The sequence below is a fragment of the Streptomyces griseorubiginosus genome, assembly GCF_001514195.1.
GTDB lineage: Bacteria > Actinomycetota > Actinomycetes > Streptomycetales > Streptomycetaceae > Streptomyces > Streptomyces griseorubiginosus.
In genome coordinates this window covers 1-115,343 of sequence record NZ_KQ948740.1, presented here as the reverse complement: position 1 = coordinate 115,343, position 115,343 = coordinate 1, and the positions used below count along the sequence as shown (strand labels likewise).

86 protein-coding genes and 2 pseudogenes (1 of these 88 running past the window's edge) are annotated in these 115,343 nt (G+C 71.2%); 50 read left to right on the top strand and 38 right to left on the bottom strand.

Going from position 1 to position 115,343, the window contains the following annotated elements; translation table 11 throughout:
• The 4 genes in view from AQJ54_RS28530 to AQJ54_RS28515 are tightly spaced (at most 25 nt apart) and all read right to left on the bottom strand, a layout consistent with a single transcriptional unit that may run on beyond the window.
• Positions 1-424, bottom strand: partial view of an alpha/beta hydrolase gene (locus tag AQJ54_RS28530; RefSeq protein ID WP_062030673.1) — the 5' portion only. 500 nt of this gene lie to the left of the window's left edge; 424 of the gene's 924 nt are visible here — the first part of the coding sequence; its start codon is at positions 422-424; its stop codon lies off the left edge, out of view.
• A 16-nt stretch (positions 425-440) separates the two neighbouring features.
• Entirely contained in the window at positions 441-4,643 is a 4,203-nt protein-coding gene (locus tag AQJ54_RS28525; RefSeq protein ID WP_062242017.1) for a type I polyketide synthase, read from the bottom strand.
• Positions 4,640-6,340 carry a fatty acyl-AMP ligase gene (locus AQJ54_RS28520; protein ID WP_062242015.1) on the bottom strand — a complete coding sequence of 567 codons (1,701 nt, stop codon included), beginning with the start codon at positions 6,338-6,340 and terminating at the stop codon, positions 4,640-4,642. Before AQJ54_RS28520 ends, AQJ54_RS28525 begins: the two co-directional genes overlap by 4 nt.
• 25 nt (positions 6,341-6,365) lie before the next feature.
• A complete protein-coding gene (locus tag AQJ54_RS28515; protein ID WP_169808252.1) occupies positions 6,366-7,919 on the bottom strand; it encodes an acyl-CoA carboxylase subunit beta in 1,554 nt (517 codons plus the stop codon).
• A 580-nt stretch (positions 7,920-8,499) separates the two neighbouring features.
• Between AQJ54_RS28515 and AQJ54_RS28510 the strand changes: the two genes are divergently transcribed.
• From AQJ54_RS28510 to AQJ54_RS28500, 3 genes are all read left to right on the top strand, one after another.
• Positions 8,500-8,916, top strand: a complete 417-nt coding sequence (locus AQJ54_RS28510) for a DUF485 domain-containing protein (protein ID WP_062242010.1) — start codon at positions 8,500-8,502, stop codon at positions 8,914-8,916.
• Positions 8,910-10,502 carry a solute symporter family protein gene (locus AQJ54_RS28505; protein WP_062030683.1) on the top strand — a complete coding sequence of 531 codons (1,593 nt, stop codon included), beginning with the start codon at positions 8,910-8,912 and terminating at the stop codon, positions 10,500-10,502. Before AQJ54_RS28510 ends, AQJ54_RS28505 begins: the two co-directional genes overlap by 7 nt.
• Positions 10,503-10,606: 104 nt before the next feature.
• On the top strand, positions 10,607-11,266 hold the full coding sequence (locus AQJ54_RS28500; protein ID WP_062030685.1) for a YceI family protein: 660 nt from the start codon (positions 10,607-10,609) through the stop codon (positions 11,264-11,266).
• A 53-nt stretch (positions 11,267-11,319) separates the two neighbouring features.
• Here the strand turns inward: AQJ54_RS28500 and AQJ54_RS28495 are convergent, their stop codons facing one another.
• Positions 11,320-12,717 (bottom strand): cytochrome P450 family protein, encoded by a 1,398-nt coding sequence (locus AQJ54_RS28495; protein ID WP_062030687.1) that lies wholly within the window; start codon positions 12,715-12,717, stop codon positions 11,320-11,322.
• A 158-nt stretch (positions 12,718-12,875) separates the two neighbouring features.
• Positions 12,876-14,000, bottom strand: coding sequence for a glycoside hydrolase family 53 protein (locus AQJ54_RS28490; RefSeq protein WP_107121161.1), 1,125 nt, complete (start codon positions 13,998-14,000; stop codon positions 12,876-12,878).
• A 192-nt stretch (positions 14,001-14,192) separates the two neighbouring features.
• Here AQJ54_RS28490 and AQJ54_RS28485 point away from each other — a divergent pair, with 192 nt between their 5' ends.
• Positions 14,193-16,187, top strand: a complete 1,995-nt coding sequence (locus AQJ54_RS28485) for a S9 family peptidase (RefSeq protein ID WP_107121166.1) — start codon at positions 14,193-14,195, stop codon at positions 16,185-16,187.
• Positions 16,188-16,201: 14 nt separating this feature from the next.
• Here AQJ54_RS28485 and AQJ54_RS28480 read toward each other — a convergent pair whose 3' ends face one another.
• Positions 16,202-16,996 (bottom strand): S1 family peptidase, encoded by a 795-nt coding sequence (locus AQJ54_RS28480; protein WP_062242007.1) that lies wholly within the window; start codon positions 16,994-16,996, stop codon positions 16,202-16,204.
• Positions 16,997-17,144: 148 nt separating this feature from the next.
• On the opposite strand from AQJ54_RS28480, the gene AQJ54_RS28475 reads away from it, so the two are divergent.
• Positions 17,145-17,384 carry a hypothetical protein gene (locus AQJ54_RS28475; RefSeq protein WP_062242005.1) on the top strand — a complete coding sequence of 80 codons (240 nt, stop codon included), beginning with the start codon at positions 17,145-17,147 and terminating at the stop codon, positions 17,382-17,384.
• Positions 17,385-17,392: 8 nt separating this feature from the next.
• Here AQJ54_RS28475 and AQJ54_RS28470 read toward each other — a convergent pair whose 3' ends face one another.
• The 4 genes from AQJ54_RS28470 to AQJ54_RS28455 are packed head-to-tail and all read right to left on the bottom strand — an operon-like array spanning position 17,393 to position 23,670.
• Positions 17,393-20,446 (bottom strand): alpha-mannosidase, encoded by a 3,054-nt coding sequence (locus tag AQJ54_RS28470; protein WP_062242003.1) that lies wholly within the window; start codon positions 20,444-20,446, stop codon positions 17,393-17,395.
• Between the two features lie 25 nt (positions 20,447-20,471).
• Positions 20,472-21,365 (bottom strand): carbohydrate ABC transporter permease, encoded by an 894-nt coding sequence (locus tag AQJ54_RS28465; protein WP_107121160.1) that lies wholly within the window; start codon positions 21,363-21,365, stop codon positions 20,472-20,474.
• Complete coding sequence (locus AQJ54_RS28460; RefSeq protein WP_062242001.1) at positions 21,365-22,294, bottom strand: carbohydrate ABC transporter permease; 930 nt, start codon at positions 22,292-22,294, stop codon at positions 21,365-21,367. The genes AQJ54_RS28465 and AQJ54_RS28460 overlap by 1 nt, the downstream gene beginning before the upstream one ends.
• Complete coding sequence (locus tag AQJ54_RS28455) at positions 22,291-23,670, bottom strand: extracellular solute-binding protein (protein ID WP_062241999.1); 1,380 nt, start codon at positions 23,668-23,670, stop codon at positions 22,291-22,293. The genes AQJ54_RS28460 and AQJ54_RS28455 overlap by 4 nt, the downstream gene beginning before the upstream one ends.
• Positions 23,671-23,894: 224 nt before the next feature.
• Between AQJ54_RS28455 and AQJ54_RS28450 the strand changes: the two genes are divergently transcribed.
• The 6 genes from AQJ54_RS28450 to AQJ54_RS28425 all read left to right on the top strand — a co-directional run bounded on the left by AQJ54_RS28450 (position 23,895) and on the right by AQJ54_RS28425 (position 32,387).
• Positions 23,895-25,139, top strand: a complete 1,245-nt coding sequence (locus AQJ54_RS28450; protein WP_062241997.1) for an ROK family transcriptional regulator — start codon at positions 23,895-23,897, stop codon at positions 25,137-25,139.
• 294 nt (positions 25,140-25,433) lie between these two features.
• Positions 25,434-27,668 (top strand): MMPL family transporter, encoded by a 2,235-nt coding sequence (locus AQJ54_RS28445; RefSeq protein ID WP_062241995.1) that lies wholly within the window; start codon positions 25,434-25,436, stop codon positions 27,666-27,668.
• 7 nt (positions 27,669-27,675) lie between these two features.
• Positions 27,676-28,971: a sensor histidine kinase gene (locus tag AQJ54_RS28440; protein ID WP_062241993.1), complete on the top strand. Its 1,296-nt coding sequence runs from the start codon at positions 27,676-27,678 to the stop codon at positions 28,969-28,971.
• A complete protein-coding gene (locus AQJ54_RS28435) occupies positions 28,968-29,648 on the top strand; it encodes a response regulator transcription factor (protein WP_062241991.1) in 681 nt (226 codons plus the stop codon). Before AQJ54_RS28440 ends, AQJ54_RS28435 begins: the two co-directional genes overlap by 4 nt.
• Before the next feature lie 154 nt (positions 29,649-29,802).
• Positions 29,803-31,200, top strand: coding sequence for an MFS transporter (locus AQJ54_RS28430; protein ID WP_062241989.1), 1,398 nt, complete (start codon positions 29,803-29,805; stop codon positions 31,198-31,200).
• On the top strand, positions 31,197-32,387 hold the full coding sequence (locus tag AQJ54_RS28425; protein ID WP_062241987.1) for an FAD-dependent monooxygenase: 1,191 nt from the start codon (positions 31,197-31,199) through the stop codon (positions 32,385-32,387). The genes AQJ54_RS28430 and AQJ54_RS28425 overlap by 4 nt, the downstream gene beginning before the upstream one ends.
• A 29-nt stretch (positions 32,388-32,416) precedes the next feature.
• Here AQJ54_RS28425 and AQJ54_RS28420 read toward each other — a convergent pair whose 3' ends face one another.
• The 4 genes from AQJ54_RS28420 to AQJ54_RS28405 form a co-directional block, all read right to left on the bottom strand.
• Entirely contained in the window at positions 32,417-33,157 is a 741-nt protein-coding gene (locus AQJ54_RS28420) for an SDR family NAD(P)-dependent oxidoreductase (RefSeq protein WP_062241985.1), read from the bottom strand.
• A 36-nt stretch (positions 33,158-33,193) separates the two neighbouring features.
• A complete protein-coding gene (locus tag AQJ54_RS28415; RefSeq protein ID WP_062241983.1) occupies positions 33,194-34,012 on the bottom strand; it encodes an SAM-dependent methyltransferase in 819 nt (272 codons plus the stop codon).
• Between the two features lie 84 nt (positions 34,013-34,096).
• Positions 34,097-34,348 carry a DUF397 domain-containing protein gene (locus AQJ54_RS28410; protein ID WP_062030707.1) on the bottom strand — a complete coding sequence of 84 codons (252 nt, stop codon included), beginning with the start codon at positions 34,346-34,348 and terminating at the stop codon, positions 34,097-34,099.
• Positions 34,345-35,220 carry a helix-turn-helix domain-containing protein gene (locus AQJ54_RS28405; protein ID WP_062241981.1) on the bottom strand — a complete coding sequence of 292 codons (876 nt, stop codon included), beginning with the start codon at positions 35,218-35,220 and terminating at the stop codon, positions 34,345-34,347. The genes AQJ54_RS28410 and AQJ54_RS28405 overlap by 4 nt, the downstream gene beginning before the upstream one ends.
• Before the next feature lie 307 nt (positions 35,221-35,527).
• Between AQJ54_RS28405 and AQJ54_RS28400 the strand changes: the two genes are divergently transcribed.
• Positions 35,528-35,926, top strand: a complete 399-nt coding sequence (locus tag AQJ54_RS28400) for an ATP-binding protein (protein WP_062030710.1) — start codon at positions 35,528-35,530, stop codon at positions 35,924-35,926.
• A gap of 119 nt (positions 35,927-36,045) precedes the next feature.
• Here the strand turns inward: AQJ54_RS28400 and AQJ54_RS28395 are convergent, their stop codons facing one another.
• A complete protein-coding gene (locus AQJ54_RS28395) occupies positions 36,046-37,353 on the bottom strand; it encodes a PP2C family protein-serine/threonine phosphatase (RefSeq protein WP_062241979.1) in 1,308 nt (435 codons plus the stop codon).
• A gap of 164 nt (positions 37,354-37,517) precedes the next feature.
• Between AQJ54_RS28395 and AQJ54_RS28390 the strand changes: the two genes are divergently transcribed.
• Positions 37,518-38,330: an SAM-dependent methyltransferase gene (locus AQJ54_RS28390; protein WP_079070061.1), complete on the top strand. Its 813-nt coding sequence runs from the start codon at positions 37,518-37,520 to the stop codon at positions 38,328-38,330.
• Positions 38,331-38,436: 106 nt separating this feature from the next.
• On the top strand, positions 38,437-39,645 hold the full coding sequence (locus AQJ54_RS28385; protein WP_062241978.1) for a glycoside hydrolase family 88 protein: 1,209 nt from the start codon (positions 38,437-38,439) through the stop codon (positions 39,643-39,645).
• 70 nt (positions 39,646-39,715) lie between these two features.
• Here the strand turns inward: AQJ54_RS28385 and AQJ54_RS28380 are convergent, their stop codons facing one another.
• From AQJ54_RS28380 to AQJ54_RS28370, 3 genes are all read right to left on the bottom strand, one after another.
• Entirely contained in the window at positions 39,716-40,975 is a 1,260-nt protein-coding gene (locus AQJ54_RS28380) for an alginate lyase family protein (RefSeq protein ID WP_062241976.1), read from the bottom strand.
• Positions 40,972-42,633 (bottom strand): glycosyl hydrolase family 28-related protein, encoded by a 1,662-nt coding sequence (locus tag AQJ54_RS28375; RefSeq protein WP_062241974.1) that lies wholly within the window; start codon positions 42,631-42,633, stop codon positions 40,972-40,974. The genes AQJ54_RS28380 and AQJ54_RS28375 overlap by 4 nt, the downstream gene beginning before the upstream one ends.
• 191 nt (positions 42,634-42,824) lie before the next feature.
• Positions 42,825-48,020, bottom strand: a complete 5,196-nt coding sequence (locus tag AQJ54_RS28370; protein ID WP_062241972.1) for a family 43 glycosylhydrolase — start codon at positions 48,018-48,020, stop codon at positions 42,825-42,827.
• Positions 48,021-48,289: 269 nt separating this feature from the next.
• Between AQJ54_RS28370 and AQJ54_RS46185 the strand changes: the two genes are divergently transcribed.
• On the top strand, positions 48,290-48,463 hold the full coding sequence (locus tag AQJ54_RS46185) for a hypothetical protein (protein ID WP_020120174.1): 174 nt from the start codon (positions 48,290-48,292) through the stop codon (positions 48,461-48,463).
• Positions 48,464-48,539: 76 nt separating this feature from the next.
• On the opposite strand, the gene AQJ54_RS28365 is transcribed toward AQJ54_RS46185, so the two are convergent.
• From AQJ54_RS28365 to AQJ54_RS28355, 3 genes are all read right to left on the bottom strand, one after another.
• Positions 48,540-49,439 carry a PfkB family carbohydrate kinase gene (locus tag AQJ54_RS28365; RefSeq protein WP_062241970.1) on the bottom strand — a complete coding sequence of 300 codons (900 nt, stop codon included), beginning with the start codon at positions 49,437-49,439 and terminating at the stop codon, positions 48,540-48,542.
• A 36-nt stretch (positions 49,440-49,475) separates the two neighbouring features.
• Positions 49,476-49,934 (bottom strand): iron chaperone, encoded by a 459-nt coding sequence (locus tag AQJ54_RS28360; RefSeq protein WP_062030718.1) that lies wholly within the window; start codon positions 49,932-49,934, stop codon positions 49,476-49,478.
• A 110-nt stretch (positions 49,935-50,044) separates the two neighbouring features.
• Positions 50,045-50,500 carry a carboxymuconolactone decarboxylase family protein gene (locus tag AQJ54_RS28355; protein WP_030325060.1) on the bottom strand — a complete coding sequence of 152 codons (456 nt, stop codon included), beginning with the start codon at positions 50,498-50,500 and terminating at the stop codon, positions 50,045-50,047.
• A gap of 179 nt (positions 50,501-50,679) precedes the next feature.
• On the opposite strand from AQJ54_RS28355, the gene AQJ54_RS28350 reads away from it, so the two are divergent.
• The gene (locus AQJ54_RS28350) at positions 50,680-53,154 is read left to right on the top strand and encodes an ATP-binding protein (RefSeq protein ID WP_062241968.1); all 2,475 of its coding nucleotides are present in this window, start codon (positions 50,680-50,682) and stop codon (positions 53,152-53,154) included.
• A gap of 41 nt (positions 53,155-53,195) precedes the next feature.
• Here AQJ54_RS28350 and AQJ54_RS28345 read toward each other — a convergent pair whose 3' ends face one another.
• Complete coding sequence (locus AQJ54_RS28345; RefSeq protein WP_062241966.1) at positions 53,196-53,768, bottom strand: TetR/AcrR family transcriptional regulator; 573 nt, start codon at positions 53,766-53,768, stop codon at positions 53,196-53,198.
• A 156-nt stretch (positions 53,769-53,924) separates the two neighbouring features.
• Between AQJ54_RS28345 and AQJ54_RS28340 the strand changes: the two genes are divergently transcribed.
• Both AQJ54_RS28340 and AQJ54_RS28335 read left to right on the top strand, forming a co-directional pair.
• Entirely contained in the window at positions 53,925-54,959 is a 1,035-nt protein-coding gene (locus AQJ54_RS28340; protein WP_062030724.1) for an aldo/keto reductase, read from the top strand.
• Positions 54,960-55,492: 533 nt separating this feature from the next.
• Positions 55,493-56,368, top strand: coding sequence for an LLM class flavin-dependent oxidoreductase (locus AQJ54_RS28335; RefSeq protein WP_062241964.1), 876 nt, complete (start codon positions 55,493-55,495; stop codon positions 56,366-56,368).
• An 8-nt stretch (positions 56,369-56,376) separates the two neighbouring features.
• Here AQJ54_RS28335 and AQJ54_RS28330 read toward each other — a convergent pair whose 3' ends face one another.
• Together AQJ54_RS28330 and AQJ54_RS28325 are read right to left on the bottom strand one after the other, a co-directional pair.
• On the bottom strand, positions 56,377-57,288 hold the full coding sequence (locus tag AQJ54_RS28330) for a glycoside hydrolase family 16 protein (RefSeq protein ID WP_062241962.1): 912 nt from the start codon (positions 57,286-57,288) through the stop codon (positions 56,377-56,379).
• A gap of 279 nt (positions 57,289-57,567) precedes the next feature.
• Positions 57,568-57,885 (bottom strand): hypothetical protein, encoded by a 318-nt coding sequence (locus AQJ54_RS28325; RefSeq protein ID WP_062241960.1) that lies wholly within the window; start codon positions 57,883-57,885, stop codon positions 57,568-57,570.
• Between the two features lie 443 nt (positions 57,886-58,328).
• Here AQJ54_RS28325 and AQJ54_RS28320 point away from each other — a divergent pair, with 443 nt between their 5' ends.
• From AQJ54_RS28320 to AQJ54_RS28300, 5 genes are all read left to right on the top strand, one after another.
• Positions 58,329-59,522 carry a PP2C family protein-serine/threonine phosphatase gene (locus AQJ54_RS28320; RefSeq protein WP_062242412.1) on the top strand — a complete coding sequence of 398 codons (1,194 nt, stop codon included), beginning with the start codon at positions 58,329-58,331 and terminating at the stop codon, positions 59,520-59,522.
• Positions 59,523-59,578: 56 nt separating this feature from the next.
• Positions 59,579-61,174, top strand: coding sequence for a sensor histidine kinase (locus tag AQJ54_RS28315; RefSeq protein WP_062241958.1), 1,596 nt, complete (start codon positions 59,579-59,581; stop codon positions 61,172-61,174).
• Complete coding sequence (locus tag AQJ54_RS28310) at positions 61,171-61,617, top strand: response regulator (protein WP_020138284.1); 447 nt, start codon at positions 61,171-61,173, stop codon at positions 61,615-61,617. The genes AQJ54_RS28315 and AQJ54_RS28310 overlap by 4 nt, the downstream gene beginning before the upstream one ends.
• A 399-nt stretch (positions 61,618-62,016) precedes the next feature.
• Positions 62,017-62,790, top strand: a complete 774-nt coding sequence (locus tag AQJ54_RS28305) for a chitosanase (RefSeq protein ID WP_248845456.1) — start codon at positions 62,017-62,019, stop codon at positions 62,788-62,790.
• Between the two features lie 112 nt (positions 62,791-62,902).
• Positions 62,903-63,349, top strand: a complete 447-nt coding sequence (locus tag AQJ54_RS28300) for a hypothetical protein (RefSeq protein WP_062241954.1) — start codon at positions 62,903-62,905, stop codon at positions 63,347-63,349.
• A gap of 50 nt (positions 63,350-63,399) precedes the next feature.
• Here the strand turns inward: AQJ54_RS28300 and AQJ54_RS28295 are convergent, their stop codons facing one another.
• Positions 63,400-64,074 (bottom strand): hypothetical protein, encoded by a 675-nt coding sequence (locus tag AQJ54_RS28295; RefSeq protein WP_062241952.1) that lies wholly within the window; start codon positions 64,072-64,074, stop codon positions 63,400-63,402.
• Between the two features lie 462 nt (positions 64,075-64,536).
• On the opposite strand from AQJ54_RS28295, the gene AQJ54_RS28290 reads away from it, so the two are divergent.
• The 10 genes from AQJ54_RS28290 (at position 64,537) to AQJ54_RS28245 (ending at position 74,484) form a co-directional block, all read left to right on the top strand.
• Positions 64,537-66,255: a SpoIIE family protein phosphatase gene (locus AQJ54_RS28290; protein ID WP_062241950.1), complete on the top strand. Its 1,719-nt coding sequence runs from the start codon at positions 64,537-64,539 to the stop codon at positions 66,253-66,255.
• Between the two features lie 112 nt (positions 66,256-66,367).
• Positions 66,368-67,489 (top strand): DUF475 domain-containing protein, encoded by a 1,122-nt coding sequence (locus AQJ54_RS28285; RefSeq protein WP_062030736.1) that lies wholly within the window; start codon positions 66,368-66,370, stop codon positions 67,487-67,489.
• Positions 67,490-67,537: 48 nt separating this feature from the next.
• On the top strand, positions 67,538-68,293 hold the full coding sequence (locus tag AQJ54_RS28280; protein WP_062241948.1) for a DUF4097 family beta strand repeat-containing protein: 756 nt from the start codon (positions 67,538-67,540) through the stop codon (positions 68,291-68,293).
• Between the two features lie 231 nt (positions 68,294-68,524).
• Positions 68,525-68,791 carry a DUF5133 domain-containing protein gene (locus AQJ54_RS28275; RefSeq protein WP_062030739.1) on the top strand — a complete coding sequence of 89 codons (267 nt, stop codon included), beginning with the start codon at positions 68,525-68,527 and terminating at the stop codon, positions 68,789-68,791.
• Positions 68,792-68,964: 173 nt separating this feature from the next.
• Positions 68,965-70,623 (top strand): catalase, encoded by a 1,659-nt coding sequence (locus AQJ54_RS28270; RefSeq protein ID WP_062241946.1) that lies wholly within the window; start codon positions 68,965-68,967, stop codon positions 70,621-70,623.
• Between the two features lie 179 nt (positions 70,624-70,802).
• Positions 70,803-72,161: a diacylglycerol/lipid kinase family protein gene (locus AQJ54_RS28265; protein WP_062242410.1), complete on the top strand. Its 1,359-nt coding sequence runs from the start codon at positions 70,803-70,805 to the stop codon at positions 72,159-72,161.
• Positions 72,154-72,744, top strand: coding sequence for a phosphatase PAP2 family protein (locus tag AQJ54_RS28260; RefSeq protein WP_062241944.1), 591 nt, complete (start codon positions 72,154-72,156; stop codon positions 72,742-72,744). The genes AQJ54_RS28265 and AQJ54_RS28260 overlap by 8 nt, the downstream gene beginning before the upstream one ends.
• A gap of 123 nt (positions 72,745-72,867) precedes the next feature.
• Positions 72,868-73,104: a hypervirulence associated TUDOR domain-containing protein gene (locus AQJ54_RS28255; RefSeq protein ID WP_062241942.1), complete on the top strand. Its 237-nt coding sequence runs from the start codon at positions 72,868-72,870 to the stop codon at positions 73,102-73,104.
• A gap of 10 nt (positions 73,105-73,114) precedes the next feature.
• Positions 73,115-73,603, top strand: a complete 489-nt coding sequence (locus tag AQJ54_RS28250) for an MSMEG_6728 family protein (protein WP_062241940.1) — start codon at positions 73,115-73,117, stop codon at positions 73,601-73,603.
• Between the two features lie 17 nt (positions 73,604-73,620).
• Complete coding sequence (locus AQJ54_RS28245) at positions 73,621-74,484, top strand: oxygenase MpaB family protein (protein WP_062241938.1); 864 nt, start codon at positions 73,621-73,623, stop codon at positions 74,482-74,484.
• A 46-nt stretch (positions 74,485-74,530) separates the two neighbouring features.
• On the opposite strand, the gene AQJ54_RS28240 is transcribed toward AQJ54_RS28245, so the two are convergent.
• The 3 genes from AQJ54_RS28240 to AQJ54_RS28230 all read right to left on the bottom strand — a co-directional run bounded on the left by AQJ54_RS28240 (position 74,531) and on the right by AQJ54_RS28230 (position 79,051).
• The gene (locus AQJ54_RS28240; protein WP_062241936.1) at positions 74,531-76,381 is read right to left on the bottom strand and encodes a phospholipase C; all 1,851 of its coding nucleotides are present in this window, start codon (positions 76,379-76,381) and stop codon (positions 74,531-74,533) included.
• Positions 76,382-76,544: 163 nt separating this feature from the next.
• Positions 76,545-77,792 (bottom strand): iron uptake transporter deferrochelatase/peroxidase subunit, encoded by a 1,248-nt coding sequence (efeB, locus tag AQJ54_RS28235; protein ID WP_062030751.1) that lies wholly within the window; start codon positions 77,790-77,792, stop codon positions 76,545-76,547.
• A complete protein-coding gene (locus AQJ54_RS28230; protein ID WP_391147708.1) occupies positions 77,789-79,051 on the bottom strand; it encodes an EfeM/EfeO family lipoprotein in 1,263 nt (420 codons plus the stop codon). The genes efeB and AQJ54_RS28230 overlap by 4 nt, the downstream gene beginning before the upstream one ends.
• A 227-nt stretch (positions 79,052-79,278) precedes the next feature.
• Here AQJ54_RS28230 and AQJ54_RS28225 point away from each other — a divergent pair, with 227 nt between their 5' ends.
• The 9 genes from AQJ54_RS28225 (at position 79,279) to AQJ54_RS28185 (ending at position 89,627) form a co-directional block, all read left to right on the top strand.
• Positions 79,279-79,956: a hypothetical protein gene (locus tag AQJ54_RS28225; protein WP_062241933.1), complete on the top strand. Its 678-nt coding sequence runs from the start codon at positions 79,279-79,281 to the stop codon at positions 79,954-79,956.
• Positions 79,957-80,107: 151 nt separating this feature from the next.
• Entirely contained in the window at positions 80,108-80,662 is a 555-nt protein-coding gene (locus tag AQJ54_RS28220; protein WP_062030755.1) for a dihydrofolate reductase family protein, read from the top strand.
• A gap of 56 nt (positions 80,663-80,718) precedes the next feature.
• On the top strand, positions 80,719-81,012 hold the full coding sequence (locus AQJ54_RS28215) for a hypothetical protein (protein WP_062030757.1): 294 nt from the start codon (positions 80,719-80,721) through the stop codon (positions 81,010-81,012).
• Between the two features lie 83 nt (positions 81,013-81,095).
• Entirely contained in the window at positions 81,096-82,040 is a 945-nt protein-coding gene (locus AQJ54_RS28210) for a Rieske (2Fe-2S) protein (RefSeq protein ID WP_062241931.1), read from the top strand.
• Entirely contained in the window at positions 82,024-82,566 is a 543-nt protein-coding gene (locus AQJ54_RS28205) for a DUF1360 domain-containing protein (RefSeq protein ID WP_062241929.1), read from the top strand. Before AQJ54_RS28210 ends, AQJ54_RS28205 begins: the two co-directional genes overlap by 17 nt.
• Positions 82,567-82,701: 135 nt before the next feature.
• On the top strand, positions 82,702-83,898 hold the full coding sequence (locus AQJ54_RS28200; RefSeq protein ID WP_062242408.1) for a carboxylate-amine ligase: 1,197 nt from the start codon (positions 82,702-82,704) through the stop codon (positions 83,896-83,898).
• A gap of 152 nt (positions 83,899-84,050) precedes the next feature.
• Positions 84,051-85,835, top strand: a complete 1,785-nt coding sequence (locus tag AQJ54_RS28195; RefSeq protein ID WP_062241927.1) for an N-acetylglutaminylglutamine amidotransferase — start codon at positions 84,051-84,053, stop codon at positions 85,833-85,835.
• Positions 85,832-88,042 (top strand): S9 family peptidase, encoded by a 2,211-nt coding sequence (locus tag AQJ54_RS28190; RefSeq protein ID WP_428843806.1) that lies wholly within the window; start codon positions 85,832-85,834, stop codon positions 88,040-88,042. Before AQJ54_RS28195 ends, AQJ54_RS28190 begins: the two co-directional genes overlap by 4 nt.
• Positions 88,043-88,163: 121 nt before the next feature.
• A complete protein-coding gene (locus AQJ54_RS28185) occupies positions 88,164-89,627 on the top strand; it encodes an aminotransferase class I/II-fold pyridoxal phosphate-dependent enzyme (protein WP_062241925.1) in 1,464 nt (487 codons plus the stop codon).
• Positions 89,628-89,644: 17 nt separating this feature from the next.
• Here AQJ54_RS28185 and AQJ54_RS28180 read toward each other — a convergent pair whose 3' ends face one another.
• The 4 genes from AQJ54_RS28180 to AQJ54_RS28165 all read right to left on the bottom strand — a co-directional run bounded on the left by AQJ54_RS28180 (position 89,645) and on the right by AQJ54_RS28165 (position 98,910).
• Positions 89,645-91,333, bottom strand: coding sequence for a RecQ family ATP-dependent DNA helicase (locus AQJ54_RS28180; protein ID WP_062241923.1), 1,689 nt, complete (start codon positions 91,331-91,333; stop codon positions 89,645-89,647).
• A 150-nt stretch (positions 91,334-91,483) separates the two neighbouring features.
• A complete protein-coding gene (locus AQJ54_RS28175; protein WP_062241922.1) occupies positions 91,484-93,943 on the bottom strand; it encodes a SpoIIE family protein phosphatase in 2,460 nt (819 codons plus the stop codon).
• 59 nt (positions 93,944-94,002) lie between these two features.
• The gene (locus tag AQJ54_RS28170; protein WP_062241920.1) at positions 94,003-98,283 is read right to left on the bottom strand and encodes a HAMP domain-containing protein; all 4,281 of its coding nucleotides are present in this window, start codon (positions 98,281-98,283) and stop codon (positions 94,003-94,005) included.
• 246 nt (positions 98,284-98,529) lie between these two features.
• Complete coding sequence (locus tag AQJ54_RS28165) at positions 98,530-98,910, bottom strand: STAS domain-containing protein (RefSeq protein WP_062241918.1); 381 nt, start codon at positions 98,908-98,910, stop codon at positions 98,530-98,532.
• 163 nt (positions 98,911-99,073) lie between these two features.
• Between AQJ54_RS28165 and AQJ54_RS28160 the strand changes: the two genes are divergently transcribed.
• Positions 99,074-99,565, top strand: a complete 492-nt coding sequence (locus tag AQJ54_RS28160; RefSeq protein WP_079070040.1) for an ATP-binding protein — start codon at positions 99,074-99,076, stop codon at positions 99,563-99,565.
• 27 nt (positions 99,566-99,592) lie between these two features.
• Here the strand turns inward: AQJ54_RS28160 and AQJ54_RS28155 are convergent.
• A pseudogene (locus tag AQJ54_RS28155) lies at positions 99,593-100,720 on the bottom strand (helix-hairpin-helix domain-containing protein); the annotation flags it as partial.
• A gap of 41 nt (positions 100,721-100,761) precedes the next feature.
• On the opposite strand from AQJ54_RS28155, the gene AQJ54_RS45170 reads away from it, so the two are divergent.
• The 5 genes from AQJ54_RS45170 to AQJ54_RS28130 all read left to right on the top strand — a co-directional run bounded on the left by AQJ54_RS45170 (position 100,762) and on the right by AQJ54_RS28130 (position 108,263).
• Entirely contained in the window at positions 100,762-102,225 is a 1,464-nt protein-coding gene (locus AQJ54_RS45170) for a site-specific integrase (protein ID WP_159055561.1), read from the top strand.
• An 80-nt stretch (positions 102,226-102,305) separates the two neighbouring features.
• Positions 102,306-104,129, top strand: a complete 1,824-nt coding sequence (locus tag AQJ54_RS28145; protein ID WP_062241916.1) for a hypothetical protein — start codon at positions 102,306-102,308, stop codon at positions 104,127-104,129.
• Complete coding sequence (locus AQJ54_RS46850; protein ID WP_062241914.1) at positions 104,126-106,282, top strand: hypothetical protein; 2,157 nt, start codon at positions 104,126-104,128, stop codon at positions 106,280-106,282. The genes AQJ54_RS28145 and AQJ54_RS46850 overlap by 4 nt, the downstream gene beginning before the upstream one ends.
• Complete coding sequence (locus AQJ54_RS46430; RefSeq protein WP_062241912.1) at positions 106,282-106,713, top strand: hypothetical protein; 432 nt, start codon at positions 106,282-106,284, stop codon at positions 106,711-106,713. The genes AQJ54_RS46850 and AQJ54_RS46430 overlap by 1 nt, the downstream gene beginning before the upstream one ends.
• A 494-nt stretch (positions 106,714-107,207) precedes the next feature.
• On the top strand, positions 107,208-108,263 hold the full coding sequence (locus AQJ54_RS28130; RefSeq protein WP_248845452.1) for an ISAs1 family transposase: 1,056 nt from the start codon (positions 107,208-107,210) through the stop codon (positions 108,261-108,263).
• A gap of 127 nt (positions 108,264-108,390) precedes the next feature.
• Here the strand turns inward: AQJ54_RS28130 and AQJ54_RS28125 are convergent, their stop codons facing one another.
• Positions 108,391-109,932: a UvrD-helicase domain-containing protein gene (locus AQJ54_RS28125; protein ID WP_079070039.1), complete on the bottom strand. Its 1,542-nt coding sequence runs from the start codon at positions 109,930-109,932 to the stop codon at positions 108,391-108,393.
• Between the two features lie 102 nt (positions 109,933-110,034).
• Between AQJ54_RS28125 and AQJ54_RS45765 the strand changes: the two genes are divergently transcribed.
• Positions 110,035-110,286, top strand: coding sequence for a hypothetical protein (locus AQJ54_RS45765; protein WP_062241910.1), 252 nt, complete (start codon positions 110,035-110,037; stop codon positions 110,284-110,286).
• Positions 110,287-110,441: 155 nt separating this feature from the next.
• On the opposite strand, the gene AQJ54_RS46845 is transcribed toward AQJ54_RS45765, so the two are convergent.
• Positions 110,442-111,323 carry a DUF6083 domain-containing protein gene (locus tag AQJ54_RS46845; RefSeq protein ID WP_079070057.1) on the bottom strand — a complete coding sequence of 294 codons (882 nt, stop codon included), beginning with the start codon at positions 111,321-111,323 and terminating at the stop codon, positions 110,442-110,444.
• Between the two features lie 159 nt (positions 111,324-111,482).
• Positions 111,483-111,746, bottom strand: a complete 264-nt coding sequence (locus AQJ54_RS28115) for a helix-turn-helix transcriptional regulator (protein WP_062241908.1) — start codon at positions 111,744-111,746, stop codon at positions 111,483-111,485.
• Positions 111,747-113,140: 1,394 nt separating this feature from the next.
• Between AQJ54_RS28115 and AQJ54_RS46840 the strand changes: the two genes are divergently transcribed.
• The gene (locus AQJ54_RS46840) at positions 113,141-113,467 is read left to right on the top strand and encodes a DinB/UmuC family translesion DNA polymerase (protein WP_248845451.1); all 327 of its coding nucleotides are present in this window, start codon (positions 113,141-113,143) and stop codon (positions 113,465-113,467) included.
• A gap of 547 nt (positions 113,468-114,014) precedes the next feature.
• Here AQJ54_RS46840 and AQJ54_RS28105 read toward each other — a convergent pair.
• A pseudogene (locus AQJ54_RS28105) lies at positions 114,015-115,264 on the bottom strand (IS701 family transposase).
• Positions 115,265-115,343 lie beyond the last annotated feature (79 nt).

Below are 115,343 nucleotides of genomic sequence, written 5' to 3'. Positions count from 1 at the left end.
AGGCCCGGTAGTTGCGGGCGAGCAGTGCGGGCACCTCGGTCAGCTGGAAGGTCTCGTAGTCGGGTCCGTCGCGCCAGTCGGTGGGGATGCCGGTGGGGCCCGCGTCGGGCATCGCGACGATCAGGTCGCGGCCCGCGGTGAAGGCCTCGATGTCCGTCTCCCGGGTCCAGGACGTGTAGTCGTCGTGGGCCCCGTGCAGCAGGTACAGCACCGGGTAGGTCCGGGTGGGCTGCGCGTCGAAGCCGGTGGGCAGGATCAGCCGCACCGGCGCGCTGCGGCCGAGTGCGGCGGAGGACACGGACACGTCGATCGTGCGGGACGAGAGCGCGGAGGCGGGCCGGGCGCCGATCAGGGCGGCCAGTCCGGCACCGGCCGCGGCCTTGGCGAGGGTGCGTCGGGACACTGCGGTGGTGCGACGGTGCATGGCGGCTCTCCTCGGATCACGTGCAGTGGGTTCTCGCGGCGAGTTCTCGCCCCAGGTGGGCGGCGATCTCGTCGACGTGCGGCGGGTCGAGCAGCGAAAGGTGGTGGCCTTCGACGGGGACGACGGTCAGGCGCGGGCACACCTCGTCCCAGCCGAGCGCCTGGTCGTCGCGTTCGTAGGCGGGATCGCGCACGGTGTGCGGGGCGGGTTCCGTGGCCCGGTACAGGACCACCGGCCCGTCGTAGCGGCCCGGCCGGTGGGCCTCCCCGATCCTCAGGTCCAGGTAGGAGGAGCGCTGGTGCTCCAGCACGGCGGCGGGCACATCGGCGCGGGCACGCAGGATCCCCAGCACGGTGTCGATCCGCTCGCCGTCGTCGTCCGTCGCGAGGAGTTCGTCGTACGGCAGCTCCAGCCGCACCCCGTAGACGTCCGCGACGTGCCGGGCGAACCCCTCGAAGTGGGCGCGGACCCGGTCGGCCGGTGCGCGGTCGGGGCGGGGGAGGGGCCGCACGGAGTCGATCAGCGCCACGAGCTCCACCTCCCGTCCGGCGGCGGCGAGTTGACGCGCAATCTCCTGGGCGACGAAACCGCCGAAGGACCAACCGCCCAGCAGGACCGGCCCGTCGGGGTGGACCGCGGTGACGGCCTCGGCGTAGCGGCGTGCCTTCTCGGTGACCGTGCGGGCGTCCTGGAGGCGGTCGAGACCGTACACGGGCCGGTCGTCGCCCAGCCGTTCGGCCAGGGCCCGGTAGACCTCGCTCGTGCCGCCGGCGGCGTGCACGAGGAAGACGGGGGGACGGTCGCCGGTGACGTGCAGCGGACGCACGGCGCCCGGCCGGATCCGGTCGGCCAGCGCCTGGACCGTGGTGGCTCCGAGCAGGTCGCGCAGCGGCAGCTGGACGGCGAACTCGCGCTCCAGGGCGGTGCGGATCCGCACCGCCATCAGCGAGTCCAGGCCGAGGTCGGCCAGCGCGGTGGCGGGGGATATCCGGCCGGCGGGGTGTCCGGTGACGGCGCCGATGTGGTGGCACAGGCGGCCGGCGACGGAGGTGTCCTCCGCCGTCTCGACCTCACCGACCAGCTCTTGTGCAGGCGTTGCCGCAGCCCCATGGGCGGGCACCCGCGCTTCCGCATCCGAGGTCACCCGGGCTTCCGCATCCGCGGACACCCGCGTGCGCGCCCCCGCAGCCGTACCCGCCGCCGGCTTCGCGGGTGCCGCGCCCCGCCCGTCCGTCCACCAGTGCCGCACGTGCTTCCAGCGCGGCGCGGGCAGGTCGACGACCCGTCCCGCGGGCAGCGGCAGCCGTCCGCCCGCGCAGTAGAGCGCCCCCAACTGCGCGAGGAAGTCCGCGCAGCCGTCGGCGTCCCGTCGGAGCGTGCCGAGCGCGAGGGCGCCGGGCGCGGTGTCGGTGACGGCCCGCGCGAGGACCGGGTGCGGCGAGATCTCGACGAACACGTGGTGGCCGTCGGCCGCGGCCGCGGTGACGGCCCGGTCGAGCCGTACGGGCCGACGCAGGTTCGCGGCCCAGTGAGCGGCGTCGAAGACACTGCCGCCGCGCGGATCGTCCAGAACGGTGGAGTAGACGGGGACGTGCGGCGCACGGCCGCCGATGTCGGCCAGGGACGCCGTCAACTCCGGCAGGAGCGGATCGACTTGGGGCGAGTGACCGGCCCCGACGACCCGCATGGAACGGGCCGCCCTGCCCTGCCCCTCCAGCCACCGCACGAACCGCGCCACCGCCGGCTCCTCCCCGGTGACGACCTTCTGTCCCGGCGAGGAGTGGACCGCGACGTGCACGCCGGGGAAGTCCCTTTCCAGGAGGCCGAGTTCACCGTCCTCCAGGTCGACGACCGCCATGGCCCCGCCCTGCAACCCGCTCAGCAGCCGGGCCCTGACGGTGACGATCCGGGCGCCCTCCGACACGTCGAGGGCGCCCGCGCACACCGCGGCGGCGACCTCGCCCAGGGAGTGGCCGATGACGGCGGCGGGCTCGACGCCGTAGGAACGCCACAACTCGGCGAGTGCCACCTGGAGTCCGAAGAGAACGGGCTGGGCCACCTCCAGCCGGTCGAGTGCGCATCCGGACGCGAGCCGCTCGTACAGGGACAGCCCGCACTCCGCGTCGAGCTTCTCCACCGCGGCGGCGAAGGCGGGTTCCTCGGCCAGCAGCCGCCGCCCCATCCCGGCCCACTGGCTGCCGTACCCGGAGAACACCCACACCGGACCCCGGCCGACGAGATCACGGCCGCCGGTGACGACCGAGCCTCGCCCGACGAGTTCACGGGTGCCGGTGGCGACTGAACTTCGCCCGACGAGTTCACGGACGCCGGTGACGACCGGACCGTGTGCCGACGTCCCGGGGGTGTCTCCCCGTGCCAACGCGTCCAGTCCGTCGGCCAGTTCCGCGCGGTCCCGGGCTACCACGGCCGCCCGCACGCTCCCGCGACCCGCCCGTCCGGCCAGTGTGCGGGCCACGTCGGCCGGGTGCGCGGAGGCCGTACGCAGCCAGTCGGCGAGCCGGGCCGCGGTGTCCCGCAGCCGCTCCTCGTCGACGTCGGACAGGACGTGCAGCCGGGCGCCGGGCTCCTCGGCAGGGCGCGAGGGCAGCACGCCGGGACGCCATTCCTCCAGCACCGCATGGGCGTTGGTGCCGCCGAACCCGAACCCGGAGACCCCGGCGGTGGCCGTACCGCCGTACCGCGGCCAGGGCTCGCCCTCGGACACCACCCGCAGCCGTACGTCGTCCAGGGCGCTGCCCCCCGAGCAGTGCAGGGACGGCGGGATGACGTCGTGGTGCAGGGCGAGGACCGTCTTGACGAGCCCGGCGATGCCCGCGGCCGACTCCAGGTGCCCCAGGTTCGACTTCACGGAGCCCAGCAGCAGCGGCTGGTCGGGGTCGCGGTCCGTACCGAGGACGGCACCCAGGGCGCCCGCCTCGATGGGGTCGCCGAGCGGGGTGCCGGTGCCGTGCGCCTCGACGTAGTCGATGTGTGCCGGGGACAGTCCCGCCCGTGTGTAGGCGGAGGTCAACAGGGCTTGCTGGGCAGCCGGGTTGGGGGCGAGGAGGCCGTTGGAGCGGCCGTCGGAGTTGACGGCGGTGGCGCGGATGACGGCGAGGACGCGGTCGCCGTCGCGTTCGGCGTCCGACAGCCGCTTCAGCAGGACGGCCGCGCAGCCCTCTCCGCGTCCGATGCCGTCCGCGTCCGCCGAGAACGGCTTGCAGCGGCCGTCCGGCGCGAGGGCACCGGCCCGCCGGAACGCCACGGTGACGGCGGGGGAGAGCAGCAGGTTGACGCCCGCGGCGATCGCCGTGTCGCTCTCGCCGGTGCGCAGGCTCACGCAGGCGTGGTGCACGGCGACCAGCGAGGAGGAGCACGCGGTGTCGACGGCCATGCTGGGCCCCCGGGCGTCCAGCACGTACGACAGCCGGCCCGCGGTCACGCCCAGCGCGCCGCCCGCCGGTGCCCACGGATCCACGGCCGCGGGGTCGGCGCCGGTGAGGGTGCCGTACTCGGGCGCCGAGACCCCGACGAAGACGCCGGTGGCGGTGCCCGCGAGGGAGGCGGCCGGGACGGCGGCATGCGTCAGCGTCTCGTGGACGACCTCCAGGAGGATGCGCTGCTGCGGGTCCATCACGGCGGCCTCGCGCGGGCTGATCCGGAAGAAGTCCGCGTCGAACCCGGCGATGTCGTCGAGGTAGCCGCCGTAGGGGAGCGCGTCCTCGGGCGGGAAGGCGCCGAAGTCGCGCCAGCGGTCCTCGGGCACCCGCCGGATCGCGTCGACCCCGTCGGTCAGCAGCCGCCAGTAGTCGCCCGGTCCGTGGACCCCGCCGGGGAGCCGGCAGCCGAGGCCTATGACGGCCACGGGCTCGCCGGGCGCGGCCGCTGCGGCTGCCGCGAGCGACGCCGGTCCGGGGCGGGGCGTCGAGACGGAGGCCGGCGCGGGTGCCGAGACCGAGGCCGGGCCGGGGCCGGGTGCGGGGCCGCACAGGTGCGCCACCAGCGCCTCCCCGGTCGGCGCCTCCCACAGCAGGGTCGCCGGCAACTCGCGTCCGGTCAGCCGGGCCAGTTCGCCGGCCAGCACGACCGCGTCCCGCGAGGCCATCCCGAGATCTGCCAGCGGCCGGTCCATCGGCACCTCGGCCGCCGGCGTCCCGGTCCACTCCGCGACCCGCTCCACCACCAGCCGGCGCACCGCGCCCGCGTCCACGGCTCTCACCCGGCACCGCCCATCGCGTAGGCCCCCGCCAGGTACCGCTCCCGGGTCAGCGCCCGCGACACCTTGCCGCTGGAGGTGCGGGGCACGGTGCCCGGCGCCACCAGGACGACGTCGGCGAGCCGCAGCCCGTGCCGCGCCGACACGGCCGCCCGTACCGCCCGCACCAGGGCCGGTACGTCGAGTTCGTCGAGGCTGGTGGTCCGGGTGTGCTCGGCCACCACGACCACCCGCTCGCCCGATCCGCCCGCCACCCCGAACGCGGCGAGCCGGTCCCGGCGCAGTGCCGGATGCGTGTCCTGGACGGTGGCCTCCACGTCCTGCGGGTAGTGGTTGCGGCCGTCGACCACGATCAGGTCCTTGAGCCGGCCGGTGACGAGCAACTGGCCCTCCAGGACCGTCCCGAGGTCACCGGTGCGCAGCCAGCCGTCCGCGCCGAAGACCCGCCGGGACTGCTCCTCGTGGTTCCAGTAGCCGCGGCCCACGTTGGGCCCCCGCACCTGGATCTCCCCGACCTCGCCCTCGGACAGGTCGGCCTGGGAGACGGGGTCGGCGATCCGGATCCGCTGTCCCGCCGGGGCACCGCAGCCCGCCAGCAGGACCGCCCTCGGATCGTCGGGGCGCGCGGGCAGCGCCTTGCCCTCGGCGAGCGCGTCCCGGTCGAGCGCGAACCGGCGCAGCGGCTCCCCGGGCCGGGCCGCGCTGACGAAGACGGTCGCCTCCGCGAGGCCGTACGAGGGACAGTGCGTCCCCGCGGCGAGTCCCTGCCCGGCGAAGGCCGCCTGGAAGCGGTCGGCCGTCGTGGGGCGCACCGGTTCACTGCCGTTGATGAGCCCGAAGACGTCGTCCAGCCGCAGCTCCGCCTTCTGTGCGTCGGTCACCGCCGAGGCGCAGTAGTCGTAGGCGAAGTTGGGGGCCGCGCTGAGCGCCCGCGGGTGTGCGGACAACAGCCGTAGCCAGCGCGCGGGTTCGTGCAGGAAGGCCACCGGGTCCATGAGCACCGACAGCAGCCCCCGCACGACCGGGGCGGCCACGCTCAGCACGAGCCCCATGTCGTGGTAGAGCGGCAGCCAGCCCACACAGGTCGCCGGACGGACGTCGGCGCCGTAGGCCGTCAGCGCCTGGCAGGCGTTGGCGACGACGTTGGTGTGCCCGATCTCGACGCCCGCCGGGGTGCGGGTGGACCCCGAGGTGTACTGGAGGTAGGCGACCTCGCCGCCGGCCGGCTCCAGGTCGCTCGCGGCGGCGTCCGGCACCTGGTCCACCGCGACGACCCGCTCGCCCAACTCCCTTACCTGCTCCAGGTGTCGGCTCGTCGTGAGGATCACGGCCGGGCGCGCGTCGGACAGGACCGCCGTGAGACGGTCGTCCTGGCCGGGCAGACCAGGCGGATACAGCGGTACGGCGACCAGGCCCGCACTGAGCGCCGCCAGGAACCCGGTGACGTACTCCAGCCCCTGGGGGCACAGCAGCGCCACGCGGGCTCCGGGCTCGGCCTCTGCCGCGAGGCGTGCGGCCACGGCACGGACCCGTACGTCCAGCCGGCGCCAGGTCAGGGTGCGGTGGACGCCCCGCGAGTCCGGGGCGGGGTGGTCGACGAAGGTGAACGCCCGTCGGTCGGGGGTGGTCCCGGCCCAGTGCCGCAGGTACTCCGGGAGCGTGCGGAACGCGGGGGCGAGCGGGGGACGGCGGCTGTCCATCAGGCAGGTCTCCTCGCGAGACGGGTCAGAGCGGGATGTTGCCGTGCCGGCGCTCCGGCATCGGGGCACGCTTGCCGCGCAGGGCACGCAGCGCGCGGCAGATGTGGGCGCGGGTGTCGCGCGGGGCGATGACGGCGTCGACGTAGCCGCGCTCGGCGGCGGGGTAGGGCGTGCCGTGGGTGTCCTCGTAGGCGGCGACTAGTTCCGCCCGCAGCGCCTCGGGCTCCTCGGCGGCGGCGATGTCGCGCCGGTGCAGGACGCCCACCGCGCCCTCGGCGCCCATCACCGCGATCCGCGCGGTCGGCCAGGCGAGGTTGATGTCGGCGCCCAGGTGCTTGGAGCCCATCACCGCGTACCCGCCGCCGTAGGCCTTGCGGATCACCACCGTCACCTTGGGGACGGTCGCCTCGGCGTAGGCGTACAGCAGCTTGGCGCCGCGCCGGATGATCCCGGCCTGCTCCTGCCGGACCCCGGACAGATAGCCCGGCACGTCGGCGAAGGTCAGCAGCGGAATGCCGAACGCGTCGCAGAACCGTACGAACCGCGCCGCCTTCTCGGAGGCGTCGATGTCCAGCACCCCGGCCGCGTGCGCGGGCTGGTTGGCGACCACCCCGACGGACATGCCCTCGACGAGCGCCAATGCGCAGATGACGTTGGGTGCGAACAGCTCCTGGATCTCCAGCAGTTCACCGTCGTCCACGACGGCCCGCAGGATGTCCCGCATGTCGTAGGCCTGCCCGAGCCGGTCCGGCACGATCTCGTCGAGCGGGATGCCGGAGGGCGGCGGCAGGGGGGCGTACTGCGGCGGCCGCTCCAGGTTGTTGACGGGCAGGTACGACAGCAGCTCCCGTACGGTGTCCAGGGCCTCGGTCTCGTCCGCGGCGAGGAAGTGGGCGTTGCCGCTCAGGGAGTTGCTGGTGCGGGCGCCGCCCAGTTCCTCGGCGCTGGTGCGTTCCCCGGTGACCGCCTCGATCACCTCGGGCCCGGTGACGAACATGTGCGAGGCGCCGTCCACCATCACCGTGAAGTCGGTGATGGCGGGGGAGTAGGCGGCCCCGCCGGCACACGGGCCGAGGACGACCGAGATCTGCGGGATCACCCCGGAGGCCTGGACGTTGCGGCGCACCAGCTCGGCGTAGAGGGCGAGGGAGACGACCCCCTCCTGGATGCGGGCGCCGCCGCCGTCGTTGAGCCCGATCACCGGGCACCCGGTCCGAAGCGCCAGGTCCATGAGGGCCACCGTCTTCTCGCCGAAGGCCTCACCCATGCTGCCGCCGAACACCGTGGAGTCCTGCGAGAAGACACAGACGGGGCGGCCGTCGATCGTGCCGCACCCGGTGACCACGCCGTCCCCGTAGGGGCGGTCCGCGCCGTCCCCGGTCGGCCTGGCCCGCACGAACAGGCCGGTCTCGGTGAAGGAACCGGGGTCCAGCAGCAGGTCGATCCGCTCCCGCGCACTGAACTTGCCCCGTTTTCTGGGCCTGTCCCCGGCGACGGCCCGTGCCTGGCGGGCCTCCAGTGCGAGGACGCGGTCGGCGGTGCGGTCGGGCAGGCGTGTCGTCGTCACCTCTACTGTCACTGCCACCTCCGAAGTGGCCTTCGAATATGGCAGCGCCCCCAGGTGGTGCCGAGCCCTACGGCGTTCTGTTTGCGCGAGGTGAGTCCCGGGAGGCCGGCCTTGCTCCGTGAGTGACAAGCCCCCGTGGACGGCGCAGCGTTCCATGGGCGCCGCATTTGAGCCAACCTGGCCGGAGAGAAGGTGCAGACCTGTTCCGGGGGCTCGCCTTTTCGCAGGCCCCGGGAAGGCGCGTCCATCGCTCGGAGCGCGTGAATGAGTCAGTTTCCTGATCGGGTTCGACCGGCCGGTTGATAGTTCAATGGGGGCGCTGCAACAATCCCGGTCCCGGCCACGTCGTCACCCCGACCCCTCGGCCGTCCGCCCCACAAGGCTCCTCCCCAGGCATGCAATTCCATCCCGTGAATTCCGGATTCGCGTCCCCCACAAGTCCGCTCGGAGCACGACTTCGGCGTGCCTTTGCCGGACGACCGGCGCGGCAGTAAAGAAGGTGCATGTGTCACGGCATTCCACGGGGTTCGGCGGGCCGCCGTTCCCTTATGAGACAGGTCCCGAAGCCGGTTCCGACGGAGAGGGGCAGTCGGTGTCCGGCCTGCCCGCGTACCAGGAGTTGCGCCGCACCCACCGCCGGTTCGGGGTCCGGGCCACCGCCGTCGCCGTCGGCGGATTCCTCCTGTACGTCCTGCTGTCCAGTTTCCTGCCCGGCCTCATGAACACCTCCGTCAGCGGCCACCTCACGGTCGGACTGGCCCTGGGGCTCGGGCAGTTCGTGCTGATGGGCCTGATCGTGTGGCGTTACCTCGTCCATGTGCGCACCGACGTCACGCCGGTGGTGCGCGGCCTGCGCGGCCTGGCTCGCCACCAGGAGAACGCGCGCCGCCGGCACGGCGCCCTCCAGGAACGCACCACCCGACGCGGTGCTTTCGAGGAGCGCACCTCTCAGCGCGGTGCTTTCGAGGAGCGCACCTCCCGGCGCGGTGCGGAGTTCCGGCCGTGGTGAGGCTCGGCGCCTCCGTCGTGGATCGCCTCAGCCTCCAGCTGACCCTGGTCCTGTTCCTGTCCGTGGTCGTCGTGACCCTGTTCACCGCCCTGCTCACCGCGCCCCAGCGCGACGAGATCGGCGAGTTCTACCTCGGCAACCGCACCATGTCCCCGCTGCGCAACGGCCTGGCCATGTGCGGCGACTACCTCTCGGCCGCGACCCTCCTCGGCAGCACCGGCCTGGTCGCCCTGACCGGCTACGACGGACTGCTCTACCTGTGCGGCACCGCCGTCGCCTGGATGATGGTCCTGCTGCTGATCGCCGAACCCCTGCGCAACACCGGCAGGTTCACCCTCGGCGACACCCTGGCCACCCGCCTCTCCCGGATGCAACGACCGGTGCGGCTCGCCCTGGCGCTGTGCACGCTGACCATCACCGTCCTCTACCTCGTCGCCCAACTCGTCGGCAGCGTGGCCCTGTTGACGCAGTTCACCGGGGAACCCAGTGCCGCCACCCGCGCCCTGTGCGTCGTCGTCATCGGCACCGTCGTCATCGTCTACGCGGCCATCGGAGGCATGCCCGGAGCCACCTTCATCCAGATCGTCAAGGCGGTCATGCTCATCTCCGGCGTCACCGTGACCGCCGTGATGGTGCTCCACCGCTTCGACTGGAACATCGAGAACCTGCTGGCCGCCGCCGCGGACAACAGCGGGCAGGGCACGCGGTTCCTGGAACCCGGCCTGCGCTACGGCGCCGGCGTCACCAGCAAACTCGACTTCCTCAGCCTCCAGCTGGCGATCGTGCTCGGCCTCGCCGCCCTCCCGCACGTCATGATGCGGTTGCTCGCGCCGAAGTCGGTCGACGTCCTGCGTACCTCGGTGGTCTGGGCGATGGGCCTGGTCAGCCTCGTCTGCCTGGCGGCCGGCATCCTCGGTCTCGGCGCCACCGCCGTCCTGGGCAGCGAGACCATCGCCCGCAACGACCGCACGGGCAACGCCGCCGTCCTGCTCCTGGCGCACGACCTCGGCGGCGCCGTCCTGACCGCCCTGCTGTCCTGCCTCGCCTTCGTCACCCTCCTCGCGGTCGCCGCCGGCCTGACCCTGGCCGCCGCCTCCTCCCTGGCCCACGACCTCTACGGCGAGGTGATCCGCCGGGGCAGGGCCACCGAGACGGAGGAACTGGCCGTGGCCCGGCTCGCGGCCGCCGTCATCGGTGTCCTCGGCATGCTGCTCGCCCTGGTCTCCTGGGGCGCCAACTCCGCGACGCTCGCCTTCCTCGCCTTCGCCATCGCGGCCTCCGCCATCCTGCCCACCCTCGTCTTCAGCCTCTTCTGGCGGCGCTTCACCGCGCAGGGCGCCCTCCTCAGTCTCTGCGGGGGTCTGCTCTGCTCGGTCGTCCTCGTCGTGTTCTCCCCGGTCGTCTCCGCCGCGCCCGCCGCGCTCTACCCGGACGCCGATTTCGCCTGGTTCCCCTTGCAGAATCCCGGAATCGTCTCCATCCCGGCCGGCTTCCTTCTCGGCTGGCTCGGTTCGATACTCAGTCGTCCCGAACCGAAGGAGACATATGAGGACTTCGAAGTGCGCAGTCTCGTAGGGGCCGACTAGCCGTTTTCCACTTTTCGGCGAAGGGTGTGGTGAACCCGTGGATATTTCGTCTCCGGAGGATCAAGCCTTGCGGAGACAACTCCCGTGCAGTAATTACGTGGTGCATGAACTTGTTCAACCGTGGCACCATGTTCCGCCGCTCGGAACCCGCCGACGCCTCCGCACCCCCCACCGGGTCGTCGGCCACTGCCACAGCCGTCCTTCCGAACCCCGGACTGGCGGCCCTGACAGGGGAGTGGGCCATCGACCCCGCGCACAGCAGGATCGGCTTCTCCGTACGCCACGCCATGGTCACCACCGTGCGGGGCGCCTTCCTGGAGTACCAGAGCCGCCTCTACTTCGACGGCCGCGACCCGTCCAACTCCCAGGCGGAGATCATCGTGTCCACCGGCAGTGTCGACACCGGGGTGGAGCAGCGCGACGCCCACCTGGTGGGACGCGACTTCCTGGACTCCGCGCGGTATCCGCGCATGCGGTTCGCCAGCACCTCCGTCGAGGTCGCCGGACCCGACGTCTACCGGATGACCGGTGATCTCACCATCAAGGCGGCCACCCGCCCCGTGGTCCTGGAACTGACCTACATAGGCCATGTCACCGACCCGTTCGGCTACCAGCGCGCCGGCTTCGACGGCACCACCACCATCAACCGCTCCGACTGGGGCCTGACCTATGACAGCAAGCTCGCCGAGGGCGGCGCGATGGTCAGCGAGAAGGTACGCCTCCAGTTCGACATCGCCGCGATCCGCACCCCTCCGGTCGGCTGACCGCGAAGCGGGCCGCGCACTCGATCCGAGTCCGCGGCCCGCTCAGCCTCCGGTCACCGTCCGCGCACCAGCCCCGCCAGATAGCGCCACAGCGACGAACGCGGGCGTACGGCGGCCCCGTCGGCCGGGTCGGAGCCGGCCGGGGCAGCAGGGTGCGGAGCCTGGGGCACCGGCAGGGCCGGCGCGTCCGAGAGGGTGTACCGCACCGGCAGTGAACGCAGCCCGCGCATGAACGGCGAGGACCGCCAGGGCAGTTGGTCGACCGGCAGCGACAACTCCAGCCCGGACAGCCGCTCGAAGAGCCTGCTGACCCCGATCGACGCCGCCCCACCGGCCAGTTCCCGGGCCGGACACTGCCGGGGCCCGGCACCCCAGGACAAGTGCGCGCGGGTGCTGATGGTCGACTCGGGGCAGACCTTCGCCGCGAACGCCGGATCCGCGTGCGCGGCCCCCACGGACACCCACACCGGGTCCCCCGCGGCGATCGTGTAGTCGCCCAGCTTCATGTCGGCGAGCGGGAACCGCGGCACGAAGTTGATCAGCGGCGGCTTCTGCATCACCACCCGGTTCATGGTCTCCCGGATCAGCCCGGCCGACAGGCTGGCGCTCGCGGGCAGGTTCCCGGTGATGACCTCGACGACCGTGTTGGAGATCAGGATGCCGACGTGGTCCGACGTCATCCCGAGCAGCATCATCAGCTCGCGGGACAACTCCTCGACGCTCAGGCCGGGATGGGAGGCCAGCAGATAGGACGGGAAGTCGTCGCCGGGCTCCTTCATCTTCGACTCGCCGAGCTCCGACAGCGTGGCCAGCAGCCGCTCCAGGGCCGGTCCCGCGTCGGGCCCGGCGTCCAGCACCCGCCACATGTCCATCAGCGCGTCGTCGTGCTGAGAGCCGGGGAAGCCGAGCAGATGACTGGCGACCATGAGCGGCAGCGGCCGGGAGAACTGCGCGGACAGGTCCGCCCAGCCGGTGGGACCGCCCTGGGTGAACAGCGTGATCAGTTCGTCGGCGTCCCGGGTGATCTTCGCCTTGAGCTGCTTGGCCACCGGGTGCCGGGGGTCCTGGAAGGGCCGGAGCGCGGTGTCCCAGGCCACCTTCAGCCCGCGGTAGCCCTCGCCGCCCTGGATCAGCACGTGGTTGACTTCCAGCGAGGGCGCCAGCGGCCAGTCCGCCGGGAGCCGGCCCTCCCGTCGCGCCCGCCAGTTCTCCAGCCCCTTCGGCCACGCGTGGTCGTCCCGGAGCACCTCCAGCGCCTCCTCGTAGCCCAGGACGAGCCAGACGGGCACTCCCAGCAGGTCGACCGGCGCCACCGGACCGTGGGTGCGGCGCAGCCGCTCGTACACGATCGCCGGATCGCGTTCGTAGTCGCGGGTCATGAGCGGTTCGAGGCTCATGGACTCCAGCGACCCGTGGCCGGCTGCCGAGCCGCTGTTCAGTTGGACCCCCATGGCTTCCTTCCCTCGGTCGGGCGGTACGCCAGAGTAATGTGACCCCCCGCACTGGTCTCATGGCGGGGGGTGATTACCGGGCCCCTCGCTCGTGGCGGCCGGGGCGACCACGAACGGCACCGCCCGAGGACGGTGCCGCCGCTGTCCGAAGTCGCCGCCTACGGGGTCCACTTGATGTTCGGGTTGACCTGGCCGGTCCAGTTGAACACGGCCATGTTGTCCCAGCCGTCGCCGCTGCCCGAGATGTTCGTCGGGTCCCAGCCGTTGCCGGTCACCGCGTACCAGGTGGGCTCCCAGTAGAAGACCCCGATCGCGCCGTTGCTGCGGGCCGCGTTCTGCACGGCGGTGAAGTTGTCCGCCTGGCCCTGCCAGCTGAGCGGGTACCCGGAGCAGCCGCTGGTGATGGAGTTGGCGGTGCCGTCCGCGTTGGCCGAGGTGAACGGGTAGGCCGTCTCGGCGATGACGACGTCCTTGCCGTAACGGGACTTCATGTCGGCCACGACACTGCCCATGTTGGCGATCGTGCCGTGCCACGGGCAGTAGTACGACAGCCCGGTGATGTCCCAGTTGACGCCCTTGGCCTTGATGCCGTCGTAGAACCAGCGGGCGTTGGCGTCACTGTCGGCGTCGGCGGTGTGGATGATCACCCGGGTGCCGCTGTTGCACGCCTTGGTCGCGTTGTAGCCCGACTTGAGCAGCAGGGAGAGGTTGGTGAAGTCGTTGTTGACGACCTTGCCCTCGTTCCACAGCATGCCGACGTTGATCTCGTTGCCGATCTGCACGCTGTCCGGGGTGGTGCCCTGGGACTTGAGGCTGTTGCAGACGTCGTACGTGTAGTTGTAGACGTCGGTCTGCAACTGGCCGATGGTGTGGCCGGCCCAGGCCGCGGGCTTGTTCTGGTTGCCAGGGTCCGCCCAGGTGTCCGAGTAGTGGAAGTCGACCAGCAGCTTCAGCCCCTTGGCCTTCACCTGCTTCGCGTACGACAGCACCTTGGCCTTGTTGTTGTAGCCGCTCGCGGGGTTGTTCCAGACGCGCAGGCGGACGTAGTTGACGCCGAGACCCTTGAGGATGTCCAAGGGGTCCCTGGCGGTGCCGCTCGCGTCGTAGTACTTGGCCCCGAGGTCGAGAGCGCGCTGGGCGGTCGAGACATCGGCACCGAGCATGGTGAGGGAGCCCGCGGCGGAGGCGCTGGTAGGCGTGGTGAGCAGGGATGCGGGCAGGGCGAGGGCCGCCGCCAGGAGCAGGGCGGCTCTCACGAGGCGGCGCGGACCTTCGACGGTCATCCCGACCTCCTTGTCTGACATGACCACGTGGTCAGGTTCTGGGAACGTTCACGGTAGGAGGTGCGGATGGCACTGTAAATACATGCGTCAAAGGCACTCTTGCCAGGCTGAAGGGGTCCATGAAGGTGTCTCAGGCTGTGCACGTGCACAAATCAAGTGCGGTGATCAGCACGTCCGGACAGAATGCCCACCATGATCAACGGCTCGCGCACCCTCCACGACCGCCTCGGCGCACAGCCGCGTCCGACCGGCCTGGCACTGGCGCCGGACGGCACCCGTCTGATCCTCTCCGTGCAGGTCCTCGACGACGGGGGATCCCGGTACACGTCAGAGTTGTGGGAGGTGGATCCTGCGGGCGAGAAGGACCCTCGCAGGGTGCCCGGCTCCCAACAGCACGACTTCGCCCCCGCGTTCGCCGCGGACGGCACCCTGCTGGTCCTCTCCGGCCGCGACTCCGGCGAATCCGGGGAGGAGCCGGGACCGTCCCTCTGGTCGCTCTCCGCGCACGGTGCGGCCGAGCGGATCGCCCATCACCCGGGCGGGATGACGGCGTTCACCGTCGCCGCCCGCGCTGCCGCCCTCGCCTGGACGGCCGCCCTGCTGCCCGGCGCCGAGGACGCCCGCACTCACGCGGACCTCCTGCGGCGGCGGCGCCACGCCGGTGTCGGCGCCGTCCTGTACGAGGTGCCCCCGGGCGGCGACGGGGTGGAGCTCGGCCCCGCCGAACCCCACACCTTCGTCCGCGCCGGGCAAGCCGAACCGGTCGACGTGGGCGGTCAGGGCCAAGGCATCGACGGCGCCGGGGACTTGGCCCTCTCGCCCGACGGAACCCTGGTCGTCTTCACCCGGGCCCCCACGCCGGCCGCCCCCGACACGAACACCGTGGTCATAGCCGACGCCCGTACCGGCGAGCGGCACCACGCCCTGTCCCGCCCCGGACACCAGTACTACAGCCCGGTGTTCACCGCCGACGGCACCCGCCTGGTCTGCGAACGGCAGCAGGAGGAGACGTACGACTCCGAGTGGCAGGTCACCCTCGTCTCCTTCGACCCCGTGTCCGGCGAGGAGACCGACCTGCTGCCGGACTTCGACAACTGGCCGTGGCCCGGAAGGCCGGTCTGCTCACCGGTCCCGGGCGACACCACGCTGTGGTTCACCGGCGACGAACAGGGCCGGCGGCCGGTCTTCCGCCGTGCCCCGGACGGCACGGTCACCCGATTGACCGCCTCCGGCGCCTACAGCTCCCTGTGCGTGACGCCCGACGGCTCCACCCTCTACGCCCTGCGCAGCACTCTCGACAGCGCCCCGCACGTGGTCCGGCTGGACGCGGCCGAGGCGGACCAGGAGCCCGAACTCGTCGCAGCGCCGGGTGACCTCGGCCCCCTGCCCGGCACGCTGACCGAGGTGCACGCGACCGGGGACGACGGCTTCGCCCTGCGCGGCTGGCTCGTCCTGCCCGAGGGGGCCACGGCCGAGCACCCGGCGCCGCTGCTCGTGATGGCCCACGGCGGGCCCCAGGGCTCCTGGAGCGACTGGCCCTGGCTCTGGAACCCCTGGCCGTTCGTTGCCCGGGGCCACGGCGTGCTGCTGCCCGACCCGGCCCTGTCCTCCGGGTACGGGCAGCGCATGCAGGAACGCGGACGCGGTGACTTCGGCGGCCGCCCGTACCGCGACGTCATCGCGCTCACCGACGCCGCACTGGCCCGCGCGGACCTCGATCCGCACCGGACGGCCCTCGCGGGCTGGTCCTACGGCGGTTACCTCGCCAACCGGGCGGCCACCCGCACCGACCGATTCAAGGCACTCGTCTCCCACTCCGGACTGTGGAACCTGGAGTCCCTCCAGGCCGCCACCGACCTGCACGCGTACTTCCGGAAGATCTTCGGAGACCCCCGCGTCCGCCGCGAGCGCTACGAGGCCGACTCGCCCCACCTGGACGCGGCGGCGCTGACGACACCGATGCTGGTCGTGCACGGCGGAGCGGACGCCCGGGTGCCCGAGGGCCAGTCCCGGGAGCTCTACCACGAGCTGCAACGCCAGGGCGTGCCCACCGCGTTCCTGTACTTCCCCGACGAGTCCCACGGCGTCGAGGCCCCGGGACAGTTGCGGCTCCTCTACGAGACGGTCCTCAACTTCCTTGACCACCACGTCCTGGGCGAGAAGTGGCGACGCCCGGAGCTTTTGTGACGCCGGGTCAGATCTCAGGTGGGGATGCCCAGGTCGGCGACGACCGAGTCGGCGCGGACGAAGACCGACACCGGGTACTGCTCGTCGCAGTACTTGTTGCCGGACGACACGATGCCCACGACCTTGCCCCCGCTGATCAGCGGACCGCCCGAGTCGCCGGGGCAGATGCTGTCCGTCGTGCCCGGCCGCGGCATGCCGCACAGCATCTTCGCGGGGTCGGTGTCGGGGTCGGTGTACGGCTGACAGTCGGTGACGGGCGACAGAACCAGCTTGGCCCGCTTGAGCCGGGTACCGCTCTCCCCGGGCCCGGTGCGTCCCCACCCGACCACGGTGGCCGTCCGGCCGTCGGCCACCAGCTTGCCGTCCTTGGGACCGGCCACTGGGATCGTCCGGTACGGCATCGGCCGGTCCAGGGTGAGGACGGCGGCGTCGTAGACGTGACCGGGGGAGCCGTACCGGGAGTCCAGCCGGTAGGACGCGATCTTCCGTTCGGTTCCGCCGGTGCCGTCCACATGCGTACGGCCTCCGATGATCCGCAGCGCGGACACGTCACCGGCGTTCACCACGCAGTGGGCGGCGGTGAGGACCTTGGTGGGTGCGATCAGCGAGCCGCCGCAGAACTGGTTGCCGTCGAGCTCGATCAGCATGGCGTACGGCCGCGCCCCGGTGGTGGTCGGGCCGCCGCCCTTGATCGCGGATGCGGGAGCGGCGGTGGACCAGAGCGCGGCCGCGGTGAGCACGGCGGTGGTGGCGACGGCGACGGCGGCGCGGGTTCCGGCGCGAGCGGAACCGCGGAGGCGTACGGTCATGATGTTCCCCCTGAACTACGGCGCGCGAGACCCGACTTGGCCCCGCACGGTGTGGTCGGTGGGGAGGACGAGCCGAGAAGACGCAGTGGTTTCACACGACACACGATTTCTGTCCCGCACGATCACCGACGCCCGCAGGAGGCTGGTCATGCCGAAGGACCGCCCATGGAACCGCGCCGCGTACACCCGGGCGGCCGCCCTCGACGACCTCGACCTGGACAACGCCCGTGACGAGGAGGTCCGTCGCTACTGCCTCCAGCGGGCGCGCGCCTTCCTCGCCAGGGCCGAGGACGAAGAGTCGGCGATCAACAGCCGCCAGCAGCTGGAGATCGCCTCGCAGTACGCGACGATCGCGCAGGCCTTCCGACGGGAACCCGACCTCCCCTGACTCCCGGATCAGGCAGGACGCAGCCGCAACGTGAGGATCTGGAACGGGCGGAGCGTCAGCCGAACGCCCCCCTCGGCCTCCTCGTGACTCGCCTGATCATCCACCGTACGCTCCAGCAGATCCGTCACCACGGCCGAGGCCAGGGGGAACCCGGTGCGCAGAGTCGCCGCCGCCCGAGTGCCGCGCGACTCGTAGAGCCGTACGATCACATCCCCGCTGCGGTCGTCGGCGAGCTTGACCGCCTCGACGATCACGCCCTCGTGGTCGACCGAGACCAGCGGGGCGACCGTCGCACTGCCCGGCAGCACTCGCTCGGGCAGATTGAAGCGGTACCCCTCGCGCCTCGCGTCGGTGACGTCGGCGCCGATCAGCAGGGCGTAGGCGAGCCGGTGGGTGCCCTGGTCCTGGTCGGGGTCGGGGAAGCGGGCGGCGCGCAGCAGGGAGAGGCGGACCGTGGTGGTCGTACCGCCGTCGGGGCGGACGTCACGGGTGACGTCGTGGCCGTAGGAGGAGTCGTTGACCAGGGCGGCTCCCCAGTCGGGCTCGCCGACGTGCAGGAAGCGGTGCGCGCAGGTCTCGAACTTGGCCGCGTCCCAACTGGTGTTGGTGTGGGTGGGGCGCTCGACATGGCCGAAGGGGATCTCGGCGGTCGAGTGGGCGGCCCGCACGTCCAGGGGGAAGGCCACCTTGAGGAACTTCTCCCGTTCGTGCCAGTCGACGACGGTGTCGACGACCAGCGTGCGGGAACCGGCCGGCAGCGACAGGGTCTGCTCGATCCGCGAAGCGCCGAAGACCCGCACCACACGCACCGCGGTTCCGGTCGCCGTCACCGACTCGGCGGCGGTGAGGTCGCGGACCGTGTTGCGGTAGAAGACGTCGACGTCCCAGGCGTCCCACTGGTTCGGGAAGTCCTGATGCAGTTGGAGCAGGTTGCCGACCGCGCCGGGGGCCAGCGCCTCCCGGTCGGCCGTGAGGTCGTAGGTGGAGGTGATCAGGCCGTCGGCGTCCACGACGATGCGGACCAGACCGTTGTCGAGGACGAGCCCGTCGCCGTCGGGCCGCGGGGGCGTGGCCGGAGGGACCGTCTCGGGGCGCAGGCATGCCCCGAGGGCCGCGACGCCGCACCGGGCGTGGGGCGCGGAGTTGAAGACGATGGTGCCCTCGGGCTCTCCGGCCAACGCCTCCTGAGCCGACCTGATCAGCTCCTCCAGCTCCCGTGTCACCGCCGCGTACGTCTCCTCCGCCTCCCGGTGCACCCAGGCGATCGAGGTGCCGGGCAGGATGTCATGGAACTGGTGCAGCAGCACGGTCTTCCACAGCCGGTCCAGCGCGTCGTACGGATAGGCCTCTCCGTGCCGTACGGCCGCTGTCGCCGCCCACAACTCCGCCTCGCGCAAAAGGTGTTCGCTGCGCCGGTTGCCCTGCTTGGTGGCGAGCTGGCTGGTCAAGGTGCCGCGGTGCAGCTCCAGGTACAGCTCTCCCGACCACACCGGTGCGCCGCCGTTCGCCTGGTACTCGGCGTGCGCGCGCCGGAAGAAGTCCGCCGGCCCCTCCAACTCGACACGGGGCGCGCCCTCCAGGTCCCGGAGCCGGTCGGCGCGCGCGAGCATCTCGCGGGTGGGGCCGCCACCCCCGTCGCCGTAACCGAAGGGGATCAGCGAGTGGCCGGAGCCGGACTTGTCCCGGAAGTTGCGTACGCTGTGGGCGACTTCGGCGCCGGACAGCTCGCCGTTGTAGCTGTCGACGGGCGGGAAGTGGCTGAAGATCCGGGTTCCGTCGATGCCCTCCCACCAGAACGTGTGGTGCGGGAACCGGTTGGTGGAGTTCCAGGAGATCTTCTGGGTCAGGAACCACTTCACCCCGGCCAGCTTCATCAGCTGCGGCAGGGCCGCGTTGTAGCCGAAGGTGTCCGGCAGCCACATCTCCTCGGTCTCGACGCCGAACTCCTCCAGGAAGAACCGCTTCCCGTGCACGAACTGGCGCACCAGGGCCTCGCCGCCGCTGATGTTGGTGTCCGGCTCCACCCACAGACTGCCCGTCGGCAGGAACTGCCCGGTCTTCGCCTTCTCCTGCGCCCGCGCGTACACCTCCGGCCGGTGCTCCTTCAGCCAGGCGAGCTGCTGCGCCTGGGACATCACGAACCTGAACTCCGGGTGGTCGTCCATGAGCTGGGTGACGTTGGAGACCGTGCGGGCCACCTTGCGGACTGTCTCGCGCAGCGGCCACAGCCAGGCGGTGTCGATGTGCGCGTGCCCGACCGCGGAGATCCGGTGGGCGCTCGCGTGCGCGGGGGAGGCCAGCACGGGGGCGAGGGCGGCCCGGGCGGCCCGCGCGCTGCCGCTGACGTCCTGGAGGTCGACGGCGTCCAGGGCGCGTTCGACCGCCCGCAGGATCTGCCAGCGGCGCGGGGAGTCCGGGGACAGCTCCGGCATCAGCTGCTGCAACACCTCCAGGTCCTGGACGAGTTCATGCACCTCCCGGTCGAACACGGCCAGATCCAGCCGCCGCAGCCGGTAGAGCGGTTCGCCGGGGTCCGCGTCCGGGTCGCCCAGCCAGGGCGCCCGGCCGCCCACCGACGTGGGCCCGAAGGTCAGCTCGCCCGGAGCGGTGTGCATGACGACCGGGTTGGCGGCGGCCTCGATGTGGACCGTGAACTCCTCGCCGCCCACCGCCCGTTCGGCCACCGGCAGCCAGGTGTTGCGCGGATTGAGCGCCTTCACGGCACTGCCGTCGGGGCGGTAGACCAGCCCCTCGGCGGAGAAGCCCGCCGAGTGGGTCGCGAACCCCAGGTCCAGTACGGCCTCGACCGTCTCGCCCGCCCACTCGGCCGGGATCGTGCCACTGACCCTGAACCAGCTCGTCGACCAGGCGGGCCCCCACCGGTCGCCGACCCGGGCCGGACGGTAGGGAGCGGCCAGTCCCTCGGCGACCGGCACCGGCTCACCGGCGACGCTCCACACCGCCACGTCGAGGGGGACGGACCGGGCGTGCACGGCGGGCCGTATGCGCTCGTCGAGCACGCGGGCGAGCCGCTGTTCGGTCAGGTCACGGTCGTTGTGCATCACGTCTCCGTACAGGTGGGGGGAGTCAGCCCTTGAGCGCGCCGCCGAGCGCGAAGCCGCCGCCGAGCTTGCGGGCCAGCAGCAGATAGAGCAGGACGACGGGCATCGAGTAGAGGAGGGAGAACGCCGACAACTGCCCGTACTGCGTCTGGTCGTGGGCGCTGAGGAAGGTGAACACGCTGACCGAGGCGGGGAGTTTCTCCGGCGACAGCAGCAGGATGAAGGGGACGAAGAAGTTCCCCCACATGCCGATGAACGTGAAGATGGTGACCACCATGACGCCGGGCCGCATCAGCGGCAGGACCACCCGCCACAGCACCTGCATGGTGTTCGCGCCGTCGATACGGGCGGCCTCCTCCAGGACGATCGGGACACCGTCCATGAAGTTCTTCATCAGCCAGATCCCGAACGGCAGCGCGGACGCGGCCAGGAACAGGGTCGTCCCCGGCATCGAGTCGATCAGGTTCAGCTGCACGAACATGCTGTAGACGGGGATCATCACGGCCGTGATCGGCAGCCCCGTGGAGAACAGGATCGTGTAGAGGAACGGCCGCCGCACCCGCGACCGGTAGCGGGAAAGTGGATAGGCGCACAGGACGGACGCCACCACGGTCACCGCTGTGCCGAAACCGCACAGCAGCAGGCTGTTGAGCATCGGCCGGTAGGTGGTGTCGACGTTGAGCACCGCGTCGAAGTTGTCGAGCGTGAGCGCCGAAGGCCACTTCAGCCGGAAGGAGTTGGTGTCGCTCACCGAGGCCAGCAGCATCCACAGCAGCGGCAGGACGTACAGCACGGACACGGCGAGCAGGACCAGGTTGACGGAGAGGCGCCCGGGGCGCACCCGGCGCCCGCGTGGGCGACTCGGCGCCACCGGGGCCTTGTCCACCGTCCTCGCGGGGGGAGTGGCTACGGCGGCCATCAGTCCTCCTCCAGTTTCAGCAGCCGGATGTACACGACGGAGAACAGCGCGCCGACCACCAGCAGGACGAGCGCGATGGCGGTGCCGTAGCCGATCAGGCTGTTCTGGAAGGCCTGTTGGTACATGAAGATCGGCAGCGTCTCGCTCTTGTTGCCCGGGCCGCCGCGGGTCATCGTGTAGATCAGCCCGAAGACGGACAGCGTCTGGAGCGTGATCAGCATCAGGTTCGTCAGGATCGACGGCCTGATCACGGGCAGGACGACCCGCCACAGCCGCTGCCAGGGACCCGCCCCGTCCATCTCGGCGGCCTCCACCAGCTCCTGGGGCACGTCGCTGATGGCCGCGGTGAAGACCATCAGGGAGAACGCGGTGCCGCGCCACACGTTGGCCAGGCACACCGCGAGGATCGGCATCGTGTACAGCCAGTTCTGGTCCGGCAGATGGAGCGCGTCCAGCAGCGAGTTGAGCGAGCCCTCGTTGTAGAAGAAGGCGTACATCAGATAGCCGGCGACCACCTCGGGCAGCACCCACGCGGCGATGACCACCCCGTTCACCACCGCCCTGACCGGCTTGGTCGCCTTCTGCATCAGGACCGCGAGCGCGAGCCCGAGGGTGTTCTGGCCGACCACCGCGGAGCCGACCACGAACACCAGCGTGAGCCACATCGCGTTGAGGAAGTCGGTGTCCTTCAGCGCCCGGGTGAAGTTGTCGAGGCCTGCGAAGTGGGTGCCGGAGGCCCCGGTGAGCTGCATGTCGGTGAACGCGTAGTACACGCAGTACGCGATCGGGCCGGCCAGGAACACCGCCAGCAGGACCACGGCCGGGACCGTCGGCAGACCCCGCAGCAGGGAGCGGACGACGGGGGTGGGCGCCCCGCGGGACCGGCGGCCTGCGCCGGTCCCGTGAGGCGCCGGGGCGAGGGCGGTCACGAAGTGCCCTCCACGGTCTTGTCGTCGCCCACGGCTGCCTTGACATCGTTATCGAACGTCGAGGCGGCCTTGTCCACGGAGGCCTGACCGGTGGTCACCGACTCCATGGCCTTCTGGATCGCGGTCGACACCTGGTTGTACTCGGGCAGCCCGGGCCGGTAGTGGGTGTCGGCGACCAGCTCGGTGAAGAACTTGTTGGTCGGCACCGAGTTCAGGTACGCCGGGTCGGAGGCCACGTCCGTGCGCACCGCGATGTTCGCGTTGGTCACGTTCCACTTCGCCGCGTTGGTCTTCGTCTGGAGCGTGGTCGACAGGAACTTCCAGGCCAGGTCGGGGTTCTTGGCCTTCGCCGGGATCGACCAGGCCCAGCCGCCCGACATGCTGGTGCGGCCCGGCGCCTGACCGTTCTGCGTGGGCATCGCCGCGGTGCCCATCACCGACTGCCACTGCTTCCACGGCTTGGCCGCCGCGTCACTCCAGTTGTTGGGCATCCAGGAGCCGTCTATGTCGATCGCCAGCTTGCCCTCGGGGATGAGTTCGGTGCCCACGGCGGTGCCGAAGTTGGCGCCCAGCGCCTGCTCCTTCGACGGGCCGAGACCCTCGCTGTACACGGTGTGCACGAAGTCCAGCGAGTCCTTGAAGCCCTGGCCGCCCACCACCCACTTCTTCTGCGAGGCGTCGTAGAGCGACTTGTCGGCGGCCGGGGTGCCGTACAGCAGCATCTCGAAGCCCTGCATGGAGGACGCCTCGCCGCCCGCCTGACCGGTGTAGAGGTTCAGCGGGGTGACGCCGGGCAGCTTCGCCTTGATCTTCTTGGCGGCGGCGATGACGTCGGCCCAGGTCTTGGGCTGCCAGGGGACCGGGATCCCGGCCTTCTGGAGGAGCTGCTTGTTGTACCAGATCCCGCGGGTGTCGGTGTCGTCCGGCACGGCGTAGACCTTGCCGTCGGAGGCGCCGGTCACCGCGCCCTTGGCCGCCTTGGCGTACTGCGACCAGTCGGCCCACTTCGCGGTGTAGGCGTCCAGCGGCTTGAGGTAGCCGCCCGCGATGTCGGAGTTGATCAGCGCGGTGTCCTCGTAGACCAGGTCGGGCGCGGTCGCGGGGGAGCGCATCATCAGCTGGAGCTTGGTGTAGTAGTCGTTCTCGGAGGCGACCACCGGGACGAGGGTCACCTTGGTGCCCGGGTTGGCCTGGGTGAACTCCTTCACCATCGAGGCGAGGAAGGTGGCCTGGAGCTTGTTGGTGCTGTCCAGGTTCTGCCAGTAGACGACCTTGATGGACTTGGCCGAGCTGCCTGACGAGCCCGAACCGCAGCCGGCGACGGCCAGGGCGGTGGCGGCGGTGAAGACCGCGGTGGTGACGATTCTCGAGCGCACAGTGGTTCCTCCGGGACGCGAAACCTGAGGGAAAGCCGCGAGTTTTCTGGGGCCGTAAGGCCAGGCCGACGGCGCCCCACGCTCGGCGCCACCTTGCGCTGACTGGCCTGGAAGGCCGGATTTTGTGGGCGTCAGCTAAATCCATTTGATGGATGAAGTCAATGCTTCGAGTATGTAAACTTTCGCCCTGGGGCGCCGCCGGGCGGCGGAGGTGAGGGGATCAGATGACGATGCTCAGCGGGACCAATCTGCCGCGGGTCGGCGGCTACAACCAGGCCGTGGTCCTGGACGCCATCCGCACCACCGGCCAGGTGAGCCGGGTCGAGCTGGCCGCGCTCACCGGCCTGACCAACCAGACCGTCTCCAACGTCGTCCGCAAGCTCCTCGACGCCGGCCTGGTCGCCGAGTCGGGGCAGGCCCCCTCCAGCGGCGGCAAGCGGCGCACCCTGCTGACCCTGCGCGCCGAGGGCGCCTGCGCGGTCGGCGTCCACCTCGATCCCGACGCCGCCGTCATCGTGGTGGTCGACCTGGCCGGCCAGGTCATCGGCAGCCGCCGCCTGAGACTCACCGACCCCGGCGACCCGGCCGACGTCGTGGACCGCGTCGCCCGCACCACCGGACGCCTCCTCGACCGCAGCGCCGTGGACCGCGCCCGCCTCCTCGGCCTCGGCATCGCCGCGCCCGGCCCCCTCGACGGCACCACCGGCGCGGTGGTCTCACCGCCGAACTTCCCCGGCTGGGGCCGCGTGCCCCTCGCCGACATGTTCGCCGAGGCCACCGGTCTGCCCGTCGCCCTCGACAACGACGCCACCGCCGCCGCCATCGGCGAACGCTGGATCGGCGGCGCCGACCGGGCGGGCAGCTTCCTCTTCCTCTACCTCGGCACGGGGGTCGGCGCCGGGATCGTCCTCAACAACACCGTCCTGCACGGCGATTCGGGCAACGCGGGCGAGTTCGGGCACATGGCGGTGGAACCCGGCGACCGGGTCTGCCACTGCGGCGCCCTGGACTGTCTCGGCCCGTACGCCAGCCCGGCCGCGATCATCGACGACCTGCTCCGCCTGCACGGCCGCGCGGCCGCCGACCGGATCGGCCTCACCGGCACGCCCGACGCCGTGCACGACGACTGGAAGGCCCTGCGCCGAGCGGCCCGCGCGGCCGACGCCGACGCCTGCGATGTCGTACGACGGGCCGCGCGCCGCATCGGAGAAGCCGCGCGCGGCGCCGCCAGCCTCCTCGACGTCAGCCGGGTCGTCCTCGGCGGCGAGGCACTGCGCGGCATCGAACCGATCATCCGCGAGGAGGTCGAGTCCGCCGTCAACCGCACCTCCGTCGCCCGTACGATCCGGCCGGTCACCGTCGAACAGAGCGTGATCGGCGAGACGGTGGGCGCGGTCGGGGCGGCGTCACTGGTACTGCACGGAAACTACGCGCCGGGGTGGCGGATGCTGACGGATGTGACGGGCTGAAGTGTGAGGCCGGTGCTCATCGAGTCGGAAGGGGACTGCAAGCCGGTCAGGACTCCGGGCCCCTGGGGTTCGTAGGGCCAGACAGCGACGCACACCGACGCCACCCCGCCCCGCCCCACGGCTGCAACGCGTGGCTGTAGTGCGTCGGCACCAGGGCCCCTTGCCGAACGGTCCCGGTGCACCAGGGGAAGACGGCGGCGCAGGACGATGTCCGGGCGGATGCCGGGAGGAAGGGTTGGGGGCGTGCGAATCCCGCATGTTCCCGTTCCTACCGGTGTCTGGAGTGATCAACAGGTGGCTGCTTTTCTTTACCGGATCGGACGGTGGGCCTTCCGGCGGCGCCGGCTCGTGGGCGGACTGTGGCTGGGAGCCCTGCTGCTGGCGATCGCGGCCGCAGCCCTGGCACCGGCCGCGGAGGACGAGGACCTCTCCATGCCCGGCACCGAGTCGCAGAAGGCGTTCGACCTGCTCGACCAGCGCTTCCCGCAGAGCAACTCCCAGGGCGCGGAAGCCCGTCTGGTGTTCCAGGCCCCGGACGGGCAGCGGGTGACGGCCCGGCAGAACAAGGCGGCCGTCGAGGACGCGCTCGGCTCGCTGGACGGGGGCCCGCAGGTCGCGTCGACCACCGACCCCTATGAGAGCGGTGCCGTCAGCGAGGACGGCACCATCGCCTACTCCACGGTCACCTACACCGCGGACGCCGTCGACCTGACCGCGCAGACGAGGACCGCGCTCGAGAGCGCCGCGGGCCAGGCCCGGGACGCCGGACTGACCGTGGAGATCGGCGGCTCGGCCCTGGACGCGGAAGAGGCGATGGGCGGCACGACGGAGATCATCGGCGTGGTGGTGGCGGCCGTGGTGCTGGTCCTCGCCCTCGGATCGCTGGTCGCGGCCGGACTGTCGCTGCTCACCGCCTTCGTCGGCGTGGCCATCGCCTTCGGCCTGGTCTCCGCGCTGGCCGCGCCGCTGGGCCTGACGTCCACCGTCGCCATCCTGACGCTGATGCTGGGCCTCGCGGTCGGCATCGACTACGCACTCTTCATCACCTCCCGGTTCCGTGACGAGCGCGCCCGGGGCGTCGACCCGGAGGAGGCCGCGGGCCGTGCGGTGGGCACGGCCGGATCCGCGGTGGTCTTCGCCGGCGCGACCGTCTTCATCGCGCTGGTCGGACTGGGAGTCGTCGGAATCCCCGAGCTCACCAAGATGGGTCTCGGAGGAGCGGGAGCCGTGGCCCTCGCCGTCCTCGTCGCACTGACCCTGGTGCCCGCCCTGTTCGGATTCTTCGGCCGGCGGGTGCTGTCCCGCGCCGTCCGCAAGGCCACCCGCCCGGGAGGCACCCACCCGGCAGCCGCCGGGGGCTGGCCCGGTCTCGGCACCCGCTGGGCGCGGTTCGTGCTGCGCCGCCCGGTGGCCGTGCTCATGATCACCGGACTCGGTCTCGGTGCCGTCGCCCTCCCCGCGCTGAGCCTCGAACTCGGGCTGCCCGGCGACGAGTCCAAGTCGGTGGAGACCACCCAGCGCCGCGCCTACGACCTGCTGTCCGAAGGGTTCGGCCCCGGCTTCAACGGCCCCCTGACCGTGGTCGTCGACATGTCGGGGTCCGCGGACACCCGGGCCACCGCGGACCTGGTCGTCAGCATGGTACGGGCGGTCCACGGGATCGCGTCGGTCGGTGAGCCGGTGCTCAGCCGTACCGAGGACACCGCCGTGCTCACCGCCGTCCCACGGACCGCCCCGAACAGCGGCGAGACCAAGGACCTGGTGCACACGCTCCGCGACGCCGCCTCCGGTGTGGAGGTCGACACCGGCGCCGACGTGCTGGTGACCGGCACCACCGCGATGAACATCGACATCTCCGAAGCCATGTCCGACGCCCTCGTTCCCTATCTCACCGTGGTCATCGGCCTGGCGGTGCTCCTGCTGACGGTGGTCTTCCGCTCGATCCTGGTCCCGGTCAAGGCCGCGCTCGGCTTCCTGCTGTCCGTGGGGGCCGCCTTCGGTGTCCTCGTCGCCGTCTTCCAATGGGGCTGGGCAGCCGGTCTGATCGGCGTCGAACAGACCGGACCGGTCATGTCGCTCATGCCGATCCTCATCATCGGGATCGTCTTCGGCCTCGCCATGGACTACGAGGTCTTCCTGCTCAGCAGGATGCGCGAGGCCCACGTCCACGGCGCGTCCCCCGGCGAGGCGATCGTCAGCGGCTTCCGGCACAGCGGACGCGTGGTGGCCGCCGCGGCGATCATCATGACCAGCGTGTTCGCCGGATTCATCGGGATGAGCAACCCGACCATCCAGACGATGGGCGTCGGCCTCGCCGCCGCCGTCGCCTTCGACGCCTTCGTGGTCCGGATGGCGATCGCCCCCGCGGTCCTCGCCCTGCTCGGCCGCCGGGCCTGGTGGCTGCCCCGTATCCTCGACCGTGTGCTGCCGAACGTGGACATCGAGGGTGAGGCACTGAGCGGTCATGTCCCGGGCCCCGCGCGCGAGTCGGACACGTCGGTACGACAGCTGCCGGTCGGCCGGGACTGAGCCGGCCATGACGACGAGTGGCGGCGGCCCGCGACCACGGGGCACGTGGTGGCGGGAGGGAGCGATCACGGCGACGGCGTTCGCGCTGTGCCTGCTCGGCGGTATGGTGCAGGACGACGGCAGCAGGCTCTCGGCGCCCACTGCCGCCGCCTGGCTCCTCGCCCTGGTGACGTGTGCCGTGCTGCCGTTGCGGCACCGGGCGCCGCCGGCCGTCATGGCGGCCACGACCGTGGGGGCGGTCCTGGGGCCGTCCCTGGGCCTCCTGCTGAGTCCGCTCCTCGTGGTGCCCACGGTGATCGCCGCCTACTCCTACGCGCTCACCGCACGCACCGAACGGCGTGCGGCGAGCGCGGTGCTGCTCATCTCCGCGGCACTGCTGGTCGCCTCCGCCCCCTTGCTCGGGGCCCTGTCGTGGCAGGACGCGAGCAGGGTGGCACTGGTGGCGGCGTTCCCGGTGGTGGCCGGTGTGCTGGGGCACTCGGCGCAGAACCGGCGGGCCTACCTGGCGGCCGTGGAGGAGCGGGCCCGGCGGGCCGAGGAGAGCCGGGACAGCGAGGCGCGCCGCAGAGTGGGCGAGGAACGCGTGCGCATCGCGCGGGAACTGCACGACCTGGTGGCGCATCAGATCACCCTGGCCAACGCGCAGGCCACGGTCGCCGCCCACCTCTTCGACAGCCGCCCGGAGCAGACCCGCAAGAGCCTCAAGGAGCTCGTGGAGACCACCGCCGTCGCGCTCGACGACCTGCGGGCCACGGTCGGTCTGCTACGGCAGTCCGGGGACGCGGCCGCGCCCGCCGAACCGGCACCCGGGCTGTCCCGGCTCCCCACGCTCCTCGATTCCTTCCGCCGCGCGGGTCTGGAGGTGTCGTTGCACCAGGAGGGCACGGCCAGGCCGCTGCCACCGGGAGTGGACCTGACCGCCTATCGCATCGTCCAGGAAGCCCTGACCAACGTGACCAAGCACGCCGGCACCGGCAGCGCCCGGGTGGGCCTCGTCTGGAACCGCGACCGCGTGACGGTCACCGTCGCGGACGACGGAGGAGGTGCCCGGCCGGCCGCCACCTCGGCCAGGACGTCTCCGGCGTCCACCGGGTCTACGGCGTCCACCACGACCACGGTGTCCACCGCTTCTACGGCGTCGCGCGGGTCCGCTGTCGGGGACCGACCGCCCGGTTACGGCCTGATCGGCATGCGAGAACGTGCCCTCGCCGTCGGCGGCCGGCTCTCCGCGGGCAGCCGCCCCGAGGGCGGCTTCCTCGTCTCCACCGAGCTGCCCCTCCCACCCGCCAAGGACCCGTTGTGACCCTCCGCGTGTTGCTCGCCGACGACCAGGCCCTGCTCCGAGGCGCCTTCCGGCTGCTGCTGGAGTCCGCCGACGACATCACCGTGGTCGGTGAGGCCGCCGACGGCAGGGAGGCCGTGCGACTCACCCGTCAACTGCGCCCCGACGTGGTGGTCATGGACATCCGGATGCCCGAGGTGGACGGCCTCACCGCCACGTCGGAGATCTGCGCGGACCCGGAACTGCGTGCCAGCCGCATCCTGATCCTCACCACCTACGAGACCGACGAGTACGTCGCCCAGGCGCTGCGCGCGGGAGCCGGCGGCTTCATCGGCAAGGGCATCGGCGCCGAGGACCTGCTGCACGCCGTGCGGACGATCGCCGACGGCGACACACTTCTGTCACCCGCCGCGACCCGCTCCCTGGTCGCCCGTTTCCTGGCCACACCGGATGACGCCCCGTCGCACGACCCGGAGCAGCTCGCCGTGCTCACCCCACGCGAGCGCGAGATGGTGGCCCTGGTCGCGACCGGTCTGTCCAACCAGGAGATCGCCGAGCGGATGTTCCTCAGCCCCTTCACCGTTCGGGCCCATGTGCAGCGCGCCATGACGAAGCTGGGCGCCCGCGACCGCGCGCAACTCGTCGTGATCGCCTATCGGACGGGGCTGGCCCACACCGGCCCCGACCGCACGCCGTAGCACTCCACACACCTCCACGGCAGCCAGAACAGCACGTGCTCCTGCGCGCATGACGGCGCGGCGCCCGTATCAGCCATGCCCCCGTGCTGACTCCCCTCAACGACTTCCCACCACCCACTCACCACCACCCCTGAAAGGGATACGCATGTCCAAAATGGCGACAGCTGTGGTCTCGCCGGCCCGTACCGGCCGTCTGCCGCTGGGTGCGCTCGGCATCCTGGCCCTCGCCCTCGGCGCCCTGCAGTCGGTGGTGGAGCCTGCGCTCCCGCTGCTGCAAAGGGAGTTGGGGGTCAGTCCTGGCGAAGGAGCCTTGATCGGCAACTCGTTACTCGTGACGGGCGCCGTGGTCGCGCCCGTCGCGGGTAAACTCGGCGACCGCTACGGCGGTAAACGGGTCCTGGTCCTGCTGATGGCCGTGGTTTCGGCCGGCGGTCTGTCGGCCGCTCTCGCGCCGAACCTGCCGGTGCTGCTGCTCGGCCAGGTGCTTCAGGGCGTCATGGTGGGCGCGCTGCCGCTCTCCTTCATCCTGATGCGCAAACACCTCCCGGCAGGCACCTCGCAGACGGCGATCGGGCTGGTCGTCGCGCTGTTCACGGGCGGCGGCATGGTGGGCATCCTGTTCGCCGGGCCGATCGCGCAAGGACTGTCCTGGCACTGGATGTTCGCCCTGCCGACGATCGCGGTCGTGGCCGCGACATCGGTCGTGGCGCTGCTGCTGCCGCACGATCCGCCGGTCCCGTCGGACGACGGGATCGACTGGCCCGGAGTGCTCCTGCTGAGCGGCACCCTGCTCGTGTTCATGATCGGGCTCGTGACGGTGACCGGAACCGGCGGCCTGCCGCCCCTCGCGACCGGTGCCCTCGCCGTGGTCGTGGCCGCCCTCGCCTGCGGATGGGTCGTCGTCGAGCGCAGGGCAGCCTCCCCGATGGTCGATCTGCGCATGCTGGCGAAGCCCGGTATGTGGCACTCGGTCGTGTTCACCTTCGTCATCACCACCGCCTCCGGGATGGTGCTCTTTCTCCTTCCGCAGCTGTTCGCGGTATCGGCCGACGGATACGGCTTCGGAGCCGGCACCACCGACATAGGACTGTTTCTCCTGCCCGGCGCCGTCGCCGGGGCGCTGAGCGACGCGGTCGGGGGGATCGCGGCCCGGCGTTTCGGACCGCGTGCCGTCGTCATGGCGGGCACCGTCGTCACGGCGGCCACGATGATCGCCCTGGCGTCGTTGCACTCCGCGGAATGGCAGCTCGTCCTCGCGAAGGTGCTGACCGCGTTCGCCGCGGGCGTCGGCACCACCGCCCTGCTCGCCGGCACCGCCAACGCCATCGGGACCAAGGACATCGGCATCGCCACCAGCCTGCTCGTGGTGACCCGCGTGATCGGCGTAGCCCTGGGCGCCCAGATCGCCGCCGCAATCCTCGACGCCGGGGCCGCATCGGTGACGGGCCTGCCGAGCGAATCGGCCTTCGTCACCGGGTTCACCGTCACCGGCCTGGTCGCCGCGCTCTCACTGCTCTTCGTCCATATCACCAAGAAGGGAACCCAGGCATGACACCGAAGCGCAAGGTGCTGGTCTCCGGGGCCGGCATCTCCGGACCCGCGCTGGCGTACTGGCTGCACCGCACCGGGTTCGAGGTCACCGTGGTGGAGAAGGCGGGCGCGTCACGGGCCCCTGGCTACCCCATCGACATCCGCGGTACCGCGACGGAAGTGGTCCGGCGGATGGGAATCCTGCCGCAGCTGCGGAGCGCGCACGTCGACTCCCCGCGGTGCACCTTCCTCGACGCCGAGGGCGGCACGGTGGCCTCGCTCGCCTCCCACGCCGTCGTCGGCAGTGTCCAGGGACAGGACCTGGAAGTGCGCCGAGGAGACCTGGCCGCGCTTCTCCAGGCGAGGGTCCGCGACGACGTGGAGTTCCTGTTCGACGACTCCATCGCCACCCTCGATCAGTCCGGACGGGGTGTCGACATCACGTTCCACAGCGGGCTGCGGCGCACGTACGACCTCGTGTTCGGCGCCGACGGGCTGCACTCGCCCACCCGGGAGTCGGTGTTCGGCCCCGAAGAACAGTTCCACCGCTACCTCGGCTACTGCTTCGGCCTGTTCACCATGCCGAACACCTTTGGGCTCTCCCACGAGCTCATGCTGTGGAACACCCCGGGGAGGGCGGCGGCCCTCTACGCCGTCGGTGACACCGACCGACTGCACGCCTTCCTGACCTTTCACCGACCGGAACCGCCGTCGGCCGCCCTTCGCAACCCCGAAGCCCGACGGGCCCTGCTCACCACGGCCTTCGCGGGAGCGGGATGGAAGGTACCGGCCATCATCGGCGCCATGCGCGACGCGGACGACCTGTACTGCGACACGGCAGGGCAGATCCGCATGCCCCACTGGTCCAGCGGCCGGGTCGCGCTCGTCGGCGACGCCGCCTACGCCCCCTCGTTCCTCACCGGACAGGGGTCGAGTCTCGCGCTGGTCGGTGCCTACATGCTCGCCCACGCCCTGGCCGCGCACCGCGACCACACCGCGGCCTTCGCCGCCTACGAACGTGATCTGCGCGCGTTCGTCAGCGTGAATCAGGCACTGGTCGACAACGGCGGAGCCAGGCTCTTCCCCACCACCGCGCGAGCCCTGGAGCAGCGCGACGCCATGCTGCGCGACCTGGTCACGATGCCCTCCCCGCCGCCCCGACCGGCCCACTCAGCGCTGACGCTGCCCGTGTTCGCCCCGATGCCATGACTCAACAGGGCTCCGGGGCGCAGGAGTTCTCAGGTCAGGTTCAGGCCGCCGTCCAGCATGATGACCTCTCCGGTGAGGTAGCCGCTGGCGATCACCGACGCCACCAGGTCGGCCACGTCGGACGGCCGGGCCGGGCGGTGCATCGGGGCGCGGTCGCGCCACAGTTCGTGCGCCTCCGCCCAGTCCTTCGTCATCGGTGTGTCCACGAGGCCGGGGGCCACCGCGTTCACCCGGACGTCGGGGCCGAGCGCCGCCGCGAGCAGCCGGGTCACATGGTTCAGCGCGGCCTTGCTCGCCGCGTACGGCACCGAGGACCCCTTGGGCCGTACGCCGGCGTGGCTGGTGATGTTGACGATGCTGCCGCCGCCCGGGGACCGCCGCAGGGCGGGAAGGGCCGTCGTGCACAGCACCCAGGGGGCGATGAGGTTGACCTCCAGCAGGTGCCGCCAGTCCGCCGGGGTCGCCGCCGCGAGGTCCGCGTGCGGGATCGGCCAGCTGATGCCCGCGTTGTTCACCAGCACGTCCAGCCGCCCGAACCGGCCGAGGGCCGCCTCGACCAGCCCGCGGGCCTCCTCCTCCACCCCCAGGTCCGCCTGGAGATAGGCGCCGCCGAGCTCCGCGGCCAGCGCCTGCCCGGCCGCCGCGCTGCGCCGCGAGTGCACGACGACCCGCGTGCCGTCCGCCGCGAGGCGCCGTGCGACGGCCTCCCCGATCCCGGACGTGGACCCGGTGACCAGGGCGACGGGCCGCTCCCGCTCTTCGTTGCTCATGCGGTGGATCCTGTCACGGCACGAAATTGCACCGCGTCACGGCTTGATGCCCACCCCGGCCCATGCGCTGACCTCGGCGTCCGTCGGTTCCGGGGCCGTGCCCCGCGGGTCGTCCTGGCGCCAGCGGTGGGTGAGGGAGATGCCCGGGTCGAGCAGATCGAGGCCCTTGAAGAAGCGGGCCACCTCCTCCTTGCTGCGCACCTGGGCCCGGGTGCCCGCGGCGGCGTAGATGCCGACGAGCTTCTCCCACAGCTCCGGAGCGAAGTCGCCCGTGCAGTGGCTCACCGCCAGCGCGCTGCCCGAGGGCAGGGCGTCCAGGAGACGGGAGACGGTGCCGTACGGGTCCCAGTCGTCCGGCACGAAGTGCAGGATGGCGTTGAGCGACAGGGCGACCGGCCGGTTCAGGTCCAGGGTCCTGGCCACCTCGGGGGAGCCCAGGATCGCCTCGGGGTCGGTGAAGTCCCCCTGGACATAGGCGGTGCGGCCCTCGGGCGTGTTGCGCATCAGGCGCTCGGCGTACTTGAGGACCAGCGGGTCGTTGTCGGCGTAGACGACGCGTGCCTCGGGTGCCACGGACTGTGCGACCTGGTGCAGATTCGGCTCGGTCGGGATGCCGGTGCCGATGTCCAGCCACTGGCGCACCCCGTACTCCTGGGCGAGGACCCGGGTGGCCCGGTGCATGAAGGCGCGGATCTCGCGGGCGCAGGTGAAGATGCCGGGGTAGGTGGCCGCGACGGTCTCGGCCGCCTGCGTGTCGACGTCGAAGTGGTCCTTGCCGCCGAGGTAGTAGTCGTACATCCGGGCGGAGTGGGGCCGGCTGGTGTCGATCTCCCGCGCGGCGTGGGGGTGGGTCATCCTGTCCCTTTCAGGTGGGGTGCGTGGGGGTGTCGGGCAGGTCGCTGCCGGGGCAGGTCCGGCTCGGGTCGTGGGGCAGCCGGCTCAGCCGGCCGTCAGATGGTCGGCGAGACCCCGCTTGACGCCCGCGACGAACGCGGCGATCTCCTGCGGGGTGCAGATCAGCGCGGGCCCGGCCGGATCGGTCGACTGCCGCAGCGCCACCCGGCCGTCGGCCAGGAGCTTGGTCTGCACGCACTGGCCGCCGTTGGGGCCGCTCCACGGGGACTCCCAGCCCTGCTCGCCGAGTTCGGCGGCCGGCATCCCGTTGTAGACGTGACAGTCGGTGCTGGTCATGAGTACTCCTTGCGCATGCGGTTCAGGAGTGCCCTGCTGTCCGCGTCCGAGGTCAGCAGGGACATGCGGCTGTGCGCCTCCAGATGGGCCACCACGTCCGCGCGCTGGTCCAGGTACATCGCGCCGGAGAGGACCTCGGTGTAGACGATGTCCGGCAGCTCGGGTTCCTCGAAGCGGAAGTACGTGAACGGGGCGCACGCGCCCACATGGGCGCCGGCGGTGAACGGCACCACGTCGACACTGACGTGCTCCAGCTCCGCGACCTCCAGGAGCCGTTCGATCTGCTCCCGCATGACCTCGGGGCCGCCGACCACCCGGTGCAGTACGGCTTCTTCCATCACCACCCACAGCGTGGGCGCGTCGGGTCTCTCCAGCAGGCTCTGGCGGCGCAGCCGCAGGTCCACCCGTCTGCCCAGGTCCTCGTCGGGCTCGTGGGGGAAGCCGCTGCGCAGCACGCCGTGCGCGTACGCACGGGTCTGGAGGAGTCCCGTCACGTAGTGCGGCTCGTAGGTGCGCAGGGTCCTGGCCCCGGCCTCCAGACTGACGTAGGCGCTGAACCAGTTCGGCAGCACGTCCCGGTAGGTGTGCCACCAGCCGGGCTCGTTGGCCCGCTCGGCGAGGACGACGAACTCGTCGATCTCCTGCCGCTCGGCCCCGTAGGTCTCGAGCAGCTTCTCCACGTACAGCGGCTTGAGCGCGACCTCCGCCTTCTCCAGGCGGCGGATGGTGAGCGAGGTCACTCTGAGCGCCTTGGCCGCGTCGTCCAGCGACCTGCCCGCGTCCTGCCGCCGCTCCTGGAGACGCCGGCCGAGGATCATGCGCAGCACGGTGGGAGCACTGGTGCCACCCGTGCCCGTACGGCCTTCGCTCACGTCCTGACCTCCTGGGGGGCTGTCACCGGCACGGGCCCCGCGGCGACTTGATGACGCGATCGGGCCGATACCGGCTCTCTGAAATTATCAGGAAGCTGGTTGCAGGTTGAACTTCGTTGCGAGCATGATTGCCTGTGTGAACCGTGCCGCCGAACGCGCGCACAGTGACGTCAACCGCCCCTACCCTCCTGCCGGTTGGCAACGATCCCGACCTCTCCGATGCGTCTCGCCAGGCCGCGCCGCCTCCCCACGGAAGGCCAACACCGTGTCCCCCCACACGACTTCGTCCCCCCAGCTGTTAGACGCCGTGGACCAGGAACGAACTCACTGGATCGAGCTCCCCGCGCACCGCTCCAGCGTCGGGGTCGCCCGCCGCTCGGTCGGCACCCGGCTCAAGTCCTGGAGCCTGCCCGGCGAGCTGCGCTCGGACGCGGTCCTGCTGCTGTCGGAACTGGCCACCAACGCCGTGTGCCACACCCTCAGCGCCCGCATCCTGTGCGGCATCGGACTGGTCACCGAGGGGATCCTCCGGCTGGAGGTGCACGACCACGACCGCTCCCGCCGCAGGCTGCGCCGCTGCCGGGCGGCCCTCGACGACGAGGGCGGCAGGGGCCTGTTCCTGGTGGAGGAACTCGCGGCCACCTGGGGGGTGGACCGCTCCCGACTCACCGGCGGAAACGCCGTCTGGGCGAACCTGACGGCCTGAACCACCGAACCGGACGTCCTGGACCACCGAGCCGGACGTCCTGGACCAGCGAACCAGACCGCCTGAATCACCGAGCCGGACCGCCTCAACCACCGAACCGGACCGCCTGAACCGCTGAACTATCGGACCGCCGGAGTGAGTTCGGCGAGCAGCAGTGTGCGGTCGTCCGAGCGGGCCGGGTCGGACGGGGTGTGCAGCAGCCGTCGGCACAGGGCGGGCAGCGGATCGTGGTCGGCGGCCGCCGTGTCGAGCGCCTCGGCGAGGCGGGCGATCTCCTGGTCGATGTCCGCGTCCCGGGACTCGACCAGACCGTCGCTGTAGAGCACGAGCAGGGCCGGGTCCTCGACGCTCAACACGGTCGGCTCGTAGCTGCCCGCGCCGAGACCGAGCGGCAGGCCCGCGCCGACCAGGGTGACCGGGGCGGTTCGGCCGTCCGGGCCGCGCAGCAGCGGGGGCGGATGCCCGGCGCCCACCAGGGTGCAGGTGCGGTGCCGCGCGTCCCACTCGGCGTAGATGCAGGTCGCGAAGGAGGCGCCGGGGGTCTCGCTGGCGAGCGCGTCGAGCCGTCGTACGAGGTCGGCGGCGGGGATGTCGAGCCCCGCCAGGGTCCGCACCGCGGTCCGCAGCTGGATCATCGCCACGGCCGATTCCGGGCCGTGCCCCATCGCGTCCCCGACGATCAGGCTGACCCGGTCGCCGGGCCGTCTCAGCACGTCGAACCAGTCACCGCCGATGATCGATCCCTGGCCCGCGGGCAGGGACCCGTGGGCGATCCGGCAGCCCTCCACCTCCTGGATGCTCCCCGGCAGCAGGCTGTTGCGGATGGCCAGCGCGGTACGGCGCTCGTGCTCGTAGCGGCGCGCGTTGTCCAGGGCGACCGCGGCCCGGGCGGCCAGCGACTCCACGGCCGCGATCTCCGCGGTCAGGAACGGTCCCCGCTCCGGCCCGCGCGAGCAGGCGACGAAGCCGATCGCCCCGCCCCGCAGCCGCAGCGGCACCACGAGGAACGAGCGCGTCTTGAGGAGTTCGCCGATCCGCGCGTCCTGGCCGGCGGACAGGGTGAGCCGCTCGGCGGTGTGCTCGTCCACCGAGTCGAGCAGCTGGGCGTGTCCGTCGACCAGGGCGCGGGCGTACGGCGTCGCGCGGGGGAAGACGAGCACCTCGCCGACCGGCAGGGTGCGCTCCCAGGACTCGGGCGCGTCCGTGCCCACCCGCAGGGCCAGCCGGCGTGCCTCGATCTGGGCGGGGTCCGCGCCCGCGTACGTGGTCTCCTCGCGGCGCCACCGCTCCAGCAGGTACAGGGACGCCGCGTCGCAGAAACCGGGGGTCAGCGCGTGCACGACATGGCTGCCGGTCAGCCCCAGGTCGAGTTCCGAGCCGATGACGTCGGCCGCCGGCGAGAAGGGCGAGCGGCGGGGCGCGGGCACGGTGGCGGGGGTGTCGTCGGAGGGTCTGTGCGGTTCGTTCCGCAGGGTCGTGGGGCCTTTCCGGGTGGGGGTCCGGGCGCCCGGTGGGGGAGCGCTGATCGCCGGGCCTACGACGGCAACTATATGATGAGGCGTCAAGTACCTTGGTGGGGAAGGACGTTCTGGTGATCGACTCGGATGCACTGCCGCCAGGGGCCGATCCGGACAAGGCGAGCGTAGCCCGGATGTACGACGCGATGCTGGGTGGGGAGCACAACTTCGCCATCGACCGCGAGGCCGTGGCGGCCGTCACCGCCATCGACCCCCAGGTACGGATGCTCGCCCGCGCCAACCGCGCCTTCCTCGGCCGTGCCGTGCGCCACCTGGCCGCAACGGGGGTGCGGCAGTTCATCGACCTGGGCTCCGGCATCCCGACGCAGGGCAATGTCCACGAGGTGGCCCAGGCGGCGAGCCCGGGGGCCCGGGTGGTCTACGTCGACAAGGACCCTGTGGCCGTCGCCCACAGCACCACCCTGCTCGCCGACAACCCGCACGCCGACATCGTCGACGCCGACATCCGGCGCCCCGCCGACGTCCTGTCCTCGCCGCAGGTGCGCAAGCTGATCGACTTCGATCAGCCGGTCGCCGTCCTCATGGTGGCGATCCTGCACTTCGTCACGCCGGAGGAGGACCCGGCCGGTATCGTCGCCGCCTTCCGCGACGCCCTGCCGGAGGGCAGCTGGCTGGCCCTGTCCCACGCGACCGACCAGGACCGCCCGGACACGGCGGCCGCGGTCACCCAGCTGTACCGCTCCCGCGCCACCTCGCCGGTCACGGTCCGCTCCCGTGAGGAGATCCAGGCCCTCTTCACCGGCTTCGACCTGACGGAACCGGGCCTGGTCCACGTCCCCCTGTGGCGCCCGGACGCCGCGGAGGACGTACCGGAGAACCCGTCGGAGTTCTGGGTGTACGCGGGGGTGGGTCGCAAGCACGGCTGAGTCTATTCGCATACTTGAACATCGCTCACGTGGGTGTACAGCCCAGGCCCTGCTGTGCCACGCTCGATCAACTCCCAGGACCCCCCATGGAGTTGGAGGCGTGAGCATGTCTGTTCCCCGCCGCACCGTTCTGGCCACCGCGACCGGCGTCGCGGTGGCCGGAGCGTCCCCGACGCCGGCCGTGGCCGCCGCACCGAGCCTGCGCGCTCTGCGCGAGGCCGCCGACTACGCCGTCGACAAGCTCCGCGCGGTCGCGCCGACCGTGACCGCCTTCCCCGTCGGCACCAAGTTCGAGAAGTGGACCTACTCGCAGAACGGCGACTGGGTCGGCGGCTTCTGGCCCGGCACCCTGTGGATGGCGTGGCTGCACAGCAAGGACGACGACTTCCGCACCTGGGCCCTGGCCTCCGCGGCGAAGCTGGCTCCTCGTCGGTACGACACCGGCACCCATGACCTGGGCTTCCTCTTCTACCCGTCCTGGGTCACCGCCTGGCGGCTGACCGGCGACGAGACCTGGCGGGCCGGGGCCGTGCAGGCGGCCGACTCCCTCACCCGGCGCTACAACCCGCGGGGCCGATTCATCCGGGCCTGGGGCGCGCTCACCGACCCCAACAACGCGGGCCGGGTCATCATCGACACGATGATGAACCTCGACCTCCTGGCCTTCGCGAGCCGGGAGACCGGCGACAGCAGATACCTGGAGATCGCCATGGAGCACGCCAGGACCGCGCAGCGGGTCTTCCCGCGCCCGGACGGCTCGATCCCGCACGTCTACGACTTCGACCCGGACACCGGGGCACCGCTCGGCCCGAACACCGTCCAGGGCTACAGCCCCACCTCCTGCTGGTCGCGAGGCCAGGCCTGGGGTGTCTACGGCTTCACCACCATGTACCGGCGCACCGGGAACCGCGAGTTCCTGACCACCGCCCGCAGGCTCGCCGACTTCGCGATCGGGGCGCTCGGCGCGGACCACGTCCCGGTGTGGGACTACCGGGCGCCGCAGCAGCCGTACGACATCAAGGACGCCTCGGCCGGCGCGATCCTGGCCTGCGGTCTGCTCGACCTCTCCGCGGCCACCGGGCGTGGCTCCTACCGGGACGTGGCGCTGCGGCTGCTCACCGCGCTGGCGGAGACGTGTCTGACGAGGAACTCGGCCCGCGCGGAGGCGGTCGTCGCCCGCTGCACCCGCAACCGGCCCGCCGAGGACGGGATCGAGATCTCGCTGCCGTACGCCGACTACTACCTGCTCGAAGGCATCCTGCGGGTGCTGCGGCCGCAGGACGTCGACCGGGCCATCGACCTGTCGACGTCCTGACGGCACTCGGCACTCGGCACCGGCATCGCTCGCCCGGTGCTCCTGACCCGCCCTTCTCACCCGGCGCTGCTCACCCCGCGATGGAGTCCAGTTGTTCCGCCGCGGGGCGCAGCGCCCACAGGTCGCCGCCGGGCGGCGCCTCCAGCCGCGGAACGGTCTTTCGTGCCCGTGCGTCACCCGCGTCGGCGGCCGCGTGCACCACGTCGGTGGCCGCGTACCGGAGGAACTCCAGCTCCGGATGCGGCCAGGGGGCGGCTCCGGTCGCCGCGGGCAGCAGATAGTCCACCGCCCTGGACAGGCTCTGCCCCTCCGGGCCCCGATAGGCCCACAGGTCGACGCCGACATGTCGGCCGATGGCCGCGAGCCGGGTGTAGGCGACCAGGTCGAAGGTCGAGTAGTGCCAGCTCCGGGTGCGGGTCAGCTCCTGGGGCTGGCTGCCGTCCGCCGCGATCTGCGGTGCGATGCGTCTGCTCCGCGCGTCCAGGACCGTCCGGCGGGCCAGTGCGCGGTCGCCGGTCGCGTGGGCGAGGCCGGCGAGCAGCAGGTCGTAGAAGGTGCCGTGGTTGTTGGCGGCGGCGCCCTCCTGCTTGCCGAAGTCGCTGTCCTTGAGCCAGCGGAGGAAGTCGGTGTTCCACCGCGCCATGCCGCTGCGGTCCTTCCCGCTCCACCCCGGCGCCCCGGTGTTCAGGAGGGCGATCGCGTCGAGCACGCTGGTGTACGACTGGGAGAAGTCGATGATGCCGATGGCGCGGCCGTCGTACTTGCAGGGGATGAACTGGGAGTGCTCCAGATGGGGGTTCATCCGCGTGGCCGGATCGAGGAACCAGGTGCGCACCACCTGCCCGGCCTTCTCGGCGTACTGCTTCCTGCCGGTGTAGTACCAGGCCAGGGACAGGTCGTAGGCGGAGTCGAAGGTCTTCTCCAGGTCCTGGCGGTCGGTCCCCGTGTCCACCTCGGGATTGCGCTGGCCGTCGCGCTGCACGTAGGGGCAGCCCCACGGGTTGTCGGAGGTCGGGGACTGCGACGGCCACCAGTACGGGGCCTGGCTGAGGTAGTCGTGGACATCGCCGCCGGGGGCGGGCCGGGGCTTGTCGACGACCGTCCAGGGGCCCTGGTCCAGCCACTTGTCGGCGCGGGACGTCAACGCCCTGACCGCCCCACGCAGTTGGGGATCACCCAGGTGCTTCTTGGTGTGCTGGAGACGGGCGCCGTCGAGGACCGTGGTGTCCGGGACCGCGGCCGCGGTCCGCGCCGCGACAGGGGCCGTGAGGCCCGAGGTGAACGCGGCGAGGGCCGTCAGGAGCACGAACCACCGGGAGCGCGCGTTCACCGGACCACCCCCTTGAGCCCGCGCTGGGCCTCGTACAGGTTCCGTGGCCGCACCGCCCCCGGACTCCCGTACAGCTCCAGTCGCGTGTGCAGATCGCCCGCGAAGTCGGGCACGTCGATCTGGTCGAACTCCCTGACCTCGTCGATGCCGACGGTCGCGGAGTACGGCGCCAGGCCGTCGATCCTCACCAGCCCCGCCCGGCCGTTGGTGACCCGGATGTTCCAGTGGGTGAACCGGGCACCGAACAGGGGCCCCGCGCTGGCGTCCCCGCCGTGACGGCCGTTGTTGTTCACCGTGATGTCGGTGCGCACATTGGCGAAGGGCAGACCGCGATGGCTGTCGAAGGTACCCATCCGCATGTCCCCGCGCGACCAGACGTTGAACGACGACAGCCCCTCGACGTTGATGCCGTGCAGCTGGGTGCCCGGGGGCGCCGGGCTGGTGCGCTCCTCGATCGTGAAGTCCTCGACGAGGTTGTCGTGCGAACCCTCGCGGCAGAAGTAGGGGTGATGGGAGCCGCGGCCCGCCACCCGCGTGCGGCGCAGCGTGCACGCGGAGGCGGCCACCAAGCCGAAGCCGTTGTCGGCATGACGGACCGTCACGTCGTCGACCCAGCAGTCGTACGCGCACTGGAGGACGACACCGTTGTGTCCCTTGTCCAGCAGGTGCGGCTGCTGCGGGGTCTCGACCGCCTCCAGGGTCAGGCCCTCGACCCCCGCCCCCGTCAACTCGGGGACGTGCGTGGTCAGTTGCGGCTGCCATTCCGCACGCACGTCGAGCGGCAGAGGGCGTTCGAGGGTGACCTCGCAGCCGCGCACGCGGGCGATGCGGACCGGCCACTCGTAGGGGACGTACGACGTCAGCTTCGTCTTGTCGTCCCAGAAGTAGCCCTCGGGTCCCGGCCCGCCGCCGCACATGTGCTCCAGGAGGGTGTGGTCACCGTCGTCCGCGAGCCGCAGAAGGACCAGGGCGCCCGGACGCAGTGCGGAGGCGTCGGCGACCCGCACCCTCCAGGCGCCCCGGCGGGCCGGAGCGACGGTCGTGAGCGTTCGCCACTCGTCGCGCCGGTTGCCCGTCCAGCCCTCGAAGGGCCATGCCCTGGCCCGGATCGCCGCGACGAGGGACTCCCAACGGGCCCTGGGGGCCAGCCAGATCAGGCCTCCGGCCCAGGACCAGGACGACTTGTCCCCGCCGTAGCGCGAGCCGTAGGTGCCGATGAGCTCGGTGAGGTTCTTCGTCGCGTACAACGTCGTACGGCTGCTGCCGGCGCCCTTCAGGGTCACGTTCGAGCGGTCCACGCGGATGACGTCGTCGATACGGAAGGTGCCCGGCGGGATGGTGACCGTGCCGCCGCCCGCCCTCCCGGCGGCGGCGATGGCACGGTTGATCGCGGGAGCGGAGTCGGTGGAACCGTCCGCGACGGCGCCGAAGTCGAGGATGTCGGCGACGACTCTCCGTCGGGGGAAGCGTTCCGCCCCGGTGTGGCAGCCGGCACGTCCGACGTAGGGGACCTGTGGGTGGGTGAAGGGGGTGCGGCGGTACTCGCGCCACAGTGGCGTCGCTTGGGCCGCGGACGCGGTTCCGGCGGTCAGGGCCACGGCGGCGGCGCTGCCCAGCAGTGATCGTCTGGTCATGCCCATGACATTGAACTCGTCCATGCGGGTCGTCCTTCCCGTGCGTATTCATGCATGTGAACGATGTTCATGAGTGCGTTGAGCGGTGAGCATGCCACGACGCTGTGCTGGGCGAAAGAGGGTGCGCAGAGGTTGATGGGTCAGGTCACTGAACCCATGAAAAAGAGGAGCTCCGTCGACAGCGCACGCTGTCGACGGAGCTCCGTGGAGGGGGACTACCGCCGGCCGCCGCCGACGGCGACGAGGCCGGTGATCTTCGCGGCGGTCAGGTTGTCGTAGACGACCTCACCGCCGGCCTTCTTCCAGATCCGCAGGCGGAAGGTGTCCGGCGCGTCGGTGGCGGTGACCCGGAAGGCGTACCCGTCCGTGCCGTTGACCCGGCCGGACCCCTGGTAGACGGCCTGGGAGCCGGATACCACCAGCCAGTCGGACCCTGTCGAGCGGAACTTCAGCTTGGCCGGGCCGAAGTCGAAGGAGACCTCGCCCACCGGCGCCGTGAGTCCCGGCAGGTAGGCCGCCGCGAAGGAGAAGGCGGCGTGGCCCGTCAGCGTCGGCCTGGCCGGGTAGGCGCCGGCCGGGGAGGTGAGGACACCGGCACCGAGCACCGGACCGGCGGCACGCTCGTAGACGACCAGCTCCGCAAGCGTCCGGCTGTCCGAGGCGCCGTCGTCGTCGGTCACGGTGACCACCGGCCGGCGGATCCCGGCCTTGGCGTACGTGTACTCGGCCCGGCAGCCGGAAGCGGTGACCGTGCCGGACCGCGGCGCGCTCCCGTCCTTCCAGTCGACCACGCAGCTGTGCGTGTCACCGGCACCTGCGTCGGTGAACGCGGCCGTGACGACCGCGGGCCTGCCGAGCTGCACGGGGGACTGCGGACCCGCGGCGGAGGTGACCACCGGTGCCGCGTTGGCCACCTTCACCGTCGCCGTGTCGCTGCTGCGGCCGCCGGTGAGCGTGACCCGGAAGGTGCCGTTGTCGGAACACGTCACCGTCGTGGCGGCCGCGTTCGGGTCGGCGAAGGTGCAGGGAGCCCCCTTCTCGGCCGTCCACTTCGGGCTGCCCGCGCCGGAGATCGTGCCGTGCAGCGCGATCGCGCCGCCCTCGGTGCCGCTGCCGTCCGCGCCGGCGTGCACGACGCTCACCGGGTCGATGCTCGTCAGCGTGGGCACGACCTTCCTGATCAGGCCGTCGGCGTCGAACTCCAGCTTGTCGACGGTCGTCTCGCGATGCGTGCCGTCACCGCCGGGGATCGCGAACCGGTGGTAGGCGATGTACCAGTCGTCGGTGTTCGGGACATGGACGACCGAGTGGTGGCCGGGTCCCTTGATGCCGAGCGAGAGGTCCTTCTCCAGGATGACGCCCCGCTTGGTCCAGGGGCCGGTGGGGGAGGGGCCGGTGGCGTAGGCGACGCGGTAGTTCTCGTCGCCGGTGTCGTTCTCCGACCACATGAAGTAGTAGGTGCCGCCCCGCTTGATGACGAACGAGCCCTCGCGGTAGTCGCTGGGCGTGATGTCCTTCATCTTCGTGAGGTCGAGGGAGGTCATGTCGGCGTTCAGCGGCGCCACGTAGGCCCGCCCGTTGCCCCAGTAGAGGTACGACTGCCCGTCGTCGTCCGTGAACACGGCCGGGTCGATCATCTGGCCGCTGTACAGGCCGGCCTTCAGGAGGGGTTTGCCCAGCGCGTCCTTGAACGGACCGGTCGGCGAGTCGGACACCGCGACACCGATGTTGGCGTCGGCACAGAAGTAGAAGTAGTACTTGCCGTCCTTCTCGGCGATCGTCGGCGCCCAGGCCCTGCTGTCCGCCCAGGACACGTCGGGGCCGAGGTCGAGGATGACTCCGTGGTCCTTCCAGTGGACCAGGTCGGTGGACGAGTACGCCTTGAACTGCGTGCCGCTCCAGCCCGGGAAGCCGTCGGTGGTCGGGTAGAGGTAGAAGGTGTCGCCGAACCGCACGATGTTCGGGTCGGCGTTGAGACCGGGCAGCACCGGGCTCTTCATGACGAGCGCCGACACCGTCCAGGTGCGCTTCTTGCCGTCGGACCCGGTCACCTCGTAGGTCACCGGCTTGCTGAAGTCCTGCACGCTGCCGGAGGCGGGGCTGATCGCCGCTCCGTGCGCGAGGGTGAACTCCGGTGCCAGCGCGGTCAGATCGGTGCCCTCCTTCATGGGCAGCGTGACCTTGCCGTCGGCGTCGTCCACGATCGCGTCGACCTTCAGCGCCGGGTGCGTCGCCCTCGCGATGCCCGCGGTGTTGCCGCTGAGCTCCATGACCTCGGCGGCGGTCAGCGCACGGTCGTAGATGCGGAAGTCGTCGACCTCGCCGCCGAAGGACGGGTCGGCCGCGTACAGGGACTTGCCGATGTAGCCGCTGTAGTCCTTGTTCGCGTCGTAGAGCTCGGACGGCTTGATGGTGGTCGTCGTACGGGCCGCCTCGACGCCGTCGACGTAGAGGACCATCCGGCCGGTCGCTCCGTCGAGGGTCACGGTGACGTGCCGCCACTGGCCCGGGGTGAGCTGCGAGCCCGCCGTCAGCTTCGACTCCGCCGACCAACTCGCCTTGGTGATCGCCGAGTAGAGGCTGTTGCCGCCGTTGGAGGGCGTGGCGAACAGGTACCTGTCGCTGTCGGGGCCGAGCCCGAACAGCCACTGGAAGCTGCTGCCGCCCTTCCACTTGGCGTACGTCGACACGGTCACGCTGCCGGCGTTCTTCAGCACACCGTTCGGGATCCTCACGTACGGCGAGCCGGAGTCACCGGACATCTTGAACGAGCCGTCCTCGACGCCGGTGCCGAAGCCGGGCGTGCCGACGTAGGTGCCGTGGTAGCCGTGACCGCTGGAGTCGACCGCGATGTTGCCGGACGTCTCGTCGAAGCCGTAGTGCAGCAGCAGGTCGGCCGGGATGTCGGGACCCTCGGCGGAGACGGTGACCTCGGCCAGGACCGGGATCGCGGCGCCGTCCGGGAGGCTGCCGGTGACCGTGAAGGTGCCGGGCTGGGCGTACTTCGACGCCGGCACGTCCTCCCAGGTGACCGCGACGGGGCGCTTGACTCCGTCGGCGTACGTGGCGATCACGGTGGCGGGCAGGACCGGCGCCTCACCCGTGCGTGTCTTCACGTTGATGTCCTGGACGCTCTCCACGAGCCGGTCGGGCTGGTAGGCGCGCAGCAGCCGGTCGTACTCGGCCTGGGTGACCGGCAGGACGGTGCCGTGCCGGGGTCTGGCCGGCAGGTCGTAGCCGGTCGACGGGGTCCAGACGCCCGAGTCGAGGTCGGTGGTCTCGAAGGGGAGGTAGCCGCGGCCGCCGAACTCGTCGAGGAAGGCGTACCACTTGTTCTCGGTGTTCGACTTGAAGACCAGCGGTCCCTCGGCGGCGCTCATCGTCCCCTTGCCGATGCCCTCGGCCACCGGGGTCCACGAACCGAGGATCGAGTCGCTCTTCTCCTCGAAGATGAACTTGCTGTTGGGCGTGGAGGAGGAGTTGTTCCGCTCGTCCTTCGACAGCCGGTAGTAGGTGCCGTCGTGCTGGATCATCGTGGAGTCGATGACCGAGTAGCCGCGGTCGACCCAGACCCTGGGCTCGCTGAAGGTGTAGAAGTCACGGGTGGTCGCGTACATCATGCGGTTGTAGGTGTCGCCCGAGTGCCCTGCGTTGTCGTACAGCTTCGACGCCCAGAAGACCACGTACTCGCCGCGCTGCGCGTCGTAGAACGCCTCCGGCGCCCAGGTGTTGCCCGCGCTGTCGGGGGAGATCCTGACCAGCCGCTGGTTCGTCCAGTGCACCAGGTCGGTGGACTCCCAGACCATGATGGACTTGCTGCCGGTGCGCTGGGCCGCGTCCCAGTCGCCGTTGCCGTAGATCCTGAGGTCGGTGGCGATCTGGTAGAACTTGTCGCCCTCGGGAGAGCGGATGATGAACGGGTCGCGCAAACCCTTCTCGCCGAGCGTGGAGGTCAGGACGGGCTTGCCGTCGTTCAACTCCCGCCACTTGAGCGGGTCGTCGCCCTTGCTGAGCGCGGCGTAGAGCTGCTCGCCGTCCGAGGTGCCCTCGCCGGTGAAGTAGCTGAACATGTAGCCCTTGAGGGCCTGCTTCGCCGGGAGTTCGGTGACCTTCGCGGTGAAGGTGCGGGTCGCCGTGGCCGCGCCCTTGGTGACGGTGGCGGTCAGTTCGACGGCCGTGGCGCCGGCGCCGTGCGCGGGGCGGTGGACCACGCCGTCGTCCGCGACCACCTCCTTGTCGGCGGAGGACCAGGAGACGGCCGTGCCGTAGTCACCGCTCGTCGGCAGGGTGAGGTTGCCGCGCACGTCGTCGATGGTGTGCACGACGAGGCTCGCGGCCGCCTTCTCGGTGGCCGTCCGGTCGTCGAAGGCCGGCAGGACCGTGACCTCGAAGCTCTTGGTGCCGGTGGCGGAACCCTTCTTCAGGGTCGCCGTGAGGGTGGCGTGGCCGTCCGGCTCGCCGGCGGCGGGGCGGGTCACCTTGCCGGTGGCGGACACCACGTCGGGGTGGTCGCTGGCCCAGGTGATGGTCGACCCGCCGGCCGTGCCGGACTTGGGGAGGACCAGGTCGGCCGTGACCGCGCTGGTGTCGCCGAGGCTCAGCGCGGCCTTGTCGGCGGCGACACCCTCCGCCGCGATCGGCAGGGTCAGCTCGTCGACCTCGGCGGGGCTGAGGGCGCGGTCGTAGACGCGGAAGTCCCGGATGCGGCCCTTGAAGAGCTTGTCGCCCGAATAGACCGACTTGCCCACGTAGTTGGCGGTGGTGGAGCCGGCGCCGATGGAGCCGGGCGTGATGGTGACCGCCGTGTTGCGGCCGACCTCGACGCCGTCCTCGTAGAGGATGCCGGTGCTTCCGGTCTGGGTGTAGGTGAGCTGCTTCCACACCCCGCGGGCCAGGTTGTGCGCGTCGTCGGGCCTGGTGTTCTGCTCGGTCGACCAGTTGCCGCTCGCGATCGCGGTGCGCAGGGAGTTGCCGGTGGCGAACAGGTACCCGTTGCCGGTGCCGCCGCTGGAGTTGCCGAAGCCGTAGAGGAAGTACGGCGTGCTCTGTGCCGGGTCGATCTGCACGTCCATGGAGACGCTGATCGAGGTCATGCCCTTCATGACGTCGTCGGGCACCTTGATGTAGGTGTCGGAGCCGTTGAAGGCGAGCCCCTGCCCCGGGTTCGACCAGTCGGCGGTGCCGTTCAGGGTGCCGTCGCGGCCGTGGCCGGAGGCGTCCGGGACGGTGCTGCCGGAGGCGGCGTCGAGCTTGTACCAGAGGGCGGGCCCGTCGGCGACGCCCGCGGTGTCCGCCGCGTGGGCGGGGAGCACGGGTGCGGTGAGGCCCAGGAGCAGTGCCGCGGCGGTCAGACCGCCCAGGCGGCCCGCCCGGCGTCTCGCGCGCAGGCGCGGACGTGCGAAGTGCGTCATGTGGGGTTCCCTGCTGAGACATGGCGGGGCCCCACCGGGAGGCATGGCGGGGCCTCGGCCGTGAGCACCCTGCCGTTTCGGCGGTGTGACGTCGTGTTGCGAGAGTGTCAATCGCGTCCCACGGGAGCGTCAAGAGTTTTCGAACGATGTCCGACTGGCCGAACAACTCATTTCCCGGCATGTGAAGGAGAGTTGGGGGCAACCGGGCTGTACGGAAGGTCATGACCAAGTCAAATGCCATGACCCAGTCACCTGAAGGGACGGGCCCCATGCTCGCCATCATCTCCGCGGTCCTGTTCTTCATCTCCTTTCTGATCAACGCCGCGGACATCTCGACGAACGACACCTTCACGTCGACGAACATCATGCTGCTCGGCCTCATGGTGCTCGCCCTTCACCTGGCCGGCATCGGCAGCGGCTGGAACGTGCGCGGTCGCCGGTAGTGAGCGGTCGCGGGTGGTGAGTGGCTGCCCCAGACGTGGGGCAGCCCGGCGACATCGGTACGGAATCCTCTGTACGTCAACTCTCCCGCATCCAGGCACGGGTGCCGAAGGAAGCGCACGCCCGCGAAGCCACCACCGCCGCTTCGCGCAAGGCCTCGGTGAACCCGTCCACGGTCAACTCGCCCTGAACCGCGAGGTGATGGGTCAGCGCCCCATGGAGGACGTCCCCCGCGCCCAACGTGTCCGCGACCCGCACGGCCGGCACCTCCACGGTGCCGCCGCCGTCGCCGCCCGCCCACAGGATCGGCCGCTCTCCTCGACTGACCGCCGACCAGGCGACCCCGCGCTCCCGAAGGAACCGCAGGACGTCCTCGGGGCCCTCCGTGCCGGGCGGCCGGAAGTCCGCCGAGCACACGGCCACGTCGATCGACGCCAGCAGCTCCTCCGTCCCGGGTTTCCAACTGCCCCCGTCGAGCACCGTGCGACGACCGGCGGTCCGCGCCGCACGGGCCGCGGCCACCGCCAACTCCCCGTGGTGGCCGTCGAACTCGACGATGTCGCAGCCGGCCACCAGCGCGTCGAGACCGGCGGGCGGTGAGAGGCTCCGCCCGACCGCGTTGGTCGAGGCGACGGCGCGGTCCCCGCTCGATGCGGTGACCAGAATGGACGACACGGCCGGCGGCTCGACCGAACCGGCCGCCAGGTCCACCACGTCCACGCCGAGGCGACCCAGATCCGCCGCCACCGCGACCCCCAGCGGATGTGCGCCGATCCCGGTGAGCAGCCTTGCCGTACCGCCCAGATGGCCGAAGGTCACCGCCGCGTTCGCCGCCGGTCCGCCCGCGGCCACCACCTGCTCACGGGCCGTCAGTTTCTCGTTGGCACCCGGCACATGGTCCACGAGCTGGACGACGTCCAAGGTGCACAGGCCGACGAACAGCCCCACGGGACGTCGGCTGTTCGTCGGCCTGTGCACCCTCTCGACCCTCCTGTCGTCCCGCTTCCCGGTCCCTCAGCCCGCCGCCCGCTTCACCAGCTCACCGATCCGCGCCTCGTCCGCCGCCGTGAGCCTCGTGAGCGCGAAGGCCGTCGGCCACATGGTGCCCTCGTCGAGCTCCGCCTTGTCGTTGAACCCGAAGGTCGCGTACCGGGCGTTGAACTTCTGCGCGCTCTGGAAGAAGCAGACGACCTTGCCGTCCTTGGCGTACGCGGGCATCCCGTACCAGAGCTTGGGAGCCAGGTCCGGCGCGCTCGCCTTCACCACGGCGTGGATCCGCTCGGCCATGACCCGGTCCGAGTCCTGCATCTCGGCGATCTTCGCGACCACGGCGGCCTCGTCCTCCGCCGCCTTGTCGGCCCGCGAGCCACGGCGCGCCGACGCCTTGACCTCCTGGGCGCGCTCCTTCATCGCGGCGCGCTCCTCGGCGGTGAACGTCTCGGTCCTCTTCGTCGTCTTGCGGGTGCCGGTCATGATGTCTCCTCCTGGTGCACGGACGTCACGGAAATCAGTGGGGCAGGGTGTGGCACGAGGGCGGCGGAACGCTCAGGGACATCTTCACGTCCCGAGGGCCGCCGCGCAGGTCATCCCCACGCGCCGGCGATCTGCCGGGTCGTGGCGTTGAGCCGGTTGAACAGGTTGGTCACGCCGACCATCAGGACGATCGCGGCCAGCTGCTTCTCGTCGAAATAGGTGGCGGCGGCGTCCCAGATCTCGTCACTCACCGCGTCGGGACGGTCGGCAAGACGGGTCGCCGCCTCGGCGAGCGCGAGCGCCGCCCGCTCCTCCTCGCTGAAGTACGGGGCCTCGCGCCACGCGGCGACCGTGGCCAGCCGCTCGTCGCTCACCCCCGCCTTGCGGGCGGTCCTGGCGCCGCCGTCGACACAGGCGCTGCACCCGTTGATCTGACTGACCCGCAGATGCACCAGCTCCAGCGTCTGCCCGTCCACCCCGCCGGTGTGGACGGTCTTCATGAGCTGCTGGATGGGCTGCATCGCGTCGGACAGGACGACGGCGGGGTTCTGCATACGGGACTGCATCTGATGCTCTCCTCTGCGGATCGGGTGCCCCGTCCCTGCGGGGCGTGGTTCCATCTCAGCCCAGAGGGGTTGTCAGGACGACGGCCGTGGGACACCGTGGGACAGGCGAAACGGCTTTGAGCAGGCACGATCCGGTCTGGACACGGCGGGCCGCGGCGGGACACAGGGGGCGGGGGACAGTGGTGGAGCACGGCGGAACAGCCGGCGGCGATCCGCAGGAGGAGCTGGCGGCAAGACTGCGCCTGCTCCAGGAGCTGTCGAAACGGGGCGTACGGGCCCTCGCGCGGGACGCCGGGCTCAGCTCCTCGTCCCTGTCCCGCTACCTCAGCGGCCGGACGGTCCCGCCCTGGCCCGCGGTGATCGCCCTCTGCCGCCTGGTCCAGCGCGACCCGCGCCCGCTGCGCCCCCTGTGGGAGCGGGCCTCCAGCCCCCTGCCGGCACCGCCGAGGACCAGCCGCCAGGTCCCGCCCCCGTCGCCGCCCGCCGGGGTGCCGCGGCCGCCCCGCAACGACCTGCCGCGCGACGTGCCCGACTTCACCGGACGTGCGGCCCAGCTGCGAGCGGTGCTCGACGGGGTCGCCGACAGCCGGGTCATCGCCCTCGACGGCATGGCGGGCGTCGGCAAGACCTGCCTGGCGGTGCACGCCGCGCACCGGCTCGCCGCCGACTACCCGGACGCCCAGCTCTACCTCGACCTGCACGGCTTCACCGCGGGCCGTGAGCCGCTCGACCCCGACCGCGCGTTGCGGACCCTGCTCGCCGCACTGGACGTGCCCTCCGAGAAGGTCCCGCAGGAAGGCGGCGTCGAGGAACTCGCCGCCTGCTGGCGCGCCGAGCTCGCGCACCGGCGGGCGGTCGTGGTCCTCGACAACGCGGCCGACGCCGACCAGGTCCGTCCGCTGCTGCCCGGCGCCGGTTCCTCGGTCGCCCTGATCACCAGCCGCAACCGGCTGCTGGGCCTCGACGAGGTCCCGCCGGTCTCCCTGGACGTCCTCACCGAGCAGGAGAGCGCCGAACTGCTGGCCCGCGCCAGCGGCGAGGCCGACGACCCCGAGGGCCGCCTCGCCCGTGACCCCGAGAACACCGCCGAGGTGCTGCGGCTGTGCGGCCGGCTGCCGCTGGCCCTGCGGCTGACCGCGGCCCGGCTGCGGCACCGGCCCGGCTGGACGGTGGGCATCCTCGTCGAGCGGATGGCGGAGGGAGCCGGCGAGTTCGACACCGCCTTCGCCATGTCCGTAAGGCAGTTGGACCGCGCGAAGGCCCGGCTGTTCCGGCTGCTGGGCCTGCTGCCGGGGTCGTCGTTCGACGAGTACGTGGCGGCGGCCCTGGCCGACGTGCCGCTGCGCGACGCCCGCGCGATGCTGGAGGACCTCCTGGACGCGCACCTCGTGCAGCAGCCGGCGGCGGGCCGCTACCGCCTCCACGACCTGGTGCACCAGCACGCCCTGCGCACCACCGTCGAGCAGGACTCCGAGACGGACCGGGACCGGGCGCTCACCCGGGTCCTCGACCACTATGTGCACGCGGCCGCCGCCGCGGACGCCGCGATGCCGTTCCCGGGCCTGCGCCGGCGGCCCTCCGTGGACGGCCCGCCGGCCGAGCTGCCGCGGTTCGACCACAAGATCGCCGCGCTCATCTGGTTCGGCACGGAGTACCTGAACCTCCTGGCCGCGTTCGAGGCGGCGCAGAGGGCCGGCGCCGACCGGCACCTGTGCGAGCTGCCGCGCTTCATGCGGTCGTACTTCGCCCGCCGCTGCGGCACCACCATGCTCAACGGCCTCTTCGAGCACTCCCTGGCCGCCGCGCAACGCCTGGGAGACCCGCTCCAACTCGCGGAAGCACACAGCGACTTGGGCTTCGCCCGCTACAACGCGGGCCGGACGGCGGAAGCGGCGGCCGCGTACGAGTCGGCGGCATCACTGCTGGCCAGGTCGGGCGACCTGCGCGTCGAGGCCGAACTGGCCATGCGGCGCGGCTACTTGCGATGGGACGAGGGGTACGTCGAGGAACCGCTCGACCTGTTCCGGCTGGCGGGCAAGCTGTACGCGGACGCCGACTGCCCCATGGGCACGGCCCACGCGACCGCGTACGAGGCCTGGGCGCTGCTCCAGCTCGGACACCGCGAGGAGGCCGCGCAGCTCGCCCGCACGGCGCTGGAGGTCCCGCACGCCGACAGCGCGTGGCCGCCCACGCTGACGGCCCTGATCACCCTCGGTGTGGCTGTCGCCCACGAGGACCCCGACGCGGCCGGCGAGCACCTCCACCGGGCGCTCGCGCTGGCCCGGGAGGACGGGCACCGGCACAACGAGGCCTGGTGCCTGAACTGTCTCGGCGTGGCCCTGCGCCGGATGGGCCGACAGGAGGAGGCCCTGGCCGCTCACGAACAGGCGTTCTCGCTGCTGGACGAACTCTTCGAGGACCACTGGAAGATCCACTTCCTGCACCCCTACGCCGAGACCTGCCGGCTGGCGGGCCTCCCCGACCGGGCCCTGCGCCTGCACCACGAAGCCCTCGCCCTCGCCCCGAAACTCGGCAACCGTCACGCCGAGGCTCTCGCCCACGAAGGCCTGGCGACGGTTCTCGACACCACGGACCCGACGGCGGCGGCAGAACACCGCGAGGCGGCACGGGCGTTGCTGCCGGAGGTGCGGTAAGGAGTGTCGTCCAGCACGTCAGGGCTTCCCGGTGCGCCTCGTCACGCCCTGAGCCCGGCGACCAGGATTCCGATCAGGCGGCGTGGGTCGTAGCGCGGGTCGGTGTCCGCGCCGATGCAGAGGTTGCCGACGCCGCGCATCAACTCGTACGCCTCGACGCCGGAGCGGATCTCCCCGGCTTCGGCCGCGGCGTCGAGCAGCTCGGTGCACACGGGCACCAGGCGGTCGAGGAAGTACGCGTGCAGCGTGTCGAACCCGGAGTTGTCGGACTGAAGCACGCCCGCCAGCCCGTGCTTGGTGACCAGGAAGTCGACGAACTGGTTGATCCACTGCTCCAGTGCGGTGTGCGCGGTGGGACTGCTCGCGAGCAGGGCGGGGCCGGCCTCGGCGCACGCGTCGACCTGGTGCCGGTAGACGGCGATGATCAGGTCCGCCCGGGTGGGGAAGTGCCGGTAGATCGTGCCGAGCCCCACGCCGGCCTCGGCGGCGATGTCACGCACCGGCGCCTCGACGCCCTTGGCGACGAACACCGCGGCGGCCGCGTCGAGGAGGGTCTCCTTGTTGCGCCGGGCGTCCTTCCGGCGCGGGGCCTCGCGCCCTGAGCTGTCGTTCACCGTGCTGTTTCCTCCCTCGCTTGCAAAAACGGAACGGTGTTCCGTATCGTTCCGGAACGAGGTTCCGTTTGCTCATGATGGCAGAGCGGGACTCTCGCGACCAAGCCATGCCGTGTCGTGCCGTGTGGCTTCACGCCCTTCTGGAGGATCACGCTCATGCAGTACCGCACTTTGGGCCGCACCGGTGTGCAGGTCAGCTCCCTCGCGCTCGGCGCGATGAACTTCGGCCGGATCGGCCGCACCACACAGGAGGAGGCCACCGCGATCGTCGACGCTGCCCTCGATGCCGGGGTCAACGTCATCGACACCGCCGACATGTACGGCGACGGCGAGTCGGAGGAGATGGTCGGCAAGGCCATCGCGGGCCGCCGCGACGACCTCGTTCTGGCCACCAAGGCCGGCATGCCGATGGGCGAGGAGCGCAATCACCAGGGCAGTTCGCGCCGCTGGCTGGTCACGGAGCTGGAGGCGAGCCTGCGCCGTCTGGGCGTCGACCACGTCGACCTGTACCAGATCCACCGCTGGGACCCGAGGACCAGCGACGAGGAGACGCTGTCGGCCCTCACCGACCTCCAACGCGCCGGAAAGATCCGCTACTTCGGCTCCTCGACCTTCCCCGCCCATCGCATCGTGCAGGCCCAGTGGGCGGCCCGCGAGCACCACCTGAGCCGCTACGTCACCGAACAGCCCAGCTACTCCATCCTCCAGCGGGGCATCGAGACCCATGTCCTGCCCGTCACCCAGGAGTACGGCCTCGGCGTGCTGGCGTGGAGTCCGCTGGCCTCGGGCTGGCTGTCCGGCGCGATCCGTGAGGGCCGGGACATCACCACCCATCGCTCGGGGTTCCTGCCGGCGCGCTTCGACACCACCCTGCCGGCCAACCGGACCAGGCTCGCCGCCGTGGAGCGGCTGACGGCACTCGCCGAGGAGGCCGGACTCTCACTGATCCAACTCGCCCTCGGCTTCGTGACCGCGCACCCCGGCGTCACCAGCGCCCTCCTCGGCCCGCGCACGGTCGACCACCTGCACTCCCAACTCGCCGCCGCGGACACGGTCCTGACCGCCGACGTGCTCGACGCGATCGACGAAATCGTCACCCCCGGCACCGACCTGGCCCCGGAGGAGAAGTTCGACACCCCACCGTCCCTCCTCGACACGACCCTGCGCCGCCGACCGCTGCCGCGGGTGTAGGGGACGAAGGGGGCGAGGTGGATTAAGGCGGGGCGAGGGGGTGCAGGAGCTGCCGGGCTGCGCGACACGGGCGCGGGACGTGCACCAAGACGGCTCGTGGCCCCGGGACGTGCACCAAGGCGGCTCGTGGGCCCGACGCCGCCGCTGATCGCTGCCGCGGGCGTGCGTCAAGGCGGCAGGTGGCCCCGACGCAACCCCGCGTCCCCGCTGACCGCTGGCGCGTGCGAAGGGGACCAACGAAGCGAAGGGCGACGAGGGAGCCGTCGGGCCGTGCGGCGCGGGTGCGGGCGTGTACCGAGGCGGCTCACAGCCCCTGCCGTGTGTGCCCGCGCCGCGCATCCCGGCCCGCCCCACCCCGCCTGCCCCCGCCCGGAACCGTGGCCCACGAGCCAGGCCCCGAGCAGCCACGGCCCCATGCCCCGCAACCCGCCGACCCCCCTAACGCCGAGCCGAGTCGAACCGAAGACCCCGCCCCACCCACCGGCCGCCCATCGCCGTACACCTACCCACCGCCGTACAGGAAAGGTCCGCCCATGCCCCACCAACCCCCGCCCAGCTTCGGCATCATGACCGCCCCCATGCAGACCGGCTACCACGACATCCTCCGCGTCTGGCGCGAGGCGGACGCCATCCCCGCGATCCGGCACGCCTGGCTCTTCGATCACCTCATGCCGATCGGCGGCGACCCCGACGGACCGGCGTACGAAGGCTGGACGCTCCTGTCGGCGTTGGCCGCTCAGACCCGGCGGCTGCGGCTCGGCGTCATGGTGACCAGCAACCGGTTCCGGCCGCCCGCCCTGCTGGCCAAGATCGCCACGACCGTCGACATCGTCTCCGACGGCCGGCTGGACTTCGGCATCGGCGTCGGCTCCCGACCAGGCCACCCCCTCGCGAGGCGCGAGTACGAAGCCCACGGGCTTCCCTTCCACCACTCCGCGCACGCGGTGGGCGGCCTCGACGAAGCCTGCACGCTGATCAGGCGCCTGTGGACCGAGGAGAAGCCCTTCGACGCGCACGGCACCTACCACCACCTCACGGGAGCCTTCGGCAACCCCAAGCCGGTCCAGCGCCCCCACCCCCCGATACTCATCGGCGGCCGCGCCTCCTCGACCCTGCGCACCGCCGCCCGACACGCCGACCTGTGGAACATCCCCGGCGGCGACATCGAGGACGCCGCCCGCCGCAGCGCCCTGCTGGACCGCTACTGCGAGGAGATCGGACGCGACCCCGCCGAGATCACCCGCTCGATCCACATCGCCATCTCCTACGACGCCCCCGCCCCCGCCCGCAGGGCCATCGGCAAAGCGATCACCGAGGGCTTCACCCACATCGTCCTCGGCCTGCCGACCCCCTATCCCGCCCAGGTCGCCCAGTGGGTCGCCGACGAGCTCATCACCCCGTCCCTCTGACCCGGCCGTCACTTCCAGCCGTACGCGTACGCCGCCACCCACGTGATCTCCAGCCGCGCACTGCTCCCCGGCGCCGCGACCGGACCCTCCAGCGCGCTCTCGTTCTGGAGGACCCAGGACAGGGGCCGGTCCGGTACCCCGCGGGTGTCATGACCCGTCAGGCGGCCGTCGACGAAGAACCGGACATGCCCCGGCGTCCACTCGGTGGACACGGTGTGCCAGTGCGTCCAGTCGTCGCTGCCCGGGAAGTAACCCTGCTCACCGCCACCGCACGGATGGTGGAAGGAGCTGAGCTCACCGTCCCACTCGCCTTCGGGGTGGTCCATCTCGCAGCCCCCGCCGTAGTGCAGCCAGGCGGACTTGTACCCCGGCGCCGGCTCGGTGACCTTGATGCGCGCGCTGTACTTGCCGTACTTCATCTGCATCACCGCCCGCGGCACCAGGGCCGCCGCATGGACGGGACCCCCGTCGGCGGGCCGCCACATCCGGACCGACATCCTTCCGTCGCCGTCCGCCGCGGGACCGACGCTCACGGTGTCCTCCGGGTGGTAGACCCCCACCACCTGCCGCCCCCGGCTGCGGGCGGTGTCGGGCCAACCCGTCGGATACGCCCACCAGTTGTCCCGGTACTTCCCCTTCAGTCCACCGCAGTAGGCCGCGGACGTGTCCACGTCGTGCTCGCAGTCGCTGAAGGAACCCAGCGGCACCCGGTCGCCGTTGAAGTCCTCGGCGAGGACCTGCCAGAACGGCCCGCAGTCCCCGCGGGGCAGCCGTGTGCTCGCGGTGTGGCAGGCGTCGCCCTCGGCGGGAGCGCCGTCGGCACGGGGGAGGCCCAGGAGCCCGCCGACCACGAGCATCAGGCCCGAGGCCAGCACCAACAGGCGCCTGTTGCGGTGGTGCGGCGCTGCGTGTGAACCCATCCCGGGGCTCCTTCAGGACCGGCGGCCGACGTCGTCCGTGCCGGCCGCGGAGCAGCGGAAGAGCCGTGGACCGCGGGCGCGGACTGCACTGCGCGAAGAGAACATCCTCGCCCGCGGAGGCCCACGGCGCCATCCCCCGACCGTCCGCGCACCATCGTGCGTAACGACTGCGGACCATCCCGCGTACCGACTGCGCACCATCGCCGGTGCCGGCCGCGCACCAGACGGCCAGTTCTGCGCGCGCCTCAGAACTCGCCGTCGATACCCGTTGCGCCCGCCTCAGAACTCGCTGTCGATACCGGTCACGACCGCCTGTCCGAGCGCCGCGTCCCCTTCGGACAGGCCGCTGTCCCGCAGGGCCCGGGAGACCAGCCGTACCGCCTCCGCCTCGGCCTCGGACCGGTCGGCGGCCTCGACCTCGACCCGGGCGGCGAACACGCCGTCGTCCTCCACGCTCAGCAGACTCAGCTCCTCGCTCTCCCCGAGATCGGTGTTCCTCGGGTCCTGGGGCCGCAGCCGTCGCCCGACGTCGGAGCAGACGCTGTCGGGGACCTCGTTGAGGAACGTGCCGGGGACGGTGATCACGTAGGTGGTCACGGGGACTCCTTTCTGACGTCCTTCCCGGTTCCCCACGACATGGATCGGAACCAGGAGATCGCGCCGGAAGGCGGAGACGGCGGGGTCCGGATGATCGCCGGGCATGGTCGAGCGGATCGGGGGTAAACGCGGCCAGGACAACCGCAGTCTCGGGATGGGCGGACGATGACGACGTCGCTGAGGGCCGGCACAGGCCCCATGGCGCTCCCCGCCCCTGCCCTCACGCTGGTGAGGACGTGCCCATGAGGTGAGATCGGCCACGGGATCGGGACCGTGGGGAGGGGTACCCCGCGGGGGCCACGCGGCCGGACCCGCGTGAGCGGTGAATCGGATGGTTGTTCCGACCGTGCTACGGCGTCGCCCCGGCGACGTGCGAAGACGGACGACATGTATGGGCTGGGGAGGTCGGGAGCGCAGTGATCCCGGAGACTGAGGCTGCCGAGTTGGTTCCGACGACGGCAGCCGCTGCCGAGACGGCGTGGGAGCTCTGGGAGCCTTCGGTGCTGCTCGTGGAGGACGATCCCGGCGACGCGGTGCTCGTCGAGGAACTCGTGGTCGACGGCACCATGAAGATGGACCTGCGCTGGGTGCGGTCGATGACCGAGGCCGCCGAGGTGCTCGCCACCGAGACACCCGACTGCGTCCTGCTCGACCTGCACCTCCCGGACGCGCAGGGCCTCGAAGCCGTCTCCCTGGTGCAGGGGCTGGCCGAGCAGGTGGCGATCGTGGTCCTCACCGGGCTCGCCGAGGAGCAGACCGGCCTCGCCGCGGTCGCGGCCGGCGCGCAGGACTACCTGGTCAAGGGCCGGGTCGAGCCCGAGCTGTTCGGACGTGCCGTGCGCTACGCGATCCAGCGCAAGCACACCGAGCAGGCGGCCGTCGCCCTCCAGGCCGGCGCGCTCCAGGCGCAGGAGAACGCCCGCCTCGAACGCGGACTCCTGCCCCGCCCCCTGCTGCGTGCCGAGGGCGTCCGTGTGGTCGCCCGCTACCGGCCCGGCCGTGCGCAGGCCCTCCTCGGCGGCGACTTCTACGACATCGTCCAGGCCGCCGACGGCACCCTCCACGCGCTCATCGGGGACGTCTCCGGGCACGGCCCGGACGAGGCGGCCCTGGGAGTCGCCCTGCGGATCGCCTGGCGCACCCTCGTCCTGAGCGGCATCACCGGGGCGGAGCAGATGGCCCGCCTCGAGGAACTGCTGATGGCCGAGCGTGCCCGGGACGAGGTCTTCGCCACCCTGGTGAGCCTGGCCGCGGTACCGGGGGAGCAGCGGGCGCGGGTCGTACGGGCCGGTCACCACGGTCTGCTGAGACGCACGGGGGCCGATGTCGAGTGGGTGGAGGTGCCGGGCGGACCGGCCCTCGGCATGCTCCCCGGCGGCGCGTGCTGGCCGACCGCTGAGCTGCCGGTCCCGGCGGGTGCGTCGGTGATGCTCTTCACCGACGGACTGTTCGAGGGGCATGTCAGCCGTGGCCCCGAACGCCTCGGCGAGGAAGGCCTGTTGGCCCTCGCCCGGGAGGGAGCGGGCCTGGACCCGGAGGAGTTCGTCGACGGGCTGATCGAGAAGGCCGAGAGCCTGGCCGAGGCGCGCGGCGGACTGGCGGACGACGTGGCCGTCGTCCATCTGAACTGGAACTGAGTGAGCGGGACGTGGTGGCGGAGCACAGAGTGGGACGAGTGACGGGCGTGGCACGGATGGGACGCCGACTGACGGTGCAGGGCTGGTTCTACCTGCTGCTGGCCCTCATGACGCTGCTGGTGGTGGTCGGCAGCTTCGTCGGCGCCCATCTGCTGAGCCGGACGGCGGAGGTGAGCGACCAACTGCTGCGGCGCATCCAGCCGGCCCAGACCGAGGCGTACCGGCTCCAGGCGGCGCAGGTGAACCAGGAGACGGGCATTCGCGGATACGCGATCACCGCCGACCGGCAGTTCCTGGACCCGTACACGCAGGGCAAGCGGGACGAGGCCGACTCGGCCGCGCGACTGCGGGGGTTCATCGGCGACCGCCCGGAACTGCTGGCCGACCTCAGGGCGATCGAGGACCAGGCGGCCGAGTGGCGCCGTGTCTACGCCGAACCCGTCGCGGCCTCGCTCACCCCGGGCAGCCCCCGGCCGCCGGACCGGGCGAAGGCCGACCGGGGCGGCAAGGAGTTCGACCGTCTGCGTGCCCTGTGGGACCGCCAGGACGCCGACCTGACGAAGGCGGTCGAGGACGGGCGCGCCCGTCTGGTCCATGAACGCAAGGTCCGCGACTGGGTCCTCGGCGGCATGGTGGCGGCCTTCCTGCTGGCCGGCCTGGCCTGCGCCGTCCTGGTCCGGCTCCTGGTGACCCGCCCCCTGGAGGCGCTGAGCAGCGCGTCGAGGCGGGTGTCGGGCGGCGACTTCGGCCACGTCATCTCCGTCGGCGGCCCGGCCGACCTGATCGCGGTGGCCAACGCCGTCGAGGGCATGCGCTGGCACATCGTGGCCGAGCTGGAGGCATCCCGCGAACACCAGGAGGCGCTGACCCAGCAGACCGCCGACCTGGACGCACAGGCCGTGGAACTGCGCCGCTCCAACGCCGAGCTGGAGCAGTTCGCCTACGTCGCCTCCCACGACCTCCAGGAACCGCTGCGCAAGATCGCCTCCTTCTGCCAGCTGCTGGAGAAGCGCTACGGCGACGCGCTGGACGACCGGGGCCGGCAGTACATCGACTTCGCCGTCGACGGGGCCCGGCGCATGCAGGTGCTCATCAACGACCTGCTGACCTTCTCCCGGGTCGGACGCGTCAACGACGCCCGGGTGCCCGTCGGGCTCGACCAGGCGCTGGACAAGGCGCTGGCCAACCTGGGGGCCGCCGTGGAGGAGTCCGGCGCCCGCGTGGACCGGCCCGAGCGGCTGCCCGAGATCGTCGGGGACCCGACCCTGCTGGCCATGCTGTGGCAGAACCTGATCGGCAACGCCCTCAAGTTCCGCCGGCCGGAGCTCGCCCCGCACGTGTCCATCACCTGCGACACGGACCCGGACGAGCCGGACAGCCTGCTCATGACCGTCACGGACAACGGCATCGGCATCCCCGAGCAGTTCACGGAGAAGGTCTTCATCATCTTCCAACGGCTGCACGGCCGGGACGCCTACGGCGGTACCGGCATCGGGCTGGCCCTGTGCAAGAAGATCGTGGAACAGCACGGTGGCAGGATCTGGATCGACACCGCTCACACGGACGGCACGCGCTTCTGCTTCACCCTCCCGTCCTTCGTCGAGACCCCGGAGGCGTCCGGGATCGGCACCGAGGAAAAGGCTCTGACATGACCACCCCTGCCGCCAGGCCGATAGACGTGCTCCTCGTCGAGGACGATCCCGGCGACGAGCTGATGACCCGTGAGGCGTTCGAGGACAACAAGATCGGCAACACGCTCCATGTGGTGCGGGACGGCGAGGAGGCGCTCGACTTCCTCTACCGGCGCGGCGAGCACACCGAGGCGCCGCAGCCCGACCTGATCCTGCTCGACCTGAACCTGCCCAAGTACGACGGCCGTCAGGTCCTGGAGAAGATCAAGTCCGACCCGGAGCTGTCCCACATCCCGGTCGTCGTCCTGACCACCTCGGCGGCCGAGGAGGACATCCTGCGCAGCTACCGCCTCCACGCCAACGCCTACGTCACCAAGCCGGTCGACCTGGACCAGTTCATCGCCGCGGTCCGCCAGATCGACGACTTCTTCGTCCAGGTCGTCCGCCTGCCCCGCCACTTCTGACCCGCGAAACGGAAACCCGGCCGGCCGGCCGTCAGTCGTCGCCGGCCGGCGCGGCGCGTGCCGGTGCGCTGAGGAGCGCCCGGCTCAGCGGCGAGTACGCCTTCGTGGCCACTCTCTGGGGACGCCTGGTCGGTGACGCCGTCGACTTCGTTCAAGAGCGTCCCGCGGAACTAATGCTGTCGAACTGAGGTTCCCCCGCCCGTAGTTCGTTCGATTCTCCAAACTTTCGGTGCAGTGGGTTACTGGTCGCGTCGCGCACTGGTAGGAAACATTACTAACAATCAGGTCCGGACCAAGTTCGGGCCAACTCGCCACCCCCCACCTCCACTTGGAGCCCCCGTGGAACCTGACGCAGTGCAGCCGACCGCCCACACCTCCCGCCGTGCCGTCCTCGCCCTCATGGGCGCGGTGACCTGCGCCGGCATCCTCAGCCCCGCGATCGCCACGGCGGCGCCCGCGGCCGTGCCGGGTCTCGACGACCCCGCGAAGAAGGAGATCGCCATGAAGCTGGTGTCGAGCGCGGAGAACTCCTCGCTCGACTGGAAGGCCCAGTACAAGTACATCGAGGACATACGCGACGGCCGCGGCTACACCGCCGGCATCATCGGCTTCTGCTCCGGCACCGGGGACATGCTCGACCTCGTCCAGCTCTACACCGACCGCAAGCCCGGCAACGTCCTCGCCAGGTACCTGCCGGCCCTGCGGCGCGTCAACGGCACCGACTCCCACTCCGGCCTGGACCCGAACTTCCCCGCCGACTGGCGCAAGGCCGCCCAGGACTCCGCGTTCCAGCAGGCCCAGAACGACGAACGCGACCGCGTCTACTTCAACCCCGCCGTCCGCCAGGGCAAGGCGGACGGGCTGCGCGCGCTCGGCCAGTTCGCCTACTACGACGCCATCGTCATGCACGGCGACGGCGGCGACGCGACCAGCTTCAGCAGCATCCGCCGACGCGCCCTGCGCACGGCCAAGCCGCCGGCGCAGGGCGGCAACGAGACCACGTACCTCAACGCCTTCCTCGACGCGCGCGTGTGGGCGATGAAGCAGGAGGAGGCCCACAGCGACACCAGCCGGGTGGACACCGCACAACGCGTCTTCCTGCGCCAGGGCAACCTCGACCTGAACCCGCCGCTCGACTGGAAGGTCTACGGCGACAGTTACCACATCGGCTGACGTGAGAGCGGCCCGGCGAGGGGATCGCCCAGCGTCGGGCCGTACACGCGAACGCTTGTCGTGAAATCGCTCAGGGCGGAGTGTGTTTGGCGTCGGAACGAGCGGTAACGCGATGTCCATGAGTGAATCGAACGAGCAGACGAACCAAGATTCCGCGCCGGCTCGGACGGCCGCTTCCAAGGCCCGGCGCACCACGGCGAAGGCGACGGCTCCCGCGTCCAAGGCCGCGTCCAAGGCCGCCGCCAAGACGGATGACACCGCGTCAGCCGCCAAGAACGCGACCAAGGACGTGACCGAGCGTTCCGCCAAGGCGGTCAGCGGGGCCGCCCAGACCGCGGCCAAGGGTGTCGAGGTCGGCCGGCAGACCGTCGTCGCCGCCTCGGGGCAGGCCGCCGCCGTCGCCAAGACCGCCTGGACGGTGGTCGCCCAGCGCAAGCTCATCGCCGCGGGCGTCGGCGCGGGCCTCACGGTGCTCAGCGTGACGTCGTACGCGGCGGGCCGCCGCGCCGGGCGTCACACCCTCGGGCCGATCACCCGGATGACCGGCGGCCGGATCTGAGCGCCTCCTCCAGGACCTGAGCGATTCTCCCGGACGGGCCTGGTGCTCTGTCAGTTCCCTTGTGACAGAAGGTCGTTGAGGCGGGTACCGGCCGCCCAGCTCCGGAGAGCGGGACCGTCGAGCAGCCGGATCGTCTCCTCCCGCTGGGCCCACCGGACGTCGCGGGCACTGAAGACACCGCGATGCACGACCAGACGCAGCGCCGAGTCCCGCTCCCCGCGGTGCGGGTGGGGATGCGGCAGGTCCTCGTCCGGGAGCGGTTCGGCCACCGGCCGGAAGGCCACGTCGATCCGCCGACCGGCCGCGTCCCTGGCACACAGGCGCGGCCGGTCCGGCGCGGGCAGCAGCCGCACCCGCCACCCGTCCCGGCGCAACATCCGCGCCACCGCCAGTGCGAGCCCCTCGGTGTCGAGGGCGAACAGTTCGTCCGCGGTGTAGTAGCCGAGGCGGCGGCGGGCACCGGGCCGCCCGCGCCGGACCCCGGCCACGACGGCCAGGGCCAGGAACGCCACCCCCGCGACGGGCACGGCGGGCCCGACGGCGTGATAGCCGACGGTGAGCGCGGCGACCACCGCGCACACGACCGCCACCACACCGGCGAAGGCGGGCAGCACATCACGGAACCTGGGCCCGTAGCGGCCCTCGGCGCGCAGTCGGCGCACCAGATGCCGTTTCCGCAGCCGACGGGACGGGACCGGGCCGGACGTCCACGACAGACGTGCCACAGCCCCGGCCCCCCTCTGACGTCGGTTCGCGCCCCTCTCTCCACCGATACCCAGCGCACGGCCAAGTCCCCTGCACGCAGAGGGAATTCGGCCATCCACCCCCAGCGCATCGAAGCGCCGGGGGGCGCGTCGAGAGGCGCCCGCCACGCCCCGCGTACCACCGCCACCACGCGTAGCGCCGGGTTGGCAGCGCCATCCCACCGCCACCACCAGGAGCGCCGGTTCGCGGCGCCATCCCACCGGCCCCCCGACGACGGACAGCAGCCCTCGGTCTGCCACGGCTGGCTTTCGCCGGGCGACCCGGGGGAACCCGGTTGCACCCACACCGCACGGGGTGAGGCTGGATTCACCGACGCGGGGATTCACCGAGGCTGGATCCAGCGAGGCGGGGGACCCGGGAGGGACGGAACCGTCGAGGGTCGTACGCCGTCGCACGGGGCCGACCAGCGAGGAGAGGACGACATGCCAGGGCCGGAGGACACGGAGCCCCGCGGAGAGCCGGCGGCCCCCGCCGCCGCGCTGACCGGTGCGCTGGAAGCCATCGGGACCGCGGCGTACGTGGTGGACGAGGAGGGCCACGTCATCGCCGTGAACGCCCGTGCCCAGCAGCTGCTGGTCCGGCCCGCCGAGCGTCTCCTCGGCCGTGACGCGCACGACCTGCTGCACCGGGACGCCCACGGGCACCCCCTGCCGAGGAGCCAGTGCCGCATGCGCCAGGCCTTCCACGACCGGCGCACCGCACAGGCCGACGAGGACTGGTTCGAGTGCGGCGACGGCACACTGCTGCCGGTCTCCTGGGTGATCACCCCGTACGACGCCGGGGACGGGGAAGCCGGCACGCTGGTGCTCCTGCACGCCCGGCAGGCGCCGGAGCCCGCCCGGAGCCAGGGCCCGGGCACGGCGGCCGGACCGATGCCGGAGCTGCAAAGGCTCGCCCTGCTGGCCGAGACCACCGCCCGGCTGACCTCCACGCTCGACGTCGAGGAGACACTGCGGCGGCTCACGGAGCTGGTGGTGCCCCGGCTGGCGGACTGGGTCGTCGTCGACCTCATCACCGAGCGGGACGAGGTGTGGCGTACCGCCGTCGTCCACGCGGAGGGCGAGGGCCTGGTGCGTCACGAGGACCTCCAGGGGCCGATGCCGCCCGTCCCCGCCCAATCCCCGATGCCGCTGTCCCGGGCGCTGCGCGGGGTGGCCTCCGCGCTCGCCGGACCGCGCACCTACCAGCGGGCACCGGACTCCGGCATCGCCGTCGAGCAGCGCCGCCTGTTCGAGGCGACCGGTATCCGCTCGGCCGTCATCGCCCCCATCCGCAGCACCCGTGCGGTCCTCGGAGCACTGACCCTGGGCCGCGCCAAGGACCCGGTCGACTTCAGCACCGCCGATCTGCCCCTGATCGAGGACATCGCCCGCCGGGCCGGACTGGCCCTGGACAACGCGCGCCTCTACCAGCGCCAGCGCAAGGTCGCCGAGACCATGCAGAACCACCTGCTTCCCCAGCTGCCGCAGGTGCCCGGCCTCCAGATGACGGCTCGCTATCTGCCCGCCCCCGACGCCTCCCAGGTCGGCGGCGACTGGTACGACGCGTTCTCCCTGTCCGACGGGGCCACCGCGCTCGCCGTCGGGGACGTCGTCGGCCACGACCTGGAGGCGGCGGCCGGCATGGCCCAGCTGCGCAACATGCTGCGCGCCTACGCCTGGGCCCACAAGGAACCGCCGAGCCGGATCGTGGACCGGCTCGACGAGGCGATCATGCACATCACCGACGTCAGCATGGCCACCATGATCTTCGCCCGGATCGAGGAGCGGGACGACGGCCACTGGGAGCTGAGCTGGACCAACGCCGGTCACCCCCCGCCCCTGCTGATCAGCCACGACGGCCTGGCCCGCTTTCTCACCGACGGCCACGGCATCCTCCTGGGCACCGGGGTCCGCACCCCCCGCACCGACGCGAGCGCCGTACTGCCGCCCGGATCCACCCTGCTGCTCTACACCGACGGACTGATCGAGGCACCGGGGCACACCCTCGACGAGGGCCTGCACCGCCTGAGCAGACACGCGGCCTCGCTCGCCCACCGTCCCCTGGCCTCCCTCACCGACCAGGTGCTGCGCCGCGTCCGGCACGACCGCAACGACGACGACGTCGCCCTTCTCGCGGTGCGGGCGCCCGCCGACACGTGAACCCGACCCCCACGACCCCGCGGCGACGGACCACCGTGATAGACAACGCCCGTGACGCCACGGGTCCCCGCGCCCGACTCCGGCGACCGCCCGACAACAGGACTTGGTGCCAGTGATTCTGAAGACCTTCCGCTGGGCGTTCGCGGTGACCGCGCTCGGCCTCGCCGTGGGAGTGCTGTACGACGGATGGGCCGCGTTCGGCATCGTGGCCATCCTCGCCGTACTGGAGATCTCGCTGTCGTTCGACAACGCGGTCGTCAACGCCGGGATCCTGAAGAAGATGAACGCCTTCTGGCAGAAGATCTTCCTCACGGTCGGCGTCCTGATCGCCGTGTTCGGCATGCGGCTGGTCTTCCCCGTCGTCATCGTCGCGATCACCGCGAAACTCAACCCGTACGACGCGGTCCAGCTGGCCCTGACCGACAAGGACCGCTACCAGCAGCTGGTCACCGACGCGCACCCGTCGATCGCCGCCTTCGGCGGCATGTTCCTGCTGATGATCTTCCTGGACTTCATCTTCGAGGACCGGGACATCAAATGGCTGGCCTGGCTGGAGCGCCCGCTGGCCAAGCTCGGCAAGGTCGACATGCTGTCGGTCTGCATCGCCCTGATCGTCCTCCTGATCACCGCCTTCACCTTCGCCGGCCACGCCCACCAGCACGGCGGCGCGCACGCCGACAAGGCACAGACAGTCCTGATCTCCGGCATCGCGGGCCTGATCACCTACCTCGTCGTCGGCGGGCTCTCCGGCTACTTCGAGAACCGGCTGGAAGAGGAGGAGGAACGCGAGGAAGCGGCCGAACGCTCCGGCAGGCCGGGCTCGGCGGTCCAACTCGTGGGCCAGGCCGCGTTCTTCATGTTCCTCTACCTGGAGGTCCTGGACGCCTCCTTCTCCTTCGACGGCGTGATCGGCGCGTTCGCCATCACCAACGACATCGTCCTGATGGCGCTGGGCCTCGGCATCGGCGCGATGTACGTCCGGTCGCTCACCGTCTACCTGGTCCGCCAGGGCACCCTGGACGACTACGTCTACCTGGAGCACGGCGCCCACTACGCGATCGGCGCCCTCGCGGTGATCCTCATGGTCACGATCCAGTACCAGATCAACGAGATCATCACCGGCCTCGTCGGCGTGGTCCTGATCGGCTGGTCCTTCTGGTCCTCCGTGCGCCGCAACAAGGCGCTGGCGGCCGCCGAGGACAGGCAGAAGACGGACTCGGTTCCGGTGCCGTAGACCCGACCCGCCGTCATGGCCGGGCGGGAGCGGGGCAACCGACGAGGTATGAAGCCCTTGCCCGTACGGCGTTCGACATCCCTCGTCGCCCTGCTCGCCCTGCTTCCCCTGGCCGCGGCCTGCGGCGGTCATGACGGCGGCACGGGAGCACACGCCCCGCGGAGCCTCCGCGGGGCGGCCGGCCAACAGGTGGTGATCGCCACCGACAACGGCCTGCGCCTGCGCCCGGCCGACGGCGACCAGGTCACCGTGGACGACCGTGTCGACGAGCACTGGTCCCACCACGACGACGTCTGGACGCTCGACCTGACCTGCGACGGCCGGGCCGCCGACGACCGGGACTGCCCCCGGATGCCGTACGTGGAGATCCCCGACGGCGTTCGGGTCACGGCCACCGCCCGCAACGCCGGCGTCGACGTGGCCGGCGTCACCGCGACCCTGGACATCACCACCGTCAACGGCGATGTGACGCTGACCCGTTCGGGCCGCGAGGGCGCCGACGTACGCCTGTCCACCCGCAACGGCTCGGTCCGCGCGACGGGAGTGGCCGCACACCGGCTGTACGCCGCGACCACCAACGGGGACGTGGTGCTCGGCTGTGCCGCGGTACCCACGGGCGTCACCGCCACGACCGTCAACGGCTCGGTCGCCGTCACCGTCCCGCACGACAGCCCCGCCTACCGGGTCGCCGCGTCCACCGACAACGGCCGCGCCACGGTGGCCGTCCCGGTCCGGCGCCCCGACCGGAACCACGCCATGACCCTGACCACCGTCAACGGCGACGTCACCGCCCACCGCGACTGACCGCGGAGGCTGCGTACACGTGGTGCCGCCCCCGCTTGGTTTGGTCCTGCGAACCGGGGGCAGACGGCGGTCAGGTGCTTGGGATCACAGGCCCACCGCGGAAGCGGCCGTAAGCGGCTCCTTCTTGGTACGGCCTCCCAAGGCTCTTCCGTGGCTGACCGAACGACCTGGCGGGAGGAGTGGGTCTCCGACCCTCTCGCCACCCTCACTTCGCAGCTGGAGGAGCACACCATGCTCATGGCCCACCCCGTCCTTCTCACCGATCTCCTCGAGCGCTACGAGGCGTTGCGGGTGCTCCACGCGGAGGACGGCAGCGTCGAGGCACGTCAGCGCCTCGAGGACGTGTCCTACACCCTGTGCATCGCCACGGGCACCCGTGACATCGACTCGGCGCTGACCGCGGCCCGCCGTCAGCTGGCGGGCGCGTCCGATGCCCGACCGGCGTCCGGCGTCTCTGGCGCCCGCCCCGACGACGACGCCCTGATGGCGGGCGCGTGACCCCCAGGGCCCGTACCCTCCCGGCGTGCGGGCCCACTCCGTCGTGCACGCCGGCACCCCGCGCGTGAGTGGGGTGCGCCGACCGGGTACTCGGGTGCTCCGCCACCCCCGGCCGGCGGCCGCCCGATGTGCTGGGCCCAATCGCCGGCCACGAACCGAAGGAGCCCTCGCTCATGACGGATGTGTCCGGTAACGGTCCCGCTCCCGGCGACGACCGCGAGGTACTCACCAACCGCCAGGGCCACCCGGTCCACGACAACCAGAACCAGCGCACGGTCGGCGCCCGCGGTCCCGCCACGCTGGAGAACTACCAGTTCCTGGAGAAGATCAGCCACTTCGACCGGGAGCGCATCCCCGAGCGCGTCGTGCACGCCCGCGGCGTCACCGCGTACGGCTTCTTCGAGGCCTACGGCAGCTGGGGCGACGAGCCGATCAGCCGCTACACCCGCGCCAAGCTGTTCCAGGAGCGCGGCAAGCGCACCGACCTGGCCGTCCGCTTCTCCACCGTCATCGGCGGCCGGGACTCCTCCGAGGCCGCCCGCGACCCCCGCGGCTTCGCCGTGAAGTTCTACACCGAGGACGGCAACTGGGACCTGGTCGGCAACAACCTGGGGGTCTTCTTCATCCGGGACGCGATCAAGTTCCCGGACGTCATCCACGCCCTCAAGCCCGACCCGGTCACCTTCGAGCAGCAGCCGCGCCGCATCTTCGACTTCATGTCCCAGACACCCGAGTCGATGCACATGCTGGTCAACCTGTTCAGCCCGCGCGGCATCCCCGCGGACTACCGCCACATGCAGGGCTTCGGCGTCAACACCTACAAGTGGGTCAACGCCGAGGGCGAGACCAAGCTGGTCAAGTACCACTGGATGCCCAAGCAGGGCGTGCGCAGCATGACCGAGGAGGACGCCGCCAACGTCCAGGCCGACTCCCTGGGCCACGCCACCAAGGACCTGTACGAGGCCGTCGCCCGCGGTGACCACCCGGAGTGGGAACTCCTCGTCCAGATGATGGACGACCACGACCACCCCGAGCTGGACTTCGACCCGCTCGACGACACCAAGACCTGGCCCGAGCAGGACTTCCCGCCCAGGCCGGTGGGCCGGATGGTCCTGGACCGGATGCCGGAGAACTTCTTCGCGGAGAACGAGCAGATCTCCTTCGGCACCGGAGTCCTCGTCGACGGCCTGGACTTCTCCGACGACAAGATGCTCGTCGGCCGGACCTTCTCCTACAGCGACACCCAGCGCTACCGGGTCGGCCCGAACTACCTCCAGCTCCCCGTCAACCAGGCCAAGAACGCCGAGGTGCGCACCAACCAGCGCGACGGCCAGATGACGTACCACGTGGACGGCGGGGGAGAGAACCCGATCGTCAACTACGAGCCGTCCATCACCGGCGGGCTGCGGGAGGCGCAGTACCCGACGCACGACGAGCAGGGACCCGAGATCCACGGGCGGCTCACCCGCAGGCGCATCCCCCGCACCAACGACTACCTCCAGGCCGGGCAGCGCTACCTGCTCCTTGAGGACTGGGAGCGCGACGACCTGGTGAAGAACCTCACCGACCTGCTCGCCCAGTGCGACCGGCCCGTGCAGGAGCGCATGGTGTGGCACTTCCTGCTGGTCGAGAACGACCTGGGCCTCAGGGTGGGCGAGGGGCTCGGCATCGGCCCGGAGGACGTCGCCGGTCTGGAGCCGCTCGCGAGCCAGGACCTCACCGACGAGGACCGCAAGCGGCTGGCCGACCTCGGCAAGAACCCGCCGCGCGACGTCGAGGGCCTGACCATGACCCACTGCGTTCCGGACGAGCGGCATGTCGTGACCCGCTGAGGGCATCCGGGGTCCTGTGCCGGGAGCGCCCCGCCGCCGCCCGACCATGAGATCGTGGGGCCACCGTGCCGCACGGATCATGAAAGGGAGGGGCGGGGCAGGATCCGGAGCGCGCGGACGAGACAGTCACGCGCGCGGGACACACCCCGTACCGGACCGCCCGAGGGATCATGGACGCGATGAGAGCGAACGACGAGGCCGTGCCCGACGGCTCCCGCTTCGAGGCGCAGAACCTCGCCCGGCTCGCGCTGCTCTGTCTGGCGGGAGTGGTCGCGGCGGTCGTGGCGGCGGGCCACTGGCTCCTGCTGCTCCTCGGCCTCGTCGGCATCGCGGTGGCCGGTGCGGGTCTGTGGTGGGCGGTGGCGCACCGGGGCATCGCGCGGGCGTGCGGCGCCCTGCTGGCGCTGGCGGCGCCGATCGCCGTCCTGGTGCTGTACGCGGTCTCCGGCCTGTGGCCGTACGCCGCGGTGGCGCTCGGACTCTGGGCGGCGGCGCTGGCCAGTGCCCGCAGCGCGCTGCGCCGGCTCCGCGCCCCGAGAGGCAGGCGGTCCCGGTCGGTCCGGCCCCCGCGCCGACCCGTACTGATCATGAATCCCCGGTCGGGCGGAGGCAAGGTCGGCGAGCACGGGCTGGTGGAACGCGCCGAGGCCCTGGGCGCCAAGGTGATCCTGCTCGACCTCGACAACGACCCCGATCCGGCGGCACTGGCCCGCCAGGCCGTCGCGGAGGGCGCGGACCTCCTCGGTGTGGCGGGCGGCGACGGCACCCAGGCCCTGGTGGCGGCGGTGGCCGTCGAGCACGGGCTGCCGTTCATGGTGCTGTCCGCCGGCACCCGCAACCACTTCGCGATGGACCTGGGCCTGGACCGCGACGACCCGGCCGCCGGCCTGGACGCCCTCACGCACGGCGTGGAGATCCGGGTCGACCTGGGCGACGTGGCCGGGCGGCCCTTCGTCAACACGGTCTCCTTCGGGACCTACGCGGAGATCGTGCAGAGCCCCGAGTACCGGGACGCCAAGGCGGCCACCGCCCTCGAACGCCTGCCCGACCTGCTGGGCGGCGCGGCAGGGGCGCGGCTGACGGCCCGGGTGGAGGACCAGCAGCTGGAGGAGCCGCAGGCCCTGCTGGTGAGCAACAACCCCTACGCCCTGGCCGACCCCCTGGGCGCCGGGCGCAGACCCCGTCTCGACGGCGGCGAACTCGGTGTGGTCGCGATCCGGATAGCGAGCGCCGCACAGGCCGCCGAACTGGCGCTACGGGGTGAGAAGGCCAGCGGCATCACCACCCTGACCTCCCGGCGCGTGACCGTGGAGGCCGACGCCGAGTCGATCCCGGTGGCCGTGGACGGGGAGGCGCTGATGCTGCCCCCGCCCGTCGTGTGCACCGTACGGCCGGGAGTCCTGCGGATGCGGGTGCCCCGGCACCGCCCCGGAGCGCCGTACACCGCCCCCTCGGTGGACTGGCGCCGCGTCGTCCGGCTGGCCCTCGGCCGGACCTCTCTTCCGACCGACGAGAACCAGGAGCAGAGCCATGCCTGACCGACCCCAGTGGGACCAGCGAGTCGCCCGGGACCTGTTGCGCGATCTGGCCGCGCTCGACCAGGCGCTGTACGAGGCGGTGACCGTCACGCAGACACCGGCCCTGGACCACGCCCTGCGCCGCCTGTCCGCGGCGGCGGACCACTCCAAGATCTCGTTCACGATCGCCGGACTGCTCGCAATGTTCCCCGGCAGGCCCCGGCGGGCCGCCGCGCTCGGGGTCGCGGCCATCGGGGTCGCCTCCGCGAGCGCGAACCTGCTCGGCAAGCGCCTGGTGCGCCGGCCGCGTCCGCACCGCGCCGTGGACTCGCCGTTCCCCGGGCGGCACGTGCCCATGCCGCAGTCCGCGTCCTTCCCGTCGGGGCACACCGCGTCCGCGGTCGCGTTCGCCGCGGCCGTGGGCCCCGCCCTGCCGGTCGTCACGGTGCCGCTCGGACTGCTGGCCTGCGCGGTGGGGTACTCGCGGATCCACACCGGGGTGCACTATCCGGGCGATGTGGTCGCCGGCGCCGTCCTGGGCACCGGCGCGGCCGCGGTGGTCCTCGCCGCCGTGGGCCGGCAGGGGCTCGGACGCCGCGGCTGACCGCCGCACGAACCGCACCTGACCGCATCCGAACCCCGCGTCCGGGCGGAAGGAGGGGGAGGAGAGCCGAGGAGAAGCAGGCACATCACCCCGACCCGCACGGCCAGGGACGGAGGAACCACCATGACGAAGAAGAAGGACGACACGTCCCAGGGCAAGAAGCTCACCCGGGGCGACGAGGTCACCTGGAGCAGCCACGGCGGCACCGCAGAGGGCAAGGTCGAACGGAAGATCACCCGACGCACCGAAGCCGCCGGCCGCACCGTGGACGCCTCGCCCGACGACCCGCAGTACGAGGTGCGCAGCGCCAAGTCGGGCAGGACGGCGGTCCACAAGCCGTCCTCGCTGCGCAAGAAGTGAGCCGGGCCGGATGCAGACGTTCCTGCCCGACCCGGACTTCCGGCGTTCGGCCCTGCTGCTGGACCCGCGCCGGCTGGGCAAGCAGCGGGTCGAGGCCCTCCAGGTCCTGCGCGGACTGACCGTCCCCGGATACGGCTGGCGCAACCACCCGGCCGTCCGGATGTGGACCGGGTACGAGCAGGCCCTCGTGCGGTACGGCCTGGAGGTGTGCCGGGTCTGGCGCGAGCAGGGACACCCGGACAGCTGCGCCGCCTCGCTGCTCGCCGGACTTCCCGCGCTCCGGCCCGGCACCGAGGTGCCTGACCAGATCCAGCTGACCGTCGACGGCGAAGTGCCGCCCTGGCTCGGCGACCGGGCCTTCCACGAGAGCCACCGCTCGGCGCTCATCCGCAAGGACCCGGGGACGTACGCCGAACTGTTCCCCGGAACACCCGACGACCTGCCCTACGTGTGGCCCGCCTCGGACCGGGACCCCCGGCGCGCGCCGGCCGAGCGGTAGGGCGGGGGAGGTTGATCATGCTGACCGCAGTCCGGGACCAGCTGGGACACGCCCTGTTCAGCCGTGTCGCGGGGCCCGAAGGACCGGCGAACCGCGCCCGCATCCACGACACCCCCGGGCCGCGCTGGTTCGCACCGGACCGCCCCATCCGCACGGTCCACGGCGACGCCTCGATGTTCATCGGCGGGCTCGGGGCGCTTCTCCTCCAGTCCCTGCACCCGCTCGCCATGGCCGCGGTGGCCGGTCACTCCGGCTTCCGGGGCGACCCCTGGGGCCGCCTCCAGCGCACCAGCACCTTCCTGGCGGTGACGACCTACGGCACCGCCGAGGACGCGCAGCGGGCCGTCGACCAGGTCCGCGCCATCCACGAGCGGATCCGCGGGACGACCGCCGGGGGAGTGCCGTACCACGCGGCCGACCCGCACCTGCTCGGCTGGGTGCACGCTGCCGAGACGGACAGCTTCCTGCGCGCCCACGAACGCTACGGAGCCCGTCCGCTGGACACCGCCGGCTACGACGCCTACGTGGCCGACACCGCGCGCGTCGCCGAGGCACTGGGCGTCGTGGACCCGCCCCGCGACCGCCGGGAACTGTCCGAACGGCTCACCGCCTACCTCCCCGAACTGCGCGCCACGCCCGAGGCCCGCTCCGCCGCCCGGTACCTGCTCCTGCGGCCCCCGCTGTCGCTCGCGGTCCGCCCGTTCTACGGCGGCCTCGCCGCCAACGCCGTGTCCCTGCTCCCCGCGTGGGCCCGCCCCATGCTGTGGCTGCCGCGCCTGCCCCTCGTCGAGACCATGGCGGTGCACCCCACCGGCCAGGCCCTGACCCGGACCATCCGCTGGGCCATGACACGACCGCAGCGCCCCTCACCCGGCTCCTAGAACCAGGCGAGGGGCGCGCTGTACCCGGGGGAGTCCTGAGGGCAGCTCAGCGCGCCGCGGTGCGCGTCCTGCGGCGGCGCACGGTCAGCACCGTGGTCGTGGCCACCGCGGTCACCAGACCGGCCGCCAGGGAGATCGGCAGAGCCGGCGAGGTGCTGCCGGTGTCGGCGAGATCCTGCGCCTTGAGGTCGGCGACGTAGGGCGCGTACGGCTTCCCGCCGGACGGGGCCGAGGCTGCCCGGGCGTAGTGCGGAATCCGCCGCACCGATTTGACCGAGCCGTCGGCGTTGAGCAGCACCTGCTTGTCGTTGGGGTGCCGGAAGTCGAACATGCCGGCCAGGCTGCCCGCCCGCTGGTCGAACGAGCCGTCACCGATCCTGCCGGTGTGCCAGTTGTCCTCGATGAACCGGGTGATGGACGCCTGCTCGGTGGCGGTGTGGTCGATCGCGTTCACCCTGCTGTAGGGCGAGACGACCAGCAGCGGCTGCCGGGTGCCCGGGCCGCAGCGGTCCGCGTAGCCCTTCGCGGCCGCGGGGCCCGACTGGCAGGCGGGGCTGTCGAGGGCCTTGCCGTTGGAGCCGACGGTGGTGTCCTTGGAGCCGTTGAGGACCTTCGAGGTGACGTGGTCGTACCAGCCGTCGGAGTCGTCGTAGGCGATCACGACCGCCGTGGACTTCCACTGCGGGGACCGCTGGAGCGCGTTGATCTCCTTGACCAGGAAGTGCTGCTCGTCGATCGGGTCCGAGTAGCCGGCGTGGCCGTCCTGGTACTCACCGGCCTTGAGGAAGCTGACGGCGGGCAGGTTCCCGGCCTTGAGCGCGGCGTCGAAGTCGCTCAGGTCGTAGTTGTGGTTGGCGCGCCCCTTGTGGCCGATCTCGGCGACGCTCTTCGGGGCGAGGTGGTGCGGGTTCGCCGTCGAGGCGTAGTAGGCGAACGGGTTGTGGTGCGGGCTGTAGTCGACGGCAGCCGCGCCGCCCACGTTGGGGTGCGAGGTGTCGCACTTGGCGTAGTCGCCCTGCTTGCCGTCCCAGGCGGTGCTGGGCCGGAAGCCGCCCTGGAACCAACCCCAGCTCACCCCCTTGGAGTTGAGCAGGTCACCGATGTTCCTGCCCTGCATGGAGGCGAGCGCGCTGGTGCTGGTGTGGTCCTTGTCGGCGCAGTCGTCGTAGGCCGGGTCGGGGTCGTTGACGAGCGTGCCGACGCCCTTGGCGTTCGGCGAGAGCACGGCGTACGGGTCGGGGGTGGCCGTCTGCTTCGGGTGCTCGGTGCCGGTCGACGGGTCCACGGAGATCACGCCGTGCGTCTGACCGGAGACCAGATTGAGGGCGCCGGGTGTGGAAGGGCCGTAGACCGAGCTGAAGGAGCGGTCGTCGAGGGAGTAGTGCTGGGCGTAGTTCCACAGCGCGGTGACGGTGTTCCCGTCGTAGTAGTCCATCACCAGGCCGGGCTCGCCGAACAGCCCGGTGCACTTGTTGACCTCGGTGTTCTCGACGTACTTGTCGGCCTTGCCGCCGTCCGCCGCGTACTGCTCGGGACCGTAGGAGTGGTTCTGGTCGCAGGTCATCGCCTGCGAACTCGCCAGCCGCTTCGGGGCGTACAGGTTCGGGTTCTTCTTCAGCAGTCCGGCGCTGAGGAGGTTGTCCGCCTTCGGGGTGTGCTTGGCCGCGGTGAACTTCGTGCCGTCGGTGTTCGCCGCCTTGGGGTAGGTGGCGAAGTAGTGGTCGAAGGAGATGTTCTCGTCGTAGATGACCACGACGTGCTTGATCGGCGTCGCGGTCCGCGCGGCCGGGGGGCGGTGGTGTGCGGAGACCGCCGTGGCGGGCACGGCGCCCGCCGCCGCGAGGGCGGCCGCGCCGAGCAGGGCGCCCACGGTTCTTGCTGTGGTCGAGCCGATCATGCTGTCTCGCCTTTCCAGGGAGCACGGGGAAGGGGCTGCTGCCGGAACCCTCCGGCACGGTGACGGCGGCTCAGGGGAGGGGCGATGGCGTGCGAGCGAATGTTCGGTCAGGAATGGTTCATGGGATTTTGAGCCGTTCTTGACGGTTATCGGCGGGTTCGTTTCACGCCATGAGTGAGCGTCCCAGCCAGTCGGACGTGTCGCGCACGCCGGGCAGCGCGAAGAAGTAGCCGCCCCCGAACGGGGTGACGTAGTCGACCAGCGGCTCACCGGCCAGCCGCTTCTGCACGGTCTCGAACTGCCGGGCCACGTCCTGCTGGTAGCAGCAGAACAGCAGCCCCATGTCGAGGTTGCCGTTGCGGTCCGTGCCCCGGTCGTAGTTGTAGCCCCGGCGCAGGATGCGCTGCCCCTCGGTGGCGCTCGTGCGCGGGTTGGCGAGCCGGATGTGACTGTCCAGCGGGATCACGTCGCCCTGCGGGTCCTGCGTGTACCGGGGTACGTCCTTCTCGTGCCGGCCGTCCAGCGGAGCACCCGTGTCCCGGGCCCGGCCGAACATCCGTTCCTGCTCGGTGATCGAGACGCGGTCCCAGAACTCCACCAGCATCCGGATCAGCCGTACGACCTGGTAGCTGCCGCCGACCGCCCAGTCCGGCTCGCCGCCGCCCGCGCCCACCCACACCAGGCGGTCCATCGCCCGGCCGTCGGTGACGTCGGGGTTGGCGATGCCGTCCTTGAAGCCCAGGTGGTTGCGCGGCGCACCGGAGGGCCGCGAGGGGCTCACGAAGCCGTCCATGCGCCAGCGCACCTGCATGCCGCCGCGGGTGTGCCGGGCGAGGTCGCGCAGGGCGTGCAGCACGGTGTCGGTGTTGTCCGCGCACAGCTGCACACTGAGATCGCCGTGGCACCAGTCCGCGTCGAGGTCGTCGTCGGGGAAGGACGGCATCGCGGTGAGCCGGTGCGGTCTGCGGGCGGCGAGGCCGTAGCGCTCGTCGAACAGCGAGGCGCCGACGCCGACCGTGACGGTCAGCCGGTCGGCGGGGATCCGTGGCCCGAGGGTGCCCGAGTCGGCGGGCGGGGCGGTGATGCCGAGCGAGTCCGGGATGCCGCCGGCGGTGAGGAAGCGGGCCTGTTCCGTGATCGTGCGCAGCAGATCGGTCAGTTCGGCGCGGCCGTCCGCCGTGGCGTCGAAGGAGACGAAGGCCGTGGCGCGCTGGGCCGGGGTGAGGATGCCGGCCTGGTGGACACCGTGGAAGGGCACGCTCGCAGGAGTGTCCGCGGCTCCCTCCGGAGCGGCAGCCGCCACCAGTCCCGTGTCCGCCACCAGGCCCGTGCCGGCCACGACGCCGGTGCCCGCCACCGCCGCCGCCCCCGCCAGGAATCCCCTGCGGCCCACCTGGTCTCCGCGGTTCACGCGGTCCTCCGTACGTCGGTGAGGGCGGCGACGTCGGCCAGCCGCTCCACGAGTTCGCCCAGGTCGGCGTCGACCTTCTCGCGCTGGGCGCGGGTCAGCCGGGAGAGCGGGGTCCAGCGACCGTCGTGGTCGAAGGCGTCGAGGGTGTGCCGGGCGCGGCTCATCCAGGTCTCGATGCCGGTCAGGCCGGTGGCGCGCGTCCGCAGCAGCGGGCGCAGGTAGCCGAGCAGGGCCCGGGTGCCGTCGAGGTTGGCGCGGGCGGTGGCGAGGTTGGTGCCGCTGCCGTAGTCCGTTCGGCCGGTCAGTTCGAACTGCACCGTGTTCTCCAGGATCTCGTGCGCCCGCAGGCCCACGTCCGCCGGATCCATCCGCCGGCCGGGCCAGCTGTCCCGCAGCGCGTGCACGGCCCCGGCGAGCCGGTCGGCCGGTCCGCGCAGGCTGCTCGCGGACTCACCGTGCCACAGCCCGAACTCGACCCGGTGGAACCCGGCGAAGCCCGGGTCGCGCACCCCGCCGGACAGCCCCGCGGTGGTCCCGTCGATCTCCGCGTCGGCGTCCCCGAAGGTGCCGTAGGCGGCGCCCATCCGCTCGTACACCAGGTGCGCGGGCAGCCAGGCGGCACGCGCCGCGGCCAGGTCGCCGCGGTCGACGGCGGCCCGCAGCACGTCGGTCCTGCGGGCCAGTTCGACCGTGCGGGCCCCGATCCACTTCTGGTAGGCGAGGGTGGGCGGGATCAGCTCCTGCTGGGTCACGGGCACGGCGGCCGGGCCGCTCCTGACCTTCCCGCCACCGGTGATCCGCACGGTCGGTCCGGTGACGGCGTCGGCGTCGTCGGGCAGACAGGTGAAGGCGTAGGAGCCGTCTCCGAGGGTGACCTGGAGGGTCCGCGTGGTGCCGGGCCCCAGGCCCTCGACCTCGCCGTGGACGGCGCCGGTCCGGGCGTCGACGAGGTATGCCTCGGCCGCCGTGGCGGAGGTGTTGCGCAGGTCGAACACCTGGCGTCCCGCGGCGGGGCGGGTCCAGCCCCGACCGCAGCCGCTGGTGCCGATCTCGACGGTGGTGTGGCGCAGCCCGTCGCCGGCGACCGGCCGCGCATGCCGGCCCGCACCGGCGCCCCCGGCGACCAGGACGCCCGCCGTCACCGCCCCCGCGGTGAGCAGGGCACCGGCGGCGAGCAGGACAGGGCGTCGCCGGAAGGGCAGGACGGGGCGTCGCCGGTAGGTCGGGGCGGTCACGGCGCCGGGCTCGGGTGGGGGCACGCCGGGGCTCCAGTGGGTCGTACGGGATGCGTGGGGTGCGTGGGTCGCACTGACGATGCTAAGCAGCCCGGCCCCCCGTGCACCGCATCCCTGACCAGGTCCTGACCAGCGGGCAAGCCAGAATTCGTCGACGGTTCACCGAAGCCACGCCGAGGCCTTCGCGGGCCTGCCCCGGTCGTCCCGCTCGGATGGCGGTGCGCGTACGATCCCCGCCGGGGAGGTGCGACTTGGGCGCGTCGTGGCTGTACCAGGTGCTTGAACCGCTGCCGGACTCCGCGAGTGCGGTACGGCGGGCGCGCGAGCTGGTGAAGGCCTTCACGGAGTGGGTGGACGAGCCCTCCAGCCCCGAGGTCGGTCCGGCCGTCACCCTGGAGCAGTACGAGCACGCGCGCCGCCTCTTCGCCTTCGGGGTGCTCACGCGCCGTGACGCGGATGCCCTCCCGCTGGACCGCCTCACGGAACTCCGGCGTGTCATCGACCGGACCGGAGCCCTGCGGGACAGCGACCCGTACCGGATGATCGTGGAGCTGCGCCCTGAGTTCGCCCGGCTGTGGCCGCTGGTCGAGGAGGCGGGCCTCCAGATCGAGCTGCCCGGCCGGATCACCCCGCCGTTCGACGCGGGTGAGGAGGACACCACCACCGAGGCGGGGCTGGACCGCATGCTCGAGGCCGTGGGCCCCCTCGCATTCGACGTCGCCTGGGAAGGGAGCCTGCGCGGACTGCCCTCGGCGAAGCTGTGCGGGGTCCAGCTGTGTCTGAACAGTGTATGGACCTCCCAGTGCACGGAGCCCGCCCCCGGGACCCACGCGGTCTACCTCTCCGTCGGTACCCGCAACCTCGACGTCCAGGACGAGTGGCTGCGGCGGACCGAGCTGAACCTCGGCCCCGCGCAGGCGGGTTGGTAGTCGAACGACCGGGTGTGTTCGTCGGCGCTTGTGTGCGCGGCCGTCCGGACCTCTTCCGAAGAGTCCCGATGACCTCCGATGAGTAATGCCGCCCTGCCGGGTCTACAACACAGTTGAACCGGTCTGGATCAGCACACCGCAGGAGGCCGAAGTGTCCACATCCGTGCTCGACATGTCGATGTCACTCGACGGGTACATCGCCGATCCACACGATTTTCTCGGTGGCGACGACGGCGAACGACTGCACAAGTGGGCCGACCTGCCGTCCGAACCGGTCGCGCGGTTCCAGGACGAGTGGAATGCGGCCGGTGCGGTGCTCGCGGGGCGACGCACTGCCGAGCTCATGGACCACTGGGGCGGTGATCACGGTGGTCTCCCGATCTTCGTGCCCAGTCACCGGCCGCCCGGTCCCGCCGCCCGCTGGGGCTATCCGCTGGTCACCTACGTGACCGACGGGATCGAGAGCGCGATGGCCCAGGCCAAGGCCGCCGCCGGGGACAAGGACGTGCAGGTGCGCGGCGCGTACACCGCGCAACGCGCGCTCGAGGCCGGGGTGCTGGACGAGGTGCAGATCCATCAGATCCCGGTGCTGCTCGGTGACGGCCGCCGCCTGTTCGACGTGTTGACGTCGCAGATCGAGCTGGAGATCGTCCGGGTGATCGACACGCCGGAGGCCACGCACATCCGCTACCGCGTCCGTCGCTGAGCCAGGGACCGTCAGACCGTGCGGTGGACCTCCTCGATCGGGGTACACGGCCCCGCATGACACACACTGACGACCCCGTGGCGGCTCGTGCCGCGAGGCAGCTGCGCCGCATGCGGAACTTCTACGCGGCCGGCGTCGCCCTGTGGGCGGCATCCTCGGCCTGGACGACCTGGGACGCCCCCGGCAGCCGGCCCATGTGGACCTCCGTGCTGCTCCTGGCCGTCTTCGCCGCACTGCTGGCCATGGCCTGGCGGTGGCTGCGGCAACTCGAACCCGCCGACGCCACCCGGCCCTCCCACCGCGCCGCGTTCTCCGGCAGTCCCGGGCGCCACGCGCTGTCCAAGCCCTGAGGCACGGACCGCGTCGACCCGGTCATGAGTCCGAACTCCCCGTCCTCCGTTTGCCGCACGTGCGGAGGGAGACCCGGCAGCGCATGAGCGCGCGACGACGTCATCCACGGACCCGGGAGAACCGGCTCCTCAGGCTGCTGGCCCGTCTGGAGCGGGAGCCCCGGTTCGACCCGGTGGCCGAGACCCTCGGGGCGGGGATCCGGTCCCTGCCGCTGGGGCGGGCCCGGGACGTGCTGCACGGCACGTGGCTGGGGCACCCCGTCCACCCCCTGCTGGTGCAGGTGCCGATCGGCAGCTGGCTGTCCGCGGCGGTCCTGGACCTCCGCAAGGACCGTCCTCGTGAGGCGGGCCTCCTGGTGGGCCTGGGTCTGGCCGCGGCCGCCCCCGCGGCGCTGACGGGGGCCGTCGACTGGGCGGAGCTGAATCCCCCGCACAAACGCGTGGGACTGGTGCACGCCCTGTCCAACACGGCGGCCGTCGCCCTCTACACGGCCTCCCTCGCCTGCCGGGCCACCGGCCGGACCCGAGCGGGCCGCACCCTCGGCTTCCTGGGCCTCACGGCGGTCGGGGCGGGCGGCATGCTGGGCGGCCACCTGGCCTACCGACAGGCCGCCGGCGCCAACCACGCCGAGGCCGTACCCCACCTCGTCACGGAGGGCTGGCACCGGATCGGAGCGCTGGACGACCTCCCGCCCGGCCTGCCCGTGCGGCGCAGTGTGGACGACGTGCCCGTGATGGTGCTCCGCGGGACCGACGGGGCGATCCACGCGCTGGCGGACCAGTGCAGTCACCTGGCGGGGCCGCTGTCCGAGGGGACGGTGTCCGACGGCTGCGTCCAGTGCCCCTGGCACGGCAGCGTCTTCCGCCTCTCGGACGGTCTGAACGTGCGCGGGCCGGCCGTCGCGCCCCAGCCCGCCTTCGAGGCACGGGTCGTCGACGGGCAGGTCGAGGTGCGCCTGCGCGGCCAGGACGAGGAAGAGGAAGAGGCCGGGGAACCGAGTGAGGCAGGCCATGAGCACATCCACTGACCGTCGCCTCGGCCGACGGGCCCAGGCCTTCCTCCGGCGCACCGGCCGCACCTACGCGGGCACGAACGACCGGCCCCTGCGCGGCTATCTCGCGGCCATGACGGCGTTCGGCGCCTACACAGCAGGCTGGGCCACCCTCGTACGGCTGCGCGGGCGACCCCTGCCGGACCGGCCGCAGCCCTGGGACGTGCTCCTGACCTCGGTGGCCACGTTCCGGCTCAGCCGGCTGATCAGCAAGGCCTCGGTGACCAGTCCGCTGCGCGCCCCCTTCACGACGTACGTCGGTCCGCAGGGACCCGCCGAACTGCACGAGGAGGCCCGGCCCGAGACCGGCAGGGACACCGTGGGCGAGCTGATGACCTGCCCGTTCTGCATGAGCGTCTGGGTGGCGTCCACCTTGACCGCCGGTCAGCTGCTGTGGCCCCGCGCGACCCGCGCCGCGATGGGCGCGGCGACGGCTCTGGCCGGGGCGGACGCCTTGCAGCTGGCGTACGGAACGCTGGTCTCCAAGGCCACCGACAGCTGACCGACGTGCCCGCTCATGTGATTGAAACCGTCTTCAAACGTGCATAGTGGGGCTTATCGGTCGCCCTCCTGGGCACTTGGGGGTCACCCTGGACATGCGGGACCTTCGGCGACACCCCAAGGAGCGAACGTGGCCATGCGCATCGGTGTAGAGGAGGAGTTCCACATCCTGGAAGTGGAAAGCGGACTGCTCGTGCCACGCGCCGACGCGGTCCTGCGCCGGCTTCCCCGGCGCACCTTCACCACGGAGCTGCACCAGTCCGCCGTGGAGTCGAACAGCGGGGTGCACGCGTCCCTGGCCGGTCTGTACTCCGACCTGGCGAGAACCAGACGGCGGCTCGACGCGGCCGCCGCCTCGCTGGGGCTCGCGGTGGCGGCCGCGGGCACGGCACCCCTCGCGCCGGCCGCCTCCGGGCAGCCCACCGCCGACGCCCGCTACCACCACATGGTCGAGGAGTACCGCCGGGTCGCCGACGAACAGCTCATCTGCGGCGCCCAGGTCCACGTCGACATACCGGACCGGGACACGGCCGTGGGCCTGATGTGCACGCTCTCCCCCTGGCTGCCCGCACTGCTGGCCCTGTCCGCCAGCTCACCGTTCTGGCAGGGGTCCGACACCGGCTACGCCAGCTGGCGCACCCTGCTCTGGCAGCGCTGGCCGACCGCGGGTCCCGTCGGCTGTTTCAAGAGCGCGGCCGACTACGACGCCGCCGTGGACGACCTCGTCCGGACCGGCGTCATCAGCGACCCGGGGATGATCTACTACGACGTCCGCCCCTCCTCGCACCTGCGGACCCTGGAACTGCGGATCTGCGACGCCTGTCCGCGGGTGGAGACCGTCGTGCTCGTCGCCGGCCTGTTCCGCGCCCTGGTGACCGAGGCGCTCGAACTGCGCGCGTCGGGGGCGGCGGTGTGCGACGGCCGTCACGAATGGCTGCGCGGTGCGTCCTGGCGAGCCGCCAGGTCCGGCCTGGAGGGCGCACTGGTGGATCCCAGGACCCACCGGGAGGCGCCCGCCGCCGAGGTCGTCCGCGGACTGCTGGCCCGGTTGCGTCCCGCGCTGGAGGCCCACGGCGACTGGCAGACCGTCCGGGATCTCGCCGAGGGTGCCCTGGCGAACGGCAGCGCCGCCGAGCGCATGCGCCGCAAGGCCCGCGAGGAGGACCTGCTGGCCTGCACCGACCTGCTGATCGCGGAGACCCGCGGCGCTCGGCGGCACCGCAGGCCGGCCGCCTTCGCCCGCAGGAAGGTCCAGCGCTCCGTCCAGGGCGGGGCCGGTTCCGGTGTCCAGGGCGGGGCCGGTTCCGGCATGCCGGAGGTCCTCGGCGGCTGACACCGCCCCTGTCATGTCTTCCACCCGACCGACTCACAGGAGAGGTTTTCGTCGATGTCCAGCTCTTCCGTCCGGGTCGCGACCGTCAGGCGCGGCCCGGCAGCTCCGTCCCCGCTCGTGACCGAGGGCTCCCGGAAAGGGGGCGGCGCCCCATGTGCGGTCTGAGCGGCGAGATCCGCTTCGACGGCGGACGACCCGACCTCGCGGCCGTCGAGCGCATGAGCGACCGGCTCGCCGCCCGAGGACCCGACGGCCAGGGCATCTGGACGAGGGGCGCGGTGGCGCTGGGGCACCGGCGGCTGAAGATCATCGACCTGTCCGACTCCGGCGCGCAGCCGATGACCGACGCCGACGACGAGATCACCGGCGTCTTCAACGGCTGCGTCTACAACTACCGTGAGCTGCGCGAGGAGCTCCGGCGGCTCGGGCACCGTTTCGTGTCGACCTCCGACACCGAGGTCGTGCTGCACGCGTACCGCCAGTGGGGAACCGCCTGCGTGGAGCGGTTCTATGGCATGTTCGCCTTCGCGCTCGTCGAGCACCGCACCGGCCGACTCGTGCTGGGCCGCGACCGGCTGGGGATCAAGCCCCTGTACCTGGCGCCCGGCCCGGGCCGGCTGCGGTTCGCCTCCTCCCTGCCCGCCCTGCTGGCCGCCGGGGACGTGGACACCTCCCTCGACCCGGTCGCCCTCCACCAGTACCTGAGCTGGCACGCCACCGTCGCCCCGCCGCACACCGTGCTCAACGGCGTGCGCAAACTGCCGCCGGCCACCGTACGGGTGGTCGAGCCCGACGGCAGCCACCGGGACCACTCCTACTGGCAGCCGTCCTACACCCGGCGCGCCGAGTGCGCGCAGATGGAGCCCGACGAGTGGCGTGACGCCGTCCTGGACGCGCTGCGCACGGCCGTACGCCGCCGCATGGTCTCCGACGTGCCGGTCGGCGTCCTGCTCTCCGGGGGCCTGGACTCCAGCCTGATCGTCGCCCTGCTCGCCGACGAGGGCCAGCGGGACCTGAAGACGTTCAGCGTGGGCTTCGAGAGCGAGGGCGGCGAACAGGGCGACGAGTTCCGCTACTCGGACCTGGTCGCCCGCGAGTTCGGCACCGACCACCGCCGCATGATGGTGCCCTCGGACCGGGTCTCGAACGCCCTGGACGACGCCGTCGCCGCGATGAGCGAGCCCATGATCAGCCACGACGTGGTCGCCTTCCACCTGCTGTCCGAGCAGGTCTCCAAGGAGGTGAAGGTCGTCCAGAGCGGACAGGGCGCCGACGAGGTGTTCGCCGGCTACCACTGGTACCCGGAGCTGGCCGCCGTCCCGCGCGAGGAGGAGCCGCAGCGCTATGCCGAGACCTACTTCGACCGCCCCCACGCCGACCTCGCGGGGATCCTCCAGCCCCACCTGCTGCCCCGGGAGGACGTCTCGGGCCGTTTCGTCAGGGAGCACATGGCACGCCCCGGCGCGGAGACCGCCCTGGACGCGGCGTTGCGCCTGGACACGCACGTCATGCTCGTCGACGACCCCGTGAAGCGGGTCGACAACATGACCATGGCCTGGGGACTCGAGGCTCGGGTGCCCTTCCTCGACCACGAACTGGTGGAACTGGCCGCGGCCTGTCCGCCCGAACTCAAGCTCGCCGACGAGGGCAAGGGCGTCCTCAAGGCAGCCGGCCGCAAGCTCCTGCCGCGGGACGTCGTCGACCGGCCCAAGGGCTACTTCCCCGTCCCCGCCATCCGGCACATGGCGGGCCCCGTCCTGGAGCGGGTGCGCGAGGCGCTCGAGGCCCCCGAGGCGAAGAAGCGGGGGATCTTCCAGGAGGCGTACGTGGCCGAGCTCCTGGCGGCACCCGACGAGCACCGGACCAAACGGGGTGCCAACGCCCTGTGGCAGGTGGCGCTGCTGGAGATATGGCTCCAGAAGCACGGCATCACGTGACCGGGGAAGCCACGACCGGGACGGCGCCCGAGGCGTCCGACACCCGGACTCCGCCCGGGGCGTCCGACCCCCTGACTCCGCCCGGGGCGTCCGACCCCCTGACTCCGCCCAGGGCGTCCGACACCCGGACCCCGCCCCTACCGGCCCAGGAGCCCGCCCCACCGGAGCCACGGGAGACCCACCGTGCCGCGGCCCCCGCCCCGGTGCCGTTGCCCGAGGCGGAAGGCCCCCGGGACGCCGTGACACGGCTGCGCGCCCACGGCTGCTGGTACCCCTCCGCCGATCCCGACGGCACCGAGGCGGCCTTCATCTGCGACCGGGGCGGCGTCCCCCAGCTGTGGGCCGGGCCCGTGGACGGAGAAGGCGTCCGGTTGCTCGACTCCTCCCCGGACCCGGTGAAGGAGGTGTCCTGGTCGCCCGACGGCCGCTGGATCGCGTACACCACCGCGCCCGGCGGCGGCGAGCACTCACGTGTGCTGTGCGTGCGGCCCGACGGCACCGGCCGCCGTCTGCTGGCCGGTGCCGACCCGGACACCTCGGCCTACCTCGGCTGCTGGGCCCGCGACGGCTCGGCCGTCGCCGTCACCCTGGCCGCACCCGCCGCCTCCCGCGCCCGGCGGGACGGCCTCTGGCAGCCGTCGGACCCCGCACCGGCCCACTGGACCGCCCGGGACGGCAGGGCGACCCTGCTCGGCACCACCGCCCATGCCCCGGGGCCCGGCGGCACACCGGCGGCCCGGACCGGTGCGGGTCTGTCCGCCTACCTGATCGATCCCGACGGCCTGGCCTCACCCGTCCTGCTCGCCACGGAACCGGACGCGCCCACCCTCCGTGTGTGCGACCTGACCGCCGACGGCCGACTCGCGCTGCTGCGCCGGGGGCCGCGCGGGCGCCGGGAGGCGGTCGTCCGGCGCGTCGTCGACACCGCGACCACCTTCACCCTTCCGGTCGCCGACGGAGACCAGTGGATCGGCCGGTTCTCGCCCGACGGACGGACCCTGTGGCTGCGCAGCGACGCCGGACGCGAGTACGCGGCCCTGTTCGCCGTCGCGCTCGACGCCGGCGGCACGGCGCTCGGCACGAGGGTCGTCGCCGAACGCGCCGACAGCGACCTCGACCTGCTGACGCTGGCCCACGACGGCCGGACCGCCGTGCTCGCCTGGAACGTGCGGGGCGCCAGCGAACTCGACGTCGTCGAGACCTCCGCCCGACCCGGCGCCCCGGACACCACCGGACCGCCCCGGCCGGTACCGCTGCCCCACGAGGTCGTCACGCGGATCACGGCGGCCGGGGCGGGACGGCTGCTCCTCGCGCTGTCCGGGTCGCAGCGCCGCCCGGGTGTGTGGTGGGCCCACGAGGGCGTGTCCCTGCTGCGCACCCCGTGGTCCGCCCGGGACGAGGACACCGTCCCGCCGGGCCGCCCGCCCGTGCGCCCGGTCCTCACGCGCCTCACCGCCCGGGACGGCCTCCCGCTCGGCGGCTGGTACTACCGCGCCCCGGGACGCGCCTCGCACGAGCCCGCGCCCTGCGTGGTCCACCTCCATGGCGGCCCCGAGGACCAGGAACGCCCGGTGTTCGACCCGCTCTACCACGAACTCCTCGGACGCGGACTGGACGTCTTCGCCCCCGACGTCCGGGGCTCCGGCGGACACGGCCGGTCCTTCGTCGACGCCGACCTCGGCACCGGCCGCTTCGCCGCGCTCGACGACGTCGCGGACTGCGCCGCGCACGCCGTCACGGCCGGCCCCGCCGACCCGACCCGGCTGGCGGTGATGGGGCGCTCCTACGGCGGCTATCTGACCTTCGCCTCCCTCGTGTGGCACCCGGAGCTCTTCCGCACCGGTGTCGCCGTCTGCGGCATGTCCGACCTGCTGACCTTCTTCGCCGGAACCGAGCCCTGGATCGCGGAGTCGGCGGCGCACAAGTACGGCCACCCCGAGCGCGACCGCGAACTGCTGCGCACCCTGTCGCCGATGAGCCGCATCGACGCGCTGCGGGCCCCGCTGCTCGCCGTGCACGGGGAGCACGACACCAACGTGCCGCCGGGGGAGTCGGAGCAGTTCGTGCGGGCCGCCCGGGAGCGCGGGGTCCCCGCCGAGCTCCTCGTCCTGCGCGACGAGGGGCACGACTTCCTGCGCGCGGAGAACCGGCGCCTGTTCCGCCGGGCCGCCGGGGACTGGATGGAGCGCCACCTGCGCCCCTTCTGACCCGCGCGGGCCCTGCGGGGCGTTTGGACGGGTGGCCGTCTGTCAACCCGGTGTGCAGACCGAAAGGGTCGCAAGGCCGGCTTCGGCACCTGGACCGGGCCGTACGGACCTGGGAGGAACCATGGACCACTCGCGGGCGCCCGTGCTGGAGGCGCTGGAGGAGTTCCGGCGCCGTGGAGACGTGGTCTTCGGGCCGCCCGGCCACAAGCAGGGCCGCGGTGTCGACCCGCGGGTGGCGGAGATCATGGGGATCGACGTGTTCCGTTCCGACGTCCTGTCCCTCAACGGTCTCGACGACCGCCGGCAGTCCCAGGGTGTGCTCGGTCAGGCACAGGACCTGATGGCGGACGCGGTCGGCGCCGAGCAGGCGTTCTTCTCCACCTGCGGCAGCTCCCTGTCCGTGAAGACCGCGATGCTGTCCGTGGCCGGGCCGGGGGAGAAGCTGCTGCTGTCGCGCAACGCGCACAAGTCCGTGATCTCGGGCGTCGTCGTCAACGGCGTCGAACCCATCTGGGTCCACCCCAAGTTCGACCGGGAACGGCACCTCGCGCATCCGCCGGAGCCCGACGACGTACGCCGCATGCTCCAGGAGCACCCGGACGCCAAGGGCATGCTCCTCATCACCCCCACCGACTGGGGGACCTGTGCCGACGTCCGGGGCGTGGCCCGGGTGTGCCACGAGTTCGGTGTCCCCCTCATCCTCGACGAGGCCTGGGGCGCCCATCTGCCGTTCCACCCCGGGCTGCCCGTCTGGGGCATGGACGCCGAGGCGGACCTGGTGGTCACCAGCGTCCACAAGATGGGCGGGGCGATCGAGCAGAGCTCCGTCTTCCACCTCCAGTACGACCGGGTCTCGCCGGAGGCGCTCAAGCAGCGGGAGGACCTGCTCGGCACCACCAGCGCGTCGTCGCTGATCTACATGACCCTGGACGGCTGGCGCCGCCAGATGGTCGAGCACGGACACGACCTGCTGGAGACGGCCCTGCACCGCGCGGAACGCGTCCGGCAGGCGGCGATGGATTTGCCGGGCCTGCGGCCCATGGGTCAGGAGATCGTCGAGGAAGGACTCGCCGCGGACTTCGACCCCCTGAAGATCGTCATCGACGTGCGCGAGCTCGGGATCAGCGGCATGCAGGCCGCCGAGTGGCTGCGGGCCGAACTGCACGTGGACGTCGGGGGCTCCGACACCTGCCGGATCAGCGCGTCGATCACCCACGCCGACGACGACGAGACGGAGAAGACGCTCGTCGACGCCCTGCGCGCGCTCACGGAGGGAGCCGAGTCCATCGAACGCAGGCCGCCGGTACGCCTGCCCGAGCCCTCGGACCTCGAACTGGAGCAGGCCATGCTGCCGCGCGAGGCGTTCTTCGCCGAGGTCGACCACGTTCCCGCAGAGCGTGCGGCGGGCCGTGTCGCCGCGGAGATGATCAGCCCGTATCCGCCCGGCGTGCCGGTGATCGCTCCCGGCGAGGTCATCACCGACGCCGTGCTCGACTACCTGCGCAGCGGAGTCGAGCACGGCGTCCTGATCCCGGACGCCGCCGACCCCTCGGTCGAGACGCTGCGGGTGGTGGCACGGCACTGAGGCCGGGCCCCCGTTCGTCAGTCGGGATCGTGGGGTGATGCCGTCAGAAGGCCCTTCTCGGTGATCGCGGCCAGGGACAGCGTCCGGTATCCCATGGACTCGAACAGCACCGTGACGCGGTCGCCCTCCTCGCTCATCACCGTGCCCTCTCCCCATTCCGCGTGCTGCACTCTGGTGCCCGCCTGGTAGGAGTCGGCAGACGCCGGTGAAGGAGGGGCTTCGTTCGTGTCTCCCACTCCGTCGACGACGGTGTCGCCCGCCGAAGCCGTCGCGCACACGTCGCAGGCTCCGCACGGCCCGTCGTACGGCTCACCGAAGTAGCCGAGCAGGAAGCGCCGGCGACAGCCCGTGGTCTCGGCGTACCCCAGCATCATGGCCAGCCTCGACTCCTCCAGCCTCCTGCGCGACCGGGCCTCTTCCGCCGCGCGCCCGACCGCTTCCTCGGCGGTCGTCCCGTCGGCGGCGCGCACCCGGCCGTCGTCCTCCGTGCGCACGGCCTCCGCCTGCTCCAGGAGATTGACCGCCGCCGTGACACGTCGGCGCGAGAGCCCCGTCTCCTTCGCGAGGACGTCCGGCTCGACGGGACCCTCGTGCTGATGGAGCTGCTCGGCCACCGTGCCCAGCGTCTCCTCGTCCGGCGCGCGGGTCGCGAAGAGGCGTTGGAGGCCGCTGTCCTCGGGCCGGTAGTGGAGCACGGCGACCGCAGGCTCTCCGTCCCGGCCCGCTCGGCCGATCTCCTGGTAGTAGGCGTCGAGCGAGCCGGGCACGGACGCGTGCAGCACGAACCGTACGTCCTCCTTGTCGATGCCCATGCCGAAGGCGGAGGTGGCCACCACGACGTCGATCTCACCGGCCAGGAAGGCGTCGTGCGCCAGGGAGCGCTCATCGGCCGTCAGCCCGGCGTGGTAGGGGGCCGCGGACAGGCCCAGCTCGGCGAGATCGTCCGCGTACGCCTCGGCGTCCCGGCGGGTGGCGGTGTAGACGATGCCCGGCTTGGGCTCCGTCGCGGCGCGTTCGACGACCACCCGGCGTTTGTCGGCGTCGTCCAGGAAGCGGTGCACCTCCAACGCGATGTTGGGCCGGTCGAAACCGGCCACGACCAGCGCGGGCTCCCGCATGTCGAGCCGCTCCACGATCTCCTCGCGCACCGGTGGGGCGGCCGTGGCGGTCAGGGCGAGGACGGTGGGCCGGCCCACCCGCTGGATCGCCTGGGCCAGGCGCAGGTAGTCGGGACGGAAGTCGTGACCCCAGGCGGCGACGCACTGGGCCTCGTCGACGACGAACAGCGAGGGCGCGACCTCGGCCAGCAGCTCGACCACCTCGTCCTTGGCGAGCTGCTCGGGGGAGAGGAACAGGAACTCGGCGTCGCCGTCGCGGACCGCGTCCCAGGCGGCCTCGACCTCTCCGGCCGCCTGGGAGGAATTGACCGCGACGGCCTCCGGGGCGGCGTCGTGACTCAGCAGGCCGGCGATCTGGTCCCGTTGCAGGGCGATGAGGGGGGAGACCACCACCGTGGGCCCCGGCAGCAGCAACCCTGCCACCTGGTACACGGCCGACTTCCCGGCGCCGGTCGGCATGACGGCCAGCGTGTCCCGCCTCCGCACGACCGCTTCCATCGCGGACAGCTGCCCCGGCCGCAACGCGCTCCAGCCGAACACCTCGGCAGCGGTCCGCGTCAACCGCTCCCGGACGCTTCTGTCGGGCATATCGGCTCCCTCCACGGCCTGGGACCAGGGGCGGGTGTCTAGCCCCTGGCGTCTCCCCGGTCGTCGGAGCAACCGCGTTCCCCGTATGGGCAGACACAAGCCCCGTGGACACAAGCCCCGCGGACACAACCCCCGGGTCACGGCCGTGCCTCAGGCCACGCGGATGCCCACGATGCAGGTGTCGTCGTCCGTGTCGGACCTGCTGTGCGTGAGCAGACGGTCCAGCTGCTGGTCCAGCGTCGGCGGGACCGCCCGCGCGACCGTCAGGAACTGCGCGAGGGACTCCTCGACGGACCGGTCCCGGCGTTCGATCAGACCGTCCGTGTACATCAGCAGCGTGTCGTCGACGGCGAGCTGCACCTCGTGCTCCTCGTACACCGCCTCCGGTACGGCACCCAGCAGCAGCCCCTTGACCAGCGGCAGCGGCGCCGCGTCCGAGCCGCGCACCAGGACCGGCGGCAGATGTCCGGCCCGCGCCCAGCGCAGGGTGTGGTTCTCGGGGTCGTACAGGCCGCAGACCGCCGTCGCGGTCACCGCACCGGTCAGATGGTGGGCCACCATGTTGAGCCAGGACAGCAGCTGACCGGGCCCGGCACCGGTCACGGCCAGTCCGCGCAGCGCGTTGCGCAGGACGACCATGCTGGTGGCCGCCTCTATGCCGTGCCCGGCGACGTCCCCCACGCACAGCAGCACCAGCCGGGACGGCAGCACGACCGCGTCGTACCAGTCACCGCCGACCAGGTGCTGGGTCTCGGCGGGCCGGTAGCGCACCGCCAGGTCCAGCCCCGGAACCGCCAGCGGCGCCTGCTCCGGGGGCATGATGGCGTGCTGCAACTGGAGGGTGAGCCGGTTGCGTTCGCTGGCCTCCTGCTCGGTGTGGGCGAGCTGGTCACGCGTGGCGGCGAGCGCGACCTCGGTCCAGTGGTGGGCGGAGATGTCCTGGTAGGCGCCGCGTACGACGTACAGCTGTCCCGACGAGTCGAGGACCGGTTCCGCCACGACCCGGATGTGCCGGGTGACCCCGTCGGGGCGCTGCAGGCGGAACGCGGTGGACGCGGGGCGGCGCTGGTGGAGCAGGGTGCGCAGGAACCGGCCGATGGCGATGGCGTCGTCGGGGTGGGCGTGGGCGGGCAGGTCCTCCAGCGGCACGGGCGTCTCGGAGGCGGGCTTGCCGTAGAGGTGGAAGAGCTGGCCGTTCCAGGTGATCTCGCCGGTGAGCAGGTTCTCCTCGAACCCGCCGATGCGGCCCAGGCGCTGGGCGTGCTGGAGCAGGCTCGCCAGGCGGGCCGTCTCGTCCTCGATGCGCCAGATCAGCAGGACGCTGCCGCCGTGCCGGCTGACGTTGATGTCGGCGACCGCCGCCAGCTGCACGTCGTCCACCAGCGCGGTCAGCCGCATCCGGTGGGCGCGGAACGGCTCACCGGTGGCGTAGACGCGCTCCACCCGCTCGAACAGCTCGCTCTGCCCCGCGGCCATCGGATAGGCCTCGAGGAGCAGCGCGCCGCTCACCACACCGCGCGGGCGCCCGGCCGGGTCGAGGAAGCGGCTGTTGACGTGGTGGATGCGGAAGTCCACGAGGCGCCCGTCGGGCCCCAGGTGCGGCACCAGCACCAGCGCCGGGTCGTGCAGCCCGTCGGCCAGGTCCATCAGCTCGGTGACGTCCGGCAGCAGCCGCGGGCCGGCGGCGCCGTCCGGGCGGTGCAGCGCGTACGTCTCCAGCGTGTGCGCACACAGCTCGGCCAGCGCCTCGACCTGCCGGACGATCGCCGGCAGAGGCGACTCCAGCGGTGCCGGCCAGACGATCTCCAGCACCCCGTGGATGCGCCCGCCCGCCTCGGCCGGTACGGCGACCCGCCCGCCGTCGCCGTGGTGGTGCTGCCCGATGGACGGCAGTCCGGTCTCGGACAGGCTGCGGATCCACTGCCCCGTGCGCTCGGTGAGCCCGCGCCGTGCCACGGTCGTCACGCCCGGCGGCACATGCCGCCAGCGTCCGGCCTCGGCCGGTGCGAACCCGGCGCTGCCCGCCAGGGTGAGCGAACCGTCCGCGCCCAGCGACCAGATGGCCACCGCTTCGGCGCCCAGCGGGGTCAGTGCGTGCTCCAGCAGGGAGTCGGCGACGGCCTGGGTGTCCTGCGCGGCCAGCACCCCGCTCTCGGCTGCTCGCAGCCGTACGGCGGAGGAGTGCGCGTCGGCCGGGTCGTCGCCGGTGCCCCCGTCGGCCGGGTCGGCGGCGGCGGTGGCGGCGAGGAAGGCGCTGGTGACCTCCGAGAGCCGGTCGCGCGAGGCCTGGTTGATCACCTCGACGGCGAACTCCAGCGGGGTCACCCCCGCCTGCTCGGCGAGCTCGGTGAGCTGGCGCGAGGCCTGCACCGGACCACAGCCGAGGCGTTCGACCAGGATGCCCTTGGCCAGTTCGATCAGGGCCCGCCCGTCCGCCTCGGCCTGCGCCGCCCGCACCTCCTCACGCAGCCGGGCCACGGTCGCCGCCAACCTGCCGACGGGGGACGCCTCCTCGCGGAGCTTCGCCCCGGACGGCTTACCGTCCTGGAGCGCGGGCTGTTCGCCCACGGCGGCGCTCTGCGGGTCGGGCGGCTGACGGAGATCACTCACGGTGGGCCTGCTTCTCGGCTGGGTTCGTCACACGGGCGGCTGCTGGTCGGGGCGTGATCTCACGCGGGCAGCCACCGCCGCACCCGGGCCATGAGGTCGCTCGTGTCGACCGGCTTGGTGACATAGTCGTTGGCCCCCGACGCGAGGCTCTTCTCCTGGTCGCCCGGCATGGCCTTCGCGGTCACCGCGATGATCGGCAGTTCCGCGTACTGCGGCATCGACCTGATCTCCGTGGTGGCCGTGTAGCCGTCCATCTCCGGCATCATCACGTCCATCAGGACCAGCGAGATGTCCGGGTGGGCGAGCAGCATCTCGATGCCCTTGCGGCCGTTGTCCGCGTGCAGCACCTGGAAGCCGTGCAGTTCCAGCACCCCGCTCAGCGCGAAGAGGTTGCGGGCGTCGTCGTCGACCACCAGCACCGTCCGGCCGAGGAACGAGTCGTCCACCACCTGCGCGGCGGGCCGCTGCGGTTCCTCGGAACGCACCAGCGACAGCACGTCACCGGGCTGCTCGGCGGCCAGATGCAGGGTGATGCGCTCGCGCAGGTCGTCCAGGCTGGACAGGAAGTCCAGCGGCCGGTCGCCCGCCAGGGCCCGCAGCCCCTGCTCCTGGCCGAGGGACACCCGGTGCCCGGTGTGCACCAGGACGGGCACACTGGCCAGCGCCGAGTCGCCGCGCATGGCCTCCAGGAAGTCCGCGCCCTCGTCGTGCGGCATGCCGAGTTCGAGGACGACACAGTGGCAGGGGTCGGCCGCCAGCGTGCTCGCCGCCTCCTGCGCCCCCACGGCCGTGATGATGTCGATCCCCCCGTGCGGATCGTCGGAGTCCTGCGCGAGATCCGCGACCGCCCGCTCGGCGACCAGCGTGAGCAGGCCGCGCGGCCGCTCCTCGATGACCAGCAGACGGCGCCTGCGCTGCTCGGAGGAAGGCGCCGGGGCCGTGAGAGCGCGGGGGGCCGACTCCTCCACGGCGTCGTCCACGCCGTCGTGCGCCTGCTCCAGCTGCCGCGCCCCGCCGTTCTCCAGCAGCTCCTCGAAGTCGGCGCGGGCCACCGGGAGATGGAGGGTGAAGGTGCTGCCCTGTCCGGGCGTGCTGTCCACGGTGACCGCGCCGCCCAGCAGGTGGGCGATCTCGCGCGTGATGGACAGACCGAGCCCGGTACCGCCGTACTTGCGGCTGGTCGTGCCGTCGGCCTGCTGGAACGCCCCGAAGATCGTCTCCAGTTGCTGCTGCGGGATGCCGATGCCGGTGTCCTTGACCCGGAACGCCACGATCGGTCCGCCGCGGTGCACGCCCGGCGGGACCTCCCGGTCGGCGGCGGGCTCGATGCGCAGCTCCACCCCGCCCTGCTCGGTGAACTTCACCGCGTTCGACAGCAGGTTGCGCAGGATCTGACGCAGCCGGGAGTCGTCGGTGAGCAGGTCGACCGGGGTGCCGGGCGCGGTGGCGACCGTGAACTCCAGGCTCTTCTGGGAGGTCATCGGCCGGAACGTCGCCTCGACGTACTCCAGGAGCTGGCGCAGCGGCACCCGTTCCGGCGTCACGTCCATCTTGCCCGCCTCGACCTTGGACAGGTCGAGGATGTCGTTGATCAGCTGGAGCAGGTCGGAGCCCGCCGAGTGGATGATGCCCGCGTACTCGACCTGCTTCGGGGTGAGGTTGCGCGAGGGGTTCTGCGCCAGCAACTGGGCCAGGATCAGCAGGCTGTTGAGCGGGGTGCGCAGCTCGTGGCTCATGTTGGCCAGGAACTCCGACTTGTACTTCGAGGCCAGCGACAGCTGCTGGGCCCGGGTCTCCAGTTCCTGGCGGGCCTGCTCGATCTGGAGGTTCTTCGCCTCGATGTCGCGGTTCTGCGAGGCCAGCAGGGAGGCCTTCTCCTCCAGCTCGGCGTTGGAGCGCTGAAGTTCCTCCTGCTGGACCTGCAACTCCTCGGAACGTGCCTGGAGTTCGGCGGTCAGCCGCTGTGACTCGTCGAGCAGCTCGTCGGTGCGGACGTTGGCCACGATGGTGTTGAGGTTGACACCGATGGTCGGCATCAGCTGGGCCAGGAAGTCCTGGTGGATCTGGGTGAAGCGGCTGACGGACGCCAGCTCGATCACCCCGAGCACCTGCTCCTCGACCACGATCGGCAGCACCACCAGCGCAGTCGGGGACACCTGCCCGAGACCGGAGGAGATGGTGACGTACCCCTCGGGCAGCTCCTCCACGGTGACCATACGGCGGTTGCGCGCGGCCTGTCCGACCAGCGAACGCCCGACCGGGATCCGCGTGGGCCGCTCCTCGTCGTCCGGATAGCCGTACGACCCCACCAGCCGAAGCTCGTGCCCGCGCACGGTGTCCTCGGCCAGGAAGAAGGCGCCGTACTGGGCCGACACCAGGGGAGCGAGCTCGTCCATGATGAGCTCGGCGACCACGGGCAGGTCCCGGTGGCCCTGCATCAGGCTGGAGATCCGGGCCAGGTTGGTCTTGAGCCAGTCCTGCTCCTGGTTGGCCCGGGTGGTCTCGCGCAGGGACTCCACCATGGAGTTGATGTTGTCCTTGAGCTCGGCGACCTCACCGGAGGCCTCCACGTTGATCGAGCGGGTCAGGTCGCCCTCGGCGACGGCGCTGGCGACCTCGGCGATCGCGCGGACCTGCCGGGTGAGGTTCCCGGCCAGTTCGTTGACGTTCTCCGTCAGCCGCTTCCAGGTGCCCTCGACGCCCTCGACCTCGGCCTGTCCGCCGAGGCGCCCCTCGCTGCCGACCTCGCGGGCCACGCGGGTGACCTCGGCGGCGAACGAGGAGAGCTGGTCGACCATCGTGTTGATGGTCGTCTTCAGCTCCAGGATCTCGCCGCGCGCGTCGACGTCGATCTTCTTCGACAGGTCGCCGTTGGCCACCGCGGTCGTCACCAGGGCGATGTTGCGGACCTGCCCGGTGAGATTGTTGGCCATGGAGTTGACGTTGTCGGTGAGGTCCTTCCAGGTGCCGGCCACGTTGGGCACGTGCGCCTGACCGCCGAGCCGTCCCTCGGTGCCGACCTCGCGGGCGACGCGGGTGACCTCGTCGGCGAACGCGGACAGCGTGTCGACCATGGTGTTGATGACGTCCGCGAGGGCCGCGACCTCGCCCTTGGCCTCGACGGTGATCTTCTGCGAGAGGTCACCGCGGGCCACCGCGGTGGCGACCTGGGCGATCGAGCGGACCTGCCCGGTGAGGTTCGACGCCATCACGTTGACGTTGTCGGTGAGGTCCTTCCAGGTCCCCGACACGCCCCGCACGATCGCCTGTCCGCCGAGGTTGCCCTCGGTGCCGACCTCGCGGGCGACGCGGGTGACCTCGTCGGCGAAGGCGGAGAGCTGGTCGACCATCGTGTTGATGGTCTCCTTCAGTTCCAGGATCTCGCCGCGGGCGTCCACGGTGATCTTCTGGGACAGGTCGCCGTTGGCCACGGCGGTGGCGACCTGGGCGATCGAGCGGACCTGTCCGGTCAGGTTGCCCGCCATGAAGTTCACGGAGTCCGTGAGGTCCCGCCAGGTGCCCTTGACGCCCTTGACGTCCGCCTGACCGCCCAGGCGCCCCTCGGTGCCGACCTCGCGGGCGACACGGGTGACCTCGTCACCGAAGGCGGACAGCTGGTCGACCATCGTGTTGATGGTGTTCTTGAGCTCGAGGATCTCGCCGCGGGCGTCGACGGTGATCTTCTGCGAGAGGTCGCCCTGCGCCACCGCCGTCGTCACCTGGGCGATGTTGCGGACCTGGGACGTCAGGTTTCCGGCCATGAAGTTGACCGAATCGGTGAGGTCGCGCCAGACGCCGCCCACCCCGGGCACCTGCGCCTGACCGCCCAGACGCCCTTCGCTGCCGACCTCGCGGGCGACGCGGGTGACCTCGTCGGCGAACGCGGACAGCTGGTCGACCATCGTGTTGACGGTCTCCTTCAGCTGAAGGATCTCCCCGCGCGCGGGCACGTCGATCTTCTGGGACAGGTCGCCCTTGGCCACCGCGGTCGCCACCTGCGCGATGTCACGGACCTGCGTGGTCAGGTTGCCCGCCATCGCGTTGACCGAGTCGGTCAGGTCCGCCCAGGTGCCGGAGACGCCCGGGACCTCCGCCTGGCCGCCCAGGGTGCCCTCGGTGCCGACCTCGCGGGCCACCCGGGTGACCTCGGACGTGAACACGGACAACTGGTCGACCATGCCGTTGAAGACCGTGGCGATGTCGCCCAGCAGACCCTGTCCGTCGGACGGCAGCCGGGTGCCGAAGTCGCCGTCGCGCACGGCGGTCAGCCCGGCCAGCAACTGCCGCAGTTCCTGCTCGCCCGGGGCCTGCTCCCGAGCCTCCGTGGACGTGCTGGTCATGGCACCCTCGTTCCGCTCCCCAAAGAGCCCCCGCGCCGGGGACTCGGAACCGCGCCGGGCCCCTTCTCGGAGCCCGCTCACCAGCTGCGTTCCCGCACCCCACGGGGCTGCCCGATGAGAAATCCGTCGAAGGTTAACCCAGGTTCCGAGCGGCGGCCAAAGCATGGCGGGAGCGTGGTGACACAGCGAAAATACAGGTCACGCCCCTGGTGTGAGCGGGGCGATCCCGGGTACTCGTCCCCATTTTCAGATATCCGGGTCCGTCGCCGCCAGGGCGTCCTCCAGGGTCGGGTGAAAGGGCACGAAGGTGTCCAGCCCCACGAGCTGCAAGGTGCGCAGCACGGCCCCCCGCGCCCCCACCAGCCGCAGCCAGCCCTGCGCCGTCTGAGTCGAGTGGAAGGCGCCGATCAGGGCGTTGACACCGCTGGAGTCCATGAACGTGACCTGGCTCAGGTCGACCACCACCCGGCGACCGGCAGCCGTGTCCGCCGGGGACAGGGCCCGCGTCAGGCCGCCCACGCTCTGGTGGTCGATCTCTCCGTCGAGACCGACGACGGTGATGTCGTCGGTCTCGGTGCGGACCACGGTCAGTCTGCCGTGACCCACTGCTTCCCGGTTGTCTGCCACTTGTTGCGTCCTCTGCGCGTTCGATGGGTGCTCTCACGCCGTTGTTGCCACCGGTGCCCAGGAAGTCCGAGTGCGAAGCATGCGACGGCTTTTTCGTTCTGCGGCGGCACCGATCCTGGCCGGTACAGGAGTAAGGCGCGCAGGACGGGGTAACCGCGCGCCCATGAACGGGGTACTGGAGTTGGTCGGCGGGATGCGGTTCCTGCCTGAGGAGTGTTCGCGGATGCCGGAAGCCGCACCTGTCGAGGTGACCGTGGCCCTGGACGGAGCGGACGGCTGTATCGCCGACGCGCGGGACCAGACGTCGAAGTTCCTGACGCGGGTGCAGGGGGAGTGGGGGCTACCGGTGTCGGCCCGCACCAGGGATCTGGGGCAGCTGGTGGTGAGCGAACTGGTCACCAACGCGCTGAAGTACGCGCCGGGGCCGGCGCTGCTGCACCTGAGCATCCGTGAGGGCATGCTGGAGATCGAGGTGTGGGACAGCGACCCCACCCTTCCGCTGGCGCGCGCCGCCGACGCCGGACGGGTGGGGCAGCACGGTCTGGAGATCGTGATGGCGGTGGTCCAGGGCTTCGAGGCCCGCAGGGAGTCCGTCGGCAAGCGCATCACGGCCCGGCTGACCCTGTCCGACGGCGGTCCGGACTTCCCCGACTGAGGGGAGCCCGGGCCGGGGGCGACCGGCTCAGTCCAGGTGGTCGGCCACGAGCAGCGCGAACTCGTCGGGGGTGGCGAGCCGGATGCCCAGCTCCTCCGCTTTGGCGCGCTTGGATCCCGCGCCCTCGCCGGCGACCACGAGGGTGGTCTTCCGCGAGACGCTGGAGGAGGAGCGGCCGCCCGCCCGCTCGACGAGTTCGTTCATCTGGTTGCGGCTGAGGCTTGCCAGGGGCCCGGTCATCGCGCCGGTGACGACGACCGTCATGCCGGCGAGCGGCCCTGCGTCCGGGGCGTCGGCCGCTTCGGTGGTTCCCGCCGTGTCGCCCGCGTCCGCCGCGGGCGGGGGTGTGGCGCCGGGTTCGGTCATGTTCACCCCGGCCGCGGCGAGTCTGTCGATCAGCTCCGACAGCTCGGCCAGCTCCGCGACGATGGAGGGCGCCTTCTCGGAGCCGATGCCCTCGACCTGCTGGAGCGCCTCGGCGTCGGCGGCACGGATGTGGTCCATCGTGGCGAAGTGCCGGGCGATGCGGCGGGACATGGAGCGGCCGGTGCCGCGGACCCCGAGCGCGCACAGCACCCGTGACAGCGGCCGCGTCCGGGCGGTGTCGATGGCGGCCAGCAGATTGTCCGTGCTGGTCGCGCCCATCCGCTCCAGCTCCAGCAGCTGCTCCCGGGTCAGGGCGAACAGGTCGGCCAGGTCCGTGACGAGTCCCGCCTCGACGAGCTGCACGACCCGCGTGGCACCCAGGCCCTCGATGTCGAGCTGGTCGCGGCCGGCGGCGTAGGACAGGGACGCCACGAGATGGCAGTTGCGGCCCTGCTCGCACCGCCAGCGTTCCTGACCGGTGTCGATGGCAGAGCCGCACCGGGGGCACACCTCGGGGAACACGATCGGCTGCTCGTCGCCGGTGCGCAGATGGGCCACCGGCGCCTCGATGCGCGGGATGACGTCACCGGCCCGGTGCACCATGACGTGGTCGCCGAGGCGCAGGTCACGGCGGGTGATGTCGGCGGGGTTGTGCAGGGTGGCGTAGGTGATGGTGGCGCCGTCGATCTGCACCGGCTCCAGGACGCCGCGCGGAGCGATGATGCCGGTGCGGCCCACGTTCCACTCCACCCCTACCAGGCGGGTGATCTTCTCCACCGCCGGAATTCTTTGTCGAGTGACTGTTGTTGTTCAGCTTCGTTGAAGGGAGTGTGACAGAGGAACTGGGCATCCCGAGGTACTGGCAGCTGCACCGGCTCGATCTGAAACGCGATCTTGCACAGCTGGAGCCATTCTTCGTCGGGGGTGTTGAGGATCTAGCACAGCGGGCACGGCTACGCGGGGCTCGTCACGGGCAGAGGTTCGTGCTGGGTCCGGATGGAAGACCTGATCCGCGAGTCAATGCCTGCCTGACCTCGGCGAAGTGGCGCAATCTGGGTAGGGAGACGGAGAGGGATTACTCCTACTCGCTTGTGGTGTGGCTCAACTTCCTGCACATCCTCGGCGCGCGGTGGTGGGAGGCCACCGAGGATCACGCGGAAGAGTTCCTGTTCTGGCGTGTCACGGACCCGGCGAACCGTGAGCGCATCCAGACGAACTCCTTCTCCCGGGACCTCGCCGGCTTGAAGAAGTTCTACAAGTGGGTCGGCCGAAAGTATGGGATCGTCAACCCGTTCGAGGACTTAGATGCGCCCGCGATCGCACGGAGGTCGAACGTCAAGTGGTTCGATCCTGCAGGCTTCGCACGCTGGCTTGACCTTGGCATTCGCGGCATGGACCTGGACGGGCGTCCCGACCAGTGGTGGCGGGGCCGCAACGAACAGCGCGACACCGCCTTCTGCCAGGGCCTCTATGGCAACGGACTGCGAGTCGCCGAGTGGGCGAGCGTCGTGATTCCGGAGCTTCCGCACTACGACCGACGGCGGCACTACTACGCCTGCCACCTCGCCGATGCTTGCGCGAAAAGGGGCTACGGACACCCGTACTGGACACCGCGGAGCGCGATAAAGGGTGTCTTGTCCTACATGGAGGGGCCCCGGGCGGCCGCGGTCCGGAGGGCCCAACAGGCGGGACGCTATGAGCGAGTCCAGGACAAGCGCACGGTGCTTGCCACCCACGGTACCGACGCGGTCACTTTGGAGCGCCCGGAGGGTGGCGGTGAGAAGTGGCTGTGGAACGACGTTGGGAAGCTGACCCGGCTACGACTGTTTCACCGGACCGAGCATGGGTTGGAGCCTGTCGCCTTGTGGTTGAACGAGGACGGATTGCCTCGGGTCTGGACCGGCTGGGAACACACGTTTCAGGCCGCGAACGAGCGGATCGAGGGGCTGGGGTTGGAAGGCTTTGTCTGCAGCGCCCACATGCTTCGTCACTCCTGCGCCTTGAAGTGGTATTCGATCGGCAAGCTCGTGCGAGCGGCCCAGCTGGGGCACCTGGGCGAGGAAGAACGGGCTGACTTCCGCGAGGAGTTCGGCAGCACATGGCATCTTGTCCAGACGATGCTGGGGCACCGCAGCGTCGAGACCACGAAGGAGGTCTACCTCGAGCCGTTCAGGATCCTGGACGTCGAGGTGCTGCTGGCGCACGCTGAGGGCTTTTCCGTTGCGGCGTTCATGTCCGAGGTGTTCGCCAACCATCCGCGTGTCCGCACGGATCCGCTGGCGGTGATCCGGTGACCGGTCGGAGGGCCTCCTTACCCCCGGGCGGGCCGAGGACCAGACGGGGTCGCCTCGATGCCGGCCCGGGCAGGATCGTGGTGCGGTGTTTCAGCGCGGACGGCTCCGAGTCCGAGGACTACGACTTCACGCCGCTGACCATGCCGGCAGGGCTGCGGGACGAACTGGTCGCTGCGTTCACCAAGCGCACCGCCCCCGGCGCTGGGCTGACGTCGCTGTACTCGACCAATCATGTCTTCAAGACCGTGAGGAACCTCGACCGCTATCTGGCGACGCTCCCCTGGCCGCCCCGGCAGCTGGCCCAGATGACGGTCGAGCAGTTCGACGGATTCCTCGCCTTTCGTTCGACCGAGACGACCAACGCCGCAGATGAACTAGGGCAGTTGAAACTGCTGTTGTTGCACGGTAAGGGAGTATCGGACACGCTCGCGGCCCGCTTGGCCTCACAGCTTCCGACACGGGACAGGACTAGGTCCGAGGAGAGCACGCCGAGCAAGCAGAGCTACAGCCGGACGGAATTCCAGCGGATCACGGCCGCCGCGCGGGCCGAGCTGCGGGTGGCCGCACGCCGGATCAGGGCGAACCGGAAGCTTCTGGAGCAGGCGAGGCGGGGCGAGGCGGTAGCCAGCACAGGTCCGCTGGCCACCAGGATCCGCCTGCTGGACTTTGTTGACCGCTACGGTGACGTCCCCCGAGAGCCTCGCCCAGTCGGCATCCACAGGGGGAGGTTGTTCCCGGCGAAATGGGTCCAGAAGTTCGGCTCGGTCAAGGAGATCGTCTCCTGGCTCCATCTGACGATCGAAGAGGCGGGGGCCGGGGCGGTGCTGCTGGCAGCGATGACCGGCGAGAACCCGCAAGTGATCTTCAGGGTCCCGGCGGCGCACCATCGCGCGGACGGCTATACCGGGCAGACCGGCACGGCGATCGTCGATCTACTCAAACCCAGACGTCAGCGCCGCGCTCACATGACCCTCGCGCTGAGCGACGTCCCAGACTGGATCAGCGTCCCGGACAAGCCCGAGGACCTCACCACCAGCGATGAACTGCACACGTCCTTTGGGCTCTACGTCCTGCTGCACGAACTGACGGGTCGGTCCCGGGCATTGGCCGGCGGAAGTCGGCTCCTGGTCGGCTATGCCGGCGGCAGTGGTCACAGCATCGGGCCCGGCCTGCGACCTCTGAACCACAACTCGTACATCAAAGCGCGGGGCGTAGCGTGGGGGCTGGTCGCGGACCAGCATGACAAAGACGGAGAGACGGTCCCGTTGCCGCTGCGGCTCGATCTCCTGAGGCTCACACACATCGAGCTCTACCAGCGGCCGGTCGCACACACCGAGAAAACCGCCACGACCTACATGCTCCGCAACCGCGGCAATGTCAATGAGTACCGACAGGTCGTGGCGAAGGCCCTGACCGATGAGGTCGACAAGGCCCGCACACGGGGACGGGTGGCCACCTTGTCCGCCGAGTACCTCGCCAGGGCCGAGGCCGACCCCGAGCGGATGGCCGCCGAACTTGGCCTGACGGCAAAGACGCTCAGGCGCATGATCGCCGGGGAGCTCGACACCGTGTTGGCTGCCTGCAGCGACAACCTCGGCGGCCGGCACGGCCCGCCCGGGGAACCCTGCCGGGCCTCCTTCATGCTCTGCCTGAGCTGCGAGTGTGCCAGGGCGCTGCCGCGGCACCTGCCGGTCCAGGTCCTGGTCCACGACCGGCTGGTGGAGCGTCGCGAACAGGTCGACGCGTTGCGCTGGGCGAGCCGGTTCGCTGGCCCGCAGGCTCAGCTGGCAGACCTGCTGGCCGAGCACGACGAGAGTGCCGTCGCCGACGCCCGTGAGGGCGCCACCGATGCCGACCACGCGCTGGTCGACCGATTCCTGAACAGGGAGCTCGACCTACGATGACGACGCCCGCCTTCGACCTCGAGTGGGGAGAGATCCCCGCCGGGACCTTCTGGCCCCAACCCGACACACTTGTCCTGCTCAAGCGAGATCTGCGGCCCGACGCCGACCGGACGAGGCTGTCCTGCTTCGCTGACACTGTGTGGGACCTCAATGCGGCCATCTTTGAGGACCACTACCGGGCCACTTCGCTCAACTTTGACCTGATCCCCGCAGCCCTGCGGTTGGCAACCAAGCACTACTGCTGGCAGTTGCTGAATCATGGACGGCTTTGGGTCCCGCCCGGCGCGAAGCGGAGCCGGATCAGCGTCACGACCGTGCACCTGCTGTTTGTCAACGAGTTGCAGTTCATTATCGACTGGCTTGCGCAGCGGGGAATCACAGCCTTCTGCCAGATCACCAACGACCTCCTGGACGCTTTCGTCGACGCGGTATTGGACGAGGAGGACCCCCTGACGGGGACCTTCCGCACGCTCACGGAGATCCGTCGGCTCTGGGGCCACCGCGAGATCCTCCCACCAGCGATGCGGCTGCCCCAGGCCCCGCCCTGGGCCGGAGAGGACACCGCCGAGATTCTAAGGACTGGCTCGACTGCCCGCAGAGAGAACCGCACCCCTCGCATCGCTGAGCCCACCATGCAAATGCTGCTGAGCTGGGCGGTCCGCTTCCTGGAGGTCTTCGCAGACCCCATCCTGGCCGCCCGCGACGAGCACGCCGCGCTCTACCTGCGGACACCGGAAGGGCGCCGCTTCACAGCGGCCCAGAACCAGAACCGGAATAGACCCGGCGACCTCGTGCCGAAGGTCCACGCCTACCTCGACAACCTCCGCCAGCAGGGAGGGGCGCTACCCGGTTCCCAGACGCCGGACGGTCGAAGGGTGATCCGCTGGCGCTACCTCGCTCTGATCCTCGACTGCGCGGATTCCATCAAGAACACTGGGACCGGCCGTCTGATCGCCGAGTCGGGGCTCCCTATCGGTGACCAAGCCCTGCTGAACACCAAGTTCACCCTGTCATGCGACGAAGGCCCCTGGCACCAGAACATCACTTACGACGAGGTGCCAGAGCTGGCCCGCTTGCTGAGCACAGCATGTTTCGTGATTGTGGCCTACCTGTCGGGCGCCCGCGCGGGGGAGGTGCTCAACCTGCGACGTGGCTGCGTGACCCGGGACGCAGACACCGGGCTGTGGTTGATGCGGGGGCTCTACTTCAAGGGCTCCCTCGACCGAGACGGCAACAAGATGCCCGAGGGGACCGTCCGACCCGACCCCTGGGTCGTCATCAAGCTCGTTGCGAGCGCCGTCGCGGTGCTGGAGCGGCTCCACCCGAGCCCGCTTCTCTTCCCAAGGCGCCTCGAGCCGTTCCATAAACGATGGGTCAACGAACGACGGCTCGGCGATGCCCGATCGGACGCCTCCATCGCCGGTGACCTGGGCGACTTCGTCCAATGGGTGAACCTGCAATGCACTCGCCTCGGCCGCACTGACCCCATCCCTGACGACGGCCGCGGCCCGCTGAAAGCCAGCCGGTTCCGCCGAACGCTGGCCTGGTTCATCCGCCGCCGACCCCGAGGCCTGATCGCCGCCTCGATCCAATACGGTCACGCCCACGTTCGCATGCTAGAAGGGTACGCAGGGAGCTACGAGTCCGGCTTCCCGGACGAGTACGCCTTCCAGGACTGGCTCTACCGACTCGAATGCTTCGCCGAGGACGAAGCCGCTCTGGCCGAAGGCGAGCACGTCAGCGGGCCGGCAGCCGAGGCCTATCGCACACGAGTCGCCGCAGCGAACCGAGAGTTCGCCGGCCGCGTGCTCAAGAACGAACGGCAGGCCCTGGACCTGATCGGCAACCCGCTCCTGCAGATCTACCATGGTGAGGGCATGACCTGCGTCTTCAACCCGGCCACGGCAGCCTGCCAGCTACGGGGCGACGCCAACGACCCACGGGTCACCCCGGATACCGACGACTGTAGGCCCAAGTGCCCGAACCTCGCACGAACCGACCGCGACATCGAATACGTCCGGAAGAAGATCGCCGACCTCGCCGAAATCATCGCTGATCCGCTCGCGCCACCTATTCGCCACCAGCGAGACTGCCACGAGCTCGAGCGCCTGCAGGCCGTCCTCCGCGGCCACGAGGAAGGAGCTACCAGTTGATGACCGCGATCCCGCTCAACGGCGAGACCGACCCGACCCGACGGGCGATCATCGCTGCCATGAATCGGCTCTTCTCCGGCACCGCCAAGCGATCGGCCGGGCGCCTCAACGTCTCACAGCTGGCCATTGAAGCCGACGTCCAGCGCTGGCACCTGACTCACCAACACCAAGATCTCAAGGATCTCTTCCAAGCCCGGGCGGCAGCCGAGGAAGCCAAACGCGTGACCCACGTCCGCGAGCAGGACGCCTACCAGGAACTCAAGAAGAAGCACGCCGACCTGCAGAAACACGCACGACTCCTCGAAGAGCGTTTACAGCTGTACGCCACAGCCGTCAACTTCCTCAGCCTCGAACTCCAGGCCGTCACCGAGCGCACCGAAGACACAGCCAAGGTCCGGGTCATGCCCCGTCGGCCCCGACAGCTGCCCTGACGATTCTTTGACCAACTGATACGTGAGTGGCGGAAGTTGAGGTTCCGCGCTGATGTGCAGAAAATACCGGATTTTGGGGTGTGCGCCCGAGTGGTGGCGCTCAGGCTGCCGATGGCAGTGCGTCGGCCGTCCATGTAGAGACGGATTTCGCTGGAGGTCTGGAGGCGCATCCAGGACAGCTAGGGGAGGGTCCGCTCGTCCTCTCGAGAAGTAGCAGGGGCTGTTGCATGATCGGTTCTGTCCGGAACATCGGGCTGGTTCGCAGTTAGGGTGGGACACCCCGGTTTCGGGCGGGGGCGAACGCAGTGCAGGCACGGTCCCAGTGATCAAGAAGATGCAGGAGCAGGCACGGACTCGCCAGGTGTTCATGGGACTTCGACACTCACACCCCACCGCGCTGGCCCAACTGGGCCGGACTGCCGCGCCGGTCCCGCTGGAGGACGCGGTCGCACTGTCCGGCTTCCTGGACCTGGTGCCCGACCCGAGAGGCGTCCGTGGCCGCCGCTACCGGTTGTCCGCCCTGGTCGCCGCGGCCGGGGGCGAGTGTCCTGGCCGGTGCCCGCTCGCTCACCGCGATCACGGAATGGATCAGCGACGTCCCCGCGTGGGCCTGCCGGGTTCTCGGCTTCCCCACCGACCCGCTCTCCGGCACCGTGCCCGTCTCGCACCCCCACACCCTGCGCCGTCTGCTCGTCCAACTCGACGGCGACGCCCTGGACCGGGCGATCGGCGACTTCCTCACCGCCCGCGCCGCCCCGGCCGGCCCCGGACTGCGGGCGATCGCTGTCGACGGCAACGCCCTGCGCGGCTCGCGCACCCACGTCACCGGGCATGTCACCCTGCTCGCCGCGATGGACCACACCGGTCACGTCCTGGCCCAGCGGCAGGTCGCCGACGAGAGCAACGAGATCCCCGCCATCCGGCCCCTGCTGGACAGCGTCGACCTGACCGGCACGGTCATCACCGCCGACGCGCTGCACACCCAGCACGTTCACGGCCCATACCTCCGCGAGCGTGGTGCCCACTACATCGCCCAGGGCAAGGCCAACCATCCCGGTCTGTTCGACCGCGTCCGCCGCCTGCCCTGGCGCGAGATCACGCTCGACCACTACGACCGCACTCGGGCCCACCACTGCCTGGAGATTCGGCGGCTGAAGACCGCCGCCTTCACCCACCTCGACTACCCCGACGCACGCCAGGCCCTGCAAGTCGTGCGCTGGAGGGCGGACTTCACCACCGGCAGGCTCACCATCGAGCGCGTCTACCTGATCACCGGCCTGCCGCCCGGCGCGGCTACCGGCGCCCAGCTCGCCGACTGGATCAGAGGGCACTGGAAGATCGAAAATCTTCTGCACCACGTCCGCGACCGCACGTTCCGCGAGGACGACTCCAAGATCCATGCCGGCCATCTCCCGCGCATCATGGCCGGCCTGCGCAACCTCGCCATCGGCGTACACCGTCAGGACGGCCACACCAACATCGCCGCCGCCCTACGCCACACCGCTCGCGACTGGCGAAGGCCCCTGACCGCCCTCGGCATCACCGGATGAACCCGGACAGATCTCGATCATGCAAAGGACCCTGCGAGAAGTAGTGGCAGCCGCAGCATCGCTTTGCCAGTTCCGGTTCTGCGTTGGATCGCTGCTGGGGCGTGTGTCTCCAGCACGGTTCCTCCCGTCAGTGGCAGATTGTTTCGGTTTTAGAGCGCTGCGACGCAGCTGGCGGTGCGGCGCCTTCGGCGGTGGTGGCAACTGCATTCGAAGCTTTGAAATATGTATCGATCCAGGACAACCCTCCCAGGTCGAGTCGTTGGCGGGCACGCGTAATGGCGACATAGGCGAGACGTGCGTCGGCGTCGTTCACTGATTCTGGGATGGGGCGCCCCTCAGCATCGAACTGATCGGTGTTTTTAGGGGGCGGGAAGTCGTCACCGATCCGAACCATGGGCCATTCGCGGCCCTTGGCTTTGTGAGCGGTGGAGACGATTACGTCGGCATCGTCATCGTCGGTGAGTTTGTCGACCGCAGTGAGGATTGCCTCTGGACCGTGCGTGTCGACGAGGTCGACGAAGGGTTGGAGGTCGCCGCCGGCGGGGTCGTATGCCGCGTAGTCCTGCACTTCGCCCCAGGAAGTGAAAAGGACGAGTTCGGGGTGGCTGGTTCGGCGGCCTTCTTTGAGGTCGCGTGCGGCCAAGGCCAGTGCGGAGAGTGTGTGTCCGCCGCGGGCCAGGGCGACGCGGCGGCCTTCGGTGAGGAGCTGTATGACTTCGGCCATGGCGCCGATGTTGGTGCGACAGAGCACTGCATCCGGGTTTGCGATGTCACCAATTTCCGTGGGCATCGTCTCGCTTCCGGTCAACCGGATGGGCGCCTCGACGAGTTCGAGCCAGCGGTTGGCCTGTTCGGCGAGGAGAGGTCCGAAGCGGAAGGAGCGGGTGAGAGGGAGTGCGGTGGCGTCGTCGAAAGCGGTCATCACGTCGCGGGCGCCGCGCCAGCCGTAGATGGCCTGTGCGGAGTCGCCCACCATGACGAGCTGGGCGTGGTCGCGCTGGGCATGGAAGACCTGTTCCAGGACAGGGTTGGTGTCCTGGGCTTCGTCGAGGAAGAGGAAGTCCGCTTCGATCTTCGGCTGGGTCAGGGCCCACATCTTCAGATAGTGATCGTGTTCGAAGTGGACCACACCCTGGTTGGGGTTCTGAAGATCGGCCCACGCTTTCACCGCGAACGGAAAGATCACGTCGGCGAGTTGGGTGTGCTCGGCAGGTGTCGCCAGGCGGCGAAGCCGCGGTACATGGTGGCGGCTGAGAGCTCGGTCAGCGGAGTAGCAGAAGCGCTTCACGGCGCGTAGCGCCGTGTTGGAGAGCGTCCTGTGGCTGATCTCGTGATCGCCGATGCGGACGGGCTGGGTGATGCCGAGGGCCTGACCGGTTTTCCAGGCGGGTTGGCGCGGTCCGTTGAGGCGACCGGCATACCGGTGGCCCAGGGCGGCGTACGCGGTCGCATGGGCGGTTCTGCATGTCACCGTGCGCGGGAAGCGCGTAGCGGCGTGGCAGGCGATGTCCTTGTTGAAGGCGACGTAGCGGCCGCGTCGTTTGGTGCTGGCGGCGAGCATCTCGAGGGTGGTGGTCTTGCCGGTACCGGCTCCCGCTTGCAGGGAGAGGTGGTGTCCTGCTCGGAAGGCGTCGACGGCGTGAACCTGCTCGTCGGTCGGGGTGGACACAGAGGCTCCTTAAGAAGGGGCGGAGGCGCACGTGCCTCTTGGCCGGCGGTGGGGATGGCTCAGGAGTGTGCGCGCGGCGCAGAGCAGTAGCTCTTCCGGGGTGTGCTCGCCCAGCAGTTCTTCCAGCTGGCTTGTCAGATGGCGGGTACGGTTTTCTGCGTCGCGGACAACGGCATCGGTCACGACCTGTCTCAGGAAGTCTCGGGGCCGTTGACCGTGGGCTGCCGCAGCTTGGCGGACGGTGGTGTGGGCGGCAGGGCTGAGGGCGACGTTCAGCAGGACCCGGCCCTGCTGGTCCGGGTAGTGGGTGGTGAGAACGTCGATCGGCAGTACGGCATCGAGCCGGTGGCGTAGCGCCCGCACGGCGCGGCCAGGACTCATGGCGCGCTGCAGGGCCAGCAGTCTGGTGCGGCTGGTGTCGCAGGCCAGAGCCACGACACGACGGGCACGACACAGCTCATCGTCAGTGGCGGGCCGGGTTAGGGCGATTTCGACCGCGTGGTGGCCGGTCATGGCTGTGGCGCCATTCTGCTTCGGTCGGTAGGCCCTGGACGTCGTCTGATCGCGGGGAGCCGGGTGTGGATGTGGTCGTGGTGGACGATCGGATCGAAGGGCTCCCACTCGGCCACGGCCACGTCGGGGGCCGTGGGAATGGCGGCGTGTTCTGGGCAGCGCTGGGCTCGCCAGCGCAGTTGATCGGCATAGGGCAGATGCGTGAGCGCGTAGACGGCCATGACGTCCCCGTGCAACGGAAGTTGGCCGTACGTAGCAGTGGTGGGCACGAGGGTCCAGACGCCTGCCGGGGACCCAGGTGTGAGCAGTGGACTTGTACAGCGGTGACGGCGGCGGGTCTGTGCGACGCACTGGATCTCGTCCACCGGGCGGCTGGCCAGGTAGCGGACGTACAGGAGTTGTACGACAGGTCGGGCCGGCCGACACGTAGCCGTCGGGAAGTCATCGCTGTTCGACGGAGCGGAAGGGAGAACGAATGCGCCGCAGTCGATCAGGCGGCGGGTGTTGACCGCCAGAGCGCGGCGCAGTCCTGCCAATTCGGGGGCAGGAGGGGCGTCGCGGGCAGGGCACACCAGGGCGTGCGGCAGGCGGCACCAGTCGCTGCCGTCGCCCGCTGGATGAGCGACACCGCGGCTGACGTGCCAGTGGCAGGTAGCAGGCACCTTCTCGGCGGGCAGTTCGTCAGGATGCAGGCGGACGGGCCGCTCGTTGGTGCGGTGGTACCACTCGATGCGGTTGCCGCAATCCCGACAACGGTCGCTTTGGCCGCACCGCAGCAGACGGCTGGCACTGTCGCCGCTGATGCGGAGGGAACGCCTGCTGTGGACGTGGACGGGGCTGCCGTCCCGGTGATGTGGGGAAGGGGGTGTGGGGCGCATGTGGGCGAACCTGCCAGCCAACACGCCGCTCGGCCGGTGTCGCTGCCGCAGTTGTCCCCTGGACGGCCGTACTTGTTGAGACTGGCTTTCGAGGGTGCGACAGCGTGTTCGCTTCGGGTCACCAATTCGAGCGGATGGCGAATGCCGTCCCGAAGGCGGTCAGTCGTCCGCCTTCGACGGGGGTTCGTGTCCGGTGCACAGGGTGGAGAAGAACTCATCGAGCGGAGTGCTGAGGGCGTGCGCGAGGGCGTGCCAGGTCTTCAGAGTCCCGATCGTGCGGCCCTGCTCGATCTCGATGAGAGTCCGTCGGGCGAGGCCGCTACGGGCGGCGAGCTCGTCATAGCTCCATCCTCGGGCCGCCCGAAGACGCGCGAGCTCCAGGCGGAGTGCCTCGAAGTCCGGATCGGGAGGAAAGATCGTCACTTGACCATCCGAAGGTGCAGACCCCTGCCCTGTCAGTGCAGACCTCTGCCCTATTTCTCCAGGTGGCGGCTCGGCGGGAGGGCAGACATCTGCACTACCGTGTGCGGCCGTCGCTCTCTCTTGAGCGGACAACGGCGCGGGACGGGACTGGGAGGAGCACGCGCCCTATGAGGCTCCGCACAACACACCCAACGGCGAGGCGTGCCTGGATTGTGGAGTTGCGGCCCAGTTCTGGCGGGCCGCAGCTTGTGTGTCAGCAGTGCGACCACCGGGGCGCGCTGCCCGCTACCGCATCCGCGCGCTCTGCGGCGCTCGAGCATCTGGCTGGACATGCTCGGCGTGACGTTCTGCCGCCATACCTGCGCACCTGTCAGTGCCATGAACGAGGCTGTCGCTGGCACCCCCGGCACCGTGGCTGCGCCGGTCCTATCCGTTTGCTTCTCGCGCGCGAGCGGGGTGGGCGGCTCTGGCGCCTCGCCGATGCGTGTACGGCCTGTGCGTCGGTGACGGAGCAGGCCGCCATGGTTCCGGAAACCTTCCTGTGTACGGCCGTGGTGTCGTCGGACAGTGTCGACCGGCGCCGCAAGCGACGACCCAGGGGGCCGGGTGACCATATTCGGGTCCGGGAGATGCTCAGTTACCTGGCCGCAGCCCTGCCAAGCCACACCGGGGCCGGGGCCCGGCTGCTCGCCGTACAGTGCGCACTACGCATGGACTCTCAAGGGCGGGTCCGGCTGCCGATTGGAGTCCTGCGCAGCCTTCGCCTCGGCCGCGATCCGCTGCCGTGGAGCGAACTGGAGCAGGCGCGGTGGCTCCGTAGAACGCCGATCGTCTCCGGCTCTGCTGGCAGGGTGGTGGTTGCCCAGGTCCTCGACGAAATGTTGTTTGCTCCCGCACGCCCAGACCGCAGGAGCGCTGCTGACTGGGCGCTACGCATGGCGAAAAGCGGCTGTGAGGGCACCGTTGACCCCGTCGTACGGCTGACCGCCCTCTGCCTTGCGGCACACACGGACCCATCAGCCGGTCGAGGGTGCGCTGAGACGGACCGGATCGCGCGTGAGTGCGGACTCGTCCCTGCGGCTCTGTATCCGGTGCTCGACCGGATGGCGGCATCCCTCATCTCCTGGAGCGTGGGCCTTGCCTCAGGGGACCTGCGCTGGGAGCTGCTGCCGAAGGGCGGTCAGTGTCAGCAGGCGGTAGGTCGATCGAGCGGCGCTGGGAGTCCCGAGGGATGACGTGCCCTGGCCGGTGCTTGCTCCGTTATGGAAGGTGTCGGTCGGCTGCAAACCGTTGCCCGTCCGCCCCGTCCTGAGTTGCTGCACCACGCCTGAGTGAGCTGCGTCGAAGAGCCGATTTTCTCAACTGCTCTGCCCGGTTGGGGAGGTGACGGGGTGGTGCCCGTTTCGTTCGTTGCTCACCTCGACCCGCGCCCGGTCGCCCCGTCGGAACCGGCAGCGCGTCTGGTCGCCGACCTCGTGCTGGAACGGGACTGCCTCGATCCGGCGCAGCATCACCGAGCCGTCCTGGGACTCGCCGACAGGATCGGCCAACGCCTCCGCGGCGAAGGCCGGATCGCCGGCGGGCTCACCCTCACCGTGCCCTACGCCGACCGCAGTTCCAGTACGCGTACCCTCATATTGCCGGACCCCACCAACTACTCACCCACCCTCGTAGCGGCGGCCCTGGGTCTGCTGACAGGCCTCGGGCTGCAGCGAGCGTGAGCCCGGTCGTTCGTGATCCGCGCCGACGGCCTGCTGCCGGCAGACGACGTCTGCCAGTCAGCTCTCCCTGGATCCTCGTGACGCTCGTGCCCGCACAGCCGAAGCCGCCGCCGACCGCCCCCGCCGACGCTTCGGGGCGGAGGCCGTTCGTCCAGCCGCCCTGACTGACCGCTGACACCGCGAACCGCTGGTTACTGGCGAAAACTGATCATATGGGGCATGGTGTTTGGCTCCCGTTTCTGGCTTGTGGCGACATCGTCCGCAGGACAGGGCCGGCAGATCTACCGTCAACGCAACATCGTCGGACACTGCTTCAACCTGCTCAAAGGCTTCCGTGGAATCGCCACCCGATACGAGAAGACCGCCACCTCCTACGAAGCAGCGGTCACAGCGTCATTCCTGCTCTGGGCAAGATCAGTTTGCAGACGGACCTTAGTAGGGCCTGGTCAGGTTCGTATGGGGGTGGGTATGTCGCGGTGGCAGGTGGGGCAGGCACCGTTCCAGGTGGCTAGGAGTGTCTGGAGGTCGCGGACGACCTGGTAGAGGCTCAGACCTGCACGGCGTCTTTTGGGTCTCGTGCCAGTCGTTGCAGGGTGCAGAAGGCGTGGGCGGCGGAGACGAGGGTGGCGTGGTGGTGCCAGCCGTTCCAGGTGCGGCCTTCGAAGTGGGCAAGTCCCAGGGCCTGTTTCATCTCGCGGTAGTCGTGCTCGATGCGCCAGCGCAGCTTGGCCAGCCGCACCAAAGTGGCCAGCGGCATCCCGGAGGGCAGGTCTGAGAGCCAGAACTGCACCGGTTCGGGTTCGGTGGCGGGCCACTCGGCCAGCAGCCAGCGTTCGGGCAGTTCAGGGCCGTCGCTGGCCTTGCGGACGCCTCGTCCGGCAGGTCGCACGCGCAGGGCCACGAACCGCGAATACATGCGCTTGAATCCGCTGATCGACTTGCCGGACCGGGAGCCTTCCCTCCAGGACACCGGCCTGGCAGCTGCCCGACCGGCTGCGATGACCAGCTCTTTCATGGTCTGCGCAGGCTCGGGGTACTGCATGGCCGGTGGCCGGCCGGTGCCCGCGTAGGCGGGCTGGACGGGCCGGGCGACCGCTGGATGGGCGGTGTGGCGGGAGGAAATGCCCACCGCATAGGGCAGGTTGCGTTCTTCCAGGCCGTGGCGGAAAGCGGCGGCATCCCGGTAACCGGCGTCCGTGACGACCAGGGGAATGTCGATGCCCCACGACCTGCTCTCGTCGATCATGTCCAGGGCCAGCTGCCACTTCTCCACATGCCCCACCCGGTCGGGGATGCCACAGCGGCTGCGGCGGGCGACCTTGTCCGCATCCGCCTCCGGAGAGGCCGGATCCCAGGACGCGGGCATAAACAGCCGCCAGTTCACCGCGGCCGAAGCATGATCCCGGGCCAGGTGCAGCGACACCCCGACCTGGCATTTGGTGACCTTGCCCGCGGTGCCGGTGTACTGCCGGGACACACACGCCGAGGCGTCCCCGTCCTTCAGGAAGCCGGTGTCGTCGACGATCAACGCCTCGGGCCGATCGCCTCCTGCATTCTCCAGGCCGTCCGGGCCCGCACATGCGCCGGATTTCACGGGCTCGTCGTCACAAAGTGGGCCAGCGCCTGCCGGTTACCGTCCTCACCGAGACGGGCCGCCATCGGCTCCACCGATTTACGTCGGCCGTCCAGCAACAGCCCGCGCACATACGCCTGCCCCCACCGCCGCTGATCCGCACGGAAGAACCCGTCGAACAACTCCGCCGCGAACGCCTCCAGGTCCTCCCGGACCCCGGCCATCTCCTCAGGTGTCACACCACCCCAACGACCCTCATGGACCAGCAGACACTCCACCCACGAGTGAAGATGACCAAGCCCT

Coding starts and splice junctions, on each gene's coding strand:
- AQJ54_RS28520 (WP_062242015.1), bottom strand. CDS start 6,340: ATGGACAGCCGCCGTCCCCCGCTCGCCCCCGCGTTCCGCACGCTCCCG.
- AQJ54_RS28500 (WP_062030685.1), top strand. CDS start 10,607: ATGAACTTGTTCAACCGTGGCACCATGTTCCGCCGCTCGGAACCCGCC.
- AQJ54_RS28495 (WP_062030687.1), bottom strand. CDS start 12,717: ATGGGGGTCCAACTGAACAGCGGCTCGGCAGCCGGCCACGGGTCGCTG.
- AQJ54_RS28490 (WP_107121161.1), bottom strand. CDS start 14,000: ATGACCGTCGAAGGTCCGCGCCGCCTCGTGAGAGCCGCCCTGCTCCTG.
- AQJ54_RS28485 (WP_107121166.1), top strand. CDS start 14,193: ATGATCAACGGCTCGCGCACCCTCCACGACCGCCTCGGCGCACAGCCG.
- AQJ54_RS28480 (WP_062242007.1), bottom strand. CDS start 16,996: ATGACCGTACGCCTCCGCGGTTCCGCTCGCGCCGGAACCCGCGCCGCC.
- AQJ54_RS28475 (WP_062242005.1), top strand. CDS start 17,145: ATGCCGAAGGACCGCCCATGGAACCGCGCCGCGTACACCCGGGCGGCC.
- AQJ54_RS28470 (WP_062242003.1), bottom strand. CDS start 20,446: ATGCACAACGACCGTGACCTGACCGAACAGCGGCTCGCCCGCGTGCTC.
- AQJ54_RS28465 (WP_107121160.1), bottom strand. CDS start 21,365: ATGGCCGCCGTAGCCACTCCCCCCGCGAGGACGGTGGACAAGGCCCCG.
- AQJ54_RS28450 (WP_062241997.1), top strand. CDS start 23,895: ATGACGATGCTCAGCGGGACCAATCTGCCGCGGGTCGGCGGCTACAAC.
- AQJ54_RS28440 (WP_062241993.1), top strand. CDS start 27,676: ATGACGACGAGTGGCGGCGGCCCGCGACCACGGGGCACGTGGTGGCGG.
- AQJ54_RS28430 (WP_062241989.1), top strand. CDS start 29,803: ATGGCGACAGCTGTGGTCTCGCCGGCCCGTACCGGCCGTCTGCCGCTG.
- AQJ54_RS28425 (WP_062241987.1), top strand. CDS start 31,197: ATGACACCGAAGCGCAAGGTGCTGGTCTCCGGGGCCGGCATCTCCGGA.
- AQJ54_RS28420 (WP_062241985.1), bottom strand. CDS start 33,157: ATGAGCAACGAAGAGCGGGAGCGGCCCGTCGCCCTGGTCACCGGGTCC.
- AQJ54_RS28415 (WP_062241983.1), bottom strand. CDS start 34,012: ATGACCCACCCCCACGCCGCGCGGGAGATCGACACCAGCCGGCCCCAC.
- AQJ54_RS28410 (WP_062030707.1), bottom strand. CDS start 34,348: ATGACCAGCACCGACTGTCACGTCTACAACGGGATGCCGGCCGCCGAA.
- AQJ54_RS28385 (WP_062241978.1), top strand. CDS start 38,437: ATGTCTGTTCCCCGCCGCACCGTTCTGGCCACCGCGACCGGCGTCGCG.
- AQJ54_RS28375 (WP_062241974.1), bottom strand. CDS start 42,633: ATGGACGAGTTCAATGTCATGGGCATGACCAGACGATCACTGCTGGGC.
- AQJ54_RS28370 (WP_062241972.1), bottom strand. CDS start 48,020: ATGACGCACTTCGCACGTCCGCGCCTGCGCGCGAGACGCCGGGCGGGC.
- AQJ54_RS46185 (WP_020120174.1), top strand. CDS start 48,290: ATGCTCGCCATCATCTCCGCGGTCCTGTTCTTCATCTCCTTTCTGATC.
- AQJ54_RS28360 (WP_062030718.1), bottom strand. CDS start 49,934: ATGACCGGCACCCGCAAGACGACGAAGAGGACCGAGACGTTCACCGCC.
- AQJ54_RS28355 (WP_030325060.1), bottom strand. CDS start 50,500: ATGCAGTCCCGTATGCAGAACCCCGCCGTCGTCCTGTCCGACGCGATG.
- AQJ54_RS28340 (WP_062030724.1), top strand. CDS start 53,925: ATGCAGTACCGCACTTTGGGCCGCACCGGTGTGCAGGTCAGCTCCCTC.
- AQJ54_RS28335 (WP_062241964.1), top strand. CDS start 55,493: ATGCCCCACCAACCCCCGCCCAGCTTCGGCATCATGACCGCCCCCATG.
- AQJ54_RS28330 (WP_062241962.1), bottom strand. CDS start 57,288: ATGGGTTCACACGCAGCGCCGCACCACCGCAACAGGCGCCTGTTGGTG.
- AQJ54_RS28315 (WP_062241958.1), top strand. CDS start 59,579: ATGGGACGCCGACTGACGGTGCAGGGCTGGTTCTACCTGCTGCTGGCC.
- AQJ54_RS28310 (WP_020138284.1), top strand. CDS start 61,171: ATGACCACCCCTGCCGCCAGGCCGATAGACGTGCTCCTCGTCGAGGAC.
- AQJ54_RS28305 (WP_248845456.1), top strand. CDS start 62,017: ATGGGCGCGGTGACCTGCGCCGGCATCCTCAGCCCCGCGATCGCCACG.
- AQJ54_RS28300 (WP_062241954.1), top strand. CDS start 62,903: ATGTCCATGAGTGAATCGAACGAGCAGACGAACCAAGATTCCGCGCCG.
- AQJ54_RS28290 (WP_062241950.1), top strand. CDS start 64,537: ATGCCAGGGCCGGAGGACACGGAGCCCCGCGGAGAGCCGGCGGCCCCC.
- AQJ54_RS28280 (WP_062241948.1), top strand. CDS start 67,538: ATGAAGCCCTTGCCCGTACGGCGTTCGACATCCCTCGTCGCCCTGCTC.
- AQJ54_RS28275 (WP_062030739.1), top strand. CDS start 68,525: ATGCTCATGGCCCACCCCGTCCTTCTCACCGATCTCCTCGAGCGCTAC.
- AQJ54_RS28270 (WP_062241946.1), top strand. CDS start 68,965: ATGACGGATGTGTCCGGTAACGGTCCCGCTCCCGGCGACGACCGCGAG.
- AQJ54_RS28265 (WP_062242410.1), top strand. CDS start 70,803: ATGAGAGCGAACGACGAGGCCGTGCCCGACGGCTCCCGCTTCGAGGCG.
- AQJ54_RS28260 (WP_062241944.1), top strand. CDS start 72,154: ATGCCTGACCGACCCCAGTGGGACCAGCGAGTCGCCCGGGACCTGTTG.
- AQJ54_RS28255 (WP_062241942.1), top strand. CDS start 72,868: ATGACGAAGAAGAAGGACGACACGTCCCAGGGCAAGAAGCTCACCCGG.
- AQJ54_RS28250 (WP_062241940.1), top strand. CDS start 73,115: ATGCAGACGTTCCTGCCCGACCCGGACTTCCGGCGTTCGGCCCTGCTG.
- AQJ54_RS28245 (WP_062241938.1), top strand. CDS start 73,621: ATGCTGACCGCAGTCCGGGACCAGCTGGGACACGCCCTGTTCAGCCGT.
- AQJ54_RS28240 (WP_062241936.1), bottom strand. CDS start 76,381: ATGATCGGCTCGACCACAGCAAGAACCGTGGGCGCCCTGCTCGGCGCG.
- AQJ54_RS28215 (WP_062030757.1), top strand. CDS start 80,719: ATGACACACACTGACGACCCCGTGGCGGCTCGTGCCGCGAGGCAGCTG.
- AQJ54_RS28210 (WP_062241931.1), top strand. CDS start 81,096: ATGAGCGCGCGACGACGTCATCCACGGACCCGGGAGAACCGGCTCCTC.
- AQJ54_RS28205 (WP_062241929.1), top strand. CDS start 82,024: ATGAGCACATCCACTGACCGTCGCCTCGGCCGACGGGCCCAGGCCTTC.
- AQJ54_RS28200 (WP_062242408.1), top strand. CDS start 82,702: ATGCGCATCGGTGTAGAGGAGGAGTTCCACATCCTGGAAGTGGAAAGC.
- AQJ54_RS28195 (WP_062241927.1), top strand. CDS start 84,051: ATGTGCGGTCTGAGCGGCGAGATCCGCTTCGACGGCGGACGACCCGAC.
- AQJ54_RS28185 (WP_062241925.1), top strand. CDS start 88,164: ATGGACCACTCGCGGGCGCCCGTGCTGGAGGCGCTGGAGGAGTTCCGG.
- AQJ54_RS28180 (WP_062241923.1), bottom strand. CDS start 91,333: ATGCCCGACAGAAGCGTCCGGGAGCGGTTGACGCGGACCGCTGCCGAG.
- AQJ54_RS28170 (WP_062241920.1), bottom strand. CDS start 98,283: ATGACCAGCACGTCCACGGAGGCTCGGGAGCAGGCCCCGGGCGAGCAG.
- AQJ54_RS28160 (WP_079070040.1), top strand. CDS start 99,074: ATGAACGGGGTACTGGAGTTGGTCGGCGGGATGCGGTTCCTGCCTGAG.
- AQJ54_RS46850 (WP_062241914.1), top strand. CDS start 104,126: ATGACGACGCCCGCCTTCGACCTCGAGTGGGGAGAGATCCCCGCCGGG.
- AQJ54_RS46430 (WP_062241912.1), top strand. CDS start 106,282: ATGACCGCGATCCCGCTCAACGGCGAGACCGACCCGACCCGACGGGCG.
- AQJ54_RS46845 (WP_079070057.1), bottom strand. CDS start 111,323: ATGCGCCCCACACCCCCTTCCCCACATCACCGGGACGGCAGCCCCGTC.